This window comes from Gilvimarinus agarilyticus (assembly GCF_000832015.1).
GTDB classification, from domain to species: Bacteria; Pseudomonadota; Gammaproteobacteria; order Pseudomonadales; family Cellvibrionaceae; genus Gilvimarinus; species Gilvimarinus agarilyticus.
The window spans coordinates 457689-573031 of record NZ_JXCJ01000001.1; the positions used below are offsets into that span (position 1 = coordinate 457689).

Consider the following 115343-nt stretch of genomic DNA (forward strand, 5'->3'; position numbering starts at 1 on the left):
CCTGGGCCACCGGGTAATACTGAGTGTCGGGCGATGGCCGGATATGGCGATCATCCGCCAGGCGCTCTAGCACAGCCGCCTCGTTGGCAAGGCTCACATCGATAATATAGATAAACTTAATTTCGGTGTTTTTCTTGCGGGCATCGTAGCTGCGTTTAAACACGGTTAGGTTTTGCAGCTCGGCGTCAGCCACGCCCAGGCGTTTCGCAACCGCCTGAGGCAGCGCCTCTGCCGGGTGATCGAGGGGTAGGGCGAGTTCGGTAAGTCGGATCATAAAAGAGACCTGGCCGGTGTCTCCGGCAAAGGGGCAAAAGAGCGGCAAAGGCGCCGAATGGGCGTATTGTACCTTTGAAAACGGTAGCTGCGAAGCAGGGGTTAGCGTCTCGGGGCTGGTAGCATAGGGTGCCACCCCCTGTTACGGCCCGGCACCAGAACGCGTATAATGCGGCTATTATTTACCGGGCACAGCAGAGTCGTACCATGGCAAGATCAAAAAGCAGCAATCAGTGGCTTAGCGAACACGTTAATGACCCTTACGTAAAGCGCGCTCAAGTTGATGGCTACCGCTCGCGCGCCAGCTACAAGCTGCTTGAGATTATTAAAAAAGACAAACTGGTGCGCCCCGGGATGGTCGTTATGGACTTAGGCAGCGCGCCCGGCGGCTGGTCGCAGGTAGTAGCACCTATTGTCGGTGTAAAAGGGCGCGTTATCGCCTCGGACATCTTACCCATGGATTCGATGGCCGATGTCGACTTTATTCAGGGCGACTTCACCGAAGATGCGGTATTTGAGCAGATCATGGCAGCCGTGGGCGACGCTCCGGTAGATCTGGTGATTTCTGATATGGCGCCCAACATCAGCGGTGTAAACGCCGCAGACCAGGCGTCATCCATGTACCTGGTAGAGCTGGCGCTCGACATGGCGCGCCAAGTACTCAAGCCCAAGGGCTGCTTTGTGGCAAAGGTGTTTCAGGGCGAGGGCTCTGATGAATACTTAAAAGATGTACGCTCATCGTTCGATAAGGTCGTGATACGCAAGCCGGACGCCTCGCGTGCCCGCTCGCGCGAAGTTTATTTTGTGGCCAAGGGCTTTAAAGACTAGCAGGCCATTTTTAGCGCCTAGGCTTTTTAGAGCCAGCGCGCCCGGGCTTTTGGCGCCCACCGCTGCCCGTGGGTTTTGCTTTGGCTCGATTGCCGGGCTTGTTTTTGCCAGCTGGGGCAGGCTTATTTTTTCCCCCGGCCGCAGACTTAGCCGCCGGTTTTTTACCGCTCCCTGCCACCGATTTTTTACCCCCACCCGCAAAGGGCTTTTTGCCGCCCGACTTTGATTTTCCGGCGCCACGGGCTTTAGGGCCATTAGCAGGCGACTTTTTGGGCGCTCTTTTCTGGGAGCTTTTACGCCCGGCCGGCGCCTCAGACGATGAATCCTCGATCGCCGCCAGCAACACTTTCAGCTCTTTTTCGGTAAGGTCACGCCACTCGCCCACAGGTAAGCCCTTGAGGCTCACGTTCATAATTTTTACGCGCTCTAGGCGCACCACATCGTAGCCAAAATGTTCGCACATACGGCGAATCTGACGATTAAGCCCCTGCACCAGAGTGATTCTAAATACCGTGGGCGCCTCTTTACTCACCTTGCACTTTTTTGTCTTGGTGCCCAGTATCGGCACGCCCTGACTCATACCCGTAATAAAATCGTCGCGAATCGGCTTATTAACCGTCACCAAGTATTCTTTCTCGTGGTTATTACCGGCGCGTAAAATCTTATTAACCAAATCGCCATTATTGGTTAAAAAAATCAGCCCCTGGGAGTCTTTATCCAACCGCCCAATCGGAAATATCCGGGTACTGTGGCGCACAAAATTAACAATATTATTCCGCTCGCTACTCTCGGTGGTACTGACAATACCCACCGGCTTATTCAGCGCAATAAAAATCAAATCCTCCGCCTCTTGCGGCTCGATAAGCTGGCCATTCACCCGCACCGTATCCCCCGGCGCCACCTGATCGCCCACCTGAGCACGCTTACCGTTTAGGTACACATTGCCCTGCTCGATAAAACGGTCAGCATCGCGCCGCGAGCACATACCACTCTCGCTGATGTACTTATTAAGGCGTGTTAAAGAGGTGTTGAGCATATAGTGTCGACTTTTAATCGGTAATACAGAGAGAGGTTGGCAGGTAGCGCTGCGGGCATACTACTGCCCCAGCAACCCGCCCCAATGGATGCACCGGGGATTATATCGCACAACAGTAGGTAAGCAAAAAGAGGTTGGGTGGCAGGGGTTTACGAAGGGCCCCAACAATCGCGGCTGCTATTGCTAACAGCTTATTATATGGTTTGGGTGTGAGCTATAAGGCTGGTCGGATTTCCGTAGCTTCCTTTCGATACACGTCGTATGTAATCGTGATGTTTTTTTCGTGTTGTTTAAGGCACCTCCGTATAGGGTTAATTTAACTATATAGGGTGGCTACTTTTTGTGGGCAGCTTAGGTAAGCTAACCCGCGAGGCGAAGTTGATTATTTTGTGCGAGGGTAGCGGAAAAGCACAAAACAAGCAACGCAGTGGAGGTAGATTCGAGCTGTTTGTTATAGCTTTACACGTACCTATAAACTAACCAACAGCCAGAGGCCACTACTGCCGCACAATAGCTAGCAAATATAATGCTGCCCGTATCGATACCAAAACTGAGAGCAATCAGTACAGACCATGCGACGCCAGCGAATAGCACAGAAAAATAATTTAGTTTTTTATAACGCTTGAGCAAAAGTATTGAAGGTACACCTAAAAACAATGCTGCTGGATACGCAACAACCAACCCCCAGATACTAAAAAATAACGATACGCCTACCACGTCCATCGGGTTCGTTGGGCTCCCTTTGAATAACGCTAAAAATACGTAAGTCAGAGTCATTGCTGGAACCAGCAATAAGGGCCCAAACAAAACAGCGGCTATATTTTTTCTAGTAGTAAGGCTGAAAGCTTTCATTGGCTATAACGCCTTGAACATGCGGTCGTTTGGAGCGCCAGCACAAAACGGGCCGTTTGAATCGTTGGTTATACATATACATTTTCACTAAGAGTTCTGGTCTAGGCTGCAATCGAAAGAAACTCGACCAAATTCCCTATCACCTATCTCTATCGGTCCACCTTCATTATTGAAAACCACTTTAATATAATCCTTACTAAGCATATCGTCGGATTGACCCAAAGAAGTCGCCATACTTATACCGTCTAAATTAGCTACAGCATAAAAGTAGCTAGGACTGCCACCACATCTATTAGCTGAAATATAGACATGCTTTCCCTTCCCTAAACCAATCTTTGGGCTTTTTATTTCCACTGGCATACACCCGCTTTGCGACCCATCGACTTTCGAGGGCACCTCGATCATGGAGGCATCATAATGCCAGGTGAAGCTATCAATTTCGAACTCCCAAGGCCCAGAATGATCCTCTGTTTGGTACCCCAAACCGACAGCTGTACACGCGAAGTGAACATTATCCTTTGCATGAGATATTCCAGGGTGAGAGATTGCAAAACCAAACGTCATCACCCGCACAGTAGTGCTTGTAAAAATTCTACTGACGGCCACTTTTACCACTTCTATTTGCACCTCTCACGTATAACATTTGTATATCGAGCTTACGCATTAAGCTCCCCTAGAAGAATTGTAGGAAGACAGAATAACTCTCTGGTTAAGCTCGACTTTTAGTACGTTTTTAAAAATAGGCGGGAGGCAAAGTGTGCTTGCGCGCTATCCTGCGGCGGCGGGCCTTGTTATCTCACCTTCCTATCTGGCTAAGCGTTGGACTATAAAGTAAATGTTAATTATTGAAAACCGTAAACCGAGCTATATAAAACTGCTAGCTTCTCACTCACGGCTGGGGATGATTGGCCGGGGCTGTTTCTTCTCTCACTTTATAATATGTTTGCTCCGACACTTTATGCCAGGCGGCGGCTTTGGCCTGAAAGCTTTTGTAAGACTCCCACACTTTGGCGAACATGGTGTCTTGCTCGGCTTGCTCGATAAACACTTGCTCGGTAATGCGGCGTAGCTCTTGCAGCACTTCGTCCGGTAGGCGGCGTAGCTCGACGCCGTGATCGTTTACCAAAGCCTGCAGGGCGGCGTTATTAGTGGCGGTGTACTGATCGAGCATATCCTGGTTGGACGCACGCGCCGCGTAAGTGACGATGGCCTGCAAATCCTGGGGCAAGGATTCAAACGCGCTTTTATTTACAATTAGCTCCATGGTGGAGCCGGGCTCGTGCCAGCCTGGGTAGTAGTAATACTTAGCCACCTGATGAAAGCCAAACGCTAAATCGTTGGCGGGGCCAACCCACTCGGCGGCGTCGATAACGCCAGTTTGCATGGCCGTGTAAAGCTCGCCGCCGGGGATATTCACGGAGGTGCCGCCGGCGCGGTTAAACACCTCACCGGCCAGGCCCGGTATGCGCATTTTTAAGCCACGCAAATCGTCGAGCGTATTGATCTCTTTGTTAAACCAACCGGCCATTTGAATACCGGTATTACCCGAGGGAAACGGCAGCACGTTAAAGGGCTCGTACACCGCGCGCCACAGCTCTAGCCCGCCGCCGTGGGAGAGCCAGCCATTCATCTCTTGCGCGTTCATGCCAAAGGACACGGTGGTAAAAAACTGGCTGGCCGGCGCTTTGCCGCGCCAGTAGTAGGCGCCGCCGTGGCCTACCTCAACACTGCCCGAGGAAACTGCATCAAACACCCCCATGGCCGGTACGATCTCGCCCGCGCCGTGCACATGAATGGTCAAGCGCCCGCCGCTCATCTCGCCGACGATGCTGGCAAACTTCTCTGCGGTGGTGCCAAGGCCCGGAAAGTTTTTTGGCCAGGTCGTCACCATACGCCACTGATACTGTTGGCCACTAACAGCGGGGCCGCTTGCCTGAGCCTTGCCTTGGTCGGCCTTACTCATAACCAGGGCAGCAAACAAAGCGACGCACAAAGCGATAAGCGCGAGAATGACAATAGGTGTAAATTGGAAGCGACGTGCTGTGTTCATAAGTTTTGATCTTTTTATATTTTCGTAATAACTCGGCGCCACCAACCGGTATCATCGTTTAACCTAAACCCCTGTGGCTCTATCTCATTGTGTTGTAGCTGTATACCGACTACGAAGTGCCGTTCTTTATATCCCCTGCAACCAGCCGAGCGAAAGCCTATTTTTGGGGGTAAGMAAATAGGACATTTGCGCAAGTATCGTCACGCCATGGACGGCGTGTCGATACGGCCCTCGAAAATCGGCTGAAGCGAGGGAACCCGAAGGGCTGAGGTGCCGGGGTGGCCTCTGACGTGCACGGATGCACTAATGCCGCGAGCGCATGGATGCGCAGGAGCGGCCTTTTGGTGACTTTTCTTTTGGCCAAACAAAGAAAAGTAACTCGCCACGCTCGGCGATGCGAGCTTATAAATAAGGCTCGCGTCAGCGGCAACCTTTAACATACCAAGCGACAATGATAACAGACTTAAACCGCCTCCAACTTGGCGTACTGCACCACCAACCACTTGGTGCCGGCATCGTCAAAATTAATTTGCACCCGGGTGCTGGCACCGGAGCCTTCAAAGTGGACGATAATACCTGCGCCGAATTTTTTATGACTAACCCGCTGCCCTAAACGAAAGCCGGTGTCGGAACCCGAATCACTCAGTGCGGTACCGCGCGCCTGTTTACGCTGAGTCGGGCTTTGGTGGCGAACCGGACGGCTAACGGTGCTTTTAATGCGCACTTCATCGAGGTGCTCGTCGGGTATCTCTTTAACAAAGCGCGACAGGGCATTAAAGGTTTCACCGCCATGCAGCCGGCGGGTTTCGGCGTAGCAGATGTAGAGCTTCTCCATGGCGCGGGTGATGCCCACGTAGGCCAGGCGGCGCTCTTCCTCCAGGCGGTCCGGGTCTTCTACCGACATTTTGTGGGGAAACAGGTTTTCCTCGACGCCGGCCATAAACACCAGCGGAAACTCCAGCCCCTTAGCCGAGTGCAGTGTCATCAGCTGTACCGCGTCTTCAAACTCATCGGCCTGGGCTTCCCCGGCGTCCAGCGCGGCGGTGTCTAAAAACTGTTGCAGCACGGGCTCTTCGTCGTCGGGGGCTTCAAACACGCGGCACGCGGTTACCAGCTCTTCAAGGTTTTCGGCGCGGGCCTGGCCTTTTTCGCCTTTCTCTTTTTTGTGAAACTCAAACAAGCCTGTGGTTTCGAGCACCGACTCGGCCAGCTGATCGAGCTTCACCTCGAGGCTACGCTCGGCCAGAGCATCGATTAGCTGAGTAAAACCGGCCAGCGCGTTGCCGGCGCGGGCGCTGAGCACGCGGTTGGCTAACATTTGTTGGCTGGCCTGCCAGAGCGAGCAGCCATGCTCGCGGGCAAAGGCGCGAATATCGTCGACGGTTTTACCGCCGATACCGCGCGTTGGGGTGTTAATGACGCGCTCAAATGCCGGGTCGTCGTCGCGGTTGCTGGCTAAACGCATGTACGAGAGGGCGTTTTTAATTTCTAAGCGATCGTAAAATCGCTGGCCGCCATAAATGCGGTAGGGCATGCCTTCGCGCAGCAGGGCCTCCTCTAGTACCCGGGACTGGGCGTTAGAGCGATATAAAATGGCGCAGCTATCTTTGCGGTTGCCTTTAAGCACCCAATCGTTAATGCGCTCGACAATAAAACGTGCTTCGTCTTGCTCGTTAAAAGCCGCGTACAGCGAGATAGGCTCGCCGTCTTCACCGTCGGTCCACAGCTGTTTGCCCATACGGCCCGAGTTGTTGGCGATAACCGCGTTGGCGGCGTTAAGAATATTGCCGGTCGAGCGATAGTTTTGCTCCAGTCTCACGGTGCTGGTGCCAGGGTAGTCTTCGCTGAAGCGGCGGATGTTTTCGACTTTAGCGCCGCGCCAGCCGTAAATGGATTGGTCGTCATCGCCCACGGCGGTAACAAAGCAACTCTCGCCGGCCAATACCCGCAACCAGGCGTACTGCACCGAGTTGGTATCCTGAAACTCATCCACCAAAATAAACGGAAAGCGCGCCTGGTAGTGATCCAAAATAGCGGGCTTGTTCAGCCACAGCTCGTGGGCGCGCAGCAGCAGCTCGGCAAAGTCGACCATGCCGCCGCGCTCGCAGTCGGCCTCGTAGGCGGCGTATACGGTGGTCATGGTGCGGGTAAACGGATCGGCACTGGGCTGCATGTGCTTGGCCCGCAGGCCCTCGTCTTTTTGGCCGTTAATAAACCACTGCGCCTGCCGTGGGGGCCAGCGCTCGGCATCGATAGCCAAATTTTGATACACCCGCTTAATCAGGCGCAGTTGATCGTCACTATCCAGAATCTGAAAGTTCTGCGGCAGGTTGGCGTCTTTCCAGTGGGCCTTTAGCAGCCGGTGGGCCAAACCGTGAAAGGTGCCCACCCACATGCTGCGGGTATTAATGGGCGTACCGCTCTCGCGAAAGCTCTCGTCGAGCCGCGCGCGCATCTCGCGCGCGGCCTTATTGGTAAAGGTAACCGCCAGTATGCTGTAGGGCGACACCCCCTGGGTTTGCACCAGCCAGGCAATGCGGTGTACCAGCACGCGGGTTTTACCACTGCCGGCTCCGGCGAGGATGAGCTGGTTGCCGGCTTCAGCGGTAACGGCTTCGCGCTGGGCATCGTTTAAACTTGCGACGAGGTGAGGAGCATCCATGGGTCAATTCTGGCATCTTGGTGTATGGTAGGGCACTTGCCCTGACGGAGACGACAGCATACCATTTTACTGTAAATTTACACAGTGTCGCTGAGCGTGCACCGCCGCTATGGGCCCAAGCAGGCATATCGCCTAGGTTATTAAAGGAGCTGTAAACACGTGGATCTTCACCATCATATTCGCCTGATGGCCGGTTATAACAAGCGCTTAAACAGTCAGGTGTTTGCCGCTGCCGCCACGCTCGATCACGCCACTCTCACCGCTGATGCTGGCGCTTTTTTTGGCTCGATTTTAGGCACACTCAACCACATGGTGGTTACCGACCTACTGTGGCTAACGCGTTTCGCGAAACATTCGGCGAGCTACCAAAGCCTGCAGGCGCTGGCCGAGCTACCCACCCCCGAGCGGCTTGATCAACAGCTTTACCCGGCGTTTGCCGCCCTTGGCGCCGCCCGCGGGATTATCGATAACGCCATCATCGAGTGGAGTGCCGACGAGCTGAAAAGCAGCGATTTACAACGTGCTTTGGCGTATCACAACAGCAAAGGGGAAGCCGCCGAGCGGGACTTTGGCGAGCTGGTGATGCACCTGTTTAACCACCAAACACACCATCGCGGCCAAGTGAGTACGCTGCTAAACCAGCGCGGGCTGGACATAGGCGTAACCGACTTTTTACAGGATATCCCAAGGTTGGATGCCTAGCTGGCTGGGCGCGCGCTTGATTCTCGCCGCTGCGCCCCCATAAACCCACGAAACGCCTAACACAGGCCGTGTTTCCACCAACCGTGACAGTTAGTGAGTTATGACGGACGTATACATACTGCAAAATCAAGATAAGTTGTTTTTGAGCAAGCAGCGCATTTGGGTAGATGGCCGCGACCCGGCGGGTTTATATCGCAGCCCCCACAAAGACGAGGCTGTGAATGAGATGTTTGAGGCCAGCAGCAAAGACTACACCCAGCGAGTATCACTGGTAGCTTGCCCGTTAAATGAACGGCGCAACCCCGTCATCGACCCCGAGATACTACCGCCGCCCCAGCCCAAAAACCGTGGTGAAGACTCACTGGAGCTGGATTTGGCCACCAACGACACGCCGCCCCCCGAAGAGCGTGAGCCCGCGAGCGCAGAAACTCAAACTGACCCGGCCGCTCAAGCTGATAGCGCTGAACCGCAACCCGAGGCTACCCAGGCCGAACCACGCGAGTCATCGCCTCAGTGATTTTATCGCCGTCGCAATTACCGTTTTTTACCCCCCAGGGCCGCTCTGGCGGTGGCCCTGTTTGGGCGAACTGACTACACTCGACACTTTAGGGCTGGTGACAGCCGAGCGCCTGGCGCCACGACCGCGTCCGCAACCGGACTGCAGAGGAAAAGCTTTTGTCTCAATTTGATGCGCAGTTACAGGCGTTATCCGGCGCTAAAGCCAATCAAACACTTCGCGGTATTTTGCGCGGCATCGAAAAAGAGAGCCTGCGCGTTAGCCCGGACGGCCGCCTGGCGCAAACCAGCCACCCCTTGGGGCTCGGCTCGGCGCTCACCCACCCGCATATCACCACCGATTACTCCGAGGCGCTGCTGGAATTTATTACCGAGCCGCAAGCCTCCATCGGCACACTGCTAAACCAGCTTGATGACGTGCACCGTTACACCTACAGCCAGCTGCAAGATGAGTATTTGTGGCCGGCCAGTATGCCCTGCGTGCTGGGCGCCGACAGCGACATCCCGGTGGCGCGTTACGGCACCTCCAACAGCGGCACCATGAAAACGGTGTACCGCCTGGGCCTGGGACACCGCTACGGCCGCGCCATGCAAACCATTGCCGGAGTGCACTACAACTTCTCGCTACCAGACGATTTCTGGCGTGAGCTGGCCCGGGATACCGGCAACCAGCAAAGCCTGCAGGCGTTTAAAACCGACCGCTACTTTGCCTTAATCCGTAATTTTCGGCGCTATTTTTGGCTGTTGGTGTACTTGTTTGGCGCCGCCCCGGCGGTATGCCGCAGCTTTGTGCGCGGCCGCGAGCACGCCCTTGAACCCTTTGGCAAAGACGACCACACCTTGCATACCCCCTACGCCACCTCGCTGCGCATGGGTGATTTAGGCTACCAAAGCGACGCCCAGCAATCGCTGGTGGTGTGCTACAACAACCTTGATAACTATTTGCAAACCCTGTGCGGCGCCATTACCCAGCCACACACCGAGTACCAAAACATCGGATTAAAAGGCGCCGATGGGCAATACCAGCAGCTAAACACCAGCTTGCTGCAAATCGAAAACGAGTTTTACAGCACCATTCGCCCCAAGCGCACGGCTAAGTCTGGGCAAACGGCGCTGCAAGCACTGCAATTGGGTGGGGTAGAGTACGTCGAGGTGCGCTGCGTCGATTTAAACCCCTTTGAGCCACTGGGCGTCAATGAAGCGCAGCTGCATTATTTGGATGCGTTTTTGCTGTTTTGCTTGCTGCAAGACAGCCCCGAGGCCACCGATGCCGAGTACCAGGGGCTGCAAGATAACCAAGCGCGCATTGTCTACCAGGGCCGCGACCCAGAGTTGATGCTACGGCGCAACGGCGGGGAAGTGAACATGCGCGAGTGGGCGCTGGAGATTCAAGAGGATGTCGAGCGCTGCGCGGCGTTGCTCGATAAGGCTAATGGCGACACCCGCTACCAAAACGCCTGCACCGAGCAGCGGCAAAAGCTCGCGGGCGAACGCGCCACCCCCGCCGAACAGGTGCTGAGTGAGCTGGCCGAGCGCGAGCAAACCTACTACGCCCACACACTACAGCTGGCAAGGCAACACCGCGACTACTTTGCAGCGCGTCCGCTCGATGACCAGCAGCAAACGCATTTTGCCCGCCTGGCCGAGCAATCTAAGCACCATCAAACCGATGTAGAAGCCGCCGACCAAATAAGCTTTGATGAGTATTTGGCCAAGTACTACGCCCAGTACACCTGCTGTGGTGAGCCGGCGGTTACTTCTGCACAATCAGGTTGTTAAAGTAAACCTCGAGCACATCGTGCTCGGCCTGCTCCGACTCCAGCAACGCGATAATCTCGGCCTTGGCCGTCTCGCGCAGCTGGGTTACCCCCTGCTGCGTGGTAATGGCTTCTTCCGTTTGGCGGCTAAACAGCATCACCATAGCATTGCGCAGCAGCGGCATATGGTGGCGCACCGCCGAGGCGGTATAAACATCGTTAACCCGCAATGACAGCTCAGTTTTTAAGTATTTAAGCCGCCCGGCACCGCCATAATTAACCACAAACGCCGGCTGCATGGGTATGTAAATTGAGCCCTCAACCTCCTTAGACTCCGAATCGCTTTGTGCCAAAGATGTCGCGCTTAACAACAGGGCAAACACGAGCGCCAATGCCGGCAACAGCATCAACCACAATGGGCGAACGAGGGTGGCAGACAGAGCCATCGGTTACTCCTGACAAGAAAAAGGTGGACCAAAACCGCAGCTTACGCGGTATCTTACAAAGCTATCGGCGAGGCGACAGTTTACTTGATGTCAGCGCACAATATTCGTGCTATCGCTACTGGGGGACGGCGATTGATCGTGGTAAGATTGCCCAACACTGGATTGATTAAAGAATATCGCTAAAGATAGCTAGGATAATGTCATGTTAGAGAATTGCCAGGACGCCAAAGAGCGCTGGGGCGGAGTAAGCCAGATTATCGATCGCTGGCTGCAAGAGCGCCAGGAAATGCTGGTGCAATACTGTGCCCTGTCGGAGACAAAAGGCCAGACCAGCGACGAGCGCGGCGCCAAGCTGCGCCGCATGTGCGAGATCATGGTGGATTACGTCTCGGCGGGGCACTTTGAGATCTACGACCAGCTGGTACGCGAAGGCCGCGAGTTTGGCAACGAGCAAGCGCTTAAAGAAGCCGCCGAGCGTTTTAAAGAAGTAGATGCCACTACAGAAAAAATCCTGGATTTTAACGACAAGTACCAGGAGACCGATGATCTGACCACCCTGGACACCGACCTGTCGGAGCTGGGCGAGACCCTGGAAGCACGCTTTAGCGGTGAAGATCGCATGATTGCCGTACTCCACGATGCCAATAAAGACGTCGTTCAAGCCAGCTAAACCCCACTTGGCGCCAGAGGTGAACACCACCTTGGCGCCACCTCGACTCTGGCCCGCCCCATGTTAAAACCGCTGCTGTTTACAGCCGCACTCCTACCACTGTTAAGTGCCTGCAACCCGGCGCCCCAAGCCGAGTTACAAGTGGCCAACCGCAGCACGCAGTCGGCCAGCTTAGCCCGCGATGGCAGCCACGCAGTGATCGGCTCTACCTATCAAGGTGGCAGCTACTGGCAGGTCTCCCCCGGCGAGCGGCTGTACGACTGGAACCACAGTGACGACACCACCCGCCTGATTTTACACAGCGCCATCTCTAGCGACGGCGGCTGGGCCATTACTGCCGACCATCAAACTCTGGTGTTGTGGGATACCGCTAGCGGCGAGTCGGTAGCCTACTGGCGTATTAGCGCCGAGATTAACGCACTGGCGCTGGGGCGCTACGGCAACGTGGCGCTGTTGGGCTTAGCCGATGGCCGGGCGGTGTTATACGATGTGCGCCACGGCGGAACCTTTGGCACCTTCCAGCACGATGCGCCGGTTAACGCCGTAGCCCTAAGCGATGACTTAAGTCTGGCGCTCACCGGTGGCGACGATCAAACCGCCCGCATCTGGGACACCCAAAGTGGTCAGCAACAGTCAGCGCGCAAATACGACAAAGCCATCCAGCAGGTGGCCCTAAGCCCCGACGGCAAACGTGCGCTGGTAGCGGCCCGCTACGATGGCATCGAGCTGTTTAGCACCTCCAGCGATGAGCTTAACTGGACGCTGCCCTTGGGCCACGAGCGTATTATTCGCGGCTATAGCTTAAGCGCCGCACGCTTTAGTGACGACGGCGCCTACCTGTTAACCGGCCGCCCCGATGGCCGGGTGCAATTGTGGGATATCGACGGGCAACAAGCGCTGTATCACTGGCAACTACCCAAGCTCGACCCATGGCAACCCAAGCCCACCTCGGTATTAGCGGTAAGCTTTACGCCCAACCCAGAGCACTATCGCGCCGCCAGCGGCAATGGCTATATCTATACCTTAAGTTATTAAAAGCGCTGACAAACGGGCACAAAAAAGCCGGGCTATTAACCCGGCTTTTTTATACTACGTGCTAAGCGATTACTCGGCAGCGGCTTCTTCTGGTGCAGCGGCAGGCTCAACTTCTAACAGCTCCACTTCAAAAATCAGCGTCGCGTTAGGTGGAATACCCTGGTTGCCACCTGGGCCGTAGGCTAAATCAGAGGGGATATACAGCTCGTACTTAGCACCGGTTTCCATCAGCTGCAGGCCTTCGGTCCAGCCGGCAATAACTTGGTTCAGGGCGAAAGTGGCGGGCTGCTCACGGGCGTAAGAGCTATCAAACTCGGTACCGTCTAACAGTTTGCCGCGGTAGTGAACCGTCACGGTGTCTTTCTCGCCGGGGCTTACGCCATCACCTTCTTCAATCACTTTATACTGCAGGCCGCTGTCGGTGACCATCACACCTTCTTTATCGGCGTTCTCGGCCAAAAAGGCTTCGCCTTCGGCTTTTTGCGTTTCAGCCAGCGCCTTTTGCTTTTGCTGTTGCAGCTCCATTTGTTGCTCCTGGAAGGTCTGCATTACTGTTTCCATTTCTTCCTGGGTCAAGGCGGGCTCTTTATCATCGCGTACGTCGGTCAGCGCTTGGGTAAACGCTTCTACTTCGATGGGTACATCGCGCTGCTTAAAGTTAGAGGCCATGTTTAAAGCGATAGCATAGTTAACCTTTTGCTCCAGAGTTTCCAGGGTAACTTGCTGATCAGCCTTGGGGGCTGTAGCGGGTGCATCGGGGCTCTCTTGGTTACAGCCTGCCAGCACGGTTGCCGAGGTGATAACGCCGGCCATCAGTAAACGCTTGTTAAACATATAATACCTATTTATTGGAGTGTGTTTGTTGTATCAACTGCAACGGGTCCATCACGCTACAGCTTGCCGGCCCATCCGGCACTCGTAACAAAAAAGCCCATCCATGTTATACCAACTGCGCCACAGTGTGGGCGTTTAGGTTGATAAATGCGAATTCGAACGCGCCTGTAGCTCTATTCATGGGGAGTTAGAGCAAAAATTCAATAGTTAGTGCTTAATTTTGCGCTCGTGACGTACACAATTTATACGCTAGGGTCTACAATATCGCCTTAGATTTACCCCTTTCTGCAACACTCAGATTTAAATCACATGTAGGGTTTCACTATGGCTGCCAAGAAAAAAACTGCTGTGTCTGTCGCGCAACTGGAAAAAGACATCGCGGCGGTTAGCGCCAAGCTCGCTGCGGCGCGAACCAAAAAACTGACTGACGCCGACAAAGCTCTGTCGAGCGCCCAAAAACAACTGGCGGCGGCGCGTAAAAAGCTCGCGACTTTGCGCACCCGCAAAGCGGCCGCTGCTAAAGCAAAACCAACGGCCGCCGCCAAAGCGCGCTTGGCCAAAGCTGAAACCGCGCTTACCGCGCAAACAAAAGTGGTAGAGACTGCCGAAGGGCAAGTGAGTTCCGCCAAGGCCGAACAAAAAGCCGCAAAACAAGAGCTGGCATTGGCAAAGACCTTTGCTAAGGTCAAGGCGCAAGCCGAAAAAACCATTGCTAAACCGGCCGCTAAGTCGCGTAAAAAAGCGGCCAGCAAGCCGGCGACTAAAACCACCCCTAAAGCCACGGCAAAAAAAGCACCGGCTAAGAAGGCGGCCAGCAAAAAAGCGACGGCCCCAAAAACCACCAGCGCAACAACAGCAAGCGCGCCGGTAAAAAAGGCTGCCGCTAAAAAGACACCGGCTAAAAAAGCAGCCGCACCGGCCAAGGCCGAAAAGGCTGCCCCGAAAAAAGCCGCGAGTGCGCCCAAAGCCAAAGCCTCGACCAAAAAGCCAGCAGCTCCTAAAGCACCAGCGGCTCCGGTAACCGAAGCTGCGCCACTGCCAGTGGCCGAGCCCGTGCAACAGCACGCGTTAATGGACATACCCGAGCCGGTCGCCAAGCCGCAAACCAGCACTCTTGAGGTGAGCCCCAAGCCACTGCCAAACCATATAGGAACTGGCATGATTGAGCCCGGCGACGAGGACAAACTCAAGCCATCACCCGTGCCCGATGCACCAGCCGTACCCAGCTCTGGTAGTTTATTCGACGAAGACTAGTCCGGCGCGAGCGCACCCTGAACCAACGCCAGGGTGCGCTCTACCACTGGCGGCGGCACAGCGCACGCCGCCAAATAGCTCTGCACCCGTGGCAACTGAGGCGCCGCGCGCTCGATGGGCCAACCCTTACTCAACTCGGCCAACTGCTGAATCTCCCAACGCTCGGCGGCCAATTCGGCGGCTTTAATTTGCCCGCGACAATGACTTTGCGATTCATCCAACGGGGCTTGTGATTTTATCCAACGGCGCGCCTCGCGCAGTGGCACCACCACCTGCTGATACCATGCCGCGGTTTTTTTAAGTACCGTCTCTAACGCCTCTGGGCCAGCTCTCTTACCACTGATATCCAACCAACAGATAAACAACAAGACCGGAATACGTACGCCGTACTCATCCTGCAGCTGCAAGCTCTGCACTTCAATATCGGGTTGTTGATACAACTCCAGAGCAAAATCCCATAAAGGGCCGGGTAATATCTCAGTCATTAAGGTCTTTCTTCCTCTGGTGATAGGCTTTCACACCGAGCTTAGATAGAATGCCCAGCATGATTACACTACAGCAAATCAGTTTACAGCGCGGGCCTAAGTTTCTGCTGACCGAGACCGATCTGGCGATCTTTCCGGGGCAAAAAATCGGCCTTATTGGCGCCAATGGTAGCGGCAAGTCATCGCTGTTTAAGCTCCTGCTGGGCCAACTGGGCGCCGATACCGGCTCCGTATCGCTACCTGGCGATTGGCGTTTGGCGCATATGGCGCAAGAGGTGTCCGACACCGATCGCACCGCCCTGGACTATGTGCTCGATGGTGACGAGGCACTGCGCGAGACAGAAGCCGAGATCGAACAAGCCGGCGACGACGGTGAAAAGCTGGCCCACCTGTTTGGTGTTATGGAGCAAATCGACGCCTACACGGCCCCCGCGCGAGCCGCACAATTGCTGAACGGTTTGGGGTTTACCGGCAACGAGCTCGAACGCCCGGTTAGTGCCTTCTCGGGGGGCTGGCGTATTCGGCTTAATCTCGCCCGCGCCCTGATGTGCCCATCCGATTTGCTGTTACTGGATGAGCCCACCAACCACTTGGATCTCGACGCCACTCTGTGGCTTGAGCAGTGGCTGCAACGCTACAGCGGCACCTTGCTGATTATCTCGCACGACCGCGATTTTTTGGATAACGTCATCGAGCGTATTGTCAGTATCGAGTCGAGCAAGCTGGTGGCCTACACCGGTAACTACTCTGCCTACGAGGTGCAGCGCGCCGAGCGATTATCGCAGCAGCAAGCGGAATTTAATAAGCAGCAAGAGCGCATCGCCCACATCGAAGATTATATTCGCCGTTTTCGCGCTAAGGCCACCAAAGCCAAGCAGGCGCAAAGCCGTATTAAACAGCTAGAGCGAATGGAAACCATCGCCCCGGCCCACGTGGACTCGCCCTTTAGCTTTACCTTTACCGCCTCCGAAAAAGTCTCCGACCCGTTAATCGTGTTGCGGCAAATGACCATCGGTTACCCCGAGCGACAAATTCTGGGCGGCGTGGACATCAATATTGCACCGGCCACACGCATCGGCTTGCTGGGCCCCAACGGCGCGGGTAAATCGAGCCTGATTAAAACCCTGGCCGGCACACTAGAACCCTTAACCGGTGAGCGCGTCACCGGCGAGCATTTTAAGTTGGGCTATTTTGCCCAGCATCAGCTCGAGGCACTGGATATGAACGCCTCACCGGCCCTGCACATCCAGCGCATCAGCCCCAAAGCGCGCGAGCAGGAGATTCGTAATTTTCTGGGTACCTTCGATTTTATTGGCGATCGCGCCTTCGAGCCGATCAATCATTTCTCGGGGGGCGAGAAAGCTCGCCTGGCGTTAGCGCTTATTGCCTGGCAAAAACCCAACGTCTTGTTACTGGATGAGCCGACCAACCATTTAGATTTAGAAATGCGCCAAGCGCTAACCATGGCGCTGCAGGATTTTGCGGGGGCGGTTATTGTGGTCTCGCACGATCGTCACCTGCTGCGCAACACAGTAGACGAATGGCTGCTGGTGGCCGACGGCAAAATCGAAGAGTTTGACGGCGAGCTGGATGATTATTACCGCTGGTTGCTGGAGCGCAAAAGCGGCGGCGATAAAACCACAGAGGCGACAGCCAGCCCGGCTACCGAGGTTAAGCCAAAGCCCGCACAAGACAAAAAAATGCAGCGCCAGGAGGCCGCCGCCAAACGCGAGGCGCGCAAGCCGCTAACCAACCGTATTAAAAAGCTCGAATCTGAGCTGGAAAAGCTGCAACAGAAAAATACCACACTGGAAGCCGAGCTAGCCGACACCAGCCTGTACGAAGATCAACACAAAGATCAGCTGCAAAAACTGTTGCAGCAACAGGCCGAGCTCAGCCAAAAAATTGATGAGTGTGAAGAGCAGTGGTTAGAGGCCCAGGCGGAGCTGGACGCGTTAGACGACTAACCCCGGCCAATAACCCCCATTAAAAACGGCGCCTTAAGGCGCCGTTTTTGCTGCTAAAGCCTCTGACGATTAACGCCGGTGTGGCATAGGACGATTCATGGGACGATTCATATTGCGATTCATGCCCCGCTGACGGGCCTGAAAATCACGGTTTAAGTTGTTCCGGTCGATCGCCGGTAATGTACTCGGGCGGTTAAACGACTCGGGGCGCTGGTAATTATCGCGATTGGGCAACGCCTCTGGCCGCGATTGCGGCAAGGTTTGCGGCAGTGACTCACGAATCTCGCTGGCACTGCGATCGGGATGCCAATCGCCCTGGTTGCGCACCTGCCAATCATCACCCACCTTGCGCGCCACTGCGCCATTTTTGTCGGTAAAGACATTATTTTTGCGCCCCTCGGCATATTTTGCCGTTTTAATATTGCGCTTAATATCGGTAGCGCTGGCATTGCGTGTGCGGTTTTGAGGGCGCTGGTACAGGTTGCGCTGCACCTGATTAGCACGCAGGTTAGTTTTGTTTATGCTGTTTTTAATATGGGTGCGGTTGCCGATATTTACCGTGTTACCAATATTGATATTGCCGGTATTAATCACCATGGGTGGGCGATGGTAACCACCACCGTACCAACCGCCACAGCAGCCGCCCGGGCGATAACCGCCATGCCAGCCGCCGCCCCAACTGGCGCCAAAACTGAAAAAGCCATTGCTCCAGCTCACGCCAAAGTTCCAGCCCGTCCAGGGGTTATAGCCCACATGAAACCCCCAGGTAGGTGGGCGAGGGTAGTAAACACCGCCCCAATAAGGCGGGTAGTACCAACCGGTGCCGTATACGGGCACGCCATAATAAGGAAACGACCACATATACCCAGGCCGGTAACCCACATACACCACCTCGGGGGTAGACTCGTACACCTCAACATAAGTGGTGTTATACACCGGCGAGCTGGGGGGGATTTGCTTGATCTCATCCTCAGGGATGCTATCGGCCACTTGCCACGGCCCCTTGGGCTTTTGTGCCACAAACCAGACGCCGTTATCTACCGCGTAATAGCGGCTATCAATTTTTAGCACCTGGCTGCCGGTGTTTACCGCGTAGGCCACCTTGGTGCCCTTAATGTCTTCAAAGGTGGGCGGGCCATCGTAGGTCACCTCCAGGCTCGCCTCGCTGCGCTTAACCGCCGTGGTTTGTGGTATCTGTGCGTCTAGCAGAGCATCTTCGGCCTCTTCGGTGCCAGCCACCGACACCCGCAAACCACCGATGTCAGAGGCCGGTGGAATCTCACTAAAGCTTGCCGGTAACTCATCTGCGCGAACAAACGCCCAGGGGCCCTTTTGCTCTTTGGCACGAAACCAGCGGCCGGACAACAATACATACATTTGCCCCGCGTTTACGTCGCGCAGCCAAGGGGTTTCAGTGTTCTCCACATAGAGCAATTTACCGCCCGCTAAACTCTTCCACTCGGGCTCGCCATCGGTGGCAATCAGCTCGGTAGGGCTAGTCGCCACGACAATAGCTGGTGGCTTAGCGTTTGGCACCGTGTCGTCATCGGGCTCTGGCAACAGTTTTACTAAATCGGCCGGGGGCGTGCTGGTGACTTCCCACGGTCCCAGCGCCGAGCGGGCGCTGTACCAAACATTACCGCTGCTTAAATAATAAACGCCTTGTTTTTGGTGCCGTACGACGACGAAAGGCGTGTTAAGAGCGCGCTCGTAAGCGCTGTTCTCCACCTCGACAAAGCGCGGCTTGCCATCGTACAGCAGCAGTACCGCCAGCTCATCGGCAAATAAAATTGTCGGCGCCTCATTTTTTAGCTCGGCCAGACTTTGCGCCTCAAGCTCGGCGTTTTTTAAACTGGCCGATAAACTCTCGAGGCTGATGGTAAAACCCGCCGTGGGGATGGCCGCCTCGACGAGCTCGGTGAAGCGTGCTTCATCGGCATCGCCAGAGTCGGGCCAGCCCACCCGGGTCACGTTAATATCCCGCACTAGGGCAGTGCCGGCATCGCGGTCGGTATCAATCCGTGCATCAAACCAAAAAGCACCAAATATTGGCTCGTCTTTGTCGTTTAACTCCAGCGACATAGCCGCCCGGCCACTGAGTTGGTTACCGGTCATTCGCTCGGGCTGCGGCTGATACACGACGATAGTGCCTTCGCTAGCCTCGATCTGTTGCGGCCACTCTACGGCGTTAGCCCCGAGCGCTACCAGTATTAGCCCTACCCCTAACAACCATGTTATCCGTTTGAAACGATCCATAATCCCGCCTTTGTTGATTAAGCCTTTTGCTCAGTTTAGCAGCAGATCGCGCGGCCCCTATACTTTTACTCAAGCCTGGCGCGCGCCGGCCGATAGCCTGTAACAGCGATGATTTGCCATCATCTCAAGCGAGCGTCTTTAGCAACCCTCGAATATATGCCCATTGTATGACCCGCCTGTTTAGGCAACTCAGTTTTACGCCTCAATTTTGAAGAGATTCACACTATGAAATGGTTAACCCGCAGCATGCAGACCCGGCTTATCGCCGTGGTTGCCTTGGGCATCGCTGGCCTATTGATCGCCGCTGAAGTTGCCATCGGTATGCTCAACGCTCAGTTAGACAACTATAACCGGTTGATAGAGCACGATATTGCGCACGAGCGCCATATTGCCGATATGAACTTTACCTTTAAAGTACAGGTACAAGAGTGGAAAAACGTACTGCTGCGCGGCGCCGACCCCGCGCAACGAGAAAAATACTGGCAGCGCTTTAACCAAGCGCAACGCACCATTCAAGACACGGGTAATAACCTGTCGCAAAGCTTAGACGACGGAAACTCGCGCCAGCTCGTACATCAGTTTCTCACCGCCCATAAAAAAGCGTTTAGCGCATACCAAACGGGATTTGAACAGTTTGCACTGGCCGGCTATGACCCGGCCGCAGGTGATCAGGCGGTATCCGGTATCGACCGCGAACCCAGCCGCTTGCTGCAAGAGGCCGCCGACATTATCGCGCAAGATGTGGCCGTAGCCGCAACACAAGTGCAGCAAAAAAGTCAGCAAGTATCCTTTTGGGCGCAGATAGTTACCTTTGCGGTGGCCCTGATTGCTCTGGCCGTATTGTGGCTGTTATTGCGCTCAACACTCATTCGCCCGTTGCAATCGATTATGAGCCATATCAAGCATATGGCCGTAGGGGATTTTTCTCAGCCGTTTTACTTACAGCGCGAAGACGAGCTGGGCCAGCTGGGTGACAACCTGCGCCATATGCAACAAGAAATGCGCTCGGTAGTAAGTTCGGTAAAAGACACCGCGGTACAGTTAGGCGATGCATCCGCCAATATTAATCAAACCGCCTCGGATATTGCCAAGCATATTGGCGCCACCGAAAACTCCACCGATCAGGTGGCGGCGGCGGTTAATGAAATGTCATCGACTGTGCAAGAGGTGGCCAACAACGCCTCGGGTGCCGCCGAAGCCGCAAGCGCCGCAGACCAAAACGCGCGCACCGGCCTTGGAGTGATGGAGCAAACGGTTAGCGCTATTAACTCACTGTCCACTCAGGTTATCGATGTTAGCCAGGCCATGGCACAGCTTGAAGGTGAGACCGACAGCATCGGCCGGGTACTGGGCGTGATTAAAGACATTGCCGAGCAAACTAATTTGCTGGCTCTTAACGCCGCTATCGAAGCCGCCCGGGCTGGCGAGCAAGGCCGCGGTTTTGCGGTAGTCGCCGATGAAGTGCGCGGCCTGGCGCAGCGCACGCAGCAATCAACGGCCGAGATTCAAAACATCATCGAGGCGGTACAAGCCGGCGCCCGAAAAGCCAGCCTGGCCATGCAAAGTGGCCAGAGCCAAACCGAACAAACCGTGTTACTGGTGGATGAGACCGGGCGTGCGATTCGCGACATCTCGGAGGCCATTAACGCCATTGTCGGGATGAATACTCAAATCGCCACCGCCGCCGAAGAGCAAAGTTACGCCGCCGAAGAAATTAACCAAAACGTTGTAAAAGTCGTCGAGCTGGTACAGCAAGCGCATCAGGCGGCGCAGCACTCGACGCAAACGGCTAACGAGCTGGACAACACCGCGCAAAAGCTGTCGGGGCAAATTTCTCACTTTGTGGTTTAACAACAAATTTTAGGGCTCGGCGTTAGCTATTATCCGCCGTATCAAACGACCGGGCCTGACACCTTTTCCAACGCACTGCGAATGCCGCTACCGGTTTATCTCGCCTCACCGATTGCAACTCTGGAATCCAAGCCACGCTTTTTTGCCCCAATACCATTACAGTGAAGCAACGTGTTATAGCATTTAATAATACATCAGGAGGCTAACATGCAGATTCTACTGGCGCTGGTGATCATGCTCGTGTGTGTGGCGGCTGTTATCTACACCCACTACCGCTTGGCAAAGCACATTGCCCAACCCGCGCAGCGCTGGGTCGTACGGGTGTTTTTATTGGCGGTCGGGGCGGGCTTTGCCTCGGTTACCCACAAAAGCTACCCGCTGACAGGCTCACTAGAGGTACTGGTGTTAATCAGTGCTTTTTGTATTACCCATGTGCCATCTGCCTGCATTTTATTTTTAAAGCGCAAAAGGCACGAGCAGCTGCGCTAAACCCCGCCCATGTCAGGCACACTAAAACGCCAACTCGGTGGTAGTAATCAGGCGAGTTTGGCGCTAGGGTATTGCCTGAGCGATTAGATGATCTACCGGTAAGCGGCCAAACAGCCACCATAGAGCTAACTTATTAGCCTGCGGCTGACAACGTTGCCTTGCAACACAATAATAATGCCCCTCAATCAAACGGGATGATTGCTCATGAATGCACTTAGTAACGTAAAATTACTCGCACAAATGACAGCGCTGTCTGCTGCGCTCGTGGGACTCAACGCCCAGGCGGCCGATAGAGTTGTCGGCTACATACCGTCTTACAAAAATATGACGGCGGTGGTCGACTCGGTGGATCTCAGTCAGTTGACCCACATTAACCTGTCATTTTTAAACCCCAATGCCAACGGCGTGGTTACCGCTGGCGGCGACCCGGTGTGTATGCCGGGCACCTTTGGCGGTAATGTCTCTGGCTCCGAGTTAAGCTATGTCGTCAACAAAGCCCACCAAGCGGGCGTTAAAGTGCTGGTATCGGTGGCCGGCGGCGTTATCCCCAGCTGCTCCGGCGATTGGCAAACCCTGCTGAGCCCGGCCAACCGCGCCAATACCGTCAATAACCTGCTCAACTTTGTCAGCAGTTACAATTTGGATGGTTTGGATGTGGATATCGAAGGCGTGGTATTAACCGCCATCGACAACGCGGGCAACTACACGCCGTTTATTCAAGCGCTGCGTAACGGCTTGCCCAGCGGCAAACTGCTTACCTCAGCCACCGCCTCTTACAACGGAGGCATGGTGCCCACCTCATCACTGCCTTACTTCGATTTCGTTAACATCATGTCTTACGATGCGGTGGGCCCCACCTGGGGAGTGTCAGGTAACGAGCACTCAAGCTACGCCCAGGCGCAATCGGACATTGCGACCTGGAAGGCGCGCGGGCTGAGCGAGGATAAGCTCGTGCTGGGTGTACCTTTTTATGGTTATGGCTACGGAAGCTACGCCCGCAGCTATTCAATCGCAGACATAGTTGCGCAATTTGGCGCTGGCGCCGCGCAACAGGATGTAATTGGCAGCCTGTGCAGCGGTTGCAGCTACATTACCTACAATGGCCTGCCCACCCTTCGCGCCAAAACTCAGCTGGCGCTGCAAGAGGGCTCGGGCGTGATGATCTGGGAGCTGTCGCAAGATGCCAGCGGCAGCAACAGCTTACTCAGTGCCATTAACAGCGAGATGGATGCGGGCGGCGGCCCCGGTGGCACCGGCGATTGCCCCGCCTGGGTGGCAAGCACGCCATATGACGTCGGCGATGTTGTGTTATATCAAGGCGGCTATTACGTAGCCGAATACGCCAACCCGGGCTATATCCCCACGGTCAGCACTTACTTTTGGAACCCAACCACCGCCGCCGCTTGCGATGGCGGTAACCCGCCGGGTTTTAGTCAAAAAACCGAGGCCGAGAACTTTGCCAACATGAGTGGCGTTCAGCTAGAGGCCACCAGCGACACCGGAGGCGGCCAAAACGTGGGCTGGATTGACGGTGGTGACTGGATGGCTTATTCCGGCCTGAGTGTACCCGCGGCGGGCAGCTACCGCGTTGACTTGCGGGTGGCTAGCCCCAGCGGCGCCCAGCTGTCGTTGGATTTAAACGGCGGGCAAACGCAATTGGGGGTAGTGGACATACCGGCAACCGGTGGCTGGCAAAACTGGCAAACCGTTAGCATGGATGTGCAGCTGCCCGCCGGGCCTTTTAGCCTTGGCATCTACGCCCCCGTCGCTGGCTGGAACATCAACTGGTTTAGCCTGACCCAGCTGTAAACCAGCAGGCTTAACTCCGCGCCGTTTGGGCTGTGGCGGTCGCCGTGTTGGCGACCGCCTATTATTACCCAACCGGCGCGGCTGCTGGTATTAAGATGGGCCGTTAATCATCCGCCTGATCAAGCGCGGGGGCCGGCAAGCTGAGCGAGAAGGGCATTAGCGGCAATCCGCCACGCGCTTTTACATTGGCTTTATGAGGAAAATCGGCCCAACCATAGCGCACTTGCGTGGGCTGTTTAACCTCGTCACTCCACAGCAAAATATGATCGCCCTGCAGCTCGGCCTTTGCCCAGACAAACTCGCCATCGGCACCGGCGATAGCAAAACCACCCGGCTTACCGTCACTCAGCAAACCGCGCTTAGCATGGGCAACGCTCACCAACACTTTCTCGCCCTCTATGCTCATGCGATAGGCCGCCGGGCTTTCGGCCGCCAGTTTAGACTCGCCGTACACCAGCTTGCGCGCCGCGAGTGCCAAGCGCTCGGCCACGTCTTTTTTGTTGAGCGGGTGAATATCGTTCCACTCGCCCAAGCCTAAGTTGACGGTCAGCGCGGTATTCGGCTCGCTCAACACATGGGTTTGCGAGTCGCGCATCACCGCCCAATCGCTGGGCTGATTGGCGTCTTCCGTCTTGGTGCCAAAGCCCGGCAGCTGCGCCACAATAAACGGCAAGCGCGGCTGATTAAAATGCGCGCGCCAATCGCGCACCATTGCCGGCAATAGCTGGGCATACTCGGCGGCGGCCCCAACGTTCGACTCGCCCTGATACCAAATCACACCTTTAAAGGGCACATTAAACAGGGGCGCGAGCATGGCGTTGTACATGCCGACGGGCTGTAAAAAATCCCAAAAAGTGGTGGGCGGGGTTGGGGTATGGGTCACCCCGACGCGGTACTGCCAGTCACCGGTTAAATCGATCGATGTGTTGGCAAGCTCTAAGGCGTAGGGTTTATCGGGTACAAAGCCGCCATCCTTGTTATTGGTAATCAGGCGTACGGTAATCTCGTTAGCACCGGCCTTTAACACCCCGCTGGGCACGGGATAAATACGCGGCGGGTACTGGTAGGTAATATTGCCCACCTGCTGGCCATTAATGTACGCGGTGTCGGCATCGACAATACGGCCTAGGCGTAAGGTCGCGGGCTGGCCGGCGGCCGACGCCGCAACCTGCACGGTTTTTTTCAGCCAGATCACGCCACTGTGCTCGCCCACACCTCGCTCAGACCAGTAGCCCGGCATCGTAATGCTCTGCCACTGGGTATCCGCGCCGGTGCTCGCCCAGTTGTTTTGCAGCCCCACATCGTGCTTATTGATGTAGTTATACCACTCATCGTTGGCGTTGCGATCGGCGGCTTTTTGCGCGTCCACATAGCCGGGTTTCGCATTTTGCTCGGCCTGCGCTAAATAGTGCGGAAACGCCTGCAGCGCCTTAGGGCTCATCCACGACTGCGCGGTTGAACCACCGTAGGCAGCCGTGACTATCCCCACAGGTACGTCTTCGGCTCGTTCGATGGCCTTGGCAAAAAAGTATCCCACCGCCGAAAAATCCGGCAGGGTATCGGGCGTGGCGGCTACCCAATCCCCCTCGGGCACGTCCGCTTGCGGGGCTTGATAATCGACAACTTTAGGCACCTTAAACTGACGGATGCGGGTATTGGCCGAATTAGTGATCTCATCGGCGTACTTCTCGGCTACCCGTGCCATGGGCAGCTCCATGTTGGATTGCCCGGAGGCCAGCCAAACATCGCCAAAGTACACGTCGGATAACTCAATGCGGTTATCACCGGCAAGGGTTACAGTATGGGGGCCACCGGCCGTAAACGTGCTGCTAGAGCGGATACGCCACTGGCCGTCTGCGTCCGCCTGGCCGCTGGCCACTTGCTTGCCATCAACGCTCAGGGCCACCGCTTCGCCGGGGTCTGCGGTGCCCCAAAAAACCACGGGTTGATCGCGCTGTAAGATAGCACCATCGGACAAAATACGAGGCAGCTGTACCTCGGCAACAGCCGGGAGGGCGATTAATGTTAGCGCGGCCAACAGGGTGCGTGTGTTAGTTACTCTACTCATGGGCGTGTACTCTTACTGCTTATCATTGTTTTAAATATAATGGTCTTAGTGACTATAACAAAGCCCTGCGGTTCTCGCTACACACTCCACCAGGGCTAGCCACAAACCCCTGCGCTCAAGCGCACCCGTCACGCACAGGGTACAATCAACAAACGATCGTCAATAGCCCGGCAAGGGCCGTTCATCTTACGGCCATCGTGACAACCTTAATCCAAGCGCGATAAACCATGTTGATTACCCTGCTAACCCACGCCACCGAGCTCGATAAACACAGCAATACCGGGCAGCTGGTGATGTCGGTTTTGGCAAAACAAGAGCAGGCAAGCTGCGAGCGGGTTATCTGGCAACGTAAATTGCCGGATGCCGACTTACTGCACCGCATCAACACCCTTGCCAGCGCGTTGGTTTATCCGGCGCCCAACGAGCGGGCACCGCTGCCACTTAGCCAAGCATTACCCGAGCATATTATTTTATTAGATGCCACCTGGCAGCAGGCGCGCAAGATATACAACCACAGCCCCTACTTGCACGCTCTGGCGCACATCGAGCTAAAGCCCGGGGCGCCATCGCAGTATCAAATACGCCGCAATCAACGTGAAGACGGTTTGTGTACTAGTGAATGTGTCGCCGAGCTTTTGCGTATCAAACAGCAGCCAAAGCTGGCCGGACAGCTCGATACCGAGCTTGCCCTAAAGCAAGCCCGGTAAGCAAAAGGTTAGGGGGTAACCCGCTGCCAGTGTTCGTACTCGACACGCTCGTCACCGTCAAAGCGCTCGGTGTACCAGCTGTCGCCATCTAAAGTATAGCGAAACTCGTAAGAATCCTCTCCCACCTCCCCAAACGAAGCGATGGTCGGTGTCTCGGTGTAGTGGGTGTCAGTTGCGGTGTAGGGGCCGCTGGCCGCCGCCCAAAACTCGCCATTACGCTTAGAGATAAAAGAAAAGTGATGGGTATTAATCACTTTAATGCCAACAAACTTCTCTTGCTGGTAATCGAGCATTTTACCTTCGGCGTTTTTAAATTCACCGCTCACCAGCTCCCAGGTGCCGGTTAAATCGTCGGCCGCTGATAGGCCGCTGGCGGCGGACAATAGCAAAACCAATAGTCCATGTTGTAATTTCATATAATGAGCCTTTGTAAGTTCGAGTGGTTCAACAAAGGATCATCTATCGGGCGGCTCTTGTAGGGCGATATTTTATTTTGCGCCATTGTAGCGCAACTTTGTCAGATCTATTGCGCTTTTTTAGGCCCGCGCCACACCCGCCAAACGTACCAAAGCAGCATTAAAACAATAACGCACGTGCTCACCGGGCCAATATAATCGCTGGCCGCGTCAAAGTTCTGCCCCAGCACCAACCCTAAATAGGCTAAAAACGCCGACCAGATTGCCGTGCCTATGGCAGTGAACAATAAAAAAGGCCACAGCGACATTTTACTAATACCTGCGGGAATCGAGATTAGCGAGCGCACGCCCGGCACCAAACGCAGCAGCAGTACCGTCCATATACCATAGCGGTCAAACCAGCGTTGAGTTTTATCAACATCCTGGCGGGTTATCACAAACCAGCGGCCGTACTTGTCGCACCAGTGCTTCAACCGCTCGGCACCCAACTTATGCCCCAAATAATAAAGCGGTAGGGCGCCTAACACCGAACCCAGCATCCCGGCCAATACCACCAGCGCAAACTGCAACTGATCTTGGCTGACCAGGAAACCCGCCAACGGCATAATAATTTCTGAGGGGATGGGCGGAAACACATTCTCCACCAGCATTAAAAACACAATGCCAAAATACCCCGTACTGCGAATTAAATCGGTGACCCAATCACTCATACAGATTCTGCCTCAGCGATAGCGCTATCGTTTTTTGAGCGGCTATCAGCTTTGTCGTTCTCCGTGCTTTTATCACCCTCGGGTGGGCGCGTTAACGCCTCAAAAATCAAATAGGTGGGCGTGGCAATAGCCAACGGAATCAAATAAAACACACAGCGATAGGCAAACAAGCTACCGAGAATTGTGCTTTTGTCTACCTGACCGGCAAGCAGTGCCAAAAACACCGCCTCTAACACGCCTAAGCCACCTGGTATGTGAGTGATCACGCCCGCCAAACTGCTTACCAATAACACGGCAAATACCGTGGCAAAATTAACGTCGTCGGCCAAAAACTGATAAATCACCGAGGCCATGAGGGTCCAGTGGGCGCAGGCCACTACAAACTGCAACAGCGCAATACCCACCGGCGGCAGGGTTAAGGTCGTGTCGCGAATTTGTAATTCACGCTTTTTACTAAAGGCACACAGCCCGAGGTATATCAGTACTACCGCGATAAAACCGCCGCCAATAAACTGCAAGTGGGTGTCATTAACCGGCCAACTGTCGGGCGGGTTAACCTGACCGGATACAAACAGCCCACCAGCCAATAGAATATAGCCCAACCAATTAGTGGCAATGCTAATGCCTAAAATGCGTGTTACATCGCCCGCTTTTACGCCAAGCCGTGAATACAACCGGTACCTGAACGCAATGCCGCCCACAAGAGAGCTTAGGTTTAAGTTAAAGGCGTAACTTAACCAAGCCACAAACCAGGTTTTGGCCATGCTGACTTTTAAGCGCAACAAATAGCGGCCAAACAAGTCGTAGCCCGCGTACACAAAATAGCACAACACACCCAGGCCAAAACCGGTGGCCAAGGTAACCATCGAGGTATTTTTTAGCGTCTCGAGTACCTTGCCCCATTCAATGGTAACGGCTTGCTGGTATAGCAAATAAGCGACCAACGAAAAGAAAATGACCGTTAAGCCATTTTTTACCCACGTCCAGTTGACCCAATCTTTTGCTTTCGTCCACTGGCTCGCCATAACGCTGCGGTTTTCTTTACGGTTGTGCATCGATTAAACCTCAGCTTCTTTGGCTTCAATTTCGGCGTTTGTATCGTAATCTTGCTTGCTGGTTATTCGTCGGGCATTTTTAGACTCGGGGTATTGGCGATGTAAATCGGCATCGCGAGTGCGCCCCTCACCGGTTTCAAAGTGGCTTTTAAGCTCGCGAATTTTTGGTGTATGCGCCGGAAACAAGCCAGCAAACGTCGGAAAGTGACGCAGCGAGTGATACATAAAAAAGTCTTTAACCAAATAGTACCAACGGCGATGTTTTACCCAGTCCGACTCTATCTCGGTGCTGTGGTGCTCCAGCATTTCAATCTGCTCCGCCAACTGAGCATTAAACTGGCTATCGCGTACGATGATGTTAGCCTCTAAGTTAAAGGCAAGGCTCAAAGGGTCGAGATTGCTGGAGCCAATGGTGGACCACTCGTCATCGATGACGGCAATCTTGGCATGCAGCGGGCGATCTCGATACTCGTAAATTTTTACCCCGTTGCGCAGCAGTACATCGTACAGTGCTCGCGCCATGGGCAAAGCGAACGGAATATCCGGGTCACCTTGCAGCACCAAGCGCACATCTACACCGCGCTTGGCGGCTTTGCGCAGCGCACGCATAAAACGATAACCCGGAAAGAAATAGGCATTGGCAATCCACACCCGCTCTTTTGCCTCATGAATACCGGCCAAGTACGCCTTTTCAATATCGCTGCGGTTGCGGCGATTGTCGCGCGAGACGAACGCCATGGGGGTATTGCCCGGTCTGTCTGGATTTTTAAGCTTGTCAGAAAACTCTTGTAAATGATCGTCGTTAGAGTCGCGTACATAACTTTTACACAGCTCACGCAGCTCATTAACGATAGGGCCCTGCAGCTCTACCGAATAATCCTGCTTGCCCTCGGGGCCACTCGTAATCATGTGATCGTTACACAGGTTAATACCACCGATAAACCCGTAAGTGGCATCAATCACGGCGATTTTACGGTGTAAGCGACGGAATAATTTGGGGCGACCGTTATACCACTCGGGTTGTGGGTCGTATATCTGAAAGACAATGCCGGCCGCTGTTAGCTCCTCAATATACTCGGGGTTTAAGAAGTGACTGCCCCAACTGTCGGCGGTCACTCCCACCCACACACCACGTTTGGCGGCCCCAATCAGCGCTGTTTTTAACGCATTACCTACCCGGTCATTTTCAAGGATAAAGGTCTCGATCAATATTTCACGTTTGGCGTGTTTTATTCGCCGCAACAATTGCGGAAAAAACTCCTCGCCATTAATTAATAAGCGCAACTGATTGTCTTTGCAGAAGTGACCTTTAAACTCTCTAAACCCAAACATGATTCACTCCCGTTAAAATTCGACTTCGGCCAACAGCGGCGCATGATCTGATAACCGCGACCAGGGCTTGCTCGACAATACAATCGGCATATGAGTCTCGGCGCCGCGCACATAAATACGATCGAGCCGCAACAGCGGACACAGCGCCGGAAACGTACGCGGTGGCTTGCCGTAAGCCTCGGTAAAGATCTCTTGCATGCCGGCGCAGTCTTTTAAAATCGCCTGAGATTTCTGCCGCCAGTCGTTAAAATCTCCGGCCACGATAACGGCCTCGTTTTTTGGGATGGCATTGACGTGTTCACACAACTGCTGCAATTGAATTTGCCGGTGTGGCTCACGCAAACTTAAATGCACACAAATAGCGTGGAGTGGGTGGCCCGCTTCAGTTTCTATCTGGCAGTGTAATAAGCCGCGCTTTTCGATTCCGTTGAGTGAGATATCCCAGTTATCCCAGCTTTTGATGGGGTATTTACTGAGCAAGGCATTACCGTGGTGCCCTTCTTGGTACACCGCGTTGCGGCCGTAGGCAAAATCTTGCCAAATCTCGTCGGCCAGAAACTCATACTGTGGTTGCTCGGGCCAGAGCTCGGCGTGGCGCTGAGACCAACTTTGGTGCTCGCCCTGAACCTCCTGCAAAAAAACTAAATCGGCCGATACCAAACGCACCGCATCGCGCAGCTCGTGCAGCATAAATTTTCGGTTAAACGTGGTAAAACCCTTATGGGTATTGACCGTTAGAATCTTTAAACAAGTCACTCCATCCCCCAGCACACAGCAATCTTTACATGCGCGTTGCAAATAACACACGCAAACCGCGCGAATTGGCCGGTTATGGCCGGCAAATATCGCAGAATGAATGATGTTGCAGGAATGATGCCGACTCGCGGCGGATAGCAGAGGTCTATGCCTCCAGAAAGGCTTGCTGGCTCACGCAAGCGTATTGAACAGTGTTTTTAGCTCCAGCGCCGATACCCCCAGAAACCGCCCACAAGGATAACCGCCGTAAATACACCACTAACACCCGCCGCAAGCACTAACCAACTCTGCGCCTCTAAGCTGGTCAGCAACGCCACCGCGGACGCCCACGGAAAGACCAACGCAACAGCCAAGGATACAATGACCGCAACCACCACATTGGCCCAAATCAACCGGCGCCGACTGACCGGTGCCGGCAAGCGTGCCATCACCGCCTCGGTAAAACCGTCGTCATCGAGGTAGGGCTCGGGTTCGGCGAGCCGCTGCTCCAACCAACTGTCCAGTTTATCCGCGCTCATTGCATACCTCTTGCTGCCGATCCTGCAATATCAATTTGAGTTTAGCCTTTCCACGCAAGACGTGGGATTTAATCGTACCTACGGGTAACTGCATCAGCTGTGCCGCCTCGTCATTGCTGTAGCCCAAGCGATAGGTTAGGTACAGCGCCTCGCGCTGTGGGGCGCTTAGCTGGTTCAGGGCGCGGTTTAAATCCCGCCCTTCAAGCTCTGGCCCGCCACTCAAATGCTGCGCCTGAGTTCGCTCTACCAACTCACTATCGGGCTCGGGAATCTTGCGTCGGTAATGGCTCATTAAGCTGTTGCGGGCAATTTGGTACAGCCAGGTAAAAAATGCCGATTGGCCCTTAAAGCTCGCCAGCGCGTGGTGCGCCTTAATAAACGCATCCTGCGCGATGTCGTCGGCCAACCCATAGTCGCCGCCGCACTGCTGGCGCAGCGCCTGGCGCAGGCGCGACTGATAACGCAGCACTAATTGGCCAAAGGCGTGTCGGTCACGCACTTTAACCGCGCGCTGAATCAAGACCTCGTCACTGAGCTCCATCGTCTGATTAGTCGCCCAACCGCTGCTGCTCGGCCCGCGCCTCTTGCCAGAGCTTGTAATTAACCGCCCCCATAGCGATAGGGATCAGCGCCAGCGCCGCCACATCCAGCCCGGCGAAAAAAAACAGCGCGACAAATGCCGCCCCGCCTACCCACAACAGATACAAACTACGGCGATACAAAGGGTCGCCCCCGGCCGCCGAGCTCGCCGCGCCGGTAAACATTGCCTCGGGCACCGGCTGACCGCTCTCTATCAGGCGATTAATAATTTCCAGCTGCAGCTGCTTGCGCTTATGCAGGCTGAACATCAAGATCCCGAGGCAGAGCACGGGGGTAGAAAACACCATAAAAATCGCAAGTAATGGCACAAGCTCGCTCACGGCTAACTCCTTTGTCTCTCGAACGCAGCCCAATTAGGCTAGTGAGTATCAATAACGACACAATAGACGCCTGCCCGCCGAAAATAGATGCAGCCAGACAAAATGAACGTCCAAAACCAAAAAAACCACCCGAAGGTGGTTTTTTTGGCAGAGCGGGGAGCGCTTACTCCATCTCTTCCAGCTCTTTGCCCTTGGTCTCGCGCACCATAAAGATCACAAAGAACACCGACAGCGCAGCAAAGAAGGTATAAATACCGTAAGCCGCCGACAGACCAATACCGGCCAACAGGATCGGGAAGCTCCAGGTAATCAGGAAGTTTGCCAACCACTGGGCTAAACCCGCTACCGCCAGGCCCGAACCACGGATCTGGTTGGGGAACATCTCACCCAGCATAATCCACACCACAGGGCCCCAGGAGAGGTTAAACAAAAACACATAAATATTGGCGCCAAACAGAGCCAACAGGCCCGAATCATCCGACAACTGCAAGTTGCCCGCCGCATCTACCGGCGCACCGGCAAAGGCGTAGGCAACCACGCCCAAGCTAATGGCCATACCCGCCGAGCCAAACCACAACAGTGGCTTGCGACCAATTTTGTCCACTAAAAAGAAGGTAATAAAACAGGCAGCAATACTGATGCTACCGGACAATACGTTTACCAACAGCGCCTGACTCTCGCTAAAGCCCGCGGCCTCCCACAGTACGGCACCGTAGTAAAACACTACGTTAATACCGACAAATTGCTGCAAAATCGCCAAACCAAGGCCAATCCACACCACAGGGCGGACTTTGCCAGCGGTTTTATCAATCAAATCCGAGAAGCGCGGGCGGTGATGATCGGCCGCCATCGAGTCGCTAATTTCGGTCAGCTTGGTGGTACCGTCGACCGCGCCATACAAACGCACTAACACCTGGCGGGCCTTCTCTGTCTTGCCCGAGGCCACCAAAAAGCGAGGGCTCTCCGGGATCGCCAACAAGGCGATAAAGAAGATACCCGCCGGAATCAGCTCAACCCAGAACATCCAGCGCCAGGTCTCGTAACCCAGCCAAAACTCAGCAGTCGAGCCGCCAGCCGATTCGGCCAAAAAGTAGTTACTAAAGAAAGAGGCCGTCAGGCCCGAGATAATGGCAATTTGCTGCACCGAGGTGAGCATACCGCGATAGCGCGCCAGCGCTACCTCACTAATATACGCCGGGGCCATCACCGAGGCGGCACCCACCGCTAAACCGCCCAAAATGCGGTACACCACAAACTCACCGGTCGACCCGGCAACACCTGAGCCCCAGGCCGAGATAATGAACAGTATTGACGACACAATCAGCAGCGCTTTACGGCCGTAGCGGTCTGCCAAGCGGCCCGCAAACAGCGCACCGGCGGCACAACCGAGCAGCATCGATGAGACGCTAAAGCCGGTACCGGCAGACTCTGAATCAAAGGCGATTTGTAAGCCCTTAACCGTACCGTTGATAACACCACTGTCATAACCGAACAGGAAACCGCCAATCGTGGCGATCACACTGATAAAGATAATAAATCCTGTACTGCCCTGATCAGAGCTGACTGAATTGTTCATGGAGGATACCTAGTTTATTAATTATGTATTAAGCGCCATATGGGCATCGCGCTTTTTGCGGCTCGCGCCGAACACCTCGGCAGACACGCACAGATCATAAACACTAACCCCTCGTGCCACAAGCGCCGAAACACGTAAAACACCCGTTTGAGCCAGTTACTGCGCGCTTATAGTCAATAATACCCTAAGTTGCTGGGGTTTGAGTAGTGGGGTGAGGGAGATTCGGCTATTTCGCTGCTTATTCGATTGTGCCAAGCGAGTGACCTAGGCCTTGTTAACGCTGGATGCCCTCAATTGCCGGGCGGATGAGTCCTTTTTTGCGATGCAACTAACTGGCGTCCCAAAGAGCCGCTCTTGCACATCCCGGCACCCACGGCATCGACAAGCGCTGCACTCACACACCGCATCGCAGCGAACGGCTAGGGGGAGTAAAACGGCGTTTGGTAGCTCGCATAAAAAGGCACATAATGATTGTGCCTATTCGCAACCGGAGGACGCCTTTACTGCCTAAATGGCATTTTGCTTTTCGTCGAAAGGAAGCTCTTCAAGACACCCGGCAAGGGCCGTCTTGGCGGTAAATAGTGCGACTAGAACAATATCCAAAACAACATAATGGGGCAGTAATGCTGAGATGGTGCAAGGGTGTTCTAATGACTTTTTCATTGGTAGCGAGTGTCTATTTGGTAGCGTCGTCTGTTGTCGACGGGTTCAAAAGTTATTCTGTTTACCGCTGGGATACTGTTCAGGGCTACACCAAGACTTCTTTTCGTAAAGGTCGAACCATAATTTCGCTCACAAGAAACCTGCACAACTCGGAGGGCTTAAACACCTTTACGTATTCGTATCGCTACAAGGGCACGGATTACCAAAGCACGTTTACCGGCTTCGGCTTTAATCGACCTGAAAAACACTACAAAGCAGGCGTTGCATTCGCCGTTTATGTAAACCCTAACTCGCCAACCAAATCAGCTTTAGAGGCAGGGATAGGTAGGCCGCATATAGTCGGCTTTCTATTTGGTTTGTTTTTTCTGGCTATTTCTTATTATCTGAATAAGAAAATATAAATACCTCGAAACAGGCAAATATCAGCTTGCCTGGATTGAAAGGTTCAACCTCAGACGCAAGGCCAACTTCGCTAACAAACCCTAACACTCCCTAATACTCTCGAGGTTGTAGGGTTCTCGCGCTTTTGGGTATGCTCATTGAATTTATTCAGCCTATAAGATTCTTGGGGTAAATAGCGGTTAGCCGGCGTTTTGGCCGTTGGCTTATCGGTATTCTTAACACATACAACAAAAGATCATTCCAATGAGCGATACTCCTGCCGTTTCGATGACGCTAAACAATAAACCACACTTTGAGATACTGGATGGCTTACGGGGCTTAGCCGCGGTAGTCGTGGTCATTTTTCACTTTATGGAGATTGTCGTTCCCGACTTTAGCCGTATCTGGATTGCCCATGGCTTTTTGGCGGTCGACTTCTTCTTTTGCTTATCGGGTTTTGTTATCGCGTACGCTTACGATACCCGGATAGCCAATATGGGCTTACTGAGCTTTATCAAAGTACGGCTCATACGTTTACAACCGCTGGTGGTTATAGGATCTATTTTAGGGCTGCTAACCTTTTTGTTTGACCCTTACAGTAACTTGTACTCGGTGTACGGCTTCAAAGAGACTGCCACACTCTTTATCACCTCGGCTTTGTTAATACCTTACCCGGTAATGCCTGAGCGTTATTTTAATCTGTTTAATTTAAACGCTCCCAGTTGGTCGCTATTTTGGGAGTATATTGCCAACTTCTTGTACGCCACCGTGTTATTTAAGCTGACGCGAAAGGTATTGGCCCCATTGGTTGCGCTGGCAGCGGTAGGGCTTTTTTATGTGGGTTGGAACTCAGGTAACTTACTCGGCGGTTGGAGCGGCGGCACCTTCTTTGACGGTATGGCTCGTATTTCGTTTTCGTTTCTAATGGGTATGCTGGTTTATCGCTCGAACTGGATCATAAAGAATAAACTGGGCCTGCTCGGCATGAGCGCTTTACTGATGCTGGCTTTTTTAACGCCCTATAGCGAGCAGTGGAACTGGTTAGTCGAGCCGCTTTTGGTGGTGTTTTACTTCCCGCTACTGGTATCACTGGGCGCCGGTGCCAGCTTATCGAGCAGTCACCATAAAATTAATAAGTTTTCAGGTGATATCTCGTACCCACTTTATATGACGCACTATCCATTTTTATGGGTATTTGCTAATTATGTGGTCGCCGAGCAACCCAATACTGACGAACTACGTTGGGTGATACCCGTTTCGGTGATTTTACTCATCGCGTTAGCGTATGTTGTTGCCAAATTTGTCGACTTTCCCATACGCCGGTATTTAACCAAGCAGCGACGCCACTAAAGGTTTGCCAACCGGCGAAGGCCGCAGAGCGCACTTAACGACACGGTGGGAAATAAACGGTAAGCCTGAGGGGCTACACCGGGACCCGGCCGGCTCCCGGGCGATACGCGTCAGTGTTAGAACCAGAACGATAAGTACAACCGAATGACGTTGGCATCGAAGGCGTAGAGCTCCTCTTCGCCCACGGGTGCGTCGGTGTCCAACACGTTGCGGAAGTTGTCGTAATCAAACTGAAAGTGATCCCAGTAAAGATTAGCTGTGCTTTTCTCAAACACTGACAACCAACGCTGGGGCATGGTGTAGGTGACGCCCACACCAAAATTGCCCGAGCTAAACTCGCTTAGCTCTTTATCGCGCGCCATAAAGTTTTGTGCGTTGCGGTAGGGGAATAAGTCCGAGTAAAAGTCGGCCTGTGTTTGGCTGTAGCTGCGATACTTTGCCTCTAGTAGCAAATCAGAGCCGATGCTGTGTAGGTAGCGCACTTCAAAATCACGCGCGGCAATGCCCCAGCTGTCGTCGTGGTAGCGCGCGTCGCCACGTATTGATGCGCGCCAGGGCAAGTAGTAAATACCGCGCAAGCTAAAGGCATCGGAGTTACGCGTTAGCGGGTAGACTTCGCTCTGGTAGCTGTACCCCCGGGGCACGCTGGAGTCTTTATAACGCACCTGACGGTAGGGGTTGTTTAAAAAGCCTTCGTCGATCACAGACTCAAAGCTAAAGACGGCAATCAGTGATTTGGTTAGGATCTGCGATATATTAAATTGATAGCGATAATTTTTGGCGGTGGCCGAGAAGGTCTCGTTGCCGTTAATACCCACATAGTTGCTGCTAAAACTCAGCCCCATGCTAATGGTGGTTAAGTCGCCAAAAAACGTTTGGCTAATGCCGGTGCTCACCGTTTCTGAGCGGTAATCGCTCTCGGTACTCTCAGAGTAGTTTAAGTTCATGAGCGTACTATCGTGCAGGTAATCGACCCCCACAGAATACTCGGTGCGCTCTTCCGTGTATTCACTGGCGGTTGCCAACACATCGATAGACGCGCTGGAGACCATATCCACATAGTAGCCAGCCGAGACCGAGACGGTATCAGCTACGTTTTTGCGCACCAACATCGAGGGACCGTCGATGGTGGCGCCGCCACCGTCGTAACTGTGATACATCACATCCAACCGATCCGGCGGTAATACCTCGGCAACCGCCACCAGTGGTAACAGCAGCGCCCAGAGCGCGATGACACGCATTGCTTGTTTAGTTACAGCCACAACCGCCTCCGCCGCTACCTTCGGCACCGCGCGAGGCCTCGCGCGCTTCGTAAACATGGTTTAAATAACCGCTGGCAATCGGGTCACGGTCAAAACTCATTACCTCGTCCGCCAGGTGCTGACGCTCGTAGGGTTTTACCCAGGGCGTACAGGCACACAGGCTAAAGGCCAGCAACACAAGGCCCAAACGAGTGGCGGTGGCACTGATCATTCGCGAATCAACTCTTTCACTTGCGCGCGGTATTTTTCTTCGTCGCCGCTGCGATAGCCGCGGTTAACGTAACGCACTACGCCATCGCGATCGATAACCACGGTGGTGGGCATCGCATCGATATCGTACGCTTTGCTGGCGATGCTTTCGGGATCGTACAAAATAGGGAAGCCAACCCCCAGATCTTTAATCAGTTTATCGCCGGCGGTTACATCGGGCTCGACGTTTACGCCATACAACACAAAACCGGCGCTCTCGTAGCGCTGATGCAACTCATCCAGTAGTGGCATCTCTTTGCGGCACGGTGCACACCAGCTGGCCCAAAAATTTAGCATCACCACCTGGCCGCGCTGCTCGGCCAGGCGCACGTTTTCACCCTGATTACTTTTTAAAGTAAAATCGGGCGCGGCGGCACCCACCATATCGCTGTTGGCCGCGTGGGCGGTACAGAATGAGCCCAACAATAAAATACCGCTGCTGAGTGACTTTAGGGATTTAGATAAAACATTTAGCACCACAGACATGCATCACTCCTAGAAAAATACCGACAGGCCAATACGGCCCTCAAAGTTATTGGTTTGACGGCTCTCACCAAACAGCTCGTGACTAAACAGGTGATCGCGCATACCGATATCAACCGCAAACATATCGGTTAAGTAAATTTTATAACCCGCACCCAGCGAGTAGGTAGCGTAGCGATTGGCCGCAAACTCGGTATTACCCACGCCGGCGGTCAGATAAAAGTGTGTGTTAAACGCCAGGTTGCGACTCATAAACACCTGGCCCGGAAACACCTTGTAACCAACCGCTAAACTGTAATAGCTGTAGTCGCGCTCATCGTCTGTGAGTAGCTCTACCGCGCCGCTTAATAACTCGTAGCTGGTTTTTTGCGCCTCGCTGCTGCCGTAAATTGTCTCGACAAAAAAGTCTTCGTTAATGTGGTAGGCAAGGCTTAACCCCAGCACCGTATTGCTGCCAAAATCTTCGATGCCGAGCACGCCAACATAGCCGCCCACCTCAAAGTTTTCGGTGTCGAGCATATCCTCGTCGATGTGGCGCCGCTCGATATCAGCGCCGACGATGGGCTCTAGCGGATCGTCCTCTTGCGCCAGCGCTACTGCCGGCCCAAACAGCGCCGTTAAAACCAGTGCCTTTAGAAAAAGGCGTTGAAGCCAACTCGCCATTCCGAAACCTCTTCGTTATTTTCGCGTGTGGTCAGCAGGTGATGGTTGCGGTACTCGACGCGCATAAAAAACCGGCGTGACAAGTACACATAGGTGCCAAGGCTTGCCTGTAGCACCGGATCTTCGCGGTCTTCGGTATCCACCAAAGTGGCACTGGGGCTAACTTTGATAGTGCCCCCGCCAATGCGCAAAAAGGGCGATACCCGCCACTCTGGAAAGGGTTGATGCAACAGACCCACCACGGCCACCTCGCTGTCCGAGTAGCGGCCAGCCTGCTGTGAATAATCGGCCTCGATGGTGAAGTTGCGGGTAAAACGATACCCCAGGCTCAAGCCCACGGAGTCGGCGCCGCCAAAGTCGCCCAGAGCGGCGCCCACCTCAAAGCGGCCCACCACAGCATCGGAGCGGTACTCGTCGATAAAATCCGGGGCGAGGCCATCGGGGCCCAGGGTATATTGCATATCGTCGCGCTTTACCCAACCCTCAAGCCCCCGCTCGGTGGCAATTTTGATCCAGCCGGCACGGCTTTTAAGCAGCGTAATCGGCTCGCCATTTTCCAGCGCATGAAACACCGGGTAACCCCGGCCAGGGCCGGTGTAAACATCGATATAGGCGTTGTTAACGGTGACGACCAAGGGTGGCTCGTCGTCAAACCAGCCGGCGCTGGCAGGCAGTGACCAACCGGCCAACAGCAGCCACAGTAGCGTCCAGGCGTGTGCCGGGGCGGGCTTAAAGGTTACGCGTTTAACCATTACTCGGGCACATCAAATGGGTTGTTATAATATTGAGCCCCGATATCCAGCCACTCGGCCAGCATTTTGCGCTCGGCGTCGTTAATCAGGCCGCGATGATCAAACGTATCTTCCATGGGGTCAAACTCAGTAAATCGGCTAAAAAACCGGCTGCTGGCAAAAGCGCCACCGGGCGACATAATACGATCAATCGCTACCCGCTCAAAAATCGGAATCGGGTTGCCCTCGGCGTCCAGTATCAGCTCGCCGTCTTCATCGGCCTCAAACTCACCGGTGGGGATTAACAGCTCTTGCAGCACCCCATCCACTAGCTCTAGCTCAAAACGGGTGCGCAACAGCTGCGAATAAGACACCATCTGTCCGTTGTCCGCTTCAGTTGCGCTTAAGTCTAACTGGCCGGCGGGAATCTGCACAAGGCCATCGGCGTCTGCCGGGCTGTGACAGCTGCTGCAGGTGTTATCGCTTAGCACGCTGTTATCGGCGGCGCGCTCGATGCGCGGTAAATCCCACAGCGGCTGAATATGATCGGGGTAATTAATAGTCACCCGGCAGGGCGTGCTCCACTGTTGCTGACACGCGGCCGTGACGGGCACTCGCGCCGGGTCCGGCCCCTCGGCAAGCTCGCTGTAACGCACCGCAAAGCTTGGGTCTTTGTCGCGCACGGCGGGGTCGGTCCAGACATCGCGAAACACTAAATCCACCTGCGGCCGGGGCGTACCGGAGATGCGGGCGTAGACTTCGGCCATGGTTTCACCCATCTCGGCCACATACGCCGGCTCGGTATTATCAAACGGTAAACCACTGGTGGCCGCACCGGCATTCACCGCGTCGGGGCCAACATCCAGCCGGCCATGAGGCACTTGCGAGTCGCGCTGATGGCAGCCGTTGCACTGGTAGACTTCACCCGGGCGCATCTGCATCCAGTTTTGGTGGCGCGGGCTAATGCGCATGCCGTTGGCATCCAGCACCGAGATGGTAAAGGCAACATCGGCGGGCACCGCAGCGCGCACCGAGCCATCGGGTTCTACCGGCACATAGCCGATAATCTCTTTCATGCCCTGAGCGCTGCTAACACCAAAGGCGCTACCAGGCACCTGTTTGATCTCGCGCGGCGGTTGGGATACCGCGCCCACCAGGCGTAAAAAGCGCGCCGGGCGATCGGCCGCCAGGGTCTGGCCCGGATCACGCAGGCGGTCGATGCCCTCGTCAGTCACATCAACGCCGTCTAAATCGTAGACGCTGCGAATGTCTAAAATCCCTAACCCTTCAGCAGCCAACGAGGGGATGGTGCCACCGCCCCCAGACGCTGGGAGTTGGCGCGGCTCCAGTGTGACCAGGTCGGTATAAGCTTTATCCTCCGCAGGCACCAACACCGGCTGTTGGGTGCTGTCATCCAGGTTATAAATAAACAAGCCAAACACCGGCGGCGCCGCCTCGTGGCCAGCCTCGATATTGTCATCGGTGCAGGGTACGTAGCGCGATTCGTCGCTGCCCTCTTCGACAATCTCCAACCGGCACTGGCTCCAGCTTACCAACAGGCGGTTGGTGCCATCGCGCAGCGGCGTTAGCGCCGAGAAGTACCCGTGACGCGAGAGGCTGCCATCGATGGTTACCGGCAGTACGGTTAAAGGCTCGATGGCATCGCCCTCGGTGCCAAGCACGGTCTGGTCGTCTTCGACGTACTCGTCGGTATCGATACTTACCAGATCACCGCCAAACAGATCATCGCTTGGTTTGTAAATACCCACCAACCGGCCATCTGGCATCAGCTCTGGGTTAAAAAGCCAAGGCGTGTCTTCACCCACACGGGTGTGGTAGCCGTAATGGGGCCGCACCTCGGTGCCATTGGGGTTGATGGTGTAGTAGCTCACCCGGTTATTGCGGTAGCTGTCGGCGCGGGTGTAAAGCACGCGGCCATCGGCGAGTACCAGTGGGTCCCAATCGTGCCCCTGATTAAACGACATTTGACGAATATCTTCGCCGGCAGCGGTCATCGAGTGCAGCACAAATGCCGGGCCATCGCCCGATTCACTCTCGGCGGCGTACTGGGGCTTGTTGGAGTCGAGCAATAGGGCGCGGCTACGCACCTGACGGTTAGAAGAGAAAACGATTCGGCCCCCGGGCAAATAGCGCGGCGAGATATCGTCCGCCTCTTCGGCGACGATATTCGAGCTAATTACCCGCCGCAGTACGCGGCTCGGCAGGTGGTACTCCCAAATATTCCAGGTGGGCTGTTCGTCGTCATCGGCGCCTTCGATCTCGGGCGCCCGCATCGCAAACAGCAACCGACTGCCGTTAGGGTGCGAGGTTAAATCTTTAACATCGTACTCTGCGCCCTCAGCAAACGCCTGATCGGTAACATTAATTGCTTCGGCATCGTCGGTAGCACGCACTTTAACAATCAGGCGGGCACCGGGGCTAAAGCCATCGCGCGCCACAGGCGTTAACGGCAGCAACTCGCCGGCGTCATCTCGCGGCAGGGGGCGCTCGATGTAGGCAATGGGGATATCTTTAACCACCGGATCGGGTGCTTGCCCCGAGCCACTCAGGCCCGTGCCGCCACCACCGCCACAGCCAACCACCAGCGCCGCCAAAAGGGCACCGGGCAAAAAGCAACGTAAGGCGTTTATCGGCGGGGGCTTTACAGCGTGCTTTGTCATTAACGGTCCTGGTGCTCTGTCAAAGTAGAATGTCATCTTCAGTGTTATCGTGGTGGTGCGCCGCAGGGCACCTGTGCAGGCAACAGCCCTTACCCGCGAGGCGCACCTTAGCGGAAACGCCGACAAACCAACCGAATACGACATTGCCCCCAGACAAAGCACTCGCTTTTAATAAGCGCAGTATTATGCCGTGGCCGCGACCCAAAATCGTTGTCGCCAGTCACGCTGCGGGTGCCGGCAAGGAGGTTTCTCACACCTATCAGAACAAACTTTTGTTATGATCTTGCTCATTATGTGATTGGGTAGACACCTGCGCCCGATCGAATAACACAGGCCGATCTACGAATCCGCATATAATAACTAGATTAAAACACAAACCCGGCAACCACCACAGCCTCAAATCTTTGGAGCCCTGCATGTCGCTCTGTTCGCCCCCCAACTTACGCCTGGGTGCCTTGGCCCTCGGGATGAGTATTCTCGCCGCCACGGCCACCGCTGGCCCGCGCGAGCAGGCGCTAACCATTCACTCGCGTATTGCAGGGGTACCGCCCAGCACTCAGGTGCTCACACAAATGAGCGATTTGATTGAGGCCGGTAACACCGCTCAGGCGGTGCACATCGCCATGGACAACGACGGCTTTTACCGCGCCACCTTGCAAACCTGGATAACCCCCTGGACCAACCGCGAAATGACCGCTTTTGCGCCGCTCAATGACTACACCGCCACGGTGATGGGGCTGATTCGCGACGAGGCCGATTTTCGCGATGTATTAGTGGGCGACGTACTTTATACCGGCGCCGATAGCCTTGGTCTGCCGCCCTACAGCAGCAGTAACAATGAGCACTACCAGGCGTTGCAGCAAAGCAGCGCGCCGCTGGGCAGCTCGCTGGTGCGCCGTACGCAATCGCAAATAAGCGAGGTGCCGGCCCACGCCACCGCAGGGGTCATTACCAGCCGCGCCGCGGCCAAAGCGTTTTTTGTCGCCGGTACTAACCGCGCCATGTTCCGTTTTACCCTGCTCAACCATTTGTGCCGCGATCTAGAGCAAGTGCACGACGTAACCCGCACGCCCGATCGCATTCGCCAGGACGTAAGCCGCAGCCCCGGCGGTGACAGCCGGGTGTTTTTAAACAACTGCGTAGGCTGCCACGCGGGTATGGACCCAATGGCCCAGGCCTTTGCCTATTACGATTACGAGTACAACGCCGCCACCGACCCGGACGCCGAGAATGGCGCGATTCACTACAACACCGCCGGCGACGTCGACCCGGCCAGCGGCAACCGCACCGAGGGCAAATACCACATCAACGCCAGCACCTTTGCCCCCGGCTACGTTACCCCCAATGACCAGTGGCAAAACTATTGGCGCGAAGGCCCCAACGCCATTCTCGCGTGGGACCCAACCCTCGAGGGCGGCGGCACCGGCGCTAAAAGCTTGGGCCGCGAGCTGGCCAACTCGGGCGCCTTTGCCAGCTGCCAGGTAGAAAAGGTGTTTACCCAGGTGTGCCTGCGCAAACCCGGCAACGCCGCCGACCGCGCTCTGGTGAGCGATGCCACCGCCGCCTTTGCCGCCAGTGGCTACAACTTAAAACAGGTGTTTATCGACACCGCCAACTACTGCAAAGGTGAATAACATGGCGGCCGCGATACACACAGCAAAAACCACTTTACCCCTCTGGCTTGCGGGCCTGTTAAGCGCCGCACTGCTGGCCGGTTGTGGCTCGGGCAGCGGGCAGTCCACCACGCCCAACGTCAAGCCCGACGACGGCGAAGACACCAGCCGCCCCGGTGTTGTTTACAACGGCCCCGCGCCATTAACTGAAGACATCCAAAACTTTAAATTGTATGTGTGGGACAACTTAGCGCTCGACGACCGCTGCGGCAGTTGCCACGTCGTGGGCGGCAACGATCCAATGTTTGTGCGCACCGACGATATCAACCAGGCCTATCAGGCGGCCGTGCCCTTGGTGGATTTACACACCCCGGTACTGTCGCGCATGGTGAGCAAAGTGGCCGGCGGCCACAATTGCTGGCTCGATAGCGACACCGCCTGCGCCGATATTGTCACCGGCTACATTACCGAGTGGGCAGCGGCGGCCGGCAGCATCAGCAACGAGATCGTGCTCACCGCCCCCGAGATTAAAGAGGTAGGCGGCAGCAAAAACTTTCCGCCAGACAACAGCGACTACGCCGCGACCGTCTACCCCGTGGTAAATCAGTACTGCAGCGCGTGCCACGCCGAGAGCGCACCTCTAATGCAACAGCCGTTTATCGGCAGCAGCGATGTGCAAGTCTCTTACGAGGCGGCCCGCAGCCGTATGCGGCTAGACGCCCCGGCTAATTCGCGCCTGGTAGAGCGCCTAGCACAAGAGTCGCACAATTGCTGGAGTAGCTCCTGCGCCAACGACGCGCAAACCATGGCCGATGCCATCGCCGCGTTTGCCGATTTGGTGCCGGTCACCCAAGTGGACCCCGAGCTTGTGACCAGTAAAGCACTGCAATTGGCCGACGGTAGCGTAGCCAGCGCCAACGGCCGCGCCGACAACTACATTATTGCCCGCTACGAGTTTAAAACCGGCAGCGGCGCCATCGCCTACGACACCAGCGGCGTCAACCCCGCCGCCGATTTATCCCTGTATGGCGACGTCGATTGGATGTCCAGCTGGGGCCTGCGCTTTAACGACGGCAAGGCCCAGGCCTCGACCCAAACCAGCCGCAAACTGTTTGATCAAATCAGCAGCACCGGCGAGTACTCCATCGAGGCGTGGGTGATTCCGTCCAACGTCAGCCAAGAGGACGCCCGCATCGTCAGCTACTCGGGCAGCACCGAGGTGCGCAACTTTGCGCTGGACCAAAACCTCTACAACTACACCCACTACCACCGCAGCTCCAGCACTAACAGCAACGGCATGCCGGCCATCGTGACGGCCGATGCCGACGAGCGCGCTCAGGCCAGCTTGCAGCACGTGGTGGTTACCTTTGATCCGGTCAATGGCCGGCGCATTTACGTCAATGGTGAATTTACCGGCGATGCCGACCCAAGCGCCATCGGCAACCTCAACGAGTGGGACTCGAGCTTCGCCTTGGTATTAGGCAACGAGGTGTCATCCAACCGCACCTGGAGCGGCGCCGTGCGCTTTTTGGCCGTGCACAACCGCGCGTTATCGGCCCAGTCCATCCACGACAACTTTGAGGCCGGGGTAGGCGAGACTTACTACCTGCTGTTTAGCATTAGCGAGCTCATCGATGTGGCCGATGCCTATATCGTGTTTCAGGCGCAGCAGTTTGACGATTACAGCTACCTGTTTAGCGAGCCGTTTTTTACCCGCCTGAGCGACGACCCCATCCCCACGGTGCCGGTTAAAGGTATTCGCATTGGCGTTAACGGCCGCGAGGCGATTGTCGGCCAGGTATTTGCCGCGCTCGACACCGAGATCAACGCCGCCGACTACGCAAACGGGCAACAGCCGTTATCGCGCCAGGGCGCCGTGCTGGCGTTAGAGCAGGGCAGCGATCTGGACACCTTCTTTTTAACCTTCGACCAACTGGGCGAGCACCGCTTTGCTAGGGTCGAGGCCGAGCCACCGGCGCCACAGCCGCCGGCGGATATTGCCGATCAGCCCAGCCTGGGCATTAAAAGCTTTGCCAGCATCAACGCCTCGCTGGCCGCCATGACCGGCATCAGCCACAGCAACGCGGCGGTGCACGCCACCTACGAGAAAGTCGAGCAACAACTGCCTACCACCAGCGCGCTGGATACCTTTGTGGCGGCGCAGCAAATGGGCATTACGCAGTTATCGGTGGCCTACTGCAACGCGTTAGTCAACGATACGGCCAAGCGCGCGGCGTTTTTCCCGGGCTTTGATTTCTCGCAAGTGCCGGGCGCCGCGTTTAGCGCCAGCGGCCGCAACCACATTATCGACCCGCTGCTCAACGCGCTGGTCGCCGCCGAGGTTAACGGCAGCTCGCTGGCCACTCAGGCCAACCCCTCCAGCACCCGTGCCGAGCTAAACAAACTGATCGATACCATGACTGTGTGCTCTGGCGACTGTAACGCCGAGCGCACCGCCACCACTGTCAAAGCCACCTGCGCCGCCGCCCTCGGCAGCGCCATCATGCTAGTTCACTAACGGAGCAGACTGCCTTATGAGTAAATACCGCGCGCCTCTGCATCCGGATGCACCGCTTAAACTGAACAGCCACCACCGGCCCATTAGCCGGCGCGATTTAATCGCCCAGGGCTTTCGCACCGGCGGCGCTACCTTAACCGGCGCCTCGCTAATGACCCTGCTGGCGGGCAACGCCAATGCCGCGTTATCGCCCGATATTAACGCCATGCGCCAGGCCTGCGGCATTGCCAGCCAGGGCGCGGGTAAAATACCGTTTATCTGCTTCGATTTAGCCGGTGGCGCCAATATTGCCGGCTCTAATGTGTTGGTGGGCGGCGCCGGCGGCCAGCTCGATACGCTATCGGCCAGCGGCTACACCAAGCAGGGCCTGCCCGGCGACATGACGCCCGACAGCAGCACCGGCGATTTTGTGAATCGCGATTTAGGCCTCGCGTTTCACACCGACAGCGGCATGCTGCGCGGCATTTTAGAGCGTGTCGCCCCAGGTACGGCGGCGGCCGTTAACGGTGCGGTAATTCCCGCCCGCTCCGAGAACGACACCGGCAACAACCCCCACAACCCCATGTACGGCATTAACCGCGCCGGCGCCAACGGCTCGCTGCTCTCTTTGATTGGCTCGCGCGCCAGCGACTCAGGCGGAAACTCTATGGCGCCCTCGATGCTGATTAACCCCGAGGCGCGCCCCACCAAAGTCGACCGCCCCAGCGATGTCACAGGCTTAGTGGATGTGGGCGATTTGGTGAGCTTGCTCAGCCAATCTGACACCGTCGCGGTCATGGAATCTATGGTGCGTTTAAGCAACGCCAAACTGGGCGCGGTGGATACCGGCAGCAACCGCGATGCCGCGCTTAAAGAGTTAATGCGCTGCGGCTACGTAAAAAGCGCCGATTTAGCCGACCGCTTTGGCAACCCCGCGGCCATCGACCCGATTGCCGATGCGGATATCGTCGGCCCCGGCGGTATTTTTAGCTTTGACGAGTTTGATAACGACAGCGAGTTTCGCAAAACCGCTTCGGTCATGAAGCTGGTCATGAGCGGCTACGCTGGTGCCGGCACCATTACCATGGGCGGCTACGACTACCACACCGGCGATCGGTCCACAGGTGAGATTCGCGACTTACGCGCCGGCCGCTGCATCGGCGCCTGTTTAGAATACGCCGCCCGCATGGGCGTACCGGTTATGATTTACGTATTCTCCGACGGCTCGGTGTTCTCAAACGGCATGCTGGATGAATCCGCCGAGGGCCGTGGCAAAGGCGTCTGGACCGGCGACAACCAACAAACCGCCGCCAGCTACTTTTTGGTGTACAACCCAAGCGGCCGGCCCACTATTTTAGGTGGCTCTGCCGCTGCGCAAGCGTCGCACCAACAGCTCGGGTTTATGCGCTCCAGCGGCGATGTTGAAACCGCCTCAAGCCCAGCGGCCAATAATGTGAACCTATTGGTCGAGACCTTGGTGCTGAACTATATGGCGCTGCACGGCGAGCAAAATTTGTTTTCTACGCTGTTTCCACAGCATGGGCTGGGTAACGCCACGGCGTTAGATCGGATGACGGCGATGAACCCGATTTGTGATGGAACGATTGGGAATTTGGTTTAGCGCGCGGTTGGGTACACCGCCGTCATCCCAGACCCTCTACAGCGTCATCCCGGACCCCGATCCGGGATCCAGTGAACGAAGCTGCTAAGTGTAGAGCTGGAACTTAACGATTGAATGATCATTAATTTTTAGCTGGGTGCGCTCTGTCACCGCACGGGCGAAGCACTCTTCTGCTTGTCCAGAAAAGTAATCAAAAGAGGACACCCCGGCATCTCAGCCCTCGGCAACTGCTCCTGCGTTGCTCTATTCAGCTACATCCCTGTAGCGATTCGGGTTCCCTCGCTCCAGCCGATTTTAGAGGGCCGCATCGACACGCCGTCCCTGGCGTGACGATGGCTTGCGCAAATGTCCTATTTGCTTACCCCCTAAAATGGGCCTGCGCTCGGCTGGCTGCAGGGGGCGTAAAACACCACTTCGTCGTTAGCTTTTATACCAGCCCACTAGATAAGCTAAGCTCAAACTTACGATCACATTAAAACAGTTGAATAATAACTTATATGTTATTATTATGAGCAAAAGGGAGTTTGATCTGTGGTATTGCCTGCAATCCAGCGAAAAACCCAAGAGTATTTGGTTCAGGATGGCCGAGCGCCATTTCGGGATTGGCTGATGGGGCTCAAAGATACTAGAGCGCAGGTAAAAATCACCAAGGCTGTAACTCAAATGGAAGCTGGAAACTTTGGCGATCATAAGCCCATTACAGGTGGTAATGGTTTGCAGGAGCGCAGAATCAATTACGGCCCAGGTTATCGAATTTATTACATCACCGAAGGCGATGAGTTGATCATATTGTTCGCTGGCAGCGATAAATCAGATCAACAGGCAGTTATCGATACCGCTAAAACATATTTAACCGATTACAGAGCGAGAAAGTGAGATACAGACTTCTCGCTTAGCAAATCTAGGGCGCTGCCTACAATAAAGGCGGCACAAAAAAGTAAACGATGAGGTAACCTCAAATGGCCTTAACCCGAGAATTTAAAGATACCGTTATGGAGCTTTGCAAAGACCCCGCGTATCGCAAAGGGTTATTGCTAGAGGCTCTGGAGTCTTATCTTGAAGGCGATATCGTCGTCGGTAACTCCATGCTTCGCGATTACCTGAATGGCACACAAGCCTTTGCCGAGATCGCACATAACTTGCAAATTCAAGAGGCTGGACTTCGCCGTATGGTTAGCCCCAGCGGTAATGCTACCGCTAAGAATTTATTCCGGCTGTTTAAAGCCTGTCAGGATCGCGAAGGAATTCGCTCCGCAGATGAGTTTTTAGGGTATGCGGCTTAGGCTTTATTGTCACAATGTGAATGGTGGGGCCTGACGCCCGATGCGACGGGAACGCTACGGCGTTGGATCGGGTGACGGCGATGGCGCCGATTTGTGATGGGACGGTTGAGGATTTGGTTTAGGGGGCTGTGCGCGCTTTTTGTTTAAAGCTCTATACTTTCTGGATTTGAGCTAGAGATTCGCTTGTTCCAGTTTTCTAGCTGGGTGCGCTCTGTCGCCGCGCGGGCGAGTTACTTCTTGCGATGCGGCAAGAAGTAACCAAGAAACGCACCCTGGCATCACGACCTTCGGCTTCCCTCATTCCAGCTGATTTTAGGGGCACGGCTTGACGGGGCGTCCATGCCCCGACAAGCTCTTTCGCGAAATCCATTTCGCTCAACCCCTAAAATCAACTTCCATTCGGCGTGCTGCAAGGGATTTGGGCACCGTGCGAGATTTAGGCTTTATCACATGCAAAATAAAAATCAAAGGACTCGAACCTCATTACCTCTGCCTTACAAAAAAATCGTCGACTCTGTTAATCTATCGTCACTATTATTCTGGAGCGTTCGATGTCTGAAGACCCTTTAAAAACCTTGTCCGACCAAATAACTGAGGCTCACACTAAGATTCAGCAGTCCCACCAACACATCAACCCAGTGGTTGAGGTACGCCGTGGCTTGCGCGATACCGGTATTCCCGCCGATGTTATGACGGTTGATTGCTTGCGTACCCGCCGACGCATTATGTTGATATTGCATGATGGAGAGCCAGGCATATTGCTCTATCAGTTTGCAAGTCTGGATGAAGAGGCTGATGACGAGTTTCAGCGCAAGAGTTTGTCTGAGATGGGGGTTGATGTGCTGTTTGACTGGATGCAGGACTACTTCTCTGACTCTCCCAAATTGAAAAATCACTAAAAAATAGACCGATTGAGAAAGTGGAGGGTGGCCTTAATATCAAGCTTGGATTAAACCTTGCATCTTACACTTTCATGTAAGTGGTAAGACCTGATAAACATAAGGCAGCCTCGCCCCACCACCGTGGCAGTGAGGACTACAATGGTTGTCGACCAAAACAAATCATTGGAGGCTGTTATGACACTTTATTGCGGAATCGACCTACATTCAAACAATATAATTATGTTTACGTTATTAACGACAAGGACAAGCGATTGCTGGAGCTCAAGCTCGACAATCATCCCGAATTGGTAATCAAAGCCCTGTCGCGATATAAGAAACAGTTAAAAGGTGTGGCGGTCGAATCCACGTTCAACTGGTATTGGCTGGTAGACGCCCTTAAAGACGCAGGCTTTTCTGTTAGCCTCGTGAACACAGCAAAGGTTGTTCAGTACAATGGCCTAAAGCGTACCGACGATCGCTACGATGCGTTTCACCTGGCTCATCTAATGCGCCTAGGAATTCTTCCTACCGGATATATCTATCCCAAGGAGCATCGAGCATTGCGGGATTTGCTGAGAAAACGTATGCAGTTGGTACAAGACCGAAGCCGGGAGATTATCCGACTCAAATCCTTTATACAGGTCAGACGTTAAGGGCAGACAAGATTAAGGCCAAGGAATTTGTTGCCCCTAGAATCGGTGAGGCTAATACTCAGCTAGCGCTACAAACCTCAATAGGTATGGTGCGTGCGTTTACCCAGCAAATAAAAACCGTGGAGCGGTCAATTAGTCACCAAGTGAATTCATCGCCGAATTTCAACTTGCTCAAGACCGTACCGGGAATAGGCGATATACTCGCACAAACCGTTCTATTGGAAAGCGGCAATATCAAGCGGTTTAAAGGGCCTGGGAATTTCGCTTCATACAGTCGATGCGTCGACAGCCGACGTGAAAGCAACGGTAAGAAAAAAGGCGAGAATAATAGAAAAAACGGTAACAAGTACTTAGCGTGGGCTTTCATTGAAGCAGCCAATTTTTCCATTCGGCGCAGTGAAAAAGCCAAAGCTTTCTACCAGCGCAAGGCCAAAGAAACGAATATCATTTTGGCGAGAAAAGCGCTAGCTCACAAATTGGCTAGGGCCTGTTACTGGATTATGCGTAACGGCGTCGCCTATGACGAGAAACGGCTATTCGCCTAAGCTTGGCGGAGCCGGTTAACCATTGACGGGGTTGGCACTAAACCACCAGACCTGATTGGCCCGGCTTCGCCACCTAATGACGCGCCATGAGAGTATTTGCTCATGCTTCGAGTCAGCAACGGGTTGAGCCAATGATGAAGTTAACAGTTGAGCTCACAGATCTGTCATTTGAATGAACAAAGTATGGTACCGATGTTTTTCTGGGGCGAAAGCCAGGGCTATTTAACAATAGCTTGATCCTGATGGGTGACTGGTGCAGTTGAAAAACACCAATCCAATGAAAAGCCGGGTGCAATTTTCTCGAGGGCGTCTGTAGATCGAAAATCCTGTTCACTCGGGAGGAGTTTTCTCGTCTTCGGTTGACAATTTTCCTAATGGGTGGCCCTGATACCCTAAAATAGACATCCGCTCGGCTGGATATACGGTAATTAAAGAGCGGTGCTTCGTAGAAAAATTACGATCCAGTTTATATTAAGTAAACTGTCCCCGGAATTCCTATATGGTATCCTTGGGATTTACACTTGGCGACCTATTCTAGATTTATTTTTTTCGTCAAATTTTCTCGTCTTATATGGCACTTCCAGAAGGGAGAAAATTGCCTGTCTGTAACTTTCTTTAACGATGTGGGTTCTTTCATAGTGTTGGGTTCGAAGTGAGACCATGCGATGCAAAAAGAAAGAGCTTTCTCTTTTGTATCTAGAGACCATAGACTCCAATTCCCTTTTCAGCTTCTCATCAAATCCTCTGCTAGTGTCTAACAAGTAATAATATCTAATCAAATGGTACGCTGGGGTGGCTTTTCTTTCCGAAATTTCGAATACAATTTCTTCTAGTTCTGGTTTGTTAATGGAAGAAACTACTTTCTCTATAGCACCAATTACCCATAGCATAACCTGGCATACTAGTATTTGTTTGACTTGATAAAGTTGTGATGATTTGCTGGAGTCGGGATCAAACTTGTCAGTCTTTTTATACCTTTCATATATATATTCAGCAAATAAATCAATCTCATTCTGGTCTTCAAGCATGACAGAGGCAAGTCGCAGACCAGCATCACATATTATTTCAACAATCTCTGAAAGTTTATTTTTCTTCAAGCTTCCCGTTTTATTCTTTAGTATTTGGCTCAAAATTTCCATGTTTTTATTACATTGAAATATTTGGTTGAGAAGCCTGTTCTGGCCGTTACTATCATCCATAGCACTCTGAGCTGAAGGGCTTTCGGAGTTCTCAACATCTGTTCGATGTTTTCTCTCCTTAGCTCTTTCAGTTTCTACATTACTGTTAGACTCTGTTGTCAGTTTTTCAGGTATGACCTCTTCTAAAACCTCCGAAAAAAGAGAAGTTTCTCCTCCGCTTAAATCCGTAACTTTCTTTTCATCCAGAGCACACAGCGTGTGGGCTAATATTTCATCAAGAATGGAAACATCGTTTGCATGATGTATGGTGAATATTAAAGTTAGAGAGTTATGTCTCGCATAACTGCTTTCTACCATTGAAGATACGCATTCCTTGTTGTCCTGGTAGTTTTCAGTAAGATATTTTCCCAGAAAGAAGTAATAGCTATACGATATGCTAAACCTTACTTCACCATTGTTTCTATCCAGTAACCCGTAATCACTAAACATTCTGTTAAGAACAGAGTTTTTTATTATGTATTCATTCTTGTAATCTCGGACGAATTCTTCAAATAGATCTTCAGTAAACTTTGTGCCAATCCCATTAAGAAACATTCTGTATGAAAGACTCGAGCAAAAAGTAAAAACCGACTCTAATGTGCTGTCTTCTCGACTAATTCCAGATTTAATTATTCTCGCTAGTATTAATGCGTGATAACAATGTCCGTAAGCAGTAATTTTTAGGTTCTCCGGCATGAAGCTTTCGTAGGTCTGAAGTATTGAGAGTATAAAGAAGGGATGCCTAGGAAGAACTTTGTTGTCTATTATAATCGAATTAATATTATCTTCTATCGAATCTACAAGGTCATAATCTATACTGTCTGTATCTTTGTCTGCTTTAAGCCAGTTTTTAATCAGTGATTCCTGTCTTTCATGGCAAAATGGCTTAAACTCGATAACATTAAAATCTATCAATCTTTCATCGTCTATATAGTAAGATTTAAAGCAATCACTACTGCTTAATATTATTATTTTCTTAAAGTGTTCTTTTGCATATAACATCAGCTCAAGACACTTTTTATCCTTAGAGAGGTTGTCAAAGATGATGTACTTGTTTTCAGCGGAAAACCATGTTTTGAAGTCTCCAGTTTTTTGATGTTCGAATATTTCTTGTAATATTTTATGTTTATTCTTTCCTGTTCCAACGCTATCAAAATCTACATAAATAAAAGGCCTGGAGTCGTGGTTGTGCTCAAGGTAAAGCCATGCTGCTAATTTTGTTTTTCCACATTGGTCCTCTCCATGAATAATTTGATAATCATACTTCATCAACTGATCAATCGTTTCGATTAGATTTTCTTCGATTCTTTCGCTTTCGTCGTAGGTTGCCAGATTGGGGAAAACAAAAATATCTTTTAATGTAATCTTCGTTGTATTCTTTGAACAAAACTCTATTGAAGTAAGGTCACTTAGGAACTCCGGCCTTACTTGAAAGTTTTTTTTTAAGTCCATTGCCACATTTTTTATTCCTTCGTAGATGTTTAGCCAAGCCGAATCAGTTGAAGTCCAGTCGGCGACGGGCTTGCCGTCGTAAGGGAGAGCCAAATATTTACTCATATTGTCAAAATCAGTCCAAGGACATCTAGATCCAATGATAGGGATTAATCTTTTTCCGGTATCTTTAATTGAAATTTTCTTGGCTAGCTCCCATTCTTCTGTGCAAGCATCTGAGTTCAACCAGTTCGCCGTAATCAAAAATATAAATATATCAGATTTTTCAAGGTTGCTAACAATCTCAGACTTCCAGTCACTACCGGCTGTGATTTCACCATCAAACCACTGCTCAATGACATCATTTCGAACTAAAGTAGTTAAATGCTTCTCTAGCCCTCTTCTCAGTTCATCATCTTCGTGAGAATAGCTATAAAAAAGCTTTAGAGGTTTTGTATCCATTTTTTCACCTTAAATAATATGTAAACCGCGAAAAACTGATCTTAATTTGAGAGTCGCTGGGGGCTTGAGGCCTTGCATTTCATACAATAAAAATACAAAGGCTGCCTTGGCCCCATCTTAAAATTTCCGCGAATTAATTGATGAGCCCAAAGGGAGGAGAGGTATGGTGTATATCCAAGCTATACCCGCTATTATCTAACCTTCCTGACTGGTTCAATCTGACTTATCGTGGCCTGCTCCTGGCAAGCGGTTTGGGTGATAAGCCTTACGCGCTATGCGGTTAAGTGTGCCACGGCTTTTTGCGGTTGACAACTGGGTGGGCAGCAGGGGGCACCAGTGTGAAATTTGCCGTATAAAGCCATCGGGGGCAGGTCTTGAATTGTGAATCCACCACACCCAACCCGTACTACAGGGGTTAAGCTTTTCAATTTGCACAATGCAAAAACCACAAACACGATAACTCTCTCATTAATATTTATGCGATGAATTAGCTAACTGGAAAGGTAGGGGAAAGAACTACTGCGTAACATCTGAGCTAAGCCCTTTATTATCTCACCTTCCAAACTGGCTAAATCTTGGCTTATCGTGGCTTGCCATCTTGGCAGGCGGCCTGTACGGGCGATAAACCTTACGCGCTATGTGGCTTATCGTGCCACCGTTAAGCGGCGTTGGCAAGCTTGTGGGCTGGGTGGTTTTGGCCGGATACCCGACGTTGACAGGCTTTACAGGTGGGGGAGCCATCGGGGTCAGGTCTTGAAATGTGAATCCACCACACTCAACCCGTACTACAGGGGTTAAGCTTTTCAATTCGCACAATGCAAAAACCACAAACACGATAGCTCTCTCATTAATATTTATGCGATGAATTAGCTAAATGGAAAGATAGGGGAAAGAACTGCTGCGTAACATCTGGGCTAAACCCTTTATTATCCCACCGTCCAAACTGGCTAAATCTTGGTTTATCGTAGCTTGCCATCTTGGCAGACGGCCCTTTCAGGCGATAAACCTTACGCGCTATGCTGCTTATCGTGCCACCGTTGATCATTGTTGGCAAGCTTGTGGGCTGGGTAGTTTTGGCCGCTTACCGAACGTTGACAGGCTTTACAGGCAGCTGGATAATTATCGCCGGGCTCATTGGGCGCCCGCCTCGCAAAAGTGATTCACCAATCGTATCTATAATCTGGCAAGCTTTGCTTGCATATCATCTCTGTCCGATATCGAGTAGGTCACTGTATTGGAGGCGATATGCATACACCATCCCATTCCCCGGGTTTTTCCCCTGCGGTTGTCGAGTCGTTTTTGCGCGAGGCCAAAAGGCTGCAGCGCGCGGCATGCTCTGGCGATCTTGCTGATTGTTTACCGGTTTTGCGACGTTTGCTTGCCCAGCGAGTATTTACCGGTGTCACCTTACCCCAGCTGCGCCGGCGGCAAGGTTTAGTGCAGCGCAAACATACGTTGCAGTTGCTGGCGCTTGAGGCGGGTTACAGTTGTTGGGCTGAGTGCCGTAGGGCGCTTGAAACCTTACCCGCTGAGCGGGCAGAGCAGTACCACCTGGCGTTGCGCTATGCGGGGTATCCGAACCATTGGTTTTCATCGCTGCAAGAGGCCAAGGCGTTTGCATCCCAGCACGGGGGCTACCCTTTGGCGTATGGCCGTCAAGGAGTTGTCGTTCCCGCGCGTCATTACCGCTACTAGGTATATAGGTGGGGTCAGGTAACGCTTATCTTGGCCTATCTCTACGTACGAGGAGCACCGGGGTCAGAGGAGCACCGGGATCAGGCCTTACATTTGACATTTTTAGATAAACTTACGGCCTCACTCCAACGTTCGCGTACCTCCACGCTTTGCGCACCGCTATATACGCCCCGGTAAGGCCCATTCACAACGATCAGTTAAGTTGTGCCAGCGCCTACCAAACTCAACGGCTTGAATACCCCAACCGTTATCCCGCAACAGTTTGTTACACCCTTTTAGTGTAGAGGTTTGTTACAGTACCCGACGCATATTTATGGAGCCATAAAAGGAATTTGTATGAAACCTATGTATTTAATCGCGCCATTACTGCTGGTTATGGCTGGCTGTGATAGCAGCGACGATAACGACGAGGATATTTACAGCGGCACCCCACACCCTTACAGCGTGATTGAGTGTGGCCAAAGTAGTTACTCCACGATTACCGAACCAAACCACGATAGAATTACCAGTACCCACGACTTTCGTGAGATTTATGGGATCACCGACCTTAATAAACAAGGTGAGACGCCCAGTGTAGATTTCGACACCAAACAAGTCATCGCGATTCATGCCGGCGAGAAAGCAAACCCCGGACACGCACTGCGGGTTGATGAGGTACTAAAAGACGGCGACTCTCTGAAAGTTCTGTACACCACTATTACGCCCAGTAACACCGGAGAATGCAATTACCCTGATATGGGTGTGTATCCGTATTGCTTTATTGCTATGGATAAAACCGAGCTGCCGATAAATTATGTACGAAAAGTAGAAGAGGGAAGCTGCTCGCGGTAGTGAGCCGCTCAACCAGCAGTACCGTATCAAGCTTAAGACTTAGCCCGTTGCTCATGTGACATTCTGTTCGGTAGAACGCGACAGCGGCCACTGTGTCAAGATAATGATCATTACTGCTATTTTAAACAGGTACAGGCTCCGCTTAGCGGAAAGCACGGCGAATAATGTGACTAAAGTTCAGGGGCCTTGTGCTTGATCCGACTACAAGGTTGCGAACAGCGTGAACCTGTTCAGAGCATTAACGAGCGAGCTTTGATTTAATACTGAGCTAATTTTTGGATAGCCAGTTGGTGTTGCTAAACTTTTATACGTGTCTATATAAGGATTTTATGATGTTGCTTAAAGGACTCCGAAAATCTCGCGGTTATTGTTTCATCACCCTTTTGTTTGCACTTTCGGTATCAGCTTGTGGGCCGGATATCGATACCATTGGCGAACTTGATAAGTTCTCCGATCGAACCGAGGAAATTCTGGAGAAGGATCGTGAATTGGCCGAGGAGTACGGCGCTCTTCTGGATAAAATAAACCGAACCTTAGAAGAAACCAACAGCGCCAAGGCTGTGGTAGAAGCCGGGCTATACGATCAGCTCGCCGACAACATGGACGCCGCACTAAAGATAAGCAAGCAATATCAGAAAGAACTTGAAGAATTCTTTAGTCAGTTAGACGAAGATTCCCCCTGTTATTTTCCCGAGATTGCAGAGAATTTGAAGGCAGCCATTAAAGAAAAACAAGCTTATGCGGATGCATTGAATGAGCTACAAGGGGCAGAAATAGAAGAGGGCAATGCCGTGCTTTTAGGGGTGAATGCTACGCCTAACTCATTTGCGGCGGGCATGAGCAACATGGTGGAGATGATTAAAATATGCCAAGTCCCCGCCGCTATGGGAATGACCAAATCAGAACTGGAAGCTCGCTCTGAGCGATAAACCATAAATCAAAAACGGTATAGGGGAAAGGCCCATCGCCCTGTATGCAATTTATAACGCTTGGAAAAAAAGGCCTTAATCCACTAACGTAGATTAAGGCCAAGAGCGAGGTGCCTGTCTCGCTGCAAAAACGTGCAACAAGACAGGCAATAAAAACTATTGAGTGCGCTGATATTATTGACGGGCAGACGAGGGCCCGCCCATCAGCACTATCGCTCAACCAGAACGCGAACCACTTTCTCGTACTGGCGATGATCAAACTCGCCCGTAGCCATTCCTGTGTCGTCCATAACCGGGAATACAAAGCGCGGAGTCATAACCACTTCATAGTTATAATCGCCGGAGGGGCGAACCTCCACCTCAAGAAATCCGTAGTGCTTACCGCCCGAGACGAGCTTATTGCCATCCCACACCTCAGGGGCATCGCCGTGCGCGCTCCAGTGTGTTGCCTGCGCTTCCTCTGGCAGTAAATCAAACGGCACGTAATCGGTGGTGGGCGGGTAACCTGGGCCGCGCAAACCATCTCCGGCAAAGCCCACATCCCAGTAGCTCACACCATCGATACTGACGTACTCAAGCAATTCATCGTGACCGGACAGCACAGCGGTTACACCATAGCGCTGGAACAGTTCGTGATAGATACGCATCGGCATACCAGACTGGTTATCCTCACCATTGGCAATGCCGGCCGAGCCAGAGGGCAGGCTATGAACACCGGTGCCGAAGGCACTGTGATGAAACTGTACAAAAATCACCTGGCCCTGCGCCTGCGCGTCGGCCAATTCACTCAACGCCCAGTTCCACTGCTCAGTACCGCGGTTAAAGTCCGGTACGCGTGAGGCAGCGCCATCGATATACAGGTTGGTGTCTTGGCTGGGATCGGCATCGTTACCGTTAGAGGAGTCAAGGGTAATTAACGTCACCGGGCCGTAATCGACACGATAATAACGTTTTTGATAGCGATCATCGCTGGCATGGTTAGTGGGCAAGTCCCAATAAGTGTTCCACTTATCGTAAGAGAGCATTGACGCCTCGGCGTTGTAGCCTGGGTACTCAGGGTGCCAATAGTTTTCGTGATTACCAAGTGCGGGGAATATCGGCGTAGAGGAGGCTAAAGTGCCCCACTCACCAGCACTGTGACGCCAGAACTCATCCCAATCTAATTGACGGCCGCCTTTTTCCACCAGGTCACCGGCAATTACCCAAAAATCGGGGCTTCGTAATTCAGCATACGTGAGGTTAGCTTTGTAGCCCGTGGTTTGGTCTACAGGATATTGACGGGTATAGGTATCAGGGTCTGTCCCTAATTTTTCTCCGCCGAGGGCTAATGCATTGGCCGTCCACCTCACGGTTTTTTCCGTCGACTCGGGCTCGGTTTCCATATCCGACATGGTTATAAAACGAATCGCTTCGCGGCTTTCTTTACTAGGTGCCGTGGTAAAGCTCGAGCTAAACTCATCGGCGCCGGCCTGAAGGACGGTGTAGGGGTAAGACGTCCCGGGCTCAAGTCCATCAACCTTTACATAGTGCTTATACACAGGTTGTGGCGCCTGCCCCTCAGCAACACCTGTATGTATGCCACCAAAGTTTGAATCGCCGTGAATATAATCAACCTCTGACGTGCCGTAGGTTAAGGCATCCGTTGCTTGTACTTCCGACTGGAAGGACCCAAAACCTTCAATTTGAATAGTTGCTGGCTCTTCAGCACTGCCAAACCACGTTACGCTTATTGAGCTGGTAGTGGGGTTTTGCACGTAAGGTAAAATGCTAATCGTCGTTGCTTCTACTGGTGCCTCTACAACCGGCGCTTCTACAACGGGATCTTCCACAACGGGCGCGGAACTGTCTGAGTCGCCGCCGCAACCCACCAGTACACTCACAGCTACCGCTAAGGCAGACTGAAAAAAATAGGGTTTCATTGAATCATCTCCAAGATTAATTAACAAAAAATCCGTTTTTTTATCAGCCAAGATTGATAAAACATGCATGACATAGACGATATTGATATGAAATATCGTCTGTGGACATACTGATAAATGCATATTGATCAATCGAAAACAGAGGTGAATCCGTATGACGGGTCTTTTCCTTAAGGGCTAAAGGAGAGTAAGTCGGGATTATGGCACTTTAGTTACTGCAGTATTAATTATTTAATATTCACATTTTCCAGGGTGAATGCGTTCGACACTTTAACCGTATATTCTGAATACTACGTTATCGCATTAACGATACCGAGCCGAAACTCCCCATAAGAGCCAATATTGCTATCACCTACAACGGGGTACTGGCAGTAAATTAGATCAGATGAGTGACGGTAGCCATTTAAAATGATTACGGGTTTTATATTGCACTCCCTCTAAGCTGCTCTTCACAGCCTATGCCTTACTGTGTATAAAGTAGCTTGGTGCTTATTGGCATCAGCCGTTATTTCTGATCGACATTACAATCATTATAAAACGTAAGTTATTGTTAAGCGGCTTAGTAGAGCCTCGCCACATTCAACCGACATAAGAATAGAATTAGGCCCAACTATGAGAGCTATCACTTCCATCGTATTGATTTTTCTTTTAAGTCAAGCAAGCGTCGCGCAACATGCGATAGAATCCCAAGCCGAACGCTTACACCAGTACGCCGGACACTGGCTAAGTAGCCTTGATGCAGATACGGACAAGGTTGGTACATTTCCAGCGATTAAGATGAATAATATTTCGGTTATGGATAACCAATCTATGCAGGTTGAGGTTTTACAATATGAAAATGGCGAGTATAAGCCACTGCTTACCGAGCTGATTGGTTATGACGCCAACACTGATCAAATCATTGCGTTAGGACAAAACCGAGAAGGGGTTATTTTTAAGGGAGAAGGTCGTTTTTCGTCAGAGTCTACATGGACAATGAAAGACGTCGATATGCTGGGTAATTTTTACATGGCGGTCAAATTTGACTTTAAAAGCCTTACCAATATATTGCTTGAAGGGTTTGACGAATCCGGAAAGCGTCTTTGGCAAACCCGTTATATAAAGTCTAACCCTAAAGACAAGCATATTGGCATTCAGTTGGTGTCGGTACACCAAGCCATGCAAAAAGATCCTACAGGCACTCTGCGCGAGCTCGGACGAATGGGCTATAGCTACGTAGAAACCTTTGTGTATGATGACGGTACTTTTTATGGGATGTCACCAGCAGAGTTTCGCAAAACCGTAGAGTCCAACGGTATGAAATTTTTAGGCTCTATGACATTTCACGATCTTCCTGCCGGTGATAATTGGGACAGCGCTTTGCAGTGGTGGTCAAAAACAATCGATGACCATGTCGAGGCAGGCGTGGAGTATTTAACAACGTCTAACAACCAACTCAAATCCGTAAAATCCAGGGCCGAACTGAAACGCTACAGTGATTATTATAATGCGATCGGCAAGCTGTGCCGTGAAAAGGGCATACGCTTCGCGTTTCATAACCATGCCGATGAGTTTGAGTCGATCGATGGTGTGCGTATCTATGACTACTTTTTACAAAATACAAACCCTGACTACGTTGACTTTCAGGCCGATATTTATTGGATGCATGTGGGCGGCGTGAAGCCTGCCGATTATTTTAAAAAATACCCAAACCGGTTTTTAAGCTGGCACATCAAAGACTATAAAGAGCTAGGGGCAAGCGGCAAAATTGACTGGCCAGCATTATTCGACCATCCAGAGTTTGCCACACCTGAGTATATGGTCGCAGAGGTTGAGGATTATTCGTACCCACCCATGTATAGCGTACAACTGGCGTGGGAGTATTTGTATTATGAGATTTTAAATTAGCTCTATCGCCCGCTACCCTAAGTTAACTTGCCCGCAACCTTTGTTGTCGCCGGTTGGTAATAAAGCCATCCGGTTTTTAGCCCGGCTGGCCCGCAGTAAGGATTCACTCGCGGGACGTCTGTGTTAGTCAAATTGCGCCAACCGCCACTCGCAACTAAGCAATTTAGCGCGGTTAGTAACGCCAGCCAGCGCTGTAAGCGCTTATAGTCCGTTTCATTTTTTCTCGTAAAGTAATATAAATGATAACTATTGTTGTTTATACTTGCAGTTTTATCACTAGCCTTTCGAGATAAGTCATGAAGATAAGCCACAAAACGCTTGCCGCCTTGCTGGTCAGCGGCGCTCCTTTTGCTATTGCCCAACAGCCTGACGTGAACGCTACCGCATCCGCGGAACCCGCAGTGGAAGAGATGGTAGTAACCGGCCAGCGCTCTCAGGTGGAGTTGTTGCAGGAGTACTCGGGCGGGCAGGTGGCCCGCGGCGGCCGCGCGGGGTTACTGGGGAACCTGGACTTTCTTGATGCGCCTTTCTCTGGCACAGCGTATACCTCCTCTCTGGCGGCGGCGCAGCAGGCAGAGAGTGTGGGGGATGTTTTACAGAATGACCCCGTAGTGCGAGTTGCCAAAGGGTTTGGTAACTTTCAGGAGGTGTATATTCTGCGGGGTTTTCCGGTTTATTCCGATGATATTACCCTGAACGGTGTGTACGGTATTTTGCCCCGGCAGTTTGTCGCCGCCGAACTGGTCGAGCGGGTAGAGGTGTTTCGCGGCGCCAACGCCTTTTTAAATGGCGCAGCACCCGGCGGCAGCGGCATCGGCGGCACGGTTAATTTGGTACCCAAGCGCGCGCCCAGCGGTGGCGTAAAGCGGCTAACGGCGGGGTATGAATCTGACAGCCAATACCAAACCGCCCTGGATTTGGGCCATCGATTTGGTGAGGATGAGACTTGGGGCGTTCGCGTTAATGCCGTGCGCCGTGATGGAGAAACCGCCATTGAAGATCAAGAGCGTGAGCTTAATGTGTTCTCGCTAGGCACTGATTATGCTGGTGAGCGCTTTCGTTTTACGGCTGACTTTGGTTATCAAGACAATCACGTCGATGCACCACTGCCACAGGTCACACCATTGGGCGAGATTCCACAAGTGCCCGAGGCGGGCCGTAATTTTGGTCAGCCCTGGACGTATAGTGATGAGAAGCAAACCTTTGGCGTGGTTCGCGGCGAGCTAGACGTCAATGATTCCGTTAAGGTGTGGTTGGCTGGCGGCGCGCGCAGCGGTGAAGAGATGAACCTACTGGCCAACCCAAAATCCGATGCCGACGGTAACCTATCCTCGAGTCGTTTTGACAATACCCGGGAGGACGATGTGATCTCCCTTGATGGTGGCATGGAGCTGACATTTAACACGGGCTCGATCGATCACACCGTAGTTTTCTCGGCGTCTTCTGTGGAGTTAGAATCCAAAAACGCTTTTGCTTTTTACCTGACCCCCTTTACCTCCAACCTGTATGATCCGGTTGTGGTAACACCACCGCAAGGCAATATTTTTCCAGGTGGCGATTTAAGCGATCCCTTGTTAACCGAAAAGACCAAAAACGAAAGCCTTGCACTGGCCTACACGGCGGCACTGTTAGACGAGCGTTTGTTAGCCACATTAGGCCTACGCCATCAGAGCATCACTACCAATACCTTTGATTACAATGATGGTTCAGAGCTATCCGGTTACGATGCCTCGGAGGTAACACCGGCCCTTGGCTTGGTATGGAAAGCGTCGGATAACCTCTCTTTTTATGGTAACTATGCCGAGAGCCTGCAGCCGGGTTCCGTTGTGCCTGCTACGAGTGGCGGTGTAGTAATCAGCAATGCGGGTGAGGTAATTGATCCCTTGACCGGCGAGCAAGTCGAGCTAGGCGTTAAATACGATGCCGGCGCATTTGCAACGACCCTAAGTGCGTTTACGTTGGAGCGTGCTAACACCATCGTGGTAGATCAACGCGTGACTCCTTCGGGTCGGCAAGAAAATAAAGGCATTGAAGTCAGTGTATTTGGCGAACCTGCCTACGGCATCCGTTTAATTGGTGGTGCAACCTACCTGCAATCGGAACTTACCCGTACCCAAGATGGAATTAATCAGGGTAACTCACCCATTGGGGTGCCAGAGCTGCAAGCAAACGTTAACCTTGAGTGGGATGTAGTAGCGGCCACCGGCTTAACACTCGAAGCACGGCTGGTCTACACCGACAGCCAATACGCCAACGCGGAGAACACGGTAGAGTTAGATAGCTGGCAGCGTTTTGATCTTGGTGCGCGTTACACAACGGCGATTAAAAGCCAGCCGATCACGCTTCGCGCGCGCCTGGACAATGTCTTTGATGAAGACTATTGGGCGTCGACAGGAGGCTTCCCTGGTGCCAATTATTTAATATTGGGCAATCCGCGTACCGTGTCAGTGTCGGCTTCTATCGATTTTTAATACGGTCTTTACGCCATGAAAACCAAGGGCATTCTCACCTGGAGCTGGATCCACACATGGTCCAGCCTGATATCCACGCTGTTTCTAATCATGCTCTGCGTGACCGGCTTGCCGTTGATATTTCATGATGAAATTGATACGGCGCTTAACCCCGATGCGTGGGAGCCGGCTAACCCTGATGCCGAGCACCTAGATCTGGATCAAGTGCTGGCCCTGGCGCTGGATAACCGCCCCGGCGAAGTGCCGCTCTATATGAGCTTTGATATAGAGCGGCCTGTGGTTAATGTCACCACGGCGCCAAGCGTCGATGCGCCCAGCTCAAAAATGCATTTCGCCTCTTTCGATTTAACCAGTGGCAATGTGGTGCCACCGGCGGATGTGGGCGAAACCGTAATGGAGTTTATTCTACAGCTGCATACGGATATGTTTTTGGCGTTGCCCGGCATGTTGTTTTTGGGTTTGATGGGCTTTATTGGCTTAGTGGCGGTCGTATCGGGTGTCGTGTTGTACGCGCCTTTTATGCGCAAACAGGATTTTGGTGAAATCCGGCGACAAAAATCCAAACGAGTAAAGTGGCTGGATTACCATAACTTTTTTGGTGTAGTGACTGTTGCCTGGGTATTAGTGGTTACCGCCACAGGGGTTATCAACACGTTGGAAACACCCCTGGTGGATACTTGGCGCGATCGTGAGTTAGGGCAGCTCATTGCACAAAACAACAAGGCCGCACTCACTGAACAACGGGCCAGCCTGGATGCGGCGGTAAAAGAAACCGTACTAGTCGCCCCCGATATGACGCTTCAGTTCGTGGCGTTTCCCGGTAGCAAGTATTCAACTTCTGCACACTATGCAATTTTCTTACATGGCAATACGCCATTGACTGAACATCTAATCGCACCGGTTTTAGTGGATGCCAATACCGGGCAGGTGGCGGGCTTAAAAGAGATGCCTTGGTACAACAAGGCGCTGTCTTTGTCTCGGCCATTACACTTTGGTGATTACGGCGGCCTAACACTAAAGATTATCTGGGCAATATTGGATGTGTTGTTGCTGATTGTATTGCTGTCTGGACTTTACCTCTGGTGGAAGAAACGTCGCATTACTGCATCTGACTCGCCCGCTGCAACGCAAACACGTTTAGCTACGGAGCTACCTCAGTGAAGCCCAGAAAAGTACACAATCTGTTCGAGATATATCAGGCTCCTCTTATCATTTTTATGTTGACGCTGTTTGGTTTAATTGCGGCACTGCTAACTGAAGGCTGGATGAGTCTTGTCGGAGTGGGGGCAACTGCCTCCTCCCTCGTCGTTATTCTCTGGGGCTTTCGTAAAACCAAATCATCTTCGTAATTCGATAAAAACATTTCACTGCGCAAGCATTTTACGCCACTACGCGCGAGACATTTTCCTGATGGTTAACCGGTTATTGAATAACGCAACTCTATTCGGTAGCAGTGGAGAATACGAAGCTACCTGTTCATTACTTTAAAATCGAAAGCTTCTTCACCAACCTCAATCGTTGAGATTGACTTGTAGTGCTGCTTTATAGTTGTTATGCATACAAAGTAAAATAATAATATCGCCGATGAACTTGTACCATCTACCTTAAATTACTGGCACTAACCATTGAGACTTCAAGGAATGATTAAAAGCCTGTTTACCACCGACCTTTATATAAAAGTAAAAAATAATCAATTTGAAGCTAAGTGCCTGTCAAGCAGTAGTCGTTGGGAATCCGCACGGCCAGCCAAACCATTCTCAACTGAACGGTTGTTGGTGGGGACTTTCTCGGCGGCCGAGCCTGCCCTAAAAAGCTTGGTGAAGAAGGTTACACCTCGCGGGATTATTAAAAAGAGTCCGCGAGTGATTATTCAACCGCTGGAATATTTAGAAGGCGGTTTATCTGAGGTAGAAGAGCGAGTGCTTAAAGAGTTAGCCTTGTCGGCCGGTGCTTTTAAAGTGGTGCTGCACACAGGTGAGGAGCTCACTGATGCCGACGCCAGCACGCTGTTAGATAGAAAATAGCGGCTACCGCTGGGATCTTATCGCCGCTGAAAAACTGTAGAAGAACGCGCCGACCGCTGGCATGTGAACTGGATCAAACTTTTAAGAATCGGTATGGTAGTAAGCACACTGCGCTAAGAATATTTTTACGAAAAATTTACGAAAAGCCCATAAATCGTCGAGAATATTTTACAAAGCCGCAGAGTACCTCAAGGTCGATTTGAGTAAAAACAACCACTTACAAAACCGGCACGATTAATGCCCTAGTACTTACAGACATTGTTAAAGTCTATTTTAAACCACTAGGAGTCTACTATGAAATTTGTGAAACAGTCGCTATTAAGTGTTGTTGTTGCCGCTGGCCTTGCAAGCGCAGGTGCTCATGCTGCTGACGAGTCTACTCAAGGTATGAAACAAGACATGCCAAAAGCGCCAACGACGATGCCGCAACAATCAGCTCCGCCTATGGATGTGAGCGATGAGCAGGTGGGTGATTTTGTGGAAGCGTATGTCGCGGTTCAAACTCTGAATCAAGAGTACGCCACTAAGCTACAAGCCTCGACCGACGACCCTGAGAAGTCTCAAGAGCTGCAACAGGAAGCGCAAACTGAAATGAGCTCGGCCATTACCGATGCCGGTTTAAGCATGGACGAGTACAAGCAAATCGCTATGGCCGCTAACCAGAGCGAGCAACTGCGTCAGCGCATTTCTATGGAGATTGAAGAGGTCACCTCGGCCTCTGACAGCTAAGCACGCGTGAGCGCAACTACCGCGGGCTAAGCCCGCGGTTTGCGTTACCACCTCCTTTACTCCCCCCCCTCAAAAAACCCACCTCTAAAGAACAAGATTATTGCGGCTATAACGCGTAGTATTCGCGCCATGACGACGACCATTGCCACTACCTATTTACCGGAGCCCAAGAGCGCAACCGATATCAGCTGCCGTAGCTGCAAGGCGTGCTGTTGCCGGCTGGAGGTTATGTTAATTAGCGACACGGGCGTACCCGCGCAGCATATTGCCGTGGACCAGTGGGGCGGTGAGACCATGCGGCGCCTAGACGATGGCTGGTGCTCGGCGCTGGAGCGGGAGACCATGCTGTGTACCATTTACGAAAACCGGCCCTGGATTTGCCGCGAGTTTGAAATGGGCTCGTACGAGTGCCTGACCGAGCGCCGCGAGAGTATGTGATTTACCACCAGCCCCGCATTGCTACAGAACGACAATCACAACGGTACCGATCCCCCGACGCAGAGATAGCCTAAAGATTAAAACCCATGCTGACAGGGATAGCTGGTTGTTTTATAATCAGCGTCCGTAACCAGCTTGTTCCTACTGCGATGATCCAACCGGCCTCCTATTTTAGCTCTATCGCCCCCGTTGCTACCTTTAGCGGCGCGCCTGGGCCGATGCGGCCTAAATTTAGGGCAGAGCCACCCATCCTCGAGCGAATCGAGCAACCTAAATCACGCCCAGCGAGTGAATCCGACAACCACAACCCGCAGGCGCCGGAACAAACCCCACAAGCCCGGGATTTTATCGATACGATTCTAACCGACGGGCAATTTTTACCGCTTACCGACCCAGAGCCGCAAGCATTTAATCAAGGTACGAGCTCAAACGGTAATCGCGACACCCCCGCCAATCACGCCCCATTGGGAACAGAACCAGCGCTTACCCCGGCGGATTTAAGCGCGGTTCGTGCCGCCGCCCAAGCCTGGCATAAAGCGGCGCCCAATCGATTAGATAGCGCCGACTTGCCACCGAGCATAGCCACTTACTTAACCGTACAGACCGGGGGAACACCGGCACTGGGGCTATCGCTGTTTGCTTAACGCAACTTTAGACAAAATCTTAAGATAACAATAACAATTAATAATTAATAATTAATAATTAATAATTACATGACTCTATAACCACAATACAAACAGCAGGATGCACCCATGACAGAATATGAGATCGTTTACTTATCCAGTGAATATTTAAACCGCACCTGGGAGGTGATGCAGTTTTGGGCCAGCGTGTCTTTTGGGTTTATTGCGTTATCGCACTTAGGGGCCAAACATTTAAACTGGTTAACTACGTGTATCGTCAGCGTGCTCTACATTGTCTTTACGTTATTTGTGATGAATATCCTTAGAGTGAATGGCGAGGTGGGCAACGGTTTTTTAACCGAGTTAAAAGCACTGGAGAATTTAGGGCCAGGGGCACAGGCGATTATCGCCTCGGCACCCACTTCTCTCGGGATGACGGCGATTATCTCTACTTTTTTTGGTTTGTTTATCGCCAGCGTGGCGTTTTTGTGGCTGAGTTTTTGGCGTATCCGAAAAACGGAAAAGTAGTTTTTGCCGCAGACGAATAATGACAACACACTGAATTAACACCCTTACCTCGGTAAAGGTAAGGGTGTATTCATCAGCCGGCTTTTACACCTGCCTCAATGCGTTTGCCAATGTCGGCATCGATGTTTTTCCAGTACTCAAAGGCACGCTCTAACACCTGTGGGCTTACGCCATCTAATAAATGCCCGACCACATTATTCACTAATCGCTCACGGGCGGCATCGTCCATTACCTCGTTAATCAGAGCCCGGGGCTGGCTAAAGTCATCATCATCTTCGCGCAAGGTATAGGCTTTGCGCACTAAGTCACCTTCACCGCCCCATGCTTGCTCAGCGGGGTACTCTTCAGGCTGCGCGCTGGGCCCGCCTTTGCTGTTGGGCGCGTATACCGGGTCGGATACATTTTGCACACGCATAGCGCCGTCTTTGCTGTAGCTGTGCACTGGCGAGCGCGGGCTATTGACCGGAATTTGTTTGTAGTTAACCCCCAGACGATGGCGGTGGGCATCGGCGTAGGAGAAGATCCGGGCCATTAGCATTTTGTCGGGGCTAATGCCGATACCCGGCACCAAACTGTTGGGCTCAAACGCGGCTTGCTCGATCTCGGTATGGTGATCGGTTGGGTTTCGGTTGAGGGTGAATTTACCCACTTCGATTAACGGATAATCTTTGTGTGGCCACACCTTGGTTAAATCAAACGGGTTAATACGATAGGTTTCACCCTCGGCGAAGGGCATTACCTGAACCATCATGGTCCAGCTAGGGTGATCGCCGCGCTCAATGGCCTGGTAAAGATCCCGGGTATGGTAGTCACCATCACTGCCGGCCATTTTATCGGCTTCCTCTTGGGTGAGAAAGTCGATACCTTGATCGGTTTTAAAGTGGTACTTCACCCAGAATTTTTCACCCTGAGCGTTAACCCATAAATACGTATGGCTAGAGTAACCGTTCATGTGACGCCAGGATTTGGGAATACCCCGATCGCCCATCAGCCAGGTGACCTGATGCGCAGACTCGGGCGATAGCGTCCAAAAGTCCCACTGCATATCATGATCGCGCAAGTTGGTATCGGCGCGACGTTTTTGCGAGCGAATAAAGTGCTGAAACTTCATTGGATCGCGAATAAAAAATACCGGTGTATTGTTGCCCACTAAGTCGTAATTACCCTCATCGGTATAAAACTTTAGGGCAAAGCCACGGGGGTCGCGCCAGGTGTCGGGGCTACCGCGCTCACCAGCAACGGTCGAGAACCGAGCCAGGGTGTCGGTTTTGGCTCCAGGCTGAAACACGCTCGCTTTTGTAAACTTGCTTACATCGTTTGTAACCTGGAAATGCCCAAAGGCCCCACTGCCTTTGGCGTGGGGTTGACGCTCGGGGATGCGCTCGCGGTTAAAATTGGCCATCTGCTCTATCAGATAGTGATCTTGCAAAGCTATGGGGCCGTTGGGCCCGATGGTAAGTGAGTGCTCATCGCTGGATACGGCGATGCCCGCATCATTGGTGGTAGGTTTGGGTTTGTTGGGGTCGCTCATGATTCGGCTCCTTGCTAGCACGGGTTAAGTCGTACTAAAGGAGCATAATCTGTTCCAACCCTTTAGTTTGGTTCGGTACCGGGTCGCGACGTACAGCGCTGAAGCTTTACCGGCTACACTTGGGGCGCCCGAACATGCCCACCGAATCATTGCCGAATGTTTAATAGGGTAACGGGCTTGCAATGCCCTCAAACTCTGGTGCCAGCGGCCTCACGTGTGATAAACGGGTACGGCAGAAAGTATGGCCAATAACTATCGCCGAGGCTGCTAGAAAACGAGTTAAGGAGTACGACACCAGAGACAGCAAGCAAGACGAAAAGACTTTACGGGGCAAGTGTTGCAGCAACTCCTTTGCTGCAACAGGCAGGCAATAATGTGATGTTAGCCGCGCGCTTTAAATTCGCGAATCAGCTTGTTAAAACTCTCGGCGTACTCTTCTAAATCCTTAACCGCCTTTTTTTGATCGCCGCGAGACATACCGGAACAGCCGAGGTACTCTTCCATCGCTTTAACGTAGGCTTTCACCTCGTTATTGGCTTTAACCATTTGCGCGGTTACGGCGCTGGCTGGGTCGGGAAACGCATCCGGCTTAGCCGGCTCACTACAGGCGGTGGCGTAGCCCGACAGGGTTAAACTTGCAAGCAACGAACTGGTCAGTAAAAGTCTTTTCATGGTTCTGATCTCTTTTACAGTTTTCTAAAATAACGGCGCCCGGCTAACCGGGTGCCTCATTAAATTTTAAAACGACCTACCAACTCAGACATTTGTTTTGCCATTTGCGCCAGATTAGCGCTGTTGGCGGTAATGCGGCTGGAGCTCTCGGCGGTGCTGATCGCCACGCCCGATACACTGTCGATGTTTACTTCAATTTGTTGTGTAGCGGCGCTTTGCTGCTCGGAAGCGGCAGCAATCTGATTGGTGCGGTCACGAATCTCGCCCACGTACTTGGTAATGTCTTCCAGCGAGTCGGTGGCCTCGTTGGCGCGGCTTACGGACGCATCGGCCTGGCTGGTGCCGGCGGTCATCATCTCTACCGCTTTAGCCGATCCGGTTTGCAGGCGCTCGATCATTTCCTGAATCTCGGTGGTCGAACTTTGCGTACGCGACGCCAGAGTGCGCACTTCATCGGCCACTACCGCAAAGCCCCGGCCTTGTTCACCGGCGCGGGCGGCCTCGATCGCGGCGTTAAGGGCAAGTAAGTTGGTTTGCTCGGCAATACCGCGAATCACATCCAACACGGTGCCAATGGCTACGGTTTCCTGACGTAGGCGGTCGATCACTTCCGAGGCCGTTTTAATGTCGGTAGACAAATTCTGAATCTGGCTCATGGTGTCGTGCACGATCTCTTTACCGCCCATGGCTACCTTATCGGCTTGCAACGAGTTGTCGGCGGTTTCAGCCACGCGCTGAGTGACGTCGGCGACGACACTAGACATCTCTTTAATGGCCGTCACAATCTGCTGAATATCCGATTGCTGAGAGGTAATCGAGCGCTCGTTCTCTTGCGACAACTGCGACAGGATATTGGCGCTCTCATCCACCTCGGCGGCAGTTTCAGCGACGTTGCCAATAATATTTTGCAGCCGCTCGACAAAGCGGTTAAAGCAGGCGGCCAGCTCGCTGATTTCATCGCTGCCCTCAACAGGCAGACGACGGGTCAAATCGCCTTCACCCTCCGAGATATCACGCAGTGCCCGCACCACATTATTAACGGGCTTAACCACACCAGCCTGAACCAGGTAGGCAAGCCCGGCGGCAATCGCGCTGATTACAATAACCAGCCAAATAGCGTCTTTGATGGCGCTGGCTACCACAGCATCGAGCTCGGCTAGGTCCACCTGAAACGAGATCATGCCGACTTTACCGCCGTCGGATTTAATCGTTTCGGTAATAATCAAACCGTTTTCGACTTCGACCACACCATCGGCATTGGGGCGTGAGGGTAAACCGGCGGGCATTTTGCCTTCGCTGGCACGGGAGTACCACGCAAAGGGCTCGCCGTTGGCGTAAACCACAGCGCCCAATACCCGGGGGCTAACGTTTAGGGCGTTAAGTGAGGCACCGACCGTCATGTCGTCATCAAAGGTGATGGCGCCTACACTGGCCTCGCCCAGTACCTGGGCCAGGGTGCGGGTGTCGTTAATAATGGTGTCTTCTACGGTGCTGATACCGGAGCGGACGGTGACAAATGTGGTCACAAGTACAGCGGCGATACAGGTCAGTGTGACACTGAGCAGGATCTTCCATTTAAGTGATAAATTTTTCACGTTGCCCTCGACTGGCTATGCGTTATTGACTCTATTTTTATTCTGGCGGGCTCACTTAGCACTCACACACATGTAGTATAATGCGCCAACCTACAAATTCCGAGCGCGATCGAAACATTCGATCAAGCTATTTGCTATAAAAATGTCGCCATTTCTTAGTTTCGTCTATATCCCGCTGGGGAGCCCTGACAGAACATGCCAAAATCCATGGCCGTAAAGTGTCATCGGCCAACGTCGGCTAATCTTTATATTAAATACGATAAAAGCTCGGGGGCTGCTGCTTGAGGGGTAATAGAGGGAGGCGGGAAGAGGGATGCCGGCGAGTCGTGTTTTACCCACCGGCGGCGTCACGGGCGTGATGCCAAATTACAGCGCTGTGTGTACCACCGGTTTAGTTAGCCAGCTGGCGAATAAACGCGTCGATGGCTTTATCGACTTTGGCAATTCGCTCTGCGTCCGTCTCGTGCGGGTCGGTAAACAGCTCCATCGCCGCGCGCCACTCGGTGCGCAAGCTGGCGGGGTTAATCACCCGTAGCACCATGGTACCGGCCTCATAATCGGACTGTTGCGTCAGGGAGGGGGAGATCTCATAACGCTCAATGAGCTCCGACTCGCTAACCGAGTTACCCACAATAATCGTCGCCGCCAGTAAATAATCGGCGCCACTGCTAACTTTAGGGTGGCCACCCGCCGCCAGGTCCCGCTCTAAAGTGTCGCGAATGTGCGCGATGGTGGACTCTTTAATACCGTGCTCGGTATCAGCCACCACCTCAATCTCACCCAACCAGTTGTAGCTGTCACCCGATACAAACTCAAAGCCCGGCTCGCGCACACTGACGAGCGAGCTGGTATAGCGCGCGGTAACGGGCTCGGTCGTTGTGGTACAGGCCATGGTTGCCAACAAGGTTACCCCCAGTGCAACAGGTGTCAGTAGCCGTCGTTTTATCCTGTGTACTATGGTGGGGTTGAGCAGGGTCATGGAGAACATCCTATATTCGTCGGTTAAGAGGTCGCATTTTAACCTCATTAGGCTTGAGTTGGTTGTGCCGACTGGGCCCAAATAAAAAACTCACGGTTACCGTCGCCACCGGTGATCGGGCTGTCGAAATAATCGTGCACCACACAGCCAAGCGATTGGTACAGCTCAACAATACGCTGTTTCACATCAAGGTATAATGAGGCATCGCGCACTATGCCCTTTTTACCTATACCGCTTTTACCCACTTCAAACTGGGGCTTTACCAGGCAGAGCAACTGACCGCCGGGCTTTAACAGCGGCACCAGGCCGGGTACGATTAACGCTTGTGAGATAAACGACACATCCATTACGATCACATCAAAACCACTGGGCGCTTGCTGCTGTAACTCATCAGCGGGCAATTGCCGGGCGTTAATGCCCTCGTAGTAAACCACCCGTGGATCTTGCTTAATGGCATCGGCGAGCTGATCGCGCCCGACATCGATGCCCACCACTTTGAGCGCCCCGGCTTGCAACAAGCAATCGCTAAAGCCGCCGGTCGACTGGCCGACATCCAACGCTGTTGCGCCGGACACCGACATACCACAATGATTAAGGGCCCCGGCGAGTTTTAAGCCGCCCCGTGAGACGTACTGAGTCGCCTCACTGGCCAGCAGACGCAGCGGTTGCCCCGTGCCGCACTGAAAGCTTGGTTTGGTTTGCGCCAACCATTGGCCATTGATATAAACCTCAACACTACCGGCTTTAATAAGCTGCTGTGCGAGCGAGCGGGTAGCAACCAGATTTTGCGCTACCAGCTCTTGGTCAAGCCTTGCCATAGGCGGTTTGGTTCCTGTTACTGTTTGCTCTTGGTAATAAAATAGACTCTGCTAATTTCTAGGTAGTCGACAGGCCTAATCACATAGCCGCCGCCATGATTGATCTGAAACTGGATTTTCTCTTCATCCAGGGTAACCACCTGACCGCTAATGGTTTTGCCAGTAACGGTTTCGATATAGAGATCTTTTTGGGTGTGATTGGCCAAGTTATCGACCGCGACATACACTTTTTTGTCGCGGTGCAGATTAATCTCAATGTCTCTTTCATCAACCGGTGTTTTAGAGGCAATGTAGCGCGACTTCCAGCTGCCGGCCTGATCACCGGGAAGCTTACTAATATCCAATTTGACCGGCGCCTGACGGTTTACCTTGGCGGTTAAGGTAAAGTCATCAAACTGGGCAACTGGCCGCTCGGTGTCAAAATCGGCTGCGTTCACCGAGCCTTTGGCATCGGCCTCAAGAGTGACTGAATCAGAATTTTGCAAAAAGCGCTGATACAGCTCGACGGTTTTGGGGCCAACCTCTAGGCCCTGCAAACGCCACGCATCTTGCCAGTCCTGCAGTTGTCCGGCCAGTAATTGATCGGCGCTTAGCTCTGTTTCAGTTTCGCAGTAATCTAAAACCTTAGCGTTTAGCCCTAAGTCTTTATAGTCGATGCTAAAGTTTAACAAAGTAGCGTTAGGCGCGGCGGCGGCCATTACCGGCATTGAGCGCGATGCGGCCCCCAGTGAAACCTCGGCGCTTATCTCCGCGCGGTACATGTCGGTTACCTCCTGAGAGAGCTGGAGGTTCACCTGCTGCCCACCACCGATCACATCGTAGTGAAGAGTAGCCGAGTTGAGGTCGATATGGCTGTAGCCGACGTTTATCCATTCGCCACTGGCGATGGCGTTGCCGTCACCGCAAGTAGGGGTGGCGATAGTGGGCAAATCGAGTGGGTTGGCCGAGTTGTCACTGATAAACGAGATCGGCAGGCGGATCCCCTCAAACACCAGCCCGAGCTCAGGGGGCAAAAACTGATGCTGGAGGTCATTAAGAACATCGTGCACCGCAAAGATGCTGCCGGTAACAATCGCGACTTTATCGACACTTACCGATAAGTAGCTGGCAGGGTGCTGCAGGAAGATACCCTCGACTTTAATCTCGCCGCCAAAGGTAACCTCGGCATTTTTATAGTCAAACTCAACACCTAGCATCTGCAGCTTGCTCGAGAGCTGATCGACATTTTTATCCAACTGATAGCTGTAATACAGCTTACTGCCCACCACAAATATCAATAGTGCGGCCGGTATCCCTATTAAGAACTTCTTCATCCTTGCTCCTTAGCGTGTTTATTATGCCGCGCTATTCTACCGTAACGGACTTGGCCAAATTACGTGGCTGGTCGACATCCGTGCCTTTGATTATGGCGACGTAATAGGATAATAACTGTAAGGGCAGAGTATACACAATCGGTGCCATCCACGGATGGGTGTGGGGCAGGTTAATAACTCGCATACTGCTGTCAGAGATAAACCGCGCCTCTCTGTCGGCAAATACGTACAGCAACCCGCCCCGGGCGCGCACCTCTTCGACATTGGATTTGAGTTTTTCCAACAACTCATTGTTGGGGGCCACCACCACAATGGGCATGTCTTCATCAATCAAGGCCAACGGGCCGTGCTTTAACTCGCCGGCGGCGTAGGCTTCGGCGTGGATGTACGAGATCTCTTTAAGCTTAAGCGCCCCTTCCATAGCAATGGGGTATTGGTCGCCACGGCCTAAAAATAAGGTGTGATGTTTGTCGGCAAAGTCCTGAGCCAGCTTTTCAATCTCGTCGGCCAGCAATAGAGTCTGCTCAAGCTGCTCTGGCAATGATTTTAAGGCGGTAATCATTTCTTTTAGCAGTATCGCGTTTAAGTTTTGGTGCTGACCAATCGAGAGCACCAGCAACGCTAAGCCCACCAACTGCGTGGTAAACGCTTTGGTTGAGGCAACGCCAATCTCTACCCCGGCGCGGGTCATAAAGGCCAAGTCTGACTCGCGCACCAGTGACGAGGCGCCCACATTGCAAATGGCCAGGGTGGCCAAATAGCCGCTGTGCCGCGCCATTCGCAGCGCCGCCAAGGTGTCGGCAGTTTCACCTGACTGCGAAATAGTCACCAACAAGCTGCCCTCGGGCACGATGGGCTTGCGGTAACGATACTCAGAGGCGATCTCGACCGAACAGGCAATACCGGCCAAAGACTCCATCCAATAGCGCGCCACCATCGCGGAATGGAAGCTGGTGCCACAGGCGACAATCTGTACATGCTTTACCTGAGCAAAAATCTCGGATGCCTGTGCGCCAAACGACTGCTCCAGCACGTGGTCGTCCGCCAAGCGAGACTCGAGCGCGTTGCGCACCGCCTGAGGCTGATCGTAAATCTCTTTCAGCATAAAGTGGCGATACTCGCCTTTATTACCGGCATCGTAACTGGCGCTGGACTCTTGTGCCGGGCGGTCTACCCGCTTGCCGCTGGCGTCCTCAATCACCACCTCGGTACGGGTGATTTCGGCCACATCACCTTCTTCCAGGTAAATAAACTGGCGGGTAACCGGCAACAGCGCTAAAGAGTCTGAGGCGACAAAGTTTTCACCAATACCCAGGCCAATCACCAGCGGGCTGCCAGAACGGGCTACCACCATCCGGTCCGGTTGGCGACTATCAACCACAACCGTTCCGTAGGCGCCGCGCAATTGCGCCACCGCTTTTTTCACCGCCGCCATCAGGGAGCTGGTTTCTTTTAAGCAGGCGTGAATCAGGTGCACAATAACTTCGGTGTCGGTATCGGATTCGAAGGTGTAGCCGGCCTGTTGCAGCTCGGTGCGCAGTTGCTCGTGATTTTCGATAATACCGTTATGCACCACGGCAATTTCATCGTGGCTAATATGCGGGTGAGCGTTGCGCTCGCTGGGTTCACCGTGAGTCGCCCAACGCGTGTGAGCCACGCCGGTGCCGCCGGGTAGCGGGTCAACCAGGGCATCACTTAGCGCTTGTACTTTGCCTAAGCGGCGCACGCGCACCAGGTTATTTTCTTCGCGTATTACCGCCAAACCGGCCGAGTCATACCCGCGGTACTCCAACCGACGTAGACCCTCGAGTAAAATATCCGCTACGTCACGCTGTGCTACTGCACCTACTATCCCACACATATTAACTCCTGAAATTATGGATTGGCGCTGGCGACGATCACTTCGACTCCACGCGCCTCTAGCGCCCTGCGATCGGCAGCGGCGATATTAGAATCTGTTACCAGGGTAGTAATCGACTCCCACGGCAACTCAAGGTTGTGGATACGGCGTGCAAACTTCGCCGCCTCGGCCATTACAATAACTTCACGTGCCACTGTGGCCATGACTCGGCTAACGCTGTAAAGCTCGTTAAAAGTGGTGGAGCCGCGCTCCACATCGAGCCCATCGGCACCGATAAACAACTGATCAAAGTTGTAGGCACCCAGCACCTGCTCGGCGAGCTGGCCCTGAAACGACTCCGAGCGGGCGTCCCAGGTGCCGCCGGTCATCAGTAACGTCGGTTCGTTTTCAAGCTCCAATAACGCATTGGCGATGGACAGCGAATTGGTCATTACCACCAGCCCGCGCCGCTGTGATAGCTCAGGTAACAGCGCCGCCGTAGTGTGGCCACTATCGATAATAATGCGGTTGTGATCGCGTATTTTACCGGCGGCCGCTCGGGCGATTTGCTGCTTTAGAGGCGATGCCACACTGGCCGCCGCATCGCGCAGTAAATCTTGGGGTAGGGGGACGGCACCGCCATAACGCCGTAGCAACAAGCCGTTGCCTTCAAGCGCGGCTAAGTCTTTGCGAATGGTAACTTCAGAGGTCTGAAATTGCTCGGCCAGAGCATCGACACTGACTTCGCCGTGCTCCGTTAATAGATCAAGAATCGTACGCCGGCGCCATTGAGTGTTACGTTTGGCCATATAACAGGGTTCTTTTTGTTTCGAAACGAAAGAAATTGTATCAAAACGAAAGTTTAACAGCAATAAACCCCGGTGGTAGAGTTACCCTAAAAGAAATTACCTAAAAAAACGGCGCTGACAGCATTGAGCTGAAAGCGCCGGCGCTTGAAGAAGATCGCAGAAACTACTGGGCCGCAGGCTGAGTGCCCTGTAGCTCGACATCCACCCGGTAGGCATTTTGCTGCAATATCAGATCTTGATACTCGGTAACGACATCCACTTTGGTGGTTTGCTCGATGGCATTAATCAGCCTGTCGCGGGTATCAAACTTATCGTTACCACGGTAAAAATCATTGAGGTATTTGGGGTATTCCTCGTAAAAGTTACCCGGCGGTTGGTTGATTTGAGCAATAACGGTGGCCCGTAATTGCTCTAAAACAGCCTCGTCTAACGCCTGTAGTTGTGGCCAATACTCTTCCACAAATTGATTAAAGCGCGCGCTTAAATCAGCCAGCTCAGTATTGGTGGTTTGCGCATAGAGGATAAAACCCCAGTAGTCGCCAATTCGATCAATACTGCTGCCCACAACATAACCAATTTGCTCTTCGGTGCGCAGCTGGTTGTAAAACGCCTGCTGAAAAATAGAGTTTAATAAAAACAAACGAGCCGCCGTTGTAAGCTCGGTGTTATCCGTATAGTAGGCGTGCAGTAACCCATTGTCGGTTTTGGCAATATCGCCGCGATAATTGGTGTGCTCACCGACGGCCGGTTTATTCACACTGGCAATAAACCGGTTCCGTTGCTGCCAACCGGGCAACATCGTGGTTTGGGTTATTTGCGCAAACTCCTTAACCGTAGCTTCGCTGTAGTTGCCAAAAGCGAACATCCTTACGCGGTTATCATTCACCAGCTTTTGTTGATACTGGTTGATGTCTTTTAGGCTCACCTCTTCTAATGCGCTGGCCAGCTGATCATCGGTCCAGCTGGGGTCGACCATGATTCGGTTTAGTTCAGTAAACAACTGTCGGCTTGGTTCTTCTTTGGCGCGACCATCCAACCAGTCTTTAAAACTCTCTTTCGCAATCGTAAACTCTTGCTGATTAATATCCATATTAACCCACTGGGTTAACAGCCGTTGATACAGCAATGGGTGCTTCTCGCTGTAGCCCGATAATGTCAGGGCGTGGTTGTTGCGCGGCCGCTCGATGCCCATACCAATACCGGCGCGCCCCGCTTTATCGCGCAGTGCGGTGGTTTGCAAGGCAAAAATACGATTTACCAAATCACTCATTACATTATTTTTGGCGCTTTGTAGCGGTAACTCGGTATTAAACATAACCTGCAAATAGCCGTGCTCTGACTGATGAAACTCACTGTGCACCAACCACGCCTCAAGTCCTGGCTGAGCGACCACTTGTCGCGGGCTCATAATGCTTGCGTCGACAACCTCTGCTTTACCCGAGCTAAACAAGTCGTTCTCGGCGGGTAATGCCAGGTTTACTGTTTGCGCAAATGTTTGCCATTGTTGCAGCTGCGAATCGTTGAACTTAGCAACGCGATACTCACCTTCGTAGTAGGGGATTGCGGTATCGACCTCGACACCAGGATTGATATGCCAGATACGTGCGCGCTTTGGTGTTAACTGCTTAAGCACCGCGTTGATAGCTTCTTTATCAAAGTGATCGTATGTATAGAAGGCATCGTTTAAATGCTCGGCTGGTAACGAAAACAACGCTTGTGAAAAGTGCGTTGCCTGATTCATGGCATTAGGTACTTGCAAGTCCTGGTACTGTTTAGCAAGCATGGCTTTGTATTCTTGATAAAACACCGGGTCGACGCCGGACTCGCGAATTAAATCCAGGTACTTAAATACAGTGGCAATAATCTCGTCTTCATACTCAAGGCCAGCTTCAGTTAAACCGATATTAACGTTAAAAAACCCATCCGACCCGTAATAGTCCGCGCTAGCAGATGCGGTAAAATTATCCACCCAACCTTTTTCGCGTAACACTTGTGCCGCTGTACCAGGCTCTTCAGAGCTGAGTAGATTAGCGATATAGCGATTCGGTTTTACCGGCCATAGCTCTGAATTATCGTCAATCGAAAACTCTATAACGAGCTGACGCATGGGCTTTTGTGGGCGGTAATAGATATGTTCACCCAGTTGTTGCTCGGCTAAGCCTCGGGTTGTAATCTCGGGCTTGGTTATTTCCTTGTTGTCGATATCGGAAAAATACTGGCTGGCTAACGCAGCTAGCGTAGCTGCGTCTTGTTTACCAAATATCACCAGCTTCATATTGTTCGCTGAATAGTACTGTTGGTAAAACGTCTTCATTTCACGGTAGAGGCTTTTGTCTCCCTGATCGACGAGCGTGCTCAAATTACCCACTGACATTCGCTGCGCTGGATGCTCGGGGTTAGCGGTAACACCGCGCAAGCGATTAACAATACGGCCATCATTCGATTTACCCATGGACCACTCACTGTCCACGGCATTGCGTTCTTTATCGCTATACTCTTTATCAAAGGTGGGCGATTTAAAGTAGTCGCTGTAACGATCCAACGCCTCCTGCAGCGCGCCTTCACCTATCTGAAAAAAGTAGTTGGTGTGATCGGTGGCGGTATAGGCATTAGAGTAGCCGCCGTTTTCTTTTACAAAGGTTTGAAAGCTATTAGGCTCTGGGTACTTTTCGGTACCTAAAAACAGCATATGCTCGAGGTAGTGCGCCAACCCCGGAAAATCTTCAGGGTTTTGATAACTACCAACCCCAACACTGAGCGATGCACCGGATACCTCCAGTGTCGGATCAGAAACCAGCACGACCTGAAGCTCATTGGGCAGCGTAAAGGTGCGATAATCACGCTGATCGTTTGGGCTTTTAGGCAGCTCCTGCAACTGGGAGGTATTGGCAACATTACCCGAAGTAGTACAGGACACGACCCATACAGCCAATAGCAGCACAGTAAACAGTGGCACGATACGCGAGCGGATCATCGCTGATTTCCTCTGGTTGCAAAACATCATCAAGATCAATAAAAACAGTAAAGTAAGTAGGCACCGAGTAACAATCGGTAGAGCACAAAAGGCTGCATACCAATGCGGCGGATTAACGCTAAAAACACTCGTATGCACAGGTACGCACTTAAGGCACTAATTGCGGTAGCGGCGAGGAGTTTTCCCCAGCCGACCGGTAACGGCTCGGCGACCAACTCAACCGATTGCAGCATGGTGGCCAACACGATAACCGGGATACTCAGCAAAAATGAAAACCGAGCGCTCGCCTCGCGGTTAACCCCCATCAGCAACGCCGCCGTGATCGTAATACCCGAGCGCGAAGTGCCTGGAATCAAAGCCAACGCCTGAGAAAAACCGATAACCGCAATTTGCGTTTTACTTAAGTGATACTCATCGCTATTGGCACTAGCTGGATTCGCGGAGAATTTACGCTGATAACGCCAGTCGGCATAGCCCAATAGTAAGCCAAACATGATTAAGCTATAACCCATAAAGTAGCCGCTGCGCATCGAGGTTTCGATAATACCTTTAGCCAATAAGCCGGCTATTCCAACAGGTACAGTAGCCCAGATGATAGCCCAGCCTAAGCGTGCCTCTTGGTTCATGCCCGAGCCAACAATCGAACCTACCCAGGCCCGGGTAAGCTTTATTAAGTCGTCGCGAAAATAAAAGATAACAGCCAGTAAGCTGCCAAAGTGAACGGCGATGTCAAAGGCGAGCCCTTGATCAGGCCAGTCGGTAAATAAGGGGACGAGCAATAGGTGTGCACTACTGGACACAGGCAAAAACTCAGTCAGCCCCTGTATTAGTGCCAGTACAACAATCTCAATCCATTGCACAGAATATCTCGCAGTAAAGGTTAAGCCTTATTTAGGCTGTTTAACCGGGCGCAGCCATCCGGTAATCGAGCGCTGGCGAGCACGGGCCACAGTTAATTCGTCAGCGGCAACATCGCGAGTCACCACGCTGCCGGCACCCACTGTGGATGTATCGCCCAAGGTTACCGGTGCCACCAAAGCGCTGTTGGATCCAACAAATACATCGTCGCCAATGGTTGTGGTAAATTTGTTTACTCCATCGTAGTTACAGGTGATGGTACCGGCGCCCACATTAACGCGGGCACCCATCTCGCAATCGCCGATATAACTCAAGTGATTCACTTTACTGCCTTCGCCAATAACTGCTTTTTTAGTTTCGACAAAGTTACCCACTTTAGCGCCGTTTTTTAGTACGGTGCCTGGGCGCAGTCGGGCATAGGGGCCAATGACACAGCCTTCAGCGACCACCGCATCCTCAAGTATAGAGTTGGCTTTAATCTCGCTATTGGCCGCAATAACAGAGTTGCTAATCACGCAGTTAGGGCCAATTTTAACCTTGTCACCTAACTCGACTTTGCCTTCGATAACGACATTAATATCAATTTCCACATCGCGGCCAGCGATAAGCTCACCGCGACAATCAAAGCGACTCGGGTCGGCTAGATACACGCCGCGGTCGAGCAGGGCATCGGCTTGCGCCTGCTGATAAATTCGCTCGAGTTTGGCTTGCTGGCGACGGTTGTTAACCCCTTCCACTTCTTCGGCGCTAGCGGGCTGAAACACTTGGATGGCGGTGCCAGCCTGGCGGGCTTTAGCAATAATATCGGTGAGGTAGTACTCCCCCTGAGCGTTATCGTTGGAGAGCTCGGGCAACCACTGAATGAGTTTTTTGGCCGGTACGGCCATAATGCCGGTATTCACTTCACCGATTTGTTTTTGTTCTGCGCTGGCATCTTTTTCTTCAACAATGGCAATCACATCGCCGGCATCATTACGCAGTATACGGCCATAACCTGTGGGGTTAAGTAAGTTGACGGTCAACAGACCCATGGTGTCTGGCCCGGCACACTCCAGTAAGCCTGTTAAAGATTCGGGGGTTATCAGAGGGACATCGGCATAGAGAATTAATACCAGGGCGTCGTCACGCAGTTGCGGTAAAACTTGCTGTACCGCATGACCAGTACCAAGCTGTTGCGCCTGTGTCACACACTGGCAATTGCGCCCACTGATTGACGCCTCGACCTGCTCGGCGCCGTGGCCTACCACGACCAATTTTTGCAGATCACCGGCACTTAAGTGATCCACAGTATCGAGCACATGATGCAGCATGGGTTTACCCGCGATTGAATGCAAAACCTTAGGCAGGTTTGAGTTCATACGGGTGCCTTTACCCGCGGCGAGAATAACGACATCCAACATCTGTAAATCTCCATTTTGTCGGTAACCAGCAAACCGCAATACAAACAAAAAAGGGTAGCCAAAGCTACCCTTTTAACAACCCGAGACTCAAAAAGTTCAGGCTATTTACGTGCGTTGCGTCGAATTGCCTGAAGTGCGCGTAGCTGTGCTGAAGCTTCGGCCAGCTGAATCGCAGCTTTTGAGTAATCAATTTCACCGGATTGACTCAACAGCTTAGCGGCGGCTTCTTTCTTAGCAGTTTCAGCGGCGGCCTCATCCATATCGCCGGCGCGCAAAGCGGTGTCGGCCAATATAGTGACAAGGTTTGGCTGAACCTCTAAGTAGCCACCTGATACGTAATACACTTCCTCTTCTCCGCCCTGTTTTTTCAGGCGAATCGGGCCTGGTGCAAGACCTGTCAGCAAAGGCGCGTGACCGTAGGTAATGCCGAGATCACCCAAAGAGCCAGTAGCTACAACCAGCTCTACTAACCCGGAGAAAATCTCACTCTCTGCACTGACGATATCGCAATGTATAGTCATTGCCATAATCTGCCTCTTAAGCTTGAAGGGGCGGCCGAAGCCGCGACCCAATTACTTCATTTTTTCGGCTTTTTCGATCGCTTCGTCGATCGTACCGACCATGTAGAACGCCTGCTCTGGCAGGTGATCATACTCGCCGCTCAGGATGCCCTGGAAACCACGGATGGTTTCTTTCAGCGATACGTAAGTACCAGGAGAGCCGGTAAATACTTCCGCAACATGGAAAGGCTGTGACAAGAAACGCTCGATCTTACGCGCACGGGCTACCGATTGCTTATCTTCTTCAGACAGCTCATCCATACCCAAAATAGCGATGATGTCTTTCAACTCTTTGTAACGCTGCAGTACCATCTGTACGCCACGGGCAACGTCGTAATGCTCTTGACCAATAATTAATGGGTCGAGCTGACGCGAGGTAGAATCCAGAGGATCAACCGCTGGGTAAATACCTTTAGAGGCGATGTCACGGCTCAGGGTAACGGTAGAATCCAAGTGAGCAAAGGTGGTTGCTGGCGATGGATCGGTCAAGTCATCCGCAGGTACGTAAACGGCCTGAATAGACGTAATAGAGCCAGTCTTAGTCGAGGTAATACGCTCTTGCAGTACACCCATCTCTTCAGCCAGTGTTGGCTGATAACCTACCGCCGATGGCATACGACCTAACAGAGCCGATACCTCGGTACCCGCAAGGGTATAACGATAGATGTTATCGACGAAGAAAAGTACGTCTTTACCTTCATCACGGAATTTCTCGGCCATTGTCAGACCAGTCAGTGCAACGCGCAGACGGTTACCCGGTGGCTCGTTCATCTGGCCGTAAACCATGGCAACTTTGTCCAAAACATTGGACTCTTTCATCTCGTAGTAGAAGTCGTTACCTTCACGAGTACGCTCACCCACACCGGCAAACACAGATAAACCACTGTGCTCTTTAGCGATGTTGTTGATCAGCTCCATCATGTTTACGGTTTTACCAACACCGGCACCACCAAACAGGCCAACTTTACCACCCTTGGCGAATGGACATACCAAGTCGATAACTTTAATACCGGTTTCCAGCAATTCGCTAGATGCGGCAAGCTCGGCGTAGGCAGGCGCTTCGCGGTGAATTTTCATCCGCTCTTGCTCACCAATGGGGCCAGCCTCATCGATTGGGTTACCCAATACATCCATAATGCGGCCCAGGGTTTCTTTACCCACGGGTACATTAATAGCATCTTTGGTGTTGTCGACACTCAAACCACGACGAAGACCTTCAGAGGAGCCTAGTGCAATGGTGCGTACCACACCGTCACCTAATTGCTGCTGCACTTCCAAAGTCAGATTTTTTTCGGTGATGGTCAGTGCATCATAAATTTGTGGCACTTCATCGCGTGGAAATTCCACATCAATTACAGCGCCGATAATCTGTACGATACGTCCGCTACTCATTTCCGGTTCCTCTTTATTCCAGGCTAGTTGCCTGAAGGTTTAAGCTAAAATTCTTTCTGTGTAAGGCTGGCTGTTACGAAGAAACAGCAGCAGCACCACCAACAATTTCTGAAAGCTCTTGAGTAATCGCCGCCTGACGCGCTTTGTTATACACAAGCTGCAGATCGTCGATCATATCGCCAGCGTTATCGGTAGCGCTCTTCATAGCAATCATACGAGCTGCTTGCTCACACGCGCTATTTTCGACCACGGCCTGATAAACTTGCGACTCAATGTAGCGAGTCAGTAAGCCATCTAACAATTCTTCAGCGTCTGGCTCGTACAGGTAATCCCAATGATGTTGAAGTTCTTTATCATCATTGGCCTCTAGCGGCAGCAACTGTTGTACTTGTGGGCTTTGAGTCATCGCGTTAACAAACTCGTTGCTCACTAGATAAAGCTTATCAATCTGGTTGTCGGCGTAAGCGTCCAGCATCACCTTTACGCTACCAATTAAGTCGGTAACGCTAGGTGCTTCACCAATATCTCGCGTGCTCGCGACAATATTACCGCCAAAGCGATTAAAAAATGCAGTGGCTTTAGCGCCAATTAAACACAAGTCGATACTGTTGCCTTGCGCGCTGTAGCTTTGCATTGATTGTAGAGCTGCTTTGAACATATTTGTGTTCAAGCCACCACACAAACCACGATCTGTAGACACCACAATAAAGCCAACGCGCTTTACCTCGCGTTGTTTCATAAAGGTGTGCGTGTACTCGGGGTTGGCGTTAGCCAAATGCCCGATTACAGAGCGCATCCGCGAGGTATAAGGTTTACCTAACTGCATGCGCTCTTGAGCTTTACGCATTTTACTCGCAGCGACCATTTCCATCGCGCTGGTAATTTTTTGCGTGCTCTTGATGCTCGAAATCTGTGTGCGAATTTCTTTTGCGCCTGCCATTACTCGGCCCTCAAGATATCTTCAAAGGTGGTGCGCACAGCGCACCACCAACTTACCAGGTTTGGCTAGACTTAAACTTATCAACCAAGGCTTTAAATTGAGCTTCTAAATCGCCATTCCAATCGCCCGATTTGTTGATGCTATCCATCAACTCACCGTGCTCTGATGCCGCGTAAGCGAGCAGGGCAGATTCAAAGTCCAAAACCTTTTTGGTCTCTACGTCTTTTAAGTAGCCTTCGTTAGCACAGTACAAAACCAAGCCCATTTGCGAGATGCTCATGGGTGAGTATTGCTTCTGCTTCATCAGCTCGGTTACGCGCTCACCGTGCTCTAGCTGAGCTTTAGTAGCGTCATCCAGATCAGAGGCAAACTGGGCAAATGCTGCCAGCTCACGGTACTGAGCCAATGCGGTACGAATACCACCTGATAGCTTTTTGATGATTTTAGACTGCGCTGAACCACCCACACGAGATACCGATACACCGGCGTTCATCGCCGGACGAATGCCCGAGTTGAACATGTCAGCTTCGAGGAAGATCTGACCGTCGGTAATCGAAATAACGTTAGTCGGTACGAACGCCGATACGTCACCACCTTGGGTTTCAATAATCGGCAGAGCGGTCAACGAACCGGTTTTGCCTTTTACTTCACCGTTGGTTTGCTTTTCTACGTACTCAGGGTTTACACGAGCGGCACGCTCAAGCAGACGCGAATGCAAGTAGAAAACGTCACCTGGGTAGGCTTCACGGCCTGGGGGACGACGTAGCAACAATGAGATTTGACGATAAGCCCAAGCTTGCTTGGTCAGGTCATCATAAATAATCAGTGCGTCCTGGCCGCGATCGCGGTAGTACTCACCAATAGTACAACCGGCAAACGGGGCCAAAAACTGCATGGACGCTGGATCAGAGGCCGTTGCGGCAACCACAACGGTATGTTCCATGGCGCCGTGCTCTTCAAGTTTGCGCACAACTGCCGCAATCGAAGAAGCTTTTTGGCCAATAGCAACGTAAATACACTTAATGCCAGAGTCTTTCTGGTTGATGATGGCGTCTACCGCAATGGCAGATTTACCGATTTGACGGTCACCAATAATCAACTCACGCTGACCGCGACCGATTGGTACCATTGCATCAACCGCTTTCAGGCCAATCTGTACCGGCTCATCAACCGATTGACGCCAAATAACACCGGGGGCAACTTTTTCGATTGCGTCGGTTTCTTTTGCGTCGATAGGGCCTTTGCCATCGATGGGGTTACCCAGGGCGTCAACCACTCGGCCTTCGAGTTCCGGGCCAACCGGCACTTCCAGAATACGGCCAGTACACTTACAGGTTTGTCCTTCGGCAATGCTGAAGTAGTCGCCCAAAATTACGGCGCCCACTGAGTCTTGCTCGAGGTTAAGCGCCATACCGTAAACGCCACCTTCAAACTCGATCATTTCCCCGTACATAACGTCCATCAGGCCGTTAATACGAACAATACCGTCAGATACAGATACTACCGTGCCCTGATTGCTGGACTCGGAAGACACATCGAGTTTCTCGATGCGCTGCTTAATAATTTCGCTAATCTCGGATGGATTCAGCTGCTGCATGCTTTATTCCTCAATCCTACGAATTGATTGCTTTGGCGAGTTTCTCTAACCGACCGCGCATGGAGCCGTCGATGACTAAATCACCTGCCTTGATAACCACGCCAGCGAGCAGTTTTGAATCTACTGCCGTGCTGACCTTAACTTTGCGCGCCAATTTGGCKCTGAGAGCATCCGCTAGTTTTTGCTGGCTGGCATCATCCAATTCAAAGGCAGTTGTCAGCTCTACGTTGACAGCTTGCTCTTCGGCGGTTTTCAGCGCATCAAAAAGGGTGAACACCTCGGGCAACAATGCCAAGCGTTTGTTTTCTGCCAACAGCTCAACAAAGTTTTTAACGTTCGGGCTCAGTTCCTCACCACATACCTCTACCAACGTAGCGGCCTGTTGCTCTGGAGTAAGAGCAGGGGAGGAAACAAGCTGCGACACTTTGTCGTAACCGCTAACAATAGCCAGGGTTTTCAGTTGTGTTGCCCAGCTCGCAAGCTCACCCTTGTCACGGGCAAACGCGAACGCTGCCTTGGCATAGGGTCTTGCGAGGGTAATCAGTTCAGCCACAATTCACCTCGCTTACAAACTGGCAGCCAGTTTGTCGATCATGTCTTTGTGCGCAGACTGGTCAACAGAAGACTCAAGCACTTTCTCAGCACCAACGAAAGCTAACGTAGCCACTTGTGAGCGCAGCTGTTCTTTAGCGCGGTTCACTTCTTGCTCTACTTCAGCTTGGGTAGCCGCTTTAATACGGTTACCTTCTTCGCGGGCTTGCTCTTTTGCTTCTTCCACAATCTGAGTCGCGCGCTTATTGGCAGAATCCAGAATACTGGCAGCTTCGGTTTTAGCATCACGCAAAGCATGTTTTGCTTTTTCCTGAGCCAGCTCTAGATCTTTACTTGCACGATCCGCTGCGGCCAGACCATCGGCAATTTTCTTTTGACGCTCAGCCATGGCCGCAATAATTAACGGCCAGATGTACTTCATGCAAATAAGCACAAAGACAACGAACGTAATGGACTGTCCAATAATAGTTAAATTAAGGTTCACGCCGACACCTCTGTTATGGGAAGTTTCTGTGCGTTAAAAAGAGCGGTAGCTTACGCTAAGCCCGGTACGGTAACGAACAGAATGTACATAGCAATACCCACACCGATCATTGGCACGGCGTCAAGCAGACCAGCGATCAGGAACATTTTGCCTTGCAACATTGGAGCAAGCTCAGGCTGACGGGCAGAACCTTCCAACAACTTGCCACCCAAAATGGCGAAGCCGATGGCGGTACCCAACGCGCCCAAACCAATCAACAGCGCAACAGCAATCAGTGCTAAACCCATGGTATATCTCCTCGATTTTTAAAGATAAAAAGTAAAGTTAAAAAATTAATGCGTAAACTGATCTTCATCGTCGTTGTGGAACGCCATTGCCATATAAACAATGGTAAGAACCATAAACACAAACGCTTGAAGAGTAATCACAATAATGTGGAACAGCGCCCAGCCCAGCTGCAATACACCAGCAAATAGGCCAAGAATCAGACCAGCACCAAACATGGTGGCAATCAGAATAAAGATCATCTCACCTGCGTAGAGGTTACCGAACAGTCGCAAGCCCAGAGAAATAGGGCGCGCCAACAGGGTTACCGACTCGAGCGCAAAGTTAATGAGAATGATGATAGGAGCAAAGATTAAGCCCACACCCTTAGTTGGCGGGTGGAAGGGATGGAAAGTCAGCTCTTTAACAAAGCCAATAAACCCTTTCTCGCGGATGCTGAACATAATCATCAGGAAAAACACGGTAAAACCCATACCCAAGGTTACGTTCGGATCGGTTGTGGGTACGATTTTAAAGTAAAAGTGCGGATCGCCAGACACCCAGGCTGCCAGCTGCGGTATTAAATCCACAGGGATCAGATCCATGAGGTTCATCAAAAATACCCAGACAAAAATAGTCAAGGCTAGCGGGGCCACAAAGCGGCTGCGGTACTGAAACGCGTCTTTTACCGTTTTGTCGATAAACTCTACCAGAGCCTCTACAAAATTGAGCATGCCGGTAGGTACACCTGAGTGAGCTCGCTTGGCCCCCCAGCGGAACAATGCAAGAAAGATAAGACCTAAGCCAATCGACCAAAGCATTGAGTCGAGGTGGATGGCGTTAAAGCCCATTGCGGACATTTCTTCAGAGCAGTGAGCCACAGTCCAACCTGTAGTCTCCTGCACACTTTTGCCATCACAATAGGTGCCGGCGGGTAGTTTACCGTAGGTCCAGTTGGTCAAGTGGTGCTGGATATATTCGGTGGTCGTAGGTGCGTTACCGTCCGCTGCCATCTGCTATCTCTCAACTTGTGTAGTAAGCGTGTGTATTAACCAGCTTTAGGCTGGCCTTTGCGCTGACGAATACTCGCCGCGGTTACAATCAACTGCGCAATCTGTGCTGTCACAAACGCGCATAAAAAAACCGGTATGCTGATTGCGACATCCCGGGTAAAAACCACTGCAAACAATACAGCGGTCAGTATTAATTTGGCTGATTCGGCGCTGTAAAAGCGATTAACACTTTGGCGTATGCCCCAAGCGCCACGAATCTGTCCAGCAAACCTGGCAAAGACGATTGCCGGAACCAGACACACGGAAAATCCCCAGAGTAAAGAAATCCCCCACAGCGAATGCCAAATGAGCACGGCACCGCTAATAACAATCAGCGTAATCCACAGGATAACCAGTCGTTTAAATACCGGAAGCGTGGTGATAACAGCCGATGTTTGACGGCGAGCCCTAGGCATCGATTCTCTCTATGTCAGCCTCAGCAAGGAGGCTTGGTCGATTTTCGCCGCTAATTGCTTTACGGCAACTTACAGATCAGCCGCAAAGCCGCCGCATTATAGGGGTTTTATCACAAACCTTTCAACAGCAACCGCGCCATTATCGACCAACTCAGGGGGTTTCGCCCCGTATTTGGGCATATGGCGTCAGGTTTACTTAACAAATCTTAACCTAGCCAACCCACACCTGTGGATAACCCCAATTAATCGAGGCCAAATCCTAGCAGGGTATGGCGCAAAAGTTAAGGTGGACAAATGACGCAGATCAATCGCGCCGCAAAAGGCTACTTGATATGGGCGAGAATACCGTCAAGCTCATCAAGGTTGTTGTAGCTAATCACCAGTTTACCTTTGCCCTTAGCGCCGTGTTGAATAGCGACACCCGCTCCCAGGGTTTCTGATAACTGGTTTTGCAGCCGGGTGATATCCGCCGACACCACGACAGGAGCGACATTTGAGTCGCGGTTTTTCTCATCCTGGATTTTGCGCACCAAGGCCTCGGCCTGGCGCACCGTCAAACCCTTGCCGACGATCTGCCGCGCCACCTCACGTTGTTGCTCGGCCGCCAGTGACAAGATGGCTCGGGCATGGCCCATCTCCAGATCCCCGTGCTCCAGCAGCTTTTTGACTTCGTCGTCCAGCGCAATCAGACGCAACAAGTTGGTGACTGTGGTGCGCGATTTACCCACCGCCTGAGCCACCTCTTGGTGAGTCAGCTCAAATTCATCCTGCAAACGCTTGAGCGCCATGGCCTCTTCGATGGGGTTGAGGTCTTCACGCTGGATGTTCTCGATCAGCGCCATGGCAATAGCCGCTTCATCGGGCACATCGCGAACTACGGCGGGGATTTTATCCAGACCGGCAAGCTGTGTGGCGCGCCAACGGCGCTCACCTGCGATAATCTCGTATTTATCTTCACCGATCAGGCGTACCACAATCGGCTGCATGACTCCCTGGGCTTTGATTGAGTCGGCCAGCTCTTCCAGCGCCTCTGGGTGCATGTCGCGGCGCGGTTGGTATTTACCCCGGGAGATTAACTCGACCGGCAGGCGCATTAACTTACCGTCCAGCGCTTCGCGGGCATCCGCTTCACTTACACCGTCCTCAGAGGGTGGGATTGTGACGCCAGCTCCCAAAAGTGCATCCAGCCCCTTGCCCAATCCTTTTCGTTTTCCTGCCATAGGTTAAACCTGTTTTTTTACCACGGAGCGATGCTTATTGCGTCACCTGAGAGTTAAGGGGTTCATCACCGGCCACGGCCGACTGTTCGTTGCGGCGAATAATTTCACCAGCCAGCGCTAGGTAGGCGATAGCCCCCTTGGACTGCCGGTCATACACCATCACCGGCTGACCGTAGCTGGGCGCCTCGGCCAAACGTACGTTGCGCGGGATGCAGGTGCGATACACCCGATCGCCAAAGTGCTGATGCAGTTGCGCCGAGACATCATTGGTCAGGCTGTTGCGCGGATCGTACATGGTGCGCAAAATTCCCTCGATTTTTAGGGCGGGGTTTAGCACATCGTGAATCTGGTTGATGGTGCCCACCAATGCCGACAGCCCTTCAAGCGCGTAATACTCACACTGCATGGGGATAATGACACCGTGACAGGCGGCCAAGCCATTAAGCGTGAGCATGTTAAGCGAGGGGGGGCAATCGATCACGATGTAATCAAATTGATCTTTCACCTCGGCTAGCGCCTTATCCAGCCGCCGCTCCTTGTTGGGCAAAGACAACATCTCTACTTCGGCAGCGGTTAAATCGCCGTTGGCCGGTAACACCTGAAACTGGCCACTCTCGGATAACACAAGGCAGTCGGCAATTGGCGCACGATCGGTCAACACATCGTATACGCTTAGCTCGACCTCAGACTTATCAACCCCGCTGCCCATAGTGGCATTGCCCTGGGGATCGAGATCTACCAACAGCACGCGCTTTTTGGTGGCCACCAAGGAGGCGGCCAAGTTCACGCAAGTGGTGGTTTTACCCACTCCGCCTTTTTGATTGGCAACAGCGTAGATCTTAGTCAAGTCGTTATCCTTCTGATTTGGTGAGGCGCTTATTGTGTGGCAGTTGCCCCGTGTGGGCAAGCCGTCGGGTAATTTAAACCGCGCGCGCCAATAGCAGCAAGTGGCGCTCGCCGGCTTCTCCGGGCACCTGCAAATCAATTCGCTGCCGCAAACAATAGTGCTCGGCAATGGCCGCTAGCTCTTGCTCAGGAAACTGCCCCTTCATGGCAAAAAACAAACCGTCGTCGGCCACAAGATGCTGACACCAGCGAGTCATATCCGCAAGGCTGGCAAACGCGCGACTGATCACACCGTCAAACAGTTCGGCCGGCTGCAGAGTTTCTACCCGGCAGTTCTCGACCGTGACATTGGCGAGCCCCAGCTGGGTTTTAACGTGAAATATAAAACGGGTTTTTTTGCCGTTGCTGTCGAGCAGGGTAAATTGCTTATCTGGGTAGCAAATGGCCAGAGGGATGCCGGGCAAGCCCCCGCCGGTACCTACATCGATCAAGCGTTGCCCGCTCACATGGGGCACCACCGCCAACGAGTCGAGCAAATGGCGCACAATCATATCGTCAATGTTGCGCACGGCCGACAAATTGTAAGCGCGGTTCCACTTGGCAAATTCGGCAATGTAGTCCAGCAGTTGATCGATTTGAACGTCTGATAACGTCAGACCTAAACTCTGAATACCGGCGCACAGCTGGCGCCGGTGCTGTTCTCGATGTGCCATTAACTCGCCTTAGCTTGCTCGCGTTTAAGTAAACCGCGTTTTTTTAAGTACACCAACAGCAGCGATACCGCCGCCGGGGTAACACCGGGAATACGCTGGGCTCGGGCGAGCGTTTCGGGGCGGGCGTCGCTGAGCTTTTGCTTCACCTCGTTGGATAATCCCTCTACCGCGTTAAAGTCAAAATCCTCGGGAAAGCATGTGTTCTCGTGGGCGCGCAGGCGATCAATCTCTTCTTGCTGGCGGCTGATGTAACCCGAGTATTTGGCATCGATCTCAATTTGTTCGGCCACCGCCTCGCTCACCGCAACATCCCCCGCTAAACCCGCAATATCGCGATAGCCAAGTTCGGGACGCTTAAGTAAATCAAATAAGCTGTACTCCCGGGTTAGGTTGGACTTTACCTTGCCCTCAAGCTGTTGCGCGGCGGCGGAGCCAGCCTGCACCCAGGTGTCTTTCAGGCGCTGACGCTCGAGCGTAACCGCTTCGCGCTTGTCACAAAACGCCTGCCAGTGATCGTCATCAATCAAACCCAGTTCACGGCCGGTTTCCGTCAAGCGCATATCGGCGTTATCTTCACGCAGCAGTAAGCGATATTCGGCCCGGCTAGTGAACATCCGGTAGGGCTCGCGGGTGCCCATGGTAATCAGGTCATCCACTAACACCCCAATGTAGGCCTCGTCGCGTCTCGGGCACCAGGCCTCTTGCTCGCGAGCGCGGCGGGCGGCATTCAACCCAGCCAGCAGGCCCTGAGCACCGGCCTCTTCGTAACCGGTTGTGCCATTGATTTGCCCGGCAAAATACAAGCCGCCGATGACTTTGGTTTCCAGCGAATACTTAAGATCCTGCGGGTTAAAATAATCGTATTCGATAGCGTAGCCAGGGCGCATGATATGGGCGTTCTCAAAGCCTTTAATCGAGCGCACCAGGTTCATTTGCACGTCAAACGGCAAACTTGTGGAGATACCGTTGGGGTAAAGCTCGTGAGTAGTTAGCCCCTCGGGCTCAATAAACACCTGATGGCTGGGTTTGTCGGCAAAGCGATGGATTTTATCTTCAATCGACGGACAGTAACGCGGACCGATCCCCTCGATAACCCCCGAGTACATGGGCGAGCGATCCAACCCGCCGCGAATGATGTCGTGGGTTTGCTCGTTGGTATGGGTAATCCAGCAGCACACCTGACGCGGCTGCATCTGGCGATTGCCGCGTACGGACATCACCGGGCGGGGCTCATCGCCCCACTGCTCTTGCAACTCGCTAAAGTCGACGGTTTTGGCATCGATACGTGGCGGGGTACCGGTTTTTAGGCGGTCTACCCGCAGAGGGTATTCGCGCAACCGCTGGGCCAGCGCTTGCGCGGGCGGGTCTCCGGCACGGCCGCCACTGTGGTTTTGCATACCAATATGAATCAAACCACCCAGAAACGTGCCGGTGGTAAGCACGACCTGGTCGGCAAAAAACTTCAACCCCATTTGCGTAACGGCGCCGCGCACCTGATCTTGCTCGACAATTAAATCATCTACCGCCTGTTGAAAAATCCACAGATTGGGTTGGTTTTCCAGAGTGTTGCGAATCGCCGCCTTGTACAACACTCGGTCAGCCTGAGCCCGAGTGGCCCGCACGGCAGGGCCCTTACGGGCATTCAGTACCCGAAACTGAATGCCCCCGGCGTCGGTGGCCAGCGCCATTGCGCCGCCCAGCGCATCGATCTCTTTAACCAAATGGCTTTTACCGATCCCCCCAATAGCGGGGTTGCAGGACATTTGGCCTAACGTTTCAACATTGTGCGTTAACAATAGGGTTCGGCAGCCCATGCGCGCCGAAGCCAGACAGGCTTCAGTACCCGCATGACCGCCGCCGACGACAATAACGTCAAAACGCTCTGGAAAGTTCATTTAATGCCTCGTAACTGCCGCAGGTGAAAAAGGGCGCACATTATAGAGTGCTTAAGGCAGTTGTACAAAACATGTTCAATGTTTAAACGAACATATTTAAGTAATTAAACTTATTAAATAATTATTTATATATAGAGATATGTATAAAGGATTAAACTTATAGTAATTAATAGGGGCGGATAATTCTGTGGAAAACCCAATTTTAAACAATAAAAACAATAGAGTAGGTGAATAATAACTACCCTTAACCTCTGCTGATAAACTGACAGAACCCGGTGATTAAGCTGGGCATGAAACAGCGGCTTATCCACTGAATTCTGAAATCTCCAGTTATCCCCAATTCGCTCTCCAGCTTTTTCCCGAACCCTACACAGGGTTTTGCTAAATAGTGATGGAAATTTAAGCAAAAAACACAGTAAAACAACTAGTTATGGGATAAACCTGTGAACAAATGTGGATAACACTCGTAAGTTAGCCCTTTTTGGTGGGGCTCCGTTGTGGATAACCTTATTCAGGTGGTTGGGATAACTTACCGGTTGGTCGTTAAACTGGGTTTCTGGGGGGATTTGTTAACCGTTAAGGGATGGCAACTTTTTTTAAAAAAGGTGAGATATTGATGAACAGCGAGCTAATTCAGGCAATCGAGGGTCATTTTGGCTTAAATTTGACCCCGTCTAAGCCAGAATTGAGGGCCGGCGGTGATACAAGTCAGAGCTTTGTGGTGAATAACTCACAGGGCAAACGCTACTTTATTAAGGTAGATGACACCGTGGAACTGCTGGAGGTAGAGGCGCAGAACCTCAAGTTGATGGCGAGAGCTGAGATAATAACGCCAGCGGTCATCGGGTTTAGCCAGCTTAATGGCAAAGGTGTATTGGTATTAGAGTATGTGTCGTTAGTTGCCGCTGGCGATGAGCAAGCTCTGGGGCGCCAGTTAGCCGACCTACATCGAGTAAGCGCTGAACACTACGGGCTGGACTATAACAACTATATAGGAGGCTCCCCTCAGCAAAACACCTGGGGCGACAATTGGGCAGATTTTTGGTGGCACAATCGGCTAGCACCGCAACTTGAGCAAGCTACACGCAATAGGGGAGTGGTGGTTGATACTCAGCGCTTGAAACACTTTAGCGACCGCCTATTGGGTGGGCATCAGCCACCCGCCTCGCTATTGCACGGCGACCTATGGGGTGGCAACAAGGGGTTTTTGCAGGATGGGCAGCCGGTTTTATTTGACCCCGCTTGTTATTACGGCGACCGGGAAACAGACCTGGCCTTTACTCTGGTATTTGGCGGTTTTGGTCACGGGTTTTATCAAAGTTATCGCGAGGCATGGCCATTGCCAGATGGTTGGCAAGAGCGTGAACCACTCTATAATTTATATCACTTACTCAACCATTTTAATTTGTTTGGCGATAGTTATCGCAACTCGGTGGAGTCCACGGTAGCCAGCCTACTGGCGTAACTGTGTTGTAAGTGGTTGATTTTTAATAGGTGTCCGGTTTTTGTCCGGTCGTTGGCGTTACCCTCTCAGGTGTTTTTTGTCACTGTAGGGTATTCCGAGGGAGAGCGAACATGAACGTACGTAAGTTGCGACTGCAAAAAGGTTGGTCACAAGAGCAACTGGCCGAGCTAACCGGGCTGAGTATTCGTACGATCTCGCGTATTGAGCGCGGTCAAACACCGTCGCTCGAATCGCGCAATGCGCTCGCTTCGGTATTTGACGTTGATGCCAGCCAATGGAACATAGAGGACAGTGACATGGAATCCACCGCTAATCAGCATACAGAGACCTCCCGGGAAGCCACACAGGTTGACCTGGAAGAACAGCAGGCGATCGAGTGCGTCCGTGAGGTAAAGGCATTTTATACGTGCGTATTAACCTACTGCGTCATTATCCCGTTTTTGTTTGTGATTAACTGGATGACGTCCCCGGGTTACATTTGGGCTTGGTGGCCTGCAATCGGCTGGGGGGTAGGGCTGCTGCTGCAAGGACTAAACGCTTTTGAGTGCTTTAATGTTTTTGGCCCCGGGTGGGAGAAGCGACAAGTTGAGAAGCGTTTAGGGCGCAAGCTTTAGCAGAGCTTAGTTGCTATGGATTTGTTATTTTCCGATACAAAAAGACGAGAAGATCCGCCCTAATAAGTCATCTGGGGTAAATTCGCCGGTGATTTCCGACAGTTGATTTTGCGCATCGCGTAAGTCCTCGGCCAGTAGCTCGCCGGCGGCGTGAAGGGTTAGCTGCTCGGCGCCCTGGGTTAGGCAGTTGGCGGCTGCAGAGAGGGCATCCAGGTGGCGCTGGCGTGCGGTAAAGGTGCCTTCGGTGGTACTTTGATAGCCCATACAGGACTTAAGATGTTCTTTTAAGGTGTCGATTCCCACACCGGTTTTGGCACTGATTTTCACACTTGCTTGTGGCAGCTCTGTTTTACTAACCAAATCCACTTTGTTGTAGACCACGCTGACTTTATCTGAGTGCTGTAAGCGCTCGGTAAACTCGGGCCAGACGTTTTCCGGTTGCCAGTCGGGGTGCTCAATGGCCTCTTGGGCGTCTATCAACAGAATGATGCGGTCCGCCTGATCGATTTCGGCCCAGGCCCGCTCGATACCGATTTTCTCTACCGCGTCTGAGGCCTCTCTTAGGCCCGCGGTATCGATGATGTGCAGTGGCATCCCGTCGATATGGATGTGCTCTTTCAGCACATCCCGTGTCGTGCCGGCAATGTCGGTAACAATGGCACTTTCGCGCTCTACCAAAGCGTTCAGCAGGCTGGATTTACCGGCATTGGGTTTTCCGGCAATGACTACACGCATCCCGTCACGCACCAGCTGCCCTTGTTTTGCCCTGATAATCAGGGCGTCGAGCTCCTGGATAATTGCGTTTAAGTCGCCCTGTACTTTGCCGTCGCTGAGAAAGTCGATTTCTTCTTCTGGGAAGTCGATGGCGGCCTCTACGTAGATACGCAGTGCAATCAGCGACTCTACTAAGGCGTGCACCTGATCGGAGAACACCCCTTGCAGGGAGCTTAAGGCGTTGCGCGCGGCTTGTTCAGAGCTGGCCTCAATTAAATCGGCGATAGCCTCAGCCTGCGCCAGATCGAGCTTATCGTTTAAAAATGCCCGCTCGGAGAATTCGCCAGGCCTAGCCAAACGGGCACCGTGGTGCTTAACGGCCTCTAGCAGCAAACCCAGTACCACAGGGCCGCCGTGGCCTTGTAGCTCGAATACATCTTCGCCAGTAAAAGAATGGGGGCCGGGAAAGTAGAGCGCAATGCCCTGGTCTACTTCTAGTCCTTCGGCATTAACAAACGGTAGGTAGTGAGCGTAGCGGGGAGTCAGTGTCTGGCCGGTTAGGGCCTGAGCAATATCCGCGGCCCGTGGGCCGGAGACACGCACAATGCCGACACCGCCACGCCCGGGGGCGGTAGCGATGGCGGCAATCGTGTCGTTACTGGCATACATGGCTAGTTGGTCGCGGCGTCCGCTTTGTCGATCTGTTTAGTAATGTACATTTGTTGCAAGAACGACAGGGTGTTGTTGGTTACCCAGTACAGTACTAAGCCCGCCGGGAACCACAGGAACATGGCGGTAAAGACGACCGGCATAAACTGCATGATTTTGGCTTGCATCGGGTCGGGCGGAGTTGGGCTTAAACGCATGGTGAGCCACATCGTGAAGCCCATCAGCAGCGGCAACACAAAGATAGGGTCCTTAACCGATAAGTCCGGGATCCACAAAAAGGGCGTATGGCGCAGCTCAACCGACTCCATCAGTACCCAGTACAGGGCGAGGAACACGGGCATCTGTACCAGCATCGGTAAACAACCGCCCAGTGGGTTCACTTTTTCGGTTTTGTAGAGCTTCATGGTCTCTTGCGACATCTTTTGACGGTCGTCGCCATAGCGCTCTTTGAGCTCTTTCATTTTTGGGGCGAGCTTACGCATTCTCGCCATAGAGCGGTAGCTGGTGGCGCTCAGCTTAAAGAAGATTGCTTTAATAATAATTGTCAGGGCAATAATTGATAAGCCCCAGTTGCCGATTAAACTGTGAATATAGTCCAGAACACTGAACAACGGCTTGGCCATCCACCACAGCCAGCCGTAATCGACGGTGAGGTCTAAGTAGGGGGCAATTTCTTCAAGTTTGGTGGTGTCTTTGGGGCCGGCGTAAAACTGTGAGTGTATCTTACCCTGGCTGTTTGCCGGTACAGTGACCGCTTCGCTGGTAAAGCCCAACAGGTAAATGTCGTTGCTGCCCTGCTGACGTAAAAAGAAGTTGTTTTGCGACTCGGCGTTGGGGATCCAGGCGCTAATAAAGTAGTGTTGCACCATCGACACCCAGCCACCTTCAATTTGGGTGGTAAAGGTTTTCTCCTGCAGGTCATCAAAGTCGAACTTTTTGTAGCGTTCGTCATTGGTAGTAAGCGCGGCGCCGACAAATGGCTTCATACCAATACCGGTATCCGAGTCGGGCTCGTGGCTGTCGCGTTTAATTTGCCCGTACACACTGGCTTGCCAGGGAGCATCGCTGGTGTTGTTGATTAGGTAGTCGAGATCGACACGGTACTCACCCCGGTGAAAGGTGAAGCGTTTAGTAATGGCGACACCGTTTTGCTCAAGGGTAAGATCTACCGCCAGCGTGTCTTGCCCCTCTTGCAGCACATAGTGATTTTCAGCTGAGTTAAAGGTAGGGCGGCCTTTGGCGCTATCGGTACCATTTTGTCCCACCAGCCCGCTTTGTACGCTATAGGTTTGGCCGGTATTGCTGTGAATAAGCACAAAAGGCTGATCGGGGGTGTCGATATGTGCGTAGTGGCGCGGTAGCGCGACACGGGTAATATCGCCGCCCAGGGTATTAATACTGACCTCGAGAGAATCGGTTACCACCGTCACGGCTTGCTGGCTTGGCGCGGCAGGCTCGCTTGGCGCTTGATTATCTGCCGAGGCGAGTGTCGGCACATCGCCGGCGTTAGATTCCAGTGCACTGGGAATAGAGCTGCCCGCACTGTTATTGGTTGCCACTGGCTCGGCTGGGGCGCGGGATTGCTCAAAGTCATCCCAGCGCATTATGAGCATAATAACCACGGCCGCCATGGCCGCGAGTAACAAGTTCTTTTGCCAGTCCATCTTATTAATGTTTGCCATTTGTCGTCTGCGATTGAGTTAGTTTGTTGTCAGGTACAGGGTCGAAGCCGCCCGGGTGCCAAGGGTGGCATTTTAAAAGTCGGCACAGAGTTAAATAAACCCCTTTAATAAAGCCAAATCGATTAATAGCCTCTTCGCTATAGTGTGAGCAGGTAGGATAAAAGCGGCACTGATTACCCACCCAAGGGCTTAATAAGTAGCGATAGGCGTGAATAAGCTTAATCGCCAGCCAGCTCACTGGGTCTGCTCCGGCGGTTTAGTGTTTGCTTGATCCCGCTTACGCGCGATGCGTTGCCATTGTTTAGCCAGCATCTTTTCGATCGCACTATTATCGCATTCATCCAGCCCCCGGCGAGCCAGTACAATAACATCTAAGCCATGCAATTGTTGCTGGTGCTTACGAAAACTTTCGCGAATCTGGCGCTTGACGCGGTTGCGGCCGACGGCCAGCCGGATGTTCTTTTTAGCGATAATAAGACCCAGACGTGCGTGGGCGAGGCCATTAGCGCGCGAGAGTATTAAAAGGTGTTGGTGGGAGGCACGAAACGGAGCATTGGCAAACACTGCCTGAAAGTCAGCGGACTTTAGTAGTCGCAGGGCTTTAGGGAAACCGTAACTGCTCACAGGTGATTGCCTCAGGCGGTCAAAGTAGATAGGCACAAACAGCAAAGGGCACCGCTATAGACCTTTGTAAGATGATAAAGCGCTCTTACAAAGAAGCTATAGCGGTGCCCTTTACGGTCACACGCGTAGCGAAAAGCTTAAACTGCTAAGCTTTTACGGCCTTTGGCACGACGGCGGGCTAGTACGGCACGACCGTTTTTGGTGGCCATACGAGAGCGGAAACCGTGAGCGCGTGCGCGCTTCAATACGCTGGGCTGAAATGTTCTTTTCATGGGGCTAACCTACCGATTACCTTGTTCAAATACTCACACTGGGTGCGAAAAGAGGCGCGATTTTATATAAATCTGAAACTTAAATCAATCGTTATCCAAACAAAGTGTTTAATTTATGTTCGTTTGTAAGTTTGCAGAGCTTGTGTCCAGCTTATAAATACTTTGTTAACAGGTTTATCCACAGATGGTGTATTCGGCACTAGGGTAATAAAATCAAGGCTTGGAGGTTTTTTTGCTTTTTTTATCAAACATCTATTGGATATAAAGAGCGCCTTCGTGTCGTTGGCAAAAATAATTAACTCAGGGTGTGGATAACTTTTAGTGTGGGCGGTACACTACCCGGCTTTCGTTTATTTAGAATAAATTGGCTTGTTGGGGGTCGTATTTTGCCGCATTCGGTGTGGAATTATTGTGTGTCCAGTTTGCGTGAGGAGCTTCCCTCGCAACAATTTAATACCTGGATACGCCCACTCAAAATCGATGAGGAGGCTGAGGCCGATCGTCTTCGTTTGTTGGCGCCCAATCGTTTTGTGTGTGACTGGGTGTGCGAGAAGTTCTTAGAGCGTATTACTGAGCTTGCCAAGCACTATCAAGATGGTCCTGAGTTTTCGATCGAGGTGGGTGTGGGTGCCAGAACGGCCCCTCGCACGAGCCGCCCGGCACCTAGCCCAGCGGCTCCTGTCAGGCAGTCGCATACATCGAATGTCGGCGCTAACAGTGAGCGACCTGTGGCGCCTCCTCCAGCCCCTAAACCTGCTCCCAGCCCTGCACCAGAGACGGATTCTGGCGTAGAAGGAGGGCTCAAGCATAAAGACAACCTCAATCGTGGTTTTACCTTTAACAGCTTTGTCGAAGGTAAATCTAACCAATTGGGGTTGGCTGCAGCCCGTCAGGTATCAGAAAACCCAGGTGGCGCTTACAACCCACTGTTTATTTACGGCGGCGTGGGGTTGGGTAAAACCCACTTGATGCAGGCGGTGGGTAATGCCTTAATTAATAAAAACCCTAACGCTAAGGTCATTTATCTGCACTCAGAGCGCTTTGTCGCCGACATGGTAAAAGCGCTACAGTTAAACGCTATTAATGACTTTAAACGCTACTACCGCTCGGTGGATGCGCTGTTAATTGATGATATTCAGTTTTTTGCCGGTAAAGAGCGCTCGCAGGAGGAGTTCTTTCATACCTTTAACTCCTTGTTAGAAGGTGGGCAACAGATTATTCTGACTTGTGACCGCTACCCGAAAGAAATTAATGGATTAGAAGAACGGCTTAAATCTCGTTTTGGTTGGGGGTTAACGGTTGCGGTAGAGCCACCGGAGCTCGAGATGCGGGTGGCTATTTTAATGAAAAAAGCGGCACAGGTGGCGGTCGACTTGCCCCATGATGCGGCTTTTTTTATTGCTCAACGTATTCGTTCCAACGTCCGGGAGCTTGAAGGTGCACTGAAAAGAGTGATAGCAAGCGCTCACTTCACGGGTAGGCCGATAGATGTCGAGCTGGTTCGGGAGGCGCTTAAAGACCTACTCGCGCTACAGGACAAGCAGGTGAGCATCGAGAATATTCAGCGTGTGGTGGGTGAGTATTACAAGATTAAAATTGGCGATATGCTCTCTAAGCGGCGCTCCCGCTCGGTGGCGCGTCCTCGCCAGGTAGCGATGGCGTTGGCCAAGCAATTAACCAACCACAGCTTGCCGGAAATTGGCGATGCCTTTGGCGGCCGCGACCATACAACCGTGTTGCACGCTTGCCGAAAAATCAAAGAGCTAGAAGAAGAAGATGCGGACATCCGCGAAGATTTAAAGAATCTGTTGCGCTCGCTAACAACCTAACCCGTTAGGGCAGTTACGAGCTCCCAAGGAGCGACCAGATTGATTCTAGGTTGCCAGTTACTCAGCAAAATGGACCAGACGAAGAGACCAGCACATGAAACTTGTCGTATCCCGCGAGGCTTTATTAAAACCCCTGCAACTGGTATCTGGTGTGGTGGAGCGCCGCCAGACATTACCAGTTTTATCTAACGTATTGCTGGTGCTAGAGGGAAGCCGCTTGTCGCTGACGGGCACTGACCTTGAGGTGGAGATTGTCGGGCGAGTAGAGCTTGAAAGCCCAGGTGTCGATGGTGAGATTACTGTACCTGCGCGGAAGTTTGTCGATATTGTGCGATCTTTGCCTGACGATGCGGATATCGAGTTGGTTGAAGAAGAGGGCAGGGTTCTGCTTAAAAGCGGCCGCAGCCGCTTTACGCTGTCGACCTTACCGGCCACGGATTTTCCTAACGTTGAAGATGGCCCCAGTGACCTACAGTTTAGTTGTCAGCAACGCGAAGTGAAGCGCCTGATTGAGCGCACGGCCTTTGCCATGGCGCAACAGGATGTGCGCTATTACCTAAATGGCATGCTTTGGGAAGTTAAGCAAGATCAGCTGCGTGTGGTGGCGACCGATGGTCACCGGATGGCGATGTGTACCCGGGCTGTGGGCGTTAATACCGCCGATACCATTCAGGCGATTTTACCGCGTAAAGGTGTGCTGGAATTGTCTCGTTTAATGGGCGACGTCGAAGACTTGGTTGATATTACCTTAAGCGCCAACCACGTACGGGTTACCTCTGAGGACTATACCTTTACCTCGAAACTGGTTGACGGCAAGTTCCCCGACTATGAGCGAGTACTGCCCCGCGGTGGCGATAAGATCGTATTTGGCTCCCGTACTGAGTTAAAGCAAGCGTTTTCGCGCACCGCCATTCTATCCAATGAAAAGTACCGTGGTGTGCGCTTATTGCTCGAGGACGGTCAGTTAACGATAGTGGCCAATAACCCTGAGCAGGAAGAGGCCGAAGAGCAGTTAACCGTCGACTACAGCGGCAACTCACTCGAAGTAGGTTTTAACGTTAGCTACCTAACGGATGTTGCTAATGTAATTGACAGTGACACCATAAAAATCACTTTGTCTGACGCCAACAGCAGTGCCTTGCTGGAGGAGCCTGTCGACGATGGTGATTCGCTTTACGTTGTAATGCCAATGCGCCTGTAAGGGCGCTTTAGTCATTTAACTACTCTGCTTTGTATGTCCCTTCAGCGGCTGGTTGTCCAGAATCTACGTAATCTTACCTCGGTCGACATCCAGCCCTCCTCAGACGTCAATCTTATTTATGGCCAAAATGGTTCGGGTAAAACCTCCATTCTCGAGGCTATCCACGTGTTGTCTCTTGGTCGATCGTTTCGAGGCCCTAAAATTAAAGCCCTGATTAATGAGCGGCAGCCCGACATGACGGTGTTTGGTCGCGTGGCTGACGTAAGTGGTGAAATCCCGCTGGGCGTATCTCGTTCACGCGACGGCGACTCTGCCTTTAAGGCTCATGGTCAGTTGGTATCATCTTTGGCTGAGTTGGCCGCTCTTTTGCCATTACAGGTAATCAACTCTGATGCATTCCTGTTGTTGGAGGGGAGCCCCAGTGTTCGTCGACAATTTCTCGACTGGTTAGTGTTCCACGTGGAACCAAGCTTCTTTGCTGCCTGGAAGGCTTCACAGCGCTGTTTAAAACAACGGAATAGTATCCTCCGGCGTGATAGAATAGAGGGCTCAGAGCTGCACGTGTGGGAGCGAGAGCTTATCGCAATAAGCGAGCAGATCTCACAGATGCGTGCGAAGGCGTTTGCCGCCTTTAGCGAAGTGTTTCATCAGTTGATCGACGAGTTCGTCATGGCTGATGGTTTGACTCTAAGCCTATATAGAGGGTGGGATAAAGACAAAGCTTACCCTGAGGTACTGGTGGATACCTTCGAGCGCGATAGCCGCTTGGGGTATACCGGCGCCGGGATTCATCGCGCTGATATTCGGATTCGCATCAAGGGCCATGCCGCAGCCGATGTACTCTCGCGCGGTCAACAAAAGCTTTTAGTTTGCGCTATGAAGATAACGCAAGGGGTTGTCTTTGCTAAGCTCACAGGCCGTCAGTGTATTTATATGGTCGACGATTTGCCGGCAGAGCTAGATGAGCACCACCGTCAGTTGTTGGTGGACTGGCTTGATCGCTTAAATACTCAGGTTTTTGTCACCGGAGTAGAGCAAGCGGCTTTGTTAGCACCTTGGCTGAATAAGCCAGAACGAGATATCAAACTGTTCCACGTGGAACACGGCAAGATTATAGGACAGGAATAACCAAGCTCGCGCAGGTATAGCGCCGGCTAAACGAATAAACCCGGAGTGTAAGACCTATGTCAGACGATATCCCCAATTACGATTCGTCCAGTATTAAAGTTCTTAAAGGTCTGGATGCCGTACGCAAGCGGCCAGGCATGTACATTGGTGATACCGATGACGGTACCGGTCTGCACCATATGGTCTTTGAGGTGGTGGATAACTCTATCGATGAAGCTCTGGCGGGTCACTGCTCTGAGATCAATGTGGTTATTCACCCCGACGAATCCGTGTCTGTCTCCGATAATGGCCGCGGTATTCCTACCGAGATGCATGAAGAGGGCGTCTCGGCCGCCGAGGTCATTCTTACCGTATTGCACGCCGGTGGTAAGTTTGATGACAACACTTACAAGGTATCTGGCGGTTTGCACGGTGTGGGTGTCTCTGTGGTTAACGCTTTGTCCGAAGAGTTAAAGCTGACTATCCGTCGCGGTGGCAAGGTGCATGAACAGGTTTACCGTCATGGCGTGCCTCAAGAGCCTTTGGAAGTTGTGGGCGATACCAGCACCACAGGTACCGAGATTCACTTTAAGCCATCCGCCGATACCTTTACCAACATTGAGTTCCACTTTGAGTTGTTGGCTAAGCGCCTGCGCGAGCTGTCGTTTCTTAACTCTGGTGTGCGTATTGTGCTTAAAGATGAGCGCRGCGGTAAAGAAGAAGTCTACGAGTACGAGGGCGGTTTGCGGGCCTTTGTAGAGCACCTTAACGTCAATAAAACCCCGATCAACAAGGTTGTGCACTTTAATACCACGCGCGATGACGGGATCGCGGTCGAGGTGGCGTTACAGTGGAATGACTCCTTCCAGGAAAACCTTTTTTGCTATACCAATAACATCCCGCAGCGAGATGGTGGCACCCACTTGGCGGGATTCAGGGCGGCGTTAACCCGCAGTATGAACACCTATATTGAACGCGAAGGGCTGGCCCAGAAGGCTAAAGTAAGCACCACCGGTGACGATGCCCGCGAAGGGTTAACGGCGATTATCTCGGTTAAGGTGCCAGACCCTAAATTCTCGTCTCAGACCAAAGATAAACTGGTGTCATCCGAAGTGAAAACTGCGGTTGAGCAAGAGATGACACAAAACTTTACCGACTTTTTGCTAGAGAGCCCACAAGAGGCTAAGGCCATTGTGGGTAAAATGATTGATGCCGCTCGCGCCCGTGAAGCGGCCCGCAAGGCTCGTGAGATGACTCGCCGCAAGGGCGCGCTGGATATTGCGGGATTGCCCGGCAAGCTTGCCGACTGCCAAGAGAAAGATCCTGCGCTCTCCGAACTTTACTTGGTGGAGGGTGACTCAGCCGGTGGCTCCGCCAAGCAGGGGCGCGCCCGTAAAACTCAGGCTATTTTGCCGCTTAAGGGTAAGATTCTTAACGTCGAAAAAGCTCGGTTCGATAAGATGTTATCGTCCGCTGAGGTCGGCACCCTGATTACCGCACTGGGTTGCGGTATCGGTAAAAGTGAGTTTGACCCGGAAAAACTGCGCTATCACAGCATTATTATCATGACCGATGCGGATGTGGATGGCTCGCACATCCGCACCTTGTTGCTGACCTTCTTCTTCCGTCAGATGCGCGAGCTTATTGAGCGCGGCCATGTGTATATTGCCCAGCCGCCTCTATACAAAATCGCTAAAGGCAAGCAGGAGCAATACCTGAAGGATGAAGCGGCACGTACCGCGTTCCTTACGCAAGCCGCGCTGGAGAACGCCAGCCTGCATGTCAACGCGAATGCGCCGGGCGTGAGTGGTGAGGCGCTGGAGGCGCTGGTCCGGGAGTTCCGGGCGGTAATGGACACCATTGATCGGCTGTCTCGCTTGTACCCTAGCGACGTGCTGGAGCAGATGATTCACATGCCATCGCTCAATGCCGATCAACTGGGTGATCAAGCGCATATGGAGAACTGGTGTGAGCAGTTAGCAAGCCATTTTGTTAACTCTCATCGTGCGGGCAGTGACCGCTACGAAATCAGCGTTCGCGAAGACGATGAGCGTCATCTGTTTTTGCCGCATATCGAGATCATCGAGCACGGCGTGGCCGCGGAATACCCATTTAACCACGAGTTCTTTGCCTCCGGTGAATATCGTTCGATTGTTGCGCTGGGCGAAAAGCTCGAAAGCTTGATTGAAGAGGGCGCTTACGTACAGCGCGGTGAAAAAACTCAAGAAGTGGAGAGTTTTCAGCAAGCGCTAGAGTGGCTGATGAAAGAAGCCACCCGCGGGTACTCTATACAGCGCTACAAAGGCCTTGGTGAGATGAACCCGGAACAGTTGTGGGAAACCACAATGAACCCCGAAACTCGCCGTATGCTGAAGGTAAATATTGCTGACGCCATTGGCGCCGATCAGATCTTTACCACTTTGATGGGGGACCATGTTGAGCCCCGCCGTGAGTTTATCGAGTCTAACGCGTTAGCGGTTGCTAACCTGGATGTATAAATAAGTAGTGAGTAAAGACCGCTTAGGCGGCCCAGTAGATAATGGCCTCACAGGTTAACGATCTGTGGGGCCATTGTCTTTACGATAATCAATCGGCGTTTACCGCTATCTTGGTGCTAGAGTCAACGTCAATACTTTCTTTTATGTCGGTGATTGTTTCGACTTTTACCTTGAGTTTATCTTGGCCTAGCAACTCGTCAGCAAAAGCCTGGGAAAACGGCCAATAATGTAACTTTGCGGTTAGCGTTATAGGGCCTTGCAATTCATCGGGAATATCTACGTAATAATCTACTAACGCATGCCCTTTGGGCAATATGCGGTTGTCGGACATGATGTGGGTTATACGCCAGACTTCAACCTCTACTTTTTTACCGTTTTTATCGCCCATGCGAACCATAAAGTTTTTCGTTCCGGGTTCGGTTTTGCCGTCTTTTATCGCACCTGAGCGATAAAAAGTTTTGCCACTCGCATCTTTAAGTTGCATATCCACCCACACCTCGCGCCCTTCTGGAAAGCCTGTAGGGAGTTTGTGTCCCGCTCCGGTGTTTGTCACTTTTAGGGTTATTTTTTCTAAAGCCCCTGGTTGTATGCTTTGTGGGGGATCGACGAGTTCGATGGTGGCACTCGATTGCAGTAAAGCGCGAGCTCGCTTGGCGTTATCGGTGTGTCCGAAATGCTCCAATAAGGTTGTATTGCCGCCCGCGAACCAATGAGTAGCGCGGTCGCTGCGCTCTGGTCCCATAATCGCGCTTTTCCCTTTTACGGGCTTCATGTGGCAATCTTGGCAACTAACGCCGGCCGTGCGATACGGGCTCTCGTACCACTCATCGTAGGTGCGCTCAACCGGAACACCGTTCAGTGGGTGTGTGACGTTATGGCATGTGGCACACATCTGCGATTCTGAATGCAACGGTGAATAGGCGGTTTCGTGATAGGGCGACTGTGCATCGCGCCGTGGGCCATATTTAATACGCTGCTCACCTGCATCGTTAAGCACATAGGCGCCGTTATCGATACCGCTGATGGCGTTGATATTGTGGCAACTTTCGCAGTCCACGCCGGGTAGGTCGGTTACGGGGTTACCCAACTCGGGCGGCGATTGGTTATCGGCTCGGGTTACCTGACCCGTCAGTAAACCAGTGGGTGTGTGACAACCGGTGCAAAAATTATCGAGATCGCCGTTACTCGCCTTGCTTGCTCGACTGAGCAGAGCACGATAGATAGGGTCATCCCAACTGTGTGACATCATTGATGAATTCCACTCCTTATAGATATCGCTGTGACAGGCACCACACACTTGAGCGTTGTCGAAGCGGTGCTCGGGTATGACCTTACCGGTGGATGTCGTTGCCCGATGTGGACCAAATAAGGGGGTTAAGGCTTCATCGATAATACGTTGTTCTATGGCCGTGCCGGCATTGGCATATACCGCAAGACTTAAAGTCAAAAAGAGTCCAAGTTGTTGTAGTTTAATCAGGTGCATGCATAACTCCGTTTATTATTGTTATCAACTTACCGTCGATAAGTATTTATGGCGTATGCATCTATCAGGCAAAATATTATTTGCTGACGAGAATATACTAAGTACCACAATAATCAATATTTTGTGATATTTAATATTGTTGTTGTGCGTTACAGCACGTCACAGAGTGAGTTTGGATAGTAAAAATGAGGGTAGATTTGACTATATGTGGTCACTTAAACACGCATTAGAGCGGGACATTTTGCTGTTGTTTAATAAGTTCAATAAACGCCTCTAGCGGAAGCGGCTTGTTAAAGTAGTATCCCTGACCGTAATCACACTGCCAAAGGCGTAAATAATTAAGTTGCTCAAGTGTTTCAATCCCTTCCGCTACTACCTCTAGGTTTAGCTTGTGGGACAATCCAATCATGGTTTCAGTTAAGGCTTCAGGCGTTCTATCAACCCCCAATTTTTTAATAAACGACTGATCGATTTTTATAATGTCGATGGGGAATTTTGTCAGATAACTCAATGACGAATAACCCGTACCAAAGTCGTCGATGGCGATAGTGACACCTAACGTTTTTAATTTAGTTAGCACCCACATGATGCGGTCAGATTCTTCAATTAATAGTCGCTCGGTGATTTCAACGGTGATATCAAGCTGCTCGGCAGCTCGGGTAACCAGGGCCAGCCAGCGATCAAGTGAGTCGTCTTTACTCGAAAAAACCCGGGGGGAAACATTAATCGATAAACCGATACTACAGTTAAGAGTTTTTGCAAGGGCGATAAGCTGTTCGCTGGCGGTCGCTAATACAAATCGATCAATCTCATTAATCCGGCCTGTTTCTTCGGCAAGCGTAATAAACTCATCTGTTGGAATTTGTTTTCCGTTTCTAAACCAACGAATTAACGCTTCACATTTATAGACCCGGTTTTCGGCTAGATCGACAATGGGTTGATAGTAAACACTGAACTCCTGATTATCGATGGCGGTGACCAATTGAGTGCTTAACTGGTGGCGCTTTTCGGAAATAACTTGCATATTTTTGGTAAAAAACTGCCAGCCGTTTCTACCCGATCGTTTAACGCCGTACATGGCTTGGTCGGCTTTTGATACCAAAGACTCAACCGTATCGCCATCATCCGGATACATGGATATTCCGACACTAGCACCGCAAAAGATATGGTTAGCATCAATGCTATACACTTGGCTGACCGCCTTAATAATTTGTTCGGCGATGGATACGGCTATTTTTGCGTCTTGAATATCGTGTAACACAACAATAAATTCATCACCGCTATAGCGTGCTACGGTATCGGTGGTGCGCACACAAGCTTTAATTCTTCCGCCCACACTCTTTAAAAGCTTGTCGCCCACAGTGTGACCCAAGTTGTCGTTTACCGGCTTGAAGTTATCAAGATCGATAAATAAAACCGCCAAACGGGTCCGGCTCCGTTGGGATTGAGCAATCGCTTTACTGAGCCTGTTTTGAAACAACAGCCTATTGGGTAGCCCGGTTAGCTGATCATAAATAGCCTGTTGTTGGATTTTTTCGGTAAAACGTTTGCGCTCGGTAATGTCTTGCATTGATCCTAGCACCGCATAAGGAGGCGCCGTGTCTTCGAGTGGTTTACCGATGACTCTTACCCAGCACTTGCCCTCTTTAGGGGAGATAAAATTTAACTCGATATCAAATGGAGTCCCTAGGCTGGCGTCGGTAATGGCGGCGCTTAGCACCTTGGCTTGATTCGGGTCGAAGCGAGCTAATAACTCTTGTAGTGAAGGAGGTGAGTGGTGTTCCATCCGCAACACTTTAGCGGTTTGCTCACTCCAGAGTGACACGATGAGCTGTTCTTTAACGGGCGTTAATTGCCACCCACCCACGAGCGCGAGTTTGCCTACTTCACGTAACAGGGCTTCGTTTTTTTGCAGTGTGCGCTGATAGCTCGCGTCTCGTCGCATCTGACGGTAGCGCGATACCGTGGCGACAAGTAATAGCAGAGCAATAATAATAAAGGCGCCGCGCAGCACCCACACCACGTTGTTTTTTTCCCACCCGTGAATTGGGCGAGCCGCTAATAGCCAACTTCCCACGCCGACGTTGATAGAGGTTACCGTGCTGCGCGGGTCGTTAAACACCTCCTCGCTGCCAAAAAAAACCTCACCGTCGGAACCCGACGCGTTGCGCCCACGAATCGCTACATCGATAGTGAGGTTGTCATCGAGCAGACCGGCCGCTCGATAAAGGTCAGAGGTTTTCATGGGGGCGGAGACAATGCCCCAAAAGGCATCTTCGCGGGTAAATACGCCTACTCGGCCGATAACAGCTTCATCGCCCTGAACCAGTTTTAAAGGTCCGGCGAGATGTAGTTTACCCCGCTGGTTGAGCTCTCGGATAACTGTCATTTGATCCGGTAAATTGCGGTAATTAAGGCCGATAATTTCCCGTTGTTCGGTGGCCGGGTAAAGGTAGCGAATCACTAAATTCGGCGCTGCGGCCAGGCTTTTAAGTAAAGGCTCCTGACGAAAAATGGTAGCGGCGTAATCTTCAAACTCGGCCTGAGAGAGGTCTGGAAATAGCCCAATATGGGCAGCCAGGCCACTGATAAGCGATAAGTTATTGTTGATGGCCCCGGAGAGTTCTGCGGCGTGGGCGCTAAGTTGTTGGGTAACTTGTTGTTGTTTGTCTTTGATCGCCGACTCATTGAAATACTGTTCGAGCATCACCTCGGTGGTGGCGGCGGCCAGCATAAGCGTAACGCACATCGAGAGTGCCCACTTCGCGGCTGGATTGCGCTTGAGCTGTTTCTGCTTCATAGAGCACTGCGGCTATTAAGTGAGCAAAAGCGTGAGAGTGTCCAAGTCATGGAGCTAATATAGCGCTTTTTTCCTCCTTTTACAGGGGTTTAATCAGGTGCGGGTGGCGTTGTTGTAAGACAGAGCGGGAAAGGTAAACGGCTGGGCTTCCGTGCCACGTCAATTACTTTGGTTACCGTCGGTGGGACAGTAACCACTGATAAAAATCATCACTGCTGTACACCCTGCGCCAAGCGTCGTGGCCCATGTCTTCGTGGGTGGTAAAGCGCACATGAGTATGGCCCAATTGCTCCAAACGGTTTAAGCCGGGGTAGAAGTACTGGATGGGTACGGTGTGGTCGCGGCCGCCGGCAAACTGCCAAACCGGAATTTGATGCTTGGCGATGGGAGCGATATAGGATGGGTGCCCCCAGCCTACTACCGGAGCGATGGCGGCAAACATGGTTGGGTGCTGGCTGGCGAGCCACCAGGTGCCGAAGCCACCGTAGCTCATTCCTGTCAGGTACAGGCGGCTTTGGTCGGTGCGAAAGTTATTTTGCACCGTATCGAGAATATGCAATAAATCTTCTTCTACTTTATCCCAGCCCTCCGGCAACAATGGCGGTATCAGGCTCATATCGACCTGAGATGGGACGCCGGTCATCGGTTGCGGGGTGGCGAAGTAGGGCGCTCGGGGTGGTGTGCCTTGTTCAAGACGTTGCGGGATCTGGCTACGCGAGCGATTGTCTATGTAGCTAATACCGCGTTTATCCATGCCAAACATGTGCAATTGTGGTGAGATGATAATAAAGGGCAGCTCTTTTTTCTGCACCCAGGCTTCGTACAGAGGGCCGTGTATTAAGACGTAATCAAGCTCATCTTTGCCGTTGCCGCGCTCGCCGTTACCATGCAAAAACAGCATTACCGGCCACTCTTTATCGGGCTGAGTGGCGTACCCCTCGGGCAGGTAGACAAAAAAGTCCCGCTCTTTGTTGTCGGCCTTGCTGGTGTAACTGATGCGCTCCAGCGTCGGCTCTGCCGACAGAGCAGGAGTCTCAGCTGCGCTGTAGGCTCCGCTTAACAGTAAAAATAGAGCGATCAATCGGGTAAAGCGGGTCATAGTAGCCTCAATTATTATTTCTGTGTGTTTAGGCTTTGTGCGAAATAGGCAGTGCAGTGGAGCGTATAGGTGATTTCAATACAAACGACGATTGTACACCGGTCACCCCTTCAATTCGCGTCAGCTTATTGAGCAAAAATTGTTGAAAGGCGTCCATATCCGCCACAATCACTTTAATTTGATAGTCGGCCGATTGCCCGGTAATCAGGTGGCACTCCAGGACTTCGGGGTAGGCGGCAATGGTGTTTTCAAAGTTCTCAAACCGCTCAGGGGTGTGCCGGTCCATACTGATTTGAATAAGGGCTGTGAGGTTTAGCCCCAGCTTGCGGGCGTTAAGCAGCGCCACATAGCCGTCTATTAAACCGTCATCCTCCAATTGTCTCACCCGGCGCAGACAAGGCGATGGGGATAAGCTGATAGCGTCAGCTAATTCTTGGTTTGAAATCCGCCCGTCCCGCTGTAAGCGCTCAAGAATCATTCCGTCATATCTGTCGAGTTGCGTGGCCACAAATACATTCCTGTTAAAATTCTTTAAGTCGCCACTATAGCGCAACAATATGCTAATAAATGTAAATATAACGTTATTTTGGCAATCATCTGCCGGTTGTGACTGGTTACACTGTGTCTATGGGTAGCAGAAGCAGCATACGGCCACAAGCCAGTTGCTAAAGGGCCACAAGCTCGATGCAATGCCACTGTGGGTGATCCTCACTCTGAGTAAGCGTCAGCTACCAAAATCTATCGCTCATCGTCGGAGAACATCATGTTAAAGCAGCCTTCTGCCAAATATCGCGCCTTTGCACCGATTGTCTTAGCGGATCGTCAGTGGCCCAGCAACACTATCAGTGCTCCTCCGGTTTGGATGAGTACCGATCTGCGCGATGGCAATCAGGCGCTAATCGATCCGATGTCGGTGACGACTAAGCTTAAGTTTTTTAAGGCGTTGGTTGAGATGGGTTTTAAAGAGATCGAGGTGGGCTTTCCCTCGGCGTCTCAGACCGATTTTGATTTAGTGCGGCTGCTGATTGAAGATAAGCATATTCCCGACGATGTCACTATCGAAGTATTAACTCAGGCGCGCCAGGAGTTGATCGAGCGCACCGTCGAGTCGTTAGCCGGTGCGCGCCGCGCGATCGTGCATATGTATAACCCCACCGCGCCGGATTTTCGTGAAATTGTGTATCGCACAGATCAGGCCGGAGTAAAGGCTATTGCCGAGCAGGGCACCCGCTGGGTGCAAGAGGCGACGGCACGCTATCCGGATACTGAGTGGGTTTATCAGTATTCACCCGAGGTGTTCTCGGGCACCGAGCTGCCTTTTGCCAAAGAGGTGGTGGATGCGGTCTCTGCCGTTTGGCAGCCGACACCCGAGCGTAAAATGATCGTCAACTTGCCGGCGACCGTAGAGATGTCGACGCCTAACACCTACGCGGATCAAATCGAGTGGATGCACCGCCACTTAGAGCGCCGCGATAGTATTGTGTTGAGCGTGCACCCACACAACGACCGCGGTACGGCGGTGGCGGCGGCTGAACTCGCGGTAATGGCGGGGGCGGATAGAGTAGAGGGGTGTTTGTTTGGCAATGGCGAGCGCACCGGAAACGTCGACTTGGTGACGCTAGCCTTAAACCTTTACACCCAGGGTATCGATCCCGGGCTAGATTTTGGTCAGATCGACCAGGTGCGTCAATTAGTCGAGCAGTGCAATCAATTGCCGGTTCATCCGCGTCATCCCTATGCCGGCGAGTTGGTGTTTACCGCTTTCTCGGGTTCCCATCAGGATGCGATTAAAAAAGGGTTTGCGCAGCGCCAAGACGGTGAATATTGGCGGGTGCCCTATTTACCCATTGACCCGGCGGATCTGGGCCGTTCATACGAGTCTGTGGTGCGGGTAAACAGTCAGTCGGGTAAAGGCGGTGTGAGCTTTTTGTTGGCCCAGGAGTACGGTTTGGACATTCCGCGCCGTTTACAAATAGAATTTAGCCGCACTGTTCAGGCGCACTCAGATGAGACGGGCAAAGAGGTGTCCAGCGCC

At 52.3% G+C, this 115343-nt stretch carries 101 protein-coding genes (2 of these 101 cut by a window edge); 40 read left to right on the plus strand and 61 right to left on the minus strand.

The annotated features are described in order from the left end of the window. Positions 1-274: the start of an NAD(P)/FAD-dependent oxidoreductase gene (locus tag SD69_RS02080; protein WP_041521882.1), read on the minus strand. Its footprint begins 1388 nt before the window's first position; the window shows 274 of its 1662 coding nt (coding positions 1-274); its start codon is at positions 272-274; the stop codon falls past the left edge of the window. Positions 275-480: 206 nt separating this feature from the next. Here SD69_RS02080 and rlmE point away from each other — a divergent pair, with 206 nt between their 5' ends. Further along, positions 481-1101, plus strand: coding sequence for a 23S rRNA (uridine(2552)-2'-O)-methyltransferase RlmE (gene rlmE, locus SD69_RS02085; protein WP_041521883.1), 621 nt, complete (start codon positions 481-483; stop codon positions 1099-1101). Between the two features lie 10 nt (positions 1102-1111). Here the strand turns inward: rlmE and rluF are convergent, their stop codons facing one another. From rluF to uvrD, 5 genes are all read right to left on the minus strand, one after another. Continuing rightward, positions 1112-2137: a 23S rRNA pseudouridine(2604) synthase RluF gene (gene rluF, locus SD69_RS02090; RefSeq protein WP_041521884.1), complete on the minus strand. Its 1026-nt coding sequence runs from the start codon at positions 2135-2137 to the stop codon at positions 1112-1114. 459 nt (positions 2138-2596) lie between these two features. Then, complete coding sequence (locus SD69_RS02095; RefSeq protein WP_041521885.1) at positions 2597-2989, minus strand: hypothetical protein; 393 nt, start codon at positions 2987-2989, stop codon at positions 2597-2599. Between the two features lie 87 nt (positions 2990-3076). Then, entirely contained in the window at positions 3077-3604 is a 528-nt protein-coding gene (locus SD69_RS02100) for a hypothetical protein (protein WP_041521886.1), read from the minus strand. Between the two features lie 274 nt (positions 3605-3878). Beyond that, positions 3879-5039, minus strand: coding sequence for a TRAP transporter substrate-binding protein (locus SD69_RS02105; RefSeq protein WP_041521887.1), 1161 nt, complete (start codon positions 5037-5039; stop codon positions 3879-3881). Positions 5040-5502: 463 nt separating this feature from the next. Beyond that, entirely contained in the window at positions 5503-7701 is a 2199-nt protein-coding gene (gene uvrD, locus SD69_RS02110) for a DNA helicase II (RefSeq protein ID WP_041521888.1), read from the minus strand. 159 nt (positions 7702-7860) lie between these two features. On the opposite strand from uvrD, the gene SD69_RS02115 reads away from it, so the two are divergent. From SD69_RS02115 to gshA, 3 genes are all read left to right on the plus strand, one after another. Beyond that, entirely contained in the window at positions 7861-8403 is a 543-nt protein-coding gene (locus tag SD69_RS02115) for a DinB family protein (RefSeq protein ID WP_041521889.1), read from the plus strand. Between the two features lie 100 nt (positions 8404-8503). Next, the gene (locus SD69_RS02120) at positions 8504-8920 is read left to right on the plus strand and encodes a hypothetical protein (RefSeq protein ID WP_198144041.1); all 417 of its coding nucleotides are present in this window, start codon (positions 8504-8506) and stop codon (positions 8918-8920) included. A 158-nt stretch (positions 8921-9078) separates the two neighbouring features. Continuing rightward, positions 9079-10698 carry a glutamate--cysteine ligase gene (gene gshA / locus SD69_RS02125; RefSeq protein WP_041521890.1) on the plus strand — a complete coding sequence of 540 codons (1620 nt, stop codon included), beginning with the start codon at positions 9079-9081 and terminating at the stop codon, positions 10696-10698. Here the strand turns inward: gshA and SD69_RS02130 are convergent. Then, positions 10673-11122 carry a flagellar basal body-associated FliL family protein gene (locus tag SD69_RS02130; RefSeq protein ID WP_232301137.1) on the minus strand — a complete coding sequence of 150 codons (450 nt, stop codon included), beginning with the start codon at positions 11120-11122 and terminating at the stop codon, positions 10673-10675. The two genes, gshA and SD69_RS02130, sit on opposite strands and share 26 nt — an antisense overlap. Positions 11123-11324: 202 nt before the next feature. Here SD69_RS02130 and SD69_RS02135 point away from each other — a divergent pair, with 202 nt between their 5' ends. Together SD69_RS02135 and SD69_RS02140 are read left to right on the plus strand one after the other, a co-directional pair. Continuing rightward, positions 11325-11792: an Rsd/AlgQ family anti-sigma factor gene (locus SD69_RS02135; RefSeq protein ID WP_041521891.1), complete on the plus strand. Its 468-nt coding sequence runs from the start codon at positions 11325-11327 to the stop codon at positions 11790-11792. A 60-nt stretch (positions 11793-11852) separates the two neighbouring features. Next, positions 11853-12827: a WD40 repeat domain-containing protein gene (locus SD69_RS02140; RefSeq protein ID WP_041521892.1), complete on the plus strand. Its 975-nt coding sequence runs from the start codon at positions 11853-11855 to the stop codon at positions 12825-12827. Positions 12828-12896: 69 nt separating this feature from the next. On the opposite strand, the gene SD69_RS02145 is transcribed toward SD69_RS02140, so the two are convergent. Further along, the gene (locus tag SD69_RS02145; protein WP_052480818.1) at positions 12897-13661 is read right to left on the minus strand and encodes an FKBP-type peptidyl-prolyl cis-trans isomerase; all 765 of its coding nucleotides are present in this window, start codon (positions 13659-13661) and stop codon (positions 12897-12899) included. 324 nt (positions 13662-13985) lie between these two features. On the opposite strand from SD69_RS02145, the gene SD69_RS02150 reads away from it, so the two are divergent. Next, the gene (locus SD69_RS02150; RefSeq protein WP_041521893.1) at positions 13986-14915 is read left to right on the plus strand and encodes a hypothetical protein; all 930 of its coding nucleotides are present in this window, start codon (positions 13986-13988) and stop codon (positions 14913-14915) included. Here SD69_RS02150 and SD69_RS02155 read toward each other — a convergent pair. Beyond that, positions 14912-15400 (minus strand): TIGR02444 family protein, encoded by a 489-nt coding sequence (locus SD69_RS02155; protein WP_052480819.1) that lies wholly within the window; start codon positions 15398-15400, stop codon positions 14912-14914. The genes SD69_RS02150 and SD69_RS02155 overlap by 4 nt on opposite strands. Before the next feature lie 59 nt (positions 15401-15459). On the opposite strand from SD69_RS02155, the gene SD69_RS02160 reads away from it, so the two are divergent. Then, complete coding sequence (locus SD69_RS02160; RefSeq protein WP_041524344.1) at positions 15460-17367, plus strand: ATP-binding cassette domain-containing protein; 1908 nt, start codon at positions 15460-15462, stop codon at positions 17365-17367. 69 nt (positions 17368-17436) lie between these two features. On the opposite strand, the gene SD69_RS02165 is transcribed toward SD69_RS02160, so the two are convergent. Then, the gene (locus SD69_RS02165) at positions 17437-19623 is read right to left on the minus strand and encodes a carbohydrate-binding protein (protein ID WP_041521894.1); all 2187 of its coding nucleotides are present in this window, start codon (positions 19621-19623) and stop codon (positions 17437-17439) included. A gap of 225 nt (positions 19624-19848) precedes the next feature. On the opposite strand from SD69_RS02165, the gene SD69_RS02170 reads away from it, so the two are divergent. From SD69_RS02170 to SD69_RS17935, 3 genes are all read left to right on the plus strand, one after another. Further along, a complete protein-coding gene (locus SD69_RS02170; protein ID WP_041521895.1) occupies positions 19849-21474 on the plus strand; it encodes a methyl-accepting chemotaxis protein in 1626 nt (541 codons plus the stop codon). 207 nt (positions 21475-21681) lie between these two features. Further along, complete coding sequence (locus SD69_RS02175; protein ID WP_041521896.1) at positions 21682-21963, plus strand: hypothetical protein; 282 nt, start codon at positions 21682-21684, stop codon at positions 21961-21963. Positions 21964-22167: 204 nt separating this feature from the next. Further along, positions 22168-23772, plus strand: coding sequence for a glycosyl hydrolase family 18 protein (locus tag SD69_RS17935; protein ID WP_052480820.1), 1605 nt, complete (start codon positions 22168-22170; stop codon positions 23770-23772). A 103-nt stretch (positions 23773-23875) separates the two neighbouring features. Here the strand turns inward: SD69_RS17935 and SD69_RS02185 are convergent, their stop codons facing one another. Further along, positions 23876-25840, minus strand: a complete 1965-nt coding sequence (locus tag SD69_RS02185) for a sialate O-acetylesterase (RefSeq protein ID WP_052480821.1) — start codon at positions 25838-25840, stop codon at positions 23876-23878. 227 nt (positions 25841-26067) lie between these two features. Here SD69_RS02185 and SD69_RS02190 point away from each other — a divergent pair, with 227 nt between their 5' ends. Next, positions 26068-26547, plus strand: a complete 480-nt coding sequence (locus SD69_RS02190) for a tRNA-uridine aminocarboxypropyltransferase (protein WP_041521897.1) — start codon at positions 26068-26070, stop codon at positions 26545-26547. 8 nt (positions 26548-26555) lie between these two features. On the opposite strand, the gene SD69_RS02195 is transcribed toward SD69_RS02190, so the two are convergent. The 9 genes from SD69_RS02195 to SD69_RS02235 form a co-directional block, all read right to left on the minus strand. Further along, positions 26556-26963, minus strand: coding sequence for a hypothetical protein (locus tag SD69_RS02195; protein ID WP_052480822.1), 408 nt, complete (start codon positions 26961-26963; stop codon positions 26556-26558). A 107-nt stretch (positions 26964-27070) separates the two neighbouring features. Then, the gene (locus SD69_RS02200; protein ID WP_041521898.1) at positions 27071-27673 is read right to left on the minus strand and encodes a DedA family protein; all 603 of its coding nucleotides are present in this window, start codon (positions 27671-27673) and stop codon (positions 27071-27073) included. Further along, positions 27670-28728 carry a putative bifunctional lysylphosphatidylglycerol flippase/synthetase gene (locus SD69_RS02205; RefSeq protein WP_084591458.1) on the minus strand — a complete coding sequence of 353 codons (1059 nt, stop codon included), beginning with the start codon at positions 28726-28728 and terminating at the stop codon, positions 27670-27672. The genes SD69_RS02200 and SD69_RS02205 overlap by 4 nt, the downstream gene beginning before the upstream one ends. A gap of 3 nt (positions 28729-28731) precedes the next feature. Beyond that, entirely contained in the window at positions 28732-30060 is a 1329-nt protein-coding gene (gene clsB, locus SD69_RS02210) for a cardiolipin synthase ClsB (RefSeq protein ID WP_041521899.1), read from the minus strand. A gap of 12 nt (positions 30061-30072) precedes the next feature. After that, positions 30073-30816 carry an endonuclease/exonuclease/phosphatase family protein gene (locus SD69_RS02215; protein WP_232301138.1) on the minus strand — a complete coding sequence of 248 codons (744 nt, stop codon included), beginning with the start codon at positions 30814-30816 and terminating at the stop codon, positions 30073-30075. Positions 30817-31013: 197 nt separating this feature from the next. Next, entirely contained in the window at positions 31014-31334 is a 321-nt protein-coding gene (locus tag SD69_RS02220; RefSeq protein WP_041521901.1) for a DUF5056 domain-containing protein, read from the minus strand. Continuing rightward, entirely contained in the window at positions 31321-31875 is a 555-nt protein-coding gene (locus SD69_RS02225; RefSeq protein ID WP_041521902.1) for an RNA polymerase sigma factor, read from the minus strand. Before SD69_RS02225 ends, SD69_RS02220 begins: the two co-directional genes overlap by 14 nt. 7 nt (positions 31876-31882) lie before the next feature. Further along, a complete protein-coding gene (locus SD69_RS02230; RefSeq protein ID WP_041521903.1) occupies positions 31883-32254 on the minus strand; it encodes a DUF6249 domain-containing protein in 372 nt (123 codons plus the stop codon). Positions 32255-32417: 163 nt separating this feature from the next. Then, positions 32418-33830 carry a sugar porter family MFS transporter gene (locus SD69_RS02235; protein ID WP_041521904.1) on the minus strand — a complete coding sequence of 471 codons (1413 nt, stop codon included), beginning with the start codon at positions 33828-33830 and terminating at the stop codon, positions 32418-32420. 650 nt (positions 33831-34480) lie between these two features. Here SD69_RS02235 and SD69_RS02240 point away from each other — a divergent pair. After that, on the plus strand, positions 34481-34894 hold the full coding sequence (locus SD69_RS02240) for a DUF3592 domain-containing protein (RefSeq protein WP_041521905.1): 414 nt from the start codon (positions 34481-34483) through the stop codon (positions 34892-34894). 244 nt (positions 34895-35138) lie between these two features. Further along, positions 35139-36224: an acyltransferase family protein gene (locus tag SD69_RS02245; RefSeq protein ID WP_041521906.1), complete on the plus strand. Its 1086-nt coding sequence runs from the start codon at positions 35139-35141 to the stop codon at positions 36222-36224. A gap of 116 nt (positions 36225-36340) precedes the next feature. Here SD69_RS02245 and SD69_RS02250 read toward each other — a convergent pair whose 3' ends face one another. Genes SD69_RS02250 through SD69_RS02275 form a run of 6 tightly spaced genes read right to left on the minus strand, consistent with a single transcriptional unit; the run spans position 36341 to position 42293 of the window. Then, complete coding sequence (locus tag SD69_RS02250; protein WP_041524349.1) at positions 36341-37465, minus strand: DUF3570 domain-containing protein; 1125 nt, start codon at positions 37463-37465, stop codon at positions 36341-36343. Positions 37466-37472: 7 nt separating this feature from the next. After that, on the minus strand, positions 37473-37697 hold the full coding sequence (locus SD69_RS02255) for a DUF4266 domain-containing protein (protein WP_041521907.1): 225 nt from the start codon (positions 37695-37697) through the stop codon (positions 37473-37475). Continuing rightward, complete coding sequence (locus SD69_RS02260) at positions 37694-38221, minus strand: TlpA family protein disulfide reductase (protein ID WP_041521908.1); 528 nt, start codon at positions 38219-38221, stop codon at positions 37694-37696. The genes SD69_RS02255 and SD69_RS02260 overlap by 4 nt, the downstream gene beginning before the upstream one ends. Positions 38222-38230: 9 nt before the next feature. Beyond that, positions 38231-38881, minus strand: a complete 651-nt coding sequence (locus SD69_RS02265; protein ID WP_041521909.1) for an outer membrane beta-barrel domain-containing protein — start codon at positions 38879-38881, stop codon at positions 38231-38233. Beyond that, positions 38851-39633 (minus strand): SH3 domain-containing protein, encoded by a 783-nt coding sequence (locus SD69_RS02270; protein WP_041521910.1) that lies wholly within the window; start codon positions 39631-39633, stop codon positions 38851-38853. Before SD69_RS02270 ends, SD69_RS02265 begins: the two co-directional genes overlap by 31 nt. Further along, positions 39633-42293, minus strand: coding sequence for an HzsA-related protein (locus SD69_RS02275; RefSeq protein WP_052480823.1), 2661 nt, complete (start codon positions 42291-42293; stop codon positions 39633-39635). The genes SD69_RS02270 and SD69_RS02275 overlap by 1 nt, the downstream gene beginning before the upstream one ends. A 416-nt stretch (positions 42294-42709) precedes the next feature. Here SD69_RS02275 and SD69_RS02280 point away from each other — a divergent pair, with 416 nt between their 5' ends. The 8 genes from SD69_RS02280 (at position 42710) to SD69_RS18875 (ending at position 51386) form a co-directional block, all read left to right on the plus strand. Then, positions 42710-43927: a hypothetical protein gene (locus SD69_RS02280; protein ID WP_232301140.1), complete on the plus strand. Its 1218-nt coding sequence runs from the start codon at positions 42710-42712 to the stop codon at positions 43925-43927. A gap of 1 nt (position 43928) precedes the next feature. Then, positions 43929-46424, plus strand: a complete 2496-nt coding sequence (locus tag SD69_RS02285; RefSeq protein ID WP_041521911.1) for a LamG domain-containing protein — start codon at positions 43929-43931, stop codon at positions 46422-46424. Positions 46425-46440: 16 nt separating this feature from the next. Then, positions 46441-48024 (plus strand): hypothetical protein, encoded by a 1584-nt coding sequence (locus tag SD69_RS02290; protein ID WP_041521912.1) that lies wholly within the window; start codon positions 46441-46443, stop codon positions 48022-48024. A gap of 531 nt (positions 48025-48555) precedes the next feature. After that, on the plus strand, positions 48556-48900 hold the full coding sequence (locus SD69_RS02295; protein WP_084591460.1) for a type II toxin-antitoxin system RelE/ParE family toxin: 345 nt from the start codon (positions 48556-48558) through the stop codon (positions 48898-48900). Positions 48901-48983: 83 nt separating this feature from the next. Then, positions 48984-49307, plus strand: a complete 324-nt coding sequence (locus SD69_RS02300) for a hypothetical protein (RefSeq protein WP_041521913.1) — start codon at positions 48984-48986, stop codon at positions 49305-49307. Between the two features lie 551 nt (positions 49308-49858). Next, on the plus strand, positions 49859-50206 hold the full coding sequence (locus SD69_RS02305; protein ID WP_041521914.1) for a hypothetical protein: 348 nt from the start codon (positions 49859-49861) through the stop codon (positions 50204-50206). An 80-nt stretch (positions 50207-50286) separates the two neighbouring features. Next, the gene (locus SD69_RS18870; protein WP_269745011.1) at positions 50287-50841 is read left to right on the plus strand and encodes an IS110 family transposase; all 555 of its coding nucleotides are present in this window, start codon (positions 50287-50289) and stop codon (positions 50839-50841) included. Between the two features lie 167 nt (positions 50842-51008). Beyond that, entirely contained in the window at positions 51009-51386 is a 378-nt protein-coding gene (locus tag SD69_RS18875; RefSeq protein ID WP_198144043.1) for a transposase, read from the plus strand. A gap of 515 nt (positions 51387-51901) precedes the next feature. Here SD69_RS18875 and SD69_RS02315 read toward each other — a convergent pair. Beyond that, entirely contained in the window at positions 51902-54457 is a 2556-nt protein-coding gene (locus SD69_RS02315; protein ID WP_041521915.1) for a TIR domain-containing protein, read from the minus strand. A 1245-nt stretch (positions 54458-55702) separates the two neighbouring features. Between SD69_RS02315 and SD69_RS02320 the strand changes: the two genes are divergently transcribed. The 3 genes from SD69_RS02320 to SD69_RS02330 all read left to right on the plus strand — a co-directional run bounded on the left by SD69_RS02320 (position 55703) and on the right by SD69_RS02330 (position 57912). Beyond that, positions 55703-56152 (plus strand): hypothetical protein, encoded by a 450-nt coding sequence (locus SD69_RS02320; protein ID WP_052480824.1) that lies wholly within the window; start codon positions 55703-55705, stop codon positions 56150-56152. Between the two features lie 336 nt (positions 56153-56488). Next, positions 56489-56983, plus strand: coding sequence for a protease complex subunit PrcB family protein (locus tag SD69_RS02325; RefSeq protein WP_041521916.1), 495 nt, complete (start codon positions 56489-56491; stop codon positions 56981-56983). 329 nt (positions 56984-57312) lie between these two features. Further along, positions 57313-57912 (plus strand): hypothetical protein, encoded by a 600-nt coding sequence (locus SD69_RS02330; RefSeq protein WP_157471591.1) that lies wholly within the window; start codon positions 57313-57315, stop codon positions 57910-57912. 209 nt (positions 57913-58121) lie between these two features. Here SD69_RS02330 and SD69_RS02335 read toward each other — a convergent pair whose 3' ends face one another. Continuing rightward, positions 58122-59831, minus strand: coding sequence for a metallophosphoesterase family protein (locus SD69_RS02335; RefSeq protein WP_084591652.1), 1710 nt, complete (start codon positions 59829-59831; stop codon positions 58122-58124). Positions 59832-60443: 612 nt separating this feature from the next. Between SD69_RS02335 and SD69_RS02340 the strand changes: the two genes are divergently transcribed. From SD69_RS02340 to SD69_RS02380, 8 genes are all read left to right on the plus strand, one after another. Continuing rightward, the gene (locus tag SD69_RS02340; protein WP_084591461.1) at positions 60444-61718 is read left to right on the plus strand and encodes a sugar phosphate isomerase/epimerase family protein; all 1275 of its coding nucleotides are present in this window, start codon (positions 60444-60446) and stop codon (positions 61716-61718) included. Positions 61719-62014: 296 nt separating this feature from the next. Then, entirely contained in the window at positions 62015-64189 is a 2175-nt protein-coding gene (locus SD69_RS02345; RefSeq protein WP_041521919.1) for a TonB-dependent receptor, read from the plus strand. Between the two features lie 15 nt (positions 64190-64204). After that, the gene (locus SD69_RS02350; RefSeq protein ID WP_041521920.1) at positions 64205-65350 is read left to right on the plus strand and encodes a PepSY-associated TM helix domain-containing protein; all 1146 of its coding nucleotides are present in this window, start codon (positions 64205-64207) and stop codon (positions 65348-65350) included. A gap of 479 nt (positions 65351-65829) precedes the next feature. Further along, positions 65830-66213, plus strand: coding sequence for a hypothetical protein (locus tag SD69_RS02360; protein WP_052480826.1), 384 nt, complete (start codon positions 65830-65832; stop codon positions 66211-66213). Positions 66214-66507: 294 nt separating this feature from the next. Beyond that, positions 66508-66942 carry a DUF4168 domain-containing protein gene (locus SD69_RS02365; RefSeq protein ID WP_052480827.1) on the plus strand — a complete coding sequence of 145 codons (435 nt, stop codon included), beginning with the start codon at positions 66508-66510 and terminating at the stop codon, positions 66940-66942. A 129-nt stretch (positions 66943-67071) separates the two neighbouring features. Next, a complete protein-coding gene (locus SD69_RS02370; RefSeq protein ID WP_052480828.1) occupies positions 67072-67380 on the plus strand; it encodes a YkgJ family cysteine cluster protein in 309 nt (102 codons plus the stop codon). Positions 67381-67529: 149 nt separating this feature from the next. Continuing rightward, a complete protein-coding gene (locus SD69_RS02375) occupies positions 67530-68024 on the plus strand; it encodes a hypothetical protein (protein WP_041521922.1) in 495 nt (164 codons plus the stop codon). Between the two features lie 108 nt (positions 68025-68132). Further along, complete coding sequence (locus tag SD69_RS02380; RefSeq protein ID WP_041521923.1) at positions 68133-68531, plus strand: hypothetical protein; 399 nt, start codon at positions 68133-68135, stop codon at positions 68529-68531. A 73-nt stretch (positions 68532-68604) separates the two neighbouring features. Here SD69_RS02380 and SD69_RS02385 read toward each other — a convergent pair whose 3' ends face one another. From SD69_RS02385 to mnmG, 24 genes are all read right to left on the minus strand, one after another. Further along, complete coding sequence (locus SD69_RS02385) at positions 68605-70062, minus strand: catalase (protein WP_041521924.1); 1458 nt, start codon at positions 70060-70062, stop codon at positions 68605-68607. 381 nt (positions 70063-70443) lie between these two features. Beyond that, complete coding sequence (locus tag SD69_RS02390) at positions 70444-70734, minus strand: hypothetical protein (RefSeq protein WP_041521925.1); 291 nt, start codon at positions 70732-70734, stop codon at positions 70444-70446. A gap of 59 nt (positions 70735-70793) precedes the next feature. Then, complete coding sequence (locus SD69_RS02395) at positions 70794-72329, minus strand: methyl-accepting chemotaxis protein (protein WP_041521926.1); 1536 nt, start codon at positions 72327-72329, stop codon at positions 70794-70796. A 391-nt stretch (positions 72330-72720) separates the two neighbouring features. Continuing rightward, positions 72721-73308 carry a DUF4136 domain-containing protein gene (locus SD69_RS02400; protein ID WP_041521927.1) on the minus strand — a complete coding sequence of 196 codons (588 nt, stop codon included), beginning with the start codon at positions 73306-73308 and terminating at the stop codon, positions 72721-72723. Between the two features lie 47 nt (positions 73309-73355). Further along, positions 73356-74126 (minus strand): TlyA family RNA methyltransferase, encoded by a 771-nt coding sequence (locus SD69_RS02405; RefSeq protein ID WP_041521928.1) that lies wholly within the window; start codon positions 74124-74126, stop codon positions 73356-73358. A gap of 17 nt (positions 74127-74143) precedes the next feature. Beyond that, a complete protein-coding gene (locus tag SD69_RS02410; protein WP_041521929.1) occupies positions 74144-75439 on the minus strand; it encodes a hypothetical protein in 1296 nt (431 codons plus the stop codon). 31 nt (positions 75440-75470) lie between these two features. Beyond that, complete coding sequence (gene glmS, locus SD69_RS02415) at positions 75471-77300, minus strand: glutamine--fructose-6-phosphate transaminase (isomerizing) (protein WP_041521930.1); 1830 nt, start codon at positions 77298-77300, stop codon at positions 75471-75473. A 14-nt stretch (positions 77301-77314) separates the two neighbouring features. Beyond that, a complete protein-coding gene (locus SD69_RS02420; protein WP_041521931.1) occupies positions 77315-78088 on the minus strand; it encodes a DeoR family transcriptional regulator in 774 nt (257 codons plus the stop codon). Between the two features lie 163 nt (positions 78089-78251). Then, positions 78252-81062 (minus strand): insulinase family protein, encoded by a 2811-nt coding sequence (locus SD69_RS02425; RefSeq protein ID WP_041521932.1) that lies wholly within the window; start codon positions 81060-81062, stop codon positions 78252-78254. Between the two features lie 35 nt (positions 81063-81097). Beyond that, positions 81098-81922, minus strand: a complete 825-nt coding sequence (locus SD69_RS02430; protein WP_041521933.1) for an undecaprenyl-diphosphate phosphatase — start codon at positions 81920-81922, stop codon at positions 81098-81100. 27 nt (positions 81923-81949) lie between these two features. Continuing rightward, positions 81950-83320: a bifunctional UDP-N-acetylglucosamine diphosphorylase/glucosamine-1-phosphate N-acetyltransferase GlmU gene (glmU, locus tag SD69_RS02435; protein WP_041521934.1), complete on the minus strand. Its 1371-nt coding sequence runs from the start codon at positions 83318-83320 to the stop codon at positions 81950-81952. A gap of 101 nt (positions 83321-83421) precedes the next feature. Beyond that, positions 83422-83847: a F0F1 ATP synthase subunit epsilon gene (locus SD69_RS02440; protein ID WP_041521935.1), complete on the minus strand. Its 426-nt coding sequence runs from the start codon at positions 83845-83847 to the stop codon at positions 83422-83424. 45 nt (positions 83848-83892) lie between these two features. Beyond that, the gene (gene atpD / locus SD69_RS02445; RefSeq protein WP_041521936.1) at positions 83893-85272 is read right to left on the minus strand and encodes a F0F1 ATP synthase subunit beta; all 1380 of its coding nucleotides are present in this window, start codon (positions 85270-85272) and stop codon (positions 83893-83895) included. A gap of 73 nt (positions 85273-85345) precedes the next feature. Next, the gene (gene atpG, locus SD69_RS02450) at positions 85346-86212 is read right to left on the minus strand and encodes a F0F1 ATP synthase subunit gamma (RefSeq protein ID WP_041521937.1); all 867 of its coding nucleotides are present in this window, start codon (positions 86210-86212) and stop codon (positions 85346-85348) included. A 52-nt stretch (positions 86213-86264) separates the two neighbouring features. After that, positions 86265-87809: a F0F1 ATP synthase subunit alpha gene (atpA, locus tag SD69_RS02455; protein ID WP_041521938.1), complete on the minus strand. Its 1545-nt coding sequence runs from the start codon at positions 87807-87809 to the stop codon at positions 86265-86267. Between the two features lie 16 nt (positions 87810-87825). Next, a complete protein-coding gene (locus SD69_RS02460; RefSeq protein WP_041521939.1) occupies positions 87826-88362 on the minus strand; it encodes a F0F1 ATP synthase subunit delta in 537 nt (178 codons plus the stop codon). Positions 88363-88374: 12 nt separating this feature from the next. Further along, positions 88375-88845 carry a F0F1 ATP synthase subunit B gene (locus SD69_RS02465; protein ID WP_041521940.1) on the minus strand — a complete coding sequence of 157 codons (471 nt, stop codon included), beginning with the start codon at positions 88843-88845 and terminating at the stop codon, positions 88375-88377. Between the two features lie 50 nt (positions 88846-88895). Beyond that, positions 88896-89132: a F0F1 ATP synthase subunit C gene (gene atpE / locus SD69_RS02470; RefSeq protein ID WP_020208604.1), complete on the minus strand. Its 237-nt coding sequence runs from the start codon at positions 89130-89132 to the stop codon at positions 88896-88898. A 45-nt stretch (positions 89133-89177) separates the two neighbouring features. Then, positions 89178-90122 (minus strand): F0F1 ATP synthase subunit A, encoded by a 945-nt coding sequence (atpB, locus tag SD69_RS02475; protein ID WP_041521941.1) that lies wholly within the window; start codon positions 90120-90122, stop codon positions 89178-89180. A 35-nt stretch (positions 90123-90157) separates the two neighbouring features. Continuing rightward, positions 90158-90577, minus strand: coding sequence for an ATP synthase subunit I (locus SD69_RS17940; RefSeq protein ID WP_052480829.1), 420 nt, complete (start codon positions 90575-90577; stop codon positions 90158-90160). Between the two features lie 323 nt (positions 90578-90900). Then, the gene (locus SD69_RS02485) at positions 90901-91797 is read right to left on the minus strand and encodes a ParB/RepB/Spo0J family partition protein (RefSeq protein WP_041521942.1); all 897 of its coding nucleotides are present in this window, start codon (positions 91795-91797) and stop codon (positions 90901-90903) included. A gap of 34 nt (positions 91798-91831) precedes the next feature. Beyond that, positions 91832-92644: a ParA family protein gene (locus SD69_RS02490; protein ID WP_041521943.1), complete on the minus strand. Its 813-nt coding sequence runs from the start codon at positions 92642-92644 to the stop codon at positions 91832-91834. Between the two features lie 73 nt (positions 92645-92717). After that, a complete protein-coding gene (gene rsmG / locus SD69_RS02495; protein WP_041521944.1) occupies positions 92718-93356 on the minus strand; it encodes a 16S rRNA (guanine(527)-N(7))-methyltransferase RsmG in 639 nt (212 codons plus the stop codon). Then, entirely contained in the window at positions 93356-95251 is a 1896-nt protein-coding gene (gene mnmG / locus SD69_RS02500) for a tRNA uridine-5-carboxymethylaminomethyl(34) synthesis enzyme MnmG (RefSeq protein WP_041521945.1), read from the minus strand. Before mnmG ends, rsmG begins: the two co-directional genes overlap by 1 nt. A gap of 616 nt (positions 95252-95867) precedes the next feature. Between mnmG and SD69_RS02505 the strand changes: the two genes are divergently transcribed. Next, the gene (locus tag SD69_RS02505; protein WP_041524359.1) at positions 95868-96716 is read left to right on the plus strand and encodes a fructosamine kinase family protein; all 849 of its coding nucleotides are present in this window, start codon (positions 95868-95870) and stop codon (positions 96714-96716) included. Positions 96717-96826: 110 nt separating this feature from the next. Continuing rightward, on the plus strand, positions 96827-97330 hold the full coding sequence (locus tag SD69_RS02510) for a helix-turn-helix domain-containing protein (protein WP_041521946.1): 504 nt from the start codon (positions 96827-96829) through the stop codon (positions 97328-97330). Between the two features lie 24 nt (positions 97331-97354). On the opposite strand, the gene mnmE is transcribed toward SD69_RS02510, so the two are convergent. The 5 genes from mnmE to rpmH form a co-directional block, all read right to left on the minus strand. After that, a complete protein-coding gene (gene mnmE / locus SD69_RS02515; protein ID WP_041521947.1) occupies positions 97355-98713 on the minus strand; it encodes a tRNA uridine-5-carboxymethylaminomethyl(34) synthesis GTPase MnmE in 1359 nt (452 codons plus the stop codon). 2 nt (positions 98714-98715) lie between these two features. Continuing rightward, complete coding sequence (yidC, locus tag SD69_RS02520) at positions 98716-100377, minus strand: membrane protein insertase YidC (protein WP_041524360.1); 1662 nt, start codon at positions 100375-100377, stop codon at positions 98716-98718. 4 nt (positions 100378-100381) lie between these two features. Then, the gene (gene yidD / locus SD69_RS02525; protein WP_041521948.1) at positions 100382-100633 is read right to left on the minus strand and encodes a membrane protein insertion efficiency factor YidD; all 252 of its coding nucleotides are present in this window, start codon (positions 100631-100633) and stop codon (positions 100382-100384) included. Continuing rightward, entirely contained in the window at positions 100630-101019 is a 390-nt protein-coding gene (gene rnpA, locus SD69_RS02530) for a ribonuclease P protein component (RefSeq protein WP_084591465.1), read from the minus strand. The genes yidD and rnpA overlap by 4 nt, the downstream gene beginning before the upstream one ends. Positions 101020-101156: 137 nt before the next feature. After that, positions 101157-101291, minus strand: a complete 135-nt coding sequence (gene rpmH, locus SD69_RS02535; protein WP_041521949.1) for a 50S ribosomal protein L34 — start codon at positions 101289-101291, stop codon at positions 101157-101159. 422 nt (positions 101292-101713) lie between these two features. Here rpmH and dnaA point away from each other — a divergent pair, with 422 nt between their 5' ends. From dnaA to gyrB, 4 genes are all read left to right on the plus strand, one after another. Beyond that, complete coding sequence (dnaA, locus tag SD69_RS02540; protein WP_232301237.1) at positions 101714-103120, plus strand: chromosomal replication initiator protein DnaA; 1407 nt, start codon at positions 101714-101716, stop codon at positions 103118-103120. Positions 103121-103214: 94 nt separating this feature from the next. Then, on the plus strand, positions 103215-104321 hold the full coding sequence (dnaN, locus tag SD69_RS02545; protein ID WP_041521950.1) for a DNA polymerase III subunit beta: 1107 nt from the start codon (positions 103215-103217) through the stop codon (positions 104319-104321). A gap of 33 nt (positions 104322-104354) precedes the next feature. Next, positions 104355-105449 (plus strand): DNA replication/repair protein RecF, encoded by a 1095-nt coding sequence (gene recF / locus SD69_RS02550; protein WP_041521951.1) that lies wholly within the window; start codon positions 104355-104357, stop codon positions 105447-105449. Positions 105450-105505: 56 nt separating this feature from the next. Then, positions 105506-107926: a DNA topoisomerase (ATP-hydrolyzing) subunit B gene (gyrB, locus tag SD69_RS02555; protein ID WP_041521952.1), complete on the plus strand. Its 2421-nt coding sequence runs from the start codon at positions 105506-105508 to the stop codon at positions 107924-107926. Positions 107927-108014: 88 nt separating this feature from the next. Here the strand turns inward: gyrB and SD69_RS02560 are convergent, their stop codons facing one another. The 4 genes from SD69_RS02560 to SD69_RS02575 form a co-directional block, all read right to left on the minus strand. Beyond that, positions 108015-109409, minus strand: a complete 1395-nt coding sequence (locus SD69_RS02560; protein WP_041521953.1) for a multiheme c-type cytochrome — start codon at positions 109407-109409, stop codon at positions 108015-108017. Positions 109410-109635: 226 nt separating this feature from the next. Further along, a complete protein-coding gene (locus tag SD69_RS17945; protein ID WP_084591466.1) occupies positions 109636-112209 on the minus strand; it encodes a bifunctional diguanylate cyclase/phosphodiesterase in 2574 nt (857 codons plus the stop codon). A 172-nt stretch (positions 112210-112381) separates the two neighbouring features. Continuing rightward, positions 112382-113308: a carboxylesterase family protein gene (locus tag SD69_RS02570; RefSeq protein WP_041521954.1), complete on the minus strand. Its 927-nt coding sequence runs from the start codon at positions 113306-113308 to the stop codon at positions 112382-112384. Between the two features lie 28 nt (positions 113309-113336). Beyond that, positions 113337-113816, minus strand: coding sequence for an Lrp/AsnC family transcriptional regulator (locus SD69_RS02575; RefSeq protein ID WP_041521955.1), 480 nt, complete (start codon positions 113814-113816; stop codon positions 113337-113339). 255 nt (positions 113817-114071) lie between these two features. On the opposite strand from SD69_RS02575, the gene leuA reads away from it, so the two are divergent. Next, positions 114072-115343 carry the 5' portion of a 2-isopropylmalate synthase gene (gene leuA / locus SD69_RS02580; protein WP_041521956.1) on the plus strand. 420 nt of this gene lie beyond the right edge of the window, so 1272 of the gene's 1692 nt are visible here — the first part of the coding sequence; the start codon lies at positions 114072-114074; its stop codon lies beyond the right edge, outside the window.

Excerpts from the sequence above, each read along its gene's own strand:
- glmS (WP_041521930.1), bottom strand. The coding sequence starts at position 77,300 with ATGTGTGGGATAGTAGGTGCAGTAGCACAGCGTGACGTAGCGGATATT.
- glmU (WP_041521934.1), bottom strand. The coding sequence starts at position 83,320 with ATGTTGGATGTCGTTATTCTCGCCGCGGGTAAAGGCACCCGTATGAAC.
- SD69_RS02390 (WP_041521925.1), bottom strand. The coding sequence starts at position 70,734 with ATGAAAAGACTTTTACTGACCAGTTCGTTGCTTGCAAGTTTAACCCTG.
- rsmG (WP_041521944.1), bottom strand. The coding sequence starts at position 93,356 with ATGGCACATCGAGAACAGCACCGGCGCCAGCTGTGCGCCGGTATTCAG.
- SD69_RS02130 (WP_232301137.1), bottom strand. The coding sequence starts at position 11,122 with ATGGCTCTGTCTGCCACCCTCGTTCGCCCATTGTGGTTGATGCTGTTG.
- atpE (WP_020208604.1), bottom strand. The coding sequence starts at position 89,132 with ATGGGTTTAGCACTGATTGCTGTTGCGCTGTTGATTGGTTTGGGCGCG.
- SD69_RS02160 (WP_041524344.1), top strand. The coding sequence starts at position 15,460 with ATGATTACACTACAGCAAATCAGTTTACAGCGCGGGCCTAAGTTTCTG.
- SD69_RS02325 (WP_041521916.1), top strand. The coding sequence starts at position 56,489 with ATGAAACCTATGTATTTAATCGCGCCATTACTGCTGGTTATGGCTGGC.
- SD69_RS02290 (WP_041521912.1), top strand. The coding sequence starts at position 46,441 with ATGAGTAAATACCGCGCGCCTCTGCATCCGGATGCACCGCTTAAACTG.
- SD69_RS02245 (WP_041521906.1), top strand. The coding sequence starts at position 35,139 with ATGAGCGATACTCCTGCCGTTTCGATGACGCTAAACAATAAACCACAC.
- SD69_RS02235 (WP_041521904.1), bottom strand. The coding sequence starts at position 33,830 with ATGAACAATTCAGTCAGCTCTGATCAGGGCAGTACAGGATTTATTATC.
- SD69_RS02275 (WP_052480823.1), bottom strand. The coding sequence starts at position 42,293 with ATGACAAAGCACGCTGTAAAGCCCCCGCCGATAAACGCCTTACGTTGC.
- yidC (WP_041524360.1), bottom strand. The coding sequence starts at position 100,377 with ATGGACTGGCAAAAGAACTTGTTACTCGCGGCCATGGCGGCCGTGGTT.
- SD69_RS02335 (WP_084591652.1), bottom strand. The coding sequence starts at position 59,831 with ATGAAACCCTATTTTTTTCAGTCTGCCTTAGCGGTAGCTGTGAGTGTA.
- mnmE (WP_041521947.1), bottom strand. The coding sequence starts at position 98,713 with ATGTATGCCAGTAACGACACGATTGCCGCCATCGCTACCGCCCCCGGG.
- SD69_RS02320 (WP_052480824.1), top strand. The coding sequence starts at position 55,703 with ATGCATACACCATCCCATTCCCCGGGTTTTTCCCCTGCGGTTGTCGAG.
- SD69_RS02280 (WP_232301140.1), top strand. The coding sequence starts at position 42,710 with ATGTCGCTCTGTTCGCCCCCCAACTTACGCCTGGGTGCCTTGGCCCTC.
- SD69_RS02400 (WP_041521927.1), bottom strand. The coding sequence starts at position 73,308 with ATGACCCTGCTCAACCCCACCATAGTACACAGGATAAAACGACGGCTA.
- SD69_RS02315 (WP_041521915.1), bottom strand. The coding sequence starts at position 54,457 with ATGGATACAAAACCTCTAAAGCTTTTTTATAGCTATTCTCACGAAGAT.
- SD69_RS17940 (WP_052480829.1), bottom strand. The coding sequence starts at position 90,577 with ATGCCTAGGGCTCGCCGTCAAACATCGGCTGTTATCACCACGCTTCCG.
- SD69_RS02150 (WP_041521893.1), top strand. The coding sequence starts at position 13,986 with ATGGCTGCCAAGAAAAAAACTGCTGTGTCTGTCGCGCAACTGGAAAAA.
- SD69_RS02420 (WP_041521931.1), bottom strand. The coding sequence starts at position 78,088 with ATGGCCAAACGTAACACTCAATGGCGCCGGCGTACGATTCTTGATCTA.
- atpA (WP_041521938.1), bottom strand. The coding sequence starts at position 87,809 with ATGCAGCAGCTGAATCCATCCGAGATTAGCGAAATTATTAAGCAGCGC.
- SD69_RS02350 (WP_041521920.1), top strand. The coding sequence starts at position 64,205 with ATGAAAACCAAGGGCATTCTCACCTGGAGCTGGATCCACACATGGTCC.
- atpB (WP_041521941.1), bottom strand. The coding sequence starts at position 90,122 with ATGGCAGCGGACGGTAACGCACCTACGACCACCGAATATATCCAGCAC.
- SD69_RS02255 (WP_041521907.1), bottom strand. The coding sequence starts at position 37,697 with ATGATCAGTGCCACCGCCACTCGTTTGGGCCTTGTGTTGCTGGCCTTT.
- SD69_RS02250 (WP_041524349.1), bottom strand. The coding sequence starts at position 37,465 with ATGCGTGTCATCGCGCTCTGGGCGCTGCTGTTACCACTGGTGGCGGTT.
- SD69_RS02440 (WP_041521935.1), bottom strand. The coding sequence starts at position 83,847 with ATGGCAATGACTATACATTGCGATATCGTCAGTGCAGAGAGTGAGATT.
- SD69_RS02570 (WP_041521954.1), bottom strand. The coding sequence starts at position 113,308 with ATGACCCGCTTTACCCGATTGATCGCTCTATTTTTACTGTTAAGCGGA.
- SD69_RS17945 (WP_084591466.1), bottom strand. The coding sequence starts at position 112,209 with ATGAAGCAGAAACAGCTCAAGCGCAATCCAGCCGCGAAGTGGGCACTC.
- SD69_RS02385 (WP_041521924.1), bottom strand. The coding sequence starts at position 70,062 with ATGAGCGACCCCAACAAACCCAAACCTACCACCAATGATGCGGGCATC.
- SD69_RS02260 (WP_041521908.1), bottom strand. The coding sequence starts at position 38,221 with ATGTCTGTGGTGCTAAATGTTTTATCTAAATCCCTAAAGTCACTCAGC.
- SD69_RS02140 (WP_041521892.1), top strand. The coding sequence starts at position 11,853 with ATGTTAAAACCGCTGCTGTTTACAGCCGCACTCCTACCACTGTTAAGT.
- recF (WP_041521951.1), top strand. The coding sequence starts at position 104,355 with ATGTCCCTTCAGCGGCTGGTTGTCCAGAATCTACGTAATCTTACCTCG.
- SD69_RS02185 (WP_052480821.1), bottom strand. The coding sequence starts at position 25,840 with ATGAGTAGAGTAACTAACACACGCACCCTGTTGGCCGCGCTAACATTA.
- SD69_RS02270 (WP_041521910.1), bottom strand. The coding sequence starts at position 39,633 with ATGGTTAAACGCGTAACCTTTAAGCCCGCCCCGGCACACGCCTGGACG.
- SD69_RS02330 (WP_157471591.1), top strand. The coding sequence starts at position 57,313 with ATGATGTTGCTTAAAGGACTCCGAAAATCTCGCGGTTATTGTTTCATC.
- rpmH (WP_041521949.1), bottom strand. The coding sequence starts at position 101,291 with ATGAAAAGAACATTTCAGCCCAGCGTATTGAAGCGCGCACGCGCTCAC.
- SD69_RS02145 (WP_052480818.1), bottom strand. The coding sequence starts at position 13,661 with ATGTTTAACAAGCGTTTACTGATGGCCGGCGTTATCACCTCGGCAACC.
- SD69_RS02360 (WP_052480826.1), top strand. The coding sequence starts at position 65,830 with ATGATTAAAAGCCTGTTTACCACCGACCTTTATATAAAAGTAAAAAAT.
- SD69_RS02165 (WP_041521894.1), bottom strand. The coding sequence starts at position 19,623 with ATGGATCGTTTCAAACGGATAACATGGTTGTTAGGGGTAGGGCTAATA.
- SD69_RS02505 (WP_041524359.1), top strand. The coding sequence starts at position 95,868 with ATGAACAGCGAGCTAATTCAGGCAATCGAGGGTCATTTTGGCTTAAAT.
- rluF (WP_041521884.1), bottom strand. The coding sequence starts at position 2,137 with ATGCTCAACACCTCTTTAACACGCCTTAATAAGTACATCAGCGAGAGT.
- atpD (WP_041521936.1), bottom strand. The coding sequence starts at position 85,272 with ATGAGTAGCGGACGTATCGTACAGATTATCGGCGCTGTAATTGATGTG.
- SD69_RS02120 (WP_198144041.1), top strand. The coding sequence starts at position 8,504 with ATGACGGACGTATACATACTGCAAAATCAAGATAAGTTGTTTTTGAGC.
- SD69_RS02220 (WP_041521901.1), bottom strand. The coding sequence starts at position 31,334 with ATGAGCGCGGATAAACTGGACAGTTGGTTGGAGCAGCGGCTCGCCGAA.
- SD69_RS02510 (WP_041521946.1), top strand. The coding sequence starts at position 96,827 with ATGAACGTACGTAAGTTGCGACTGCAAAAAGGTTGGTCACAAGAGCAA.
- SD69_RS02170 (WP_041521895.1), top strand. The coding sequence starts at position 19,849 with ATGAAATGGTTAACCCGCAGCATGCAGACCCGGCTTATCGCCGTGGTT.
- dnaN (WP_041521950.1), top strand. The coding sequence starts at position 103,215 with ATGAAACTTGTCGTATCCCGCGAGGCTTTATTAAAACCCCTGCAACTG.
- SD69_RS02370 (WP_052480828.1), top strand. The coding sequence starts at position 67,072 with ATGACGACGACCATTGCCACTACCTATTTACCGGAGCCCAAGAGCGCA.
- SD69_RS02485 (WP_041521942.1), bottom strand. The coding sequence starts at position 91,797 with ATGGCAGGAAAACGAAAAGGATTGGGCAAGGGGCTGGATGCACTTTTG.
- SD69_RS02225 (WP_041521902.1), bottom strand. The coding sequence starts at position 31,875 with ATGGAGCTCAGTGACGAGGTCTTGATTCAGCGCGCGGTTAAAGTGCGT.
- SD69_RS02380 (WP_041521923.1), top strand. The coding sequence starts at position 68,133 with ATGACAGAATATGAGATCGTTTACTTATCCAGTGAATATTTAAACCGC.
- SD69_RS02135 (WP_041521891.1), top strand. The coding sequence starts at position 11,325 with ATGTTAGAGAATTGCCAGGACGCCAAAGAGCGCTGGGGCGGAGTAAGC.
- SD69_RS02365 (WP_052480827.1), top strand. The coding sequence starts at position 66,508 with ATGAAATTTGTGAAACAGTCGCTATTAAGTGTTGTTGTTGCCGCTGGC.
- SD69_RS02190 (WP_041521897.1), top strand. The coding sequence starts at position 26,068 with ATGTTGATTACCCTGCTAACCCACGCCACCGAGCTCGATAAACACAGC.
- uvrD (WP_041521888.1), bottom strand. The coding sequence starts at position 7,701 with ATGGATGCTCCTCACCTCGTCGCAAGTTTAAACGATGCCCAGCGCGAA.
- SD69_RS02410 (WP_041521929.1), bottom strand. The coding sequence starts at position 75,439 with ATGAAGAAGTTCTTAATAGGGATACCGGCCGCACTATTGATATTTGTG.
- SD69_RS02200 (WP_041521898.1), bottom strand. The coding sequence starts at position 27,673 with ATGAGTGATTGGGTCACCGATTTAATTCGCAGTACGGGGTATTTTGGC.
- SD69_RS02105 (WP_041521887.1), bottom strand. The coding sequence starts at position 5,039 with ATGAACACAGCACGTCGCTTCCAATTTACACCTATTGTCATTCTCGCG.
- SD69_RS02375 (WP_041521922.1), top strand. The coding sequence starts at position 67,530 with ATGATCCAACCGGCCTCCTATTTTAGCTCTATCGCCCCCGTTGCTACC.
- SD69_RS02560 (WP_041521953.1), bottom strand. The coding sequence starts at position 109,409 with ATGCACCTGATTAAACTACAACAACTTGGACTCTTTTTGACTTTAAGT.
- atpG (WP_041521937.1), bottom strand. The coding sequence starts at position 86,212 with ATGGCAGGCGCAAAAGAAATTCGCACACAGATTTCGAGCATCAAGAGC.
- SD69_RS02345 (WP_041521919.1), top strand. The coding sequence starts at position 62,015 with ATGAAGATAAGCCACAAAACGCTTGCCGCCTTGCTGGTCAGCGGCGCT.
- SD69_RS02240 (WP_041521905.1), top strand. The coding sequence starts at position 34,481 with ATGACTTTTTCATTGGTAGCGAGTGTCTATTTGGTAGCGTCGTCTGTT.
- SD69_RS02285 (WP_041521911.1), top strand. The coding sequence starts at position 43,929 with ATGGCGGCCGCGATACACACAGCAAAAACCACTTTACCCCTCTGGCTT.
- mnmG (WP_041521945.1), bottom strand. The coding sequence starts at position 95,251 with ATGAACTTTCCAGAGCGTTTTGACGTTATTGTCGTCGGCGGCGGTCAT.
- SD69_RS17935 (WP_052480820.1), top strand. The coding sequence starts at position 22,168 with ATGAATGCACTTAGTAACGTAAAATTACTCGCACAAATGACAGCGCTG.
- SD69_RS02195 (WP_052480822.1), bottom strand. The coding sequence starts at position 26,963 with ATGAAATTACAACATGGACTATTGGTTTTGCTATTGTCCGCCGCCAGC.
- SD69_RS02340 (WP_084591461.1), top strand. The coding sequence starts at position 60,444 with ATGAGAGCTATCACTTCCATCGTATTGATTTTTCTTTTAAGTCAAGCA.
- clsB (WP_041521899.1), bottom strand. The coding sequence starts at position 30,060 with ATGTTTGGGTTTAGAGAGTTTAAAGGTCACTTCTGCAAAGACAATCAG.
- SD69_RS02305 (WP_041521914.1), top strand. The coding sequence starts at position 49,859 with ATGTCTGAAGACCCTTTAAAAACCTTGTCCGACCAAATAACTGAGGCT.
- rlmE (WP_041521883.1), top strand. The coding sequence starts at position 481 with ATGGCAAGATCAAAAAGCAGCAATCAGTGGCTTAGCGAACACGTTAAT.
- SD69_RS02405 (WP_041521928.1), bottom strand. The coding sequence starts at position 74,126 with ATGGCAAGGCTTGACCAAGAGCTGGTAGCGCAAAATCTGGTTGCTACC.
- SD69_RS02095 (WP_041521885.1), bottom strand. The coding sequence starts at position 2,989 with ATGAAAGCTTTCAGCCTTACTACTAGAAAAAATATAGCCGCTGTTTTG.
- SD69_RS02265 (WP_041521909.1), bottom strand. The coding sequence starts at position 38,881 with ATGGCGAGTTGGCTTCAACGCCTTTTTCTAAAGGCACTGGTTTTAACG.
- SD69_RS02300 (WP_041521913.1), top strand. The coding sequence starts at position 48,984 with ATGGCCTTAACCCGAGAATTTAAAGATACCGTTATGGAGCTTTGCAAA.
- SD69_RS02425 (WP_041521932.1), bottom strand. The coding sequence starts at position 81,062 with ATGATCCGCTCGCGTATCGTGCCACTGTTTACTGTGCTGCTATTGGCT.
- SD69_RS02155 (WP_052480819.1), bottom strand. The coding sequence starts at position 15,400 with ATGACTGAGATATTACCCGGCCCTTTATGGGATTTTGCTCTGGAGTTG.
- SD69_RS02205 (WP_084591458.1), bottom strand. The coding sequence starts at position 28,728 with ATGCACAACCGTAAAGAAAACCGCAGCGTTATGGCGAGCCAGTGGACG.
- SD69_RS02175 (WP_041521896.1), top strand. The coding sequence starts at position 21,682 with ATGCAGATTCTACTGGCGCTGGTGATCATGCTCGTGTGTGTGGCGGCT.